This is a genomic window from Methylophaga sp. UBA2496 (genome assembly GCF_002341635.1).
Taxonomy (GTDB): domain Bacteria; phylum Pseudomonadota; class Gammaproteobacteria; order Nitrosococcales; family Methylophagaceae; genus Methylophaga.
Genome location: NZ_DDOK01000005.1, coordinates 346,029 through 461,371 on the forward strand (window position 1 = coordinate 346,029; position 115,343 = coordinate 461,371).

Sequence of the window (115,343 nt, forward strand, 5' to 3'; positions counted from 1 at the left end):
TCGAGTATATGTGGTGACATTGGAACCCGAGCCCGAGGATGCACAAATACATAGTCGTTGGCCACGAGTCATTCAATCAGGCGAAAGAGGATATAGGACTTACTGACTACCAAGCTATAAGTAATAACGTCGAAAAAGTGTAATATATACTTAATAAGTTACCTTATAAATATATCCTAACTAAATGTTAATATTGATTATATGTAAAAAATAATTTCTTGTGATACAAAACAAAAGCTATTAATCTTGCCCTCAGGTTTATTGGAGGAGGGCCAGAAGTTGGCTGCTAAAGTTAGAGAAGAAAGTGAAGAAAGGCTGCTCGTCTTTTGGGATGTCGTCGAACTCGGGATGGATAAACATATCATTGGTTTTGACATCGGGCGAAAACAGGCAAGATTCAGCACGCCCATCATTAAATTGGATTTACATTCCAATACGGCGATAACTAGATCTGGCACACGCTATAGATTTTTGAGCGCGCCTGGTCGACTTCATCCCTATGCTAAACGGCTATTAAAAAAGCTCTTTAATAATAGTCCGCTTCGCTACACGTTGAAGTATTCCCATCCTGAAGATAAAAGAAATTCGCTGGATAACATTGAGGAATGGGTCAAGCATTCGCGGGTCACAAAGCCCCGTAAAGACCCATATGATCGCTATAAAGGCAAACTGATCGCTTGTTTAAAATCAGAGTTTGAAGATATAGCAGAGTTTTATCATCACTTGGCGTGGATCGATGAGAGAAGTATTTATATCGGCAATACCAATGATGAATTCACCTTGTGGAATGAGTTTGCTTTGCGTCATGGAAAAAGCGAGGACATTCAAAAGATTTTCTTGGAGCAAACATCTACATGCCATTTGGCCACGCAAAAAGCCAGCGCTCTGCTCGAACGTGGCGCGCTGTCTCAAGTTGTTATTGATCCGAAGATACCCATTATTTTTTCCAGAGATCTGTGGGATAAAGCTTCCTGCTTATTTTCTGACATGGTGTCCAAGCTCGCAGAGCTTAATCCAAACGCCGACGTTACGTCACTGCGATTAGTCCCGCCGTCTGAAGAGGGCATGATTGAGTGGGCTGTGAAGTCAGTTCCTCGTGCCCGGAATATACAAGCCACTACCAAACCCCCGAAGAGTTTTGATACCCAGCACTACCTCTATGAAATTTTGGATGGCCACTCTCGGGCTATTCAAGATTTTAGACGCTCACATGAGATCCTCAGTCATGACTAAGTTAACGCAATTCATCAAATTATTTGATCCAGTCGCCCTGTCGGACCGCCGGGAGACGCTGTCAAAAGATGTTCTCAATCAAAGTGCAAACCTCTTTAAAAAGCTACCTGATGTCAGGATCCGAGTCAAATTGACCCGTGAACGTTTAGCTGAAATTGAGGCACATTTACGCCAAAAATTTCCGAGCTTTAACGAGGCAACAGATGCCATATTTAATGAGTTGATGATTTCCTTGCACAGTTCTTCAAAGGGTGTTTATTTCTGGCCTATCTTACTACTGGGACCGCCAGGCACAGGAAAAACACACTATGCCAGGGAGCTTTCTGAATTGCTTGGTCTGGGCTTTGAAAAAGTCGATCTTGCCGCCACGACGGCGGGAATGGTCTTGGTGGGTACGAGTTCACAGTGGGGTAATTCCAAACCTGGCCTCGTAGCATCACATCTTTTGCAGAACCGTATTGCTAACTTTGTGTTGTTTCTGGATGAAATCGATAAAGCTGACAATAAATTCATCAATGGTGGAAACGTCAATAATTCTTTACTGACGTTGCTTGAACCTGAGACCGCCAAAGAGTTTCAGGATGAGTTTGTTCAGGTTCCCATGGATGCTTCGAATATCTGCATTATTCTCACCGCGAACGAAGAAAAAAATATAGATGAGCCCATTTTAAGTCGGCTGAAGAAAGTAAGGGTAAGTGAGCCAACCCTTGAGCAGTTACGACAGATTGCGCCGTTCGCCCTTGAGAACATTATCAAGCACCTTGAAGTGGATAACCTGATGATCTCGACATTGGATAGTGAAGCACTCGACGCGCTACAAATGAATAAAGTCAATGTACGTCAGTTAAACGAAGTCCTGAGAGAGGCTATAGGCCTGTGCCTGAAGGAGAAGTCGACGCAGCTCTCCGCTTCCCATATCAGAATTTCCATTGAACGTACGCTGGGCATCACAGTACCCCCTGAGGCTAAGCCCAAATCAACTAAGAAACTTCACTAACGCACCTTATAACGCAAAGGAGAACGATATGGATATTTATGTGCCCCCCGGTGAAATCATCATGAAGGACTGGAATATTCTGATGATTGAGTATGAGCATGTTATGACGGAGAAGTTTCTGGGATACAGCATGAACGAGCAACACTATCGATTAAGCTCTGTCATTCGAGAATACGACCGAGAAACCAATACAGGGATAACCGAATCGGGTTCACGCTATACGTTTCTGACACCACCTGGAAAGCTCCATCCGCGTGCTCAGACAATGTATGAGAATTTCTGCAAAGTAAAAGAAGTCTCCATCAAATTGAAATACGAGTTTTAGTCATGCGTGAGACGTTAACGAAGGCACTGTATTCAAGCTGTCCTATCATCTACCGCAATCGAGATGCAGCAGACGCAGAAAACCGAACACAGATGGTCTGGGGCTTCCAATGCGGCTCAGGCTGGTTCGAGTTACTGCTCAATCTATCACAAGCGATTGAGGCGATAGCAGAAGATAGAAAACGTCAGGGTATTTCGGAGCATGAACTGCCGCTGGTCAATCAAGTGAAAGAAAAATTTGGTGAACTGCGTGTTTATATGGAAATTAGCGGTCCAGGCATAACTGAACTGATTAATGAAGCTCAATTAGATTCAACCGAAATATGTGACTGCTGTGGGAAGCCCGGGGAGCCGGTAAGCGTATATGGCTATGTGTTGACCCGTTGCCAACAGCATATTGATGAGCCGGTCACTTAATATTAACTTCAAAAGGTTTTTATGAAATTCCAACTTTTCTCTGACTTGCATCTTGAAATGGGAGACTACTTCATCCCGCCTGAATCAGATGCAGATCTTATTATTCTGGCAGGAGACATTAACACCGGACTGAAAGGGCTTCAGTTTGCCGTAAAGCTCATTAAACGTTTTGATAAAGATGTCATTTATGTTCCGGGTAATCATGAGTTTTACCGACATGACATCAGATTACTAAGAGAAGAAATGCGGTTATTCGCAAAACCCTATCCAAGGCTGCACCTGTTGGATAATGACGAGATTACACTGAATGGTGCTCGGTTTATCGGTTCTACGTTATGGACGGACTATGCACTTGATGGGCGTTTCGATAAACAGAAAACGATGGACTTTATTTCGTTTTATTTAAACGACCATAGATTTATCAAATACGGTGATAACCGTTTTACTGCACAAGATGCGTTGTTACTTCATCAGAAAGCCAAGTTATACCTGCATGAAAAGCTCAAAGAACCATTTGAGGGTAAGACGGTTGTTGTGACGCATCATGCGCCGAGCTTGATCTGCCACCATCCTGACTTTGAGATGGACCAGATGGCTGCGGCGTTTATTTCAGATTGTGATGATTTACTTCAATATGCCGATGTATGGTGTTTTGGCCATACGCATGCAAATGTTGATATGCATATTAATGGATGTAGAGTGATGAGCAATCAAAAAGGGTACTCTTGTGAGAGGATGCCACATTCTTTCAATCCAAGGTTAGTGATTAAAATATAGAACATTCTTAATCCTATTTTAAATATAGACTACTAATAACTTACTAATTGAGACAAATGCCAAGCCGGAGAAATAAGTTTTTGAATGTCCTAAGTAACACTAATAATTAAAAGAATGCCTGGATAATATATTAAAGCTACATAAGCAAAACTTTTCATTTACACATACTATAAATTTGGCAAATTTTTCGTTCAATATGCCTGAAATTACTAAAAATGGTATTGTCATCGAATAGTAGTGGACTACTCAGTTATCGAAAGCTTTTAAAATTCAAATGCTCTCTTGTGAGATACTTGTTGTGAGTAAATAAATGTTTGATTTGAGGGTATATCTCGCACAAGCAATTATTAAATATAATTCGTATCATGCTGAACTATTAAAGAGTTATATAAAGCTTTATGAGAGCTGGTTATCCATATAGACGAAAAGGAATAGGAATAAGTTATGGCTTTTGATTTCGGAAAAATAAAGGCTAAGAAAACTGATGCTGGACCTTTAGACCCAATTGAACTTTTCCAAAAAAATAAATCCAAAATAACTGATGTTGGAATTAATGACCTCTGGCTTGGCCAAGGTGATGCTCTTCGGGATTGGCATGAACATCGTGATAAAAATGATGTTGCTATTGTATTAAACACTGGTGCTGGAAAGACGCTTATAGGCTTACTTGTTGCTCAATCATTAGTTAATGAAACTAAAGGAAGGGTAGTTTACGCTTGTGCATCCATACAGCTAATTGAACAAACTAAAGAAAAAGCTGAGAGCTATGGTTTAAAAGTTTCAACTTATTACAAAGGTCAATATAGCAATGATCTGTACCATAGAGGAGAGGCTCCGTGTCTTACTACCTACCAAGCACTTTTCAATGGCAAATCTAAATTCAAACGTGAAGATATTTCTGCAATTATTTTTGATGATGCCCATGCTGCGGAGGGAATGATTAAAGATAACTTTTCGATCAATATCAAACAAAATGAAAATATTAACCTTTTTCATTCTTTAATTGAGCTATTCCGGCCCTATTATCATGCTGTTGGTCGAATCGGAAGTTTTGATGAAATAATTTCCGGGGAATTTAACAAAGTAGAGCTTCTTCCACCTTTTGAGGTAATTAAGAATCAAGCTGAGATTCATCGGCTACTATTTAATAGTGATGTCCCAGCTAATTCGAACACTACATTCGCATGGGAACATCTTAAAGATCATTTGAATTTATGTGCGTATTTAGTATCTAGTAGAAGCATACAAATCATTCCACCCATTATCCCTATTTCTAATCTAACTTATTTTCAAGAGAGTATTCGGAGGGTATATCTAAGTGCCACCATGCTTACATCGGATTCATTCATTAGAACATTTGGTCAAGAGCTGGATTATGTAGTTGAACCAGCTACATCTGCAGGTCAATGTGAAAGATTGATCCTCTTCCCTGAACAAGTTTACGGTGTTGATGATGATAGATACACCACCAAAGAATTTATTTCAGATCGCAAAACACTAATTCTAGTTCCTAGTTATCATTTGGCTGAGAGTTGGAATGATGTAGGTCACGTATCCAATAACACTTCGATGATAGAAGATTTGGTTTCCTTTAAAGGATCAACTGCACCCAATACTTTAGTGTTGACAGCCAGGTACGACGGAATTGATTTACCTGGAGACACTTGCCGACATCTAGTTATGGATGGTCTACCAACCGGAACAGGTTTATTAGACAGGTATATGTGGGAATCGTTAAGGTTATCAAATATTCTACGCTCAACTATAGCTTGCAGAATTATTCAAAGCCTTGGGAGAATTTCAAGAGGAATGAGCGATCATGGGGTAGTTATAGTTATAGGCAGAGAATATGTGAAATGGTTATTAACGCCTAGAAACCAAGCTTATTTACCCCCTTTTGTTCAGAAGCAAATTAAACTTGGTTTGGAAGTATCAGAGAATTGTAATTCAGCGGATGATATTTCTCCAGCAGCTAATGCTTGCCTCAATCGAGACATTAACTGGATAAATGCTTATGAACAATTTATGGATGATTGTGATACTGAAGCCATTATTGAAACAGATGAAATACTAAAGAAATTAGCGTTAGCTGAAACGAGTTTTATAAAAAAATATTGGGACAGAGACTATTCCGGGGCTATTAAGATATTAGATAAAATATTAGTAGAGGCATTTTCATATAGCTCTGGAATAGGTTCATGGTATGCATTGTGGATAGGAAGTTGTTTTGATTTACTTGGTGATCGTGATAGGGCTAATCACTATTACAAAAGGGCACATGGAGTAACAAAAGAACTTCCCAGGGTTATTGGTGAGGGACCCGCCTTAACTTCGGCTCAAGTTTCAAAACAAGTTGAAAATATTGTTAATGAATTCTCCATTACTAAAAGTGCATCAGTCTCAGTACCAAAATATTTATATTCAAATCTAGAAAAATTGGACAATACAGGAACTGTAAATCAAACCGAAGAGGCTATTAGATGGCTTGGTCAATATTTAGGTTTGAATTCAACTCGACCAGATAATGAGCATGGTACAGGTCCTGACAATCTTTGGATAAATGATGGTATTGCTCTAGTTATTGAAGCCAAAACCAATAAAGTGGGGCAGTACACCAAAGATGATATTGGCCAATTAACCGATCATTTACAGTGGGTAGAAAATAATTACCCAGGTAATAAAAAATTACCTTTCTTCGTTGGACCATTGATCTGCTCTACAAAAGATGCCAATCCATCATCTGATTTTTCTGTCTCCGAATTGACAGAATTTAAAGCTCTTGCTGATAAGTTGATAGCTGCTTATGAGGACATAGCACGAAGGTCTATGCCGATCGCATTAAATCAAGAAGTCGCTGCAATCTTAAATGAGCGTGGCCTTGTTTGGCCCAAATTATTAGATGATTTAAGCAAGTATCAGTTAACTGAATTGGGACATTGAGTTTCACATCAAAATTCTGAAGTTGATTAGATTTAATTAATTTTTCATGGTGATAAGAGCGTGGTAAATGAAGCCTATTAGAGTCTTAGATTTAGATTTGATAAATTCAGTAACAAGAATAGCTCCAGAAAAAATTTATGAACTAGAAACACTTATTTTTAATTATGACCCTAGCATCATATTCACCAACGATAAAGAGTTCAGTTTTAGGGTAGATACTGAGAAGAAAGAAGTTAAGTTACCAACTGTGGCATTAGAATACCTGTGGTGTGCATGTTATGCGTTTTATGTGTTTTATCAAGAATACTTTGCATTAAACCAAGAAGATAGAAATCCCTTAGATATATATTCTAGTGACAGGTCACAAAAAGCTATATCTTTATATAACTGGGGAATAGGGCAATTAAGTCAAAATCCCAGTATTGAGTGGCCATCTGATTTACCTATGCCCACAAAATATTTAACCCACACGGACGAAGATGTTCAAGTTGCGAATGAACTATATTTGTGTTCAGTATCATGGATTATTCATCATGAACTAGCACATATTTATTGCGGGCATAAGAATATGCCTGTTAATGATGAAGAGTCACGTGCTGAAGAAAGTGAGGCAGATTTTTTCGCCACAAATTTGATTCTTGAAGGGGTGGCTGATGAAAGTATTTTATTAAAACGGGGGCTTGGAGTTGTAATTGCAGCCCTCGTTATAACAACTCAAGATATATTAGCAGGAGAATTTAAGGAAACCACACATCCCAAGTCCTTTAAAAGGCTTTATAAAGTTCTCGATAGTCATTTTCAAGATCCCGACCATCTCGTTTATGCGTTTAGTGTCGTGATTTGCCACTTAAACATGGCAGCAGGAGGCATGTATATTAAGGGGAATGGTAGCGAAACTTGGAAAGAAAATCTTGAAACATGTTTGGTGCAATTCAGTCGCCTAACTAAATTATAAAATCAAATGCATTAATTGATTTGATCTTCTTAAACACATCAGTGTTTAAAGTGACCTTAAAAGAATTTACACAAAACCATCAATTGTATGAAGGGCGTTTAGCTTTGAGAATGATATTTTCTCAGTGAACATACATTGAGTAAGCTCACCATGAGATAATGCCGTGATTTGACAAAATTTAAGAATGAATCAAGGCAGGTAGATGTTAAAGAATAAGCAGCTCACATACATATCACTATTTAGCTCGGCGGGAGTTGGTTGTTACGGATTCAAAATGGAAAATTTTCAATGTGTTGCGACTAATGAACTTCTTCCCAGAAGAATGAGTATACAAAAAGTGAATAACATTTGTGAGTTCGATTCTGGATATATAGTTGGTGATATAGCTGATAAAGAGGTTAAAGAACGCATCTACTCTGAAATCAAAAAATGGAGCCACAAAAGAATGAATTTCCTAAATTGGTTGATTTCTATGAAAATCTTATTGCTTTGACCAGTGGACAACACCTCCAAGCGGCTCATCCCAACGGTAATACATCACTTATAGATAAACAATATCAATATACATGTTTGATAGCAAAAACGGCCAGTATTAGCCAAAATTTGCTTGAAAATAACGGTGAACCGACTTTGTACAATTTTCAAGATTTTATGCAAGTTCTAGATATTGGACTAAGTACGGATTATTTTGGTTATCTTGACGAAAATGACTTCAGTAATGTTATAAGTGGAATTGAATTTAATTTTGAACGAGAACGCGAATAAAGATTAGTAGCTTGGTATGTATATCTACTTGATTCGAAATCATGTTTACAACATCATACAAATAAAAAGCCCTCTGATTCGAGGGCTTTTTAACATTTGAAGAGATGGTTTCTCAGAACCCTTTTTGAATATCCATATTCGTAAAATAACTCAAAAATGGCGATTTAAATTCGTATTTTTAATGTTATTTTGCCTCATGATTAATGTTAATAACTCAAACTTAATGTTAAGGACAGTTTAAATCAATCAATCCCATTTCAAACCGCCACCGGTTTGATATTCGGTGACCTTGGTTTCGAAGAAGTTTTTCTCCTTCCTCATATTGGCTTGTTCATCAAGCCAGGGCAGGGTGGCTTCGGCACCTGGGAAGGGTTCTTCAAAGCCTAATTGTTTAGCACGGCGGTTGGCGGTGTAGCGGAATTGGCCGTGGTGGGCTTCTTTTGAATAACCCAAGATTGGATCACGCAGGATATAACCACCATAGGTTGCTTCAGCTGCATCGGCTTCTTCGAACATTTCCTGGATTTTCTTGGGATCCAGTTTGACGTTTTCTTCTTTGATGATCTGTTTGCAAACACGAATACCGAACGAGGCGTGCATGACTTCATCACGCATGATGTATTGCAGCTGTTCGCCTGTGCCTTTCATCAAGCCGCGACGTTGCAAAGCAAAGATTGGTGAGAAGCCGTTGTAGAACCAGCTGCCTTCGAAGATGCCAGCGAAAAACGCATAGGACATAACGAAGTTTTCCAGTTCGTCTTTATCACGCAGGTCGATATCGCTACGCATAACGGTATCAAGACGCTTATTGGCGAGTTGGATCTTTTGGTAAATCTCCGGTACTACGCGGTAGCGGTTGTAAATTTCACTTTGATCCAGACCAATGGTTTCGATGCAGTGCTGGTAGGTCCAGGTATGCAATGCTTCTTCATAAACCTGACGAGCTTGATAAATCTGCAGTTCCGGTGCGGTCATTTTTTCCATAACCGCCAGACCGATATTACGCATAGCAAGAATATCGGAGGTGGTCAGGTATGACAGCACGTTTTCATAGACATGACGTTCTTCCAACGTCAGTTTATGACGATAGTCATGAACGTCCTGTGCCATGTTGATATCGAGTGGCGTCCAGTGGTTTTTGTTGGCGTTTAAAAAGTAGTTCCACGCCCACGGATATTTGAATGGCGCAAGCTGATTGATATCAGCTTGTCCATTGACCACACGTTTGTCATCAGCATTAACGGCTTTCGCATTGGACGGCGGCAATTCACTGACACTGGCCGTGGTTGGCTCAGGTGTGTCGAGTTCATTGGCCGCTTGTTGCATAGGCGGAAGCAGTTCATTGTCGACTTTGTCAGTTGCCGGTTTTTCGGCAAGTGGATCATCCCAGTTAAACATTATTGGCAAGCCTCGCAGTCTGGTTCCAAGATTGAACAGGCTTTCGGTGCGTCGATACCTTCGCCTGAAATAAAGTCATCTTCTTGTTTGGCAACCGGCTTTAACACGGGTGGTGCAGACGGTTTTGCAGTTGTTGCTGTGGTGGGCGCGGTGCTGGTTTTCTCGGCACCGGTTGCGCCCATTGAACGCAGGTAATAAGTGGTTTTGAGGCCACGTACCCACGCCAGTTTGTAGAGATTGTCCATTTTCTTACCGGATGGTTCTGCCATGTACAGGTTCAGACTTTGTGCCTGATCCAGCCATTTCTGACGGCGTGATGCCGCTTCAATCAACCAGCGTGCATCCATTTCAAAGGCGGTGGTGTACAGCGCTTTCAGTTCAGCCGGTACACGGTCAATCGCCAGCAGGCTGCCATCGTAGTATTTGAGGTCATTGATCATGACATCATCCCACAGGCCACGTGCTTTCAAATCTTCAACCATGTACGGGTTGATGACTGTGAACTCGCCGGACAGGTTCGATTTCACGAACAGGTTCTGGTAGGTCGGTTCAATCGACTGGCTGACACCGCAGATGTTTGAAATCGTTGCTGTCGGCGCAATCGCCATGGTGTTGGAGTTACGCATACCCTGGCGCTTGACTTTGTCACGCAGTGCATCCCAGTCCATGGTTTTGCTTTCATCCTGTTGCAGATACTCGCCACGGGCTTCTTTAAGGATCTTGATGGAATCAATCGGCAGAATGCCTTTGCTCCACAAGCTGCCTTCATAAGATTTGTATTTGCCACGTTCTGCCGCCAAATCAGAAGACGCATCAATCGCGTAGTAGCTGACGGCTTCCATTGATTCATCCGCGAATTTCACCGCTTCTTCGGTGCTGTAAGGAATACGCAGTTTATACAATGCATCCTGGAAGCCCATGATGCCCAGACCAACAGGGCGGTGCAGCAGGTTGGAATGACGCGCTTGCGGCACACTGTAATAGTTGTACTCAATAACGTTATCCAGCATACGCATGGCGGTTTTCACGGTGCGGTTGAGTTTTTCTTTATCCAGTTTGCCGTTTTCGTCGATGTGCTGAACCATGTTGATCGAACCGAGGTTACAAACCGCGATTTCCTGATCAGAGGTGTTCAGGGTAATTTCAGTACACAGGTTTGAGCTGTGAACCACACCAACATGTTGTTGCGGGCTGCGCAGGTTACAAGGATCTTTGAACGTAATCCAGGGATGGCCGGTTTCAAACAGCATGCCGAGCATTTTGCGCCACAGGTCAGTAGCCGGCATTTGTTTGAAATTACGGATTTCACCGCGTGCCGCTTTCTCTTCGTATTCGTTGTAGGCTTTTTCAAACGCCAGACCGGTCAGATCATGCAGATCCGGCACTTCTTCTGGTGAGAACAACGTCCATTGACCTTCTTCGGCCACACGTTTCATGAACAGGTCGGGGATCCAGTTGGCGGTGTTCATATCGTGGGTACGACGACGATCATCACCGGTGTTTTTACGCATATCGAGGAATTCTTCCACATCGATATGCCATGTTTCCAGATACGCACAGACCGCGCCTTTACGTTTACCACCCTGATTGACCGCAACAGCCGTGTCGTTAGCGACTTTCAGGAACGGCACAACACCTTGTGATTTACCGTTGGTGCCTTTGATATGTGCACCCAGACCACGAACACGGGTCCAGTCATTACCCAGACCGCCAGCATATTTGGACAGCAGGGCGTTATCACGCATGGCGTTATAAATGCCGCTCAGGTCATCCGGTACGGTGGTCAGATAGCAAGACGATAATTGTGGACGCAATGTGCCTGAGTTAAACAGGGTCGGCGTTGAGCTCATAAAGTCGAAAGAAGACAGCAGGTTATAGAACTCAATGGCGCGGGCTTCACGATCGATTTCATTAATCGCCAGACCCATTGCCACACGCATATAAAAGGCTTGTGGTAATTCAAAACGGGTGCCATCGCAGTGAATGAAATAACGGTCATACAGGGTTTGCAGACCAAGGTAAGTGAAGCTGAAATCATTTTCCGGTTTGAGTGCTGCGCCCATACGCTCCAGATCATATAAGCCGAGTTCTGAGTCAATCAGTTCGTTTTCAATCGCCGTGTGGACGTAGGTTTTGAAGTAGTCTTTATATTGTTCGGCCATTTCGCTTTGCGATGCCTGACGAGGGGCTTTGTAGACAAAACTCAATGCTTCACGGCGGATACTGTCCATCAGCAGGCGAGCAGCCAGGGTGCTGTAGGCAGGATCTTTTTCGATAAAGGTACGGGCTGACATGACCAGTGCTTTTTCGACGTCTTTTTCAGACACACCATCAAAAATATTGCGTTGGGTATCACGCAGAATGGCGGCATTATCAACCTGAGCAAGACCCGTACAGGCTTCATCAATCAGGTTACGCAGGCGGTCGATATCTAACGGCTGGCGAGTGCCGTCATTCAACGTGACGTGCAATGTGCTTTCATTGGCAGGTTGCGGGTGTTTGCGTTCTTCTTCCGCACGCTTTTGCGATTGCTGTTCACGGTAAACCACATACGAGCGGGCAACTTTGTATTCACCGGCACGCATCAGAGCGAGTTCAACCTGATCCTGAATATCCTCGATATGTACGGTGCCACCTTCATCCAGACGACGCAGCAGATTATCGCTGACTTGTCGGGTGAGTTCGGCAACCGTTTCGTGAATACGTCGGCTGTCTTTTGCGGCTTCGCCTTCAACGGCCAGGAAAGCTTTGGTCAAAGCAACGGCAATTTTGCTGCTGTTGAACTCAGTAACCTTGCCGTTACGACGGATAACCTTGTAACCGGATTCGGAGGAGGGTTGGATGTAGTTTTCTGCTTCGCTCGCCATAGTGATTTTCCCTGCTTTGTGTGGTAAGACTTTAAAAACGGCAAACCACAACAAATTGTGGTCGCAACATGATTGAACCACAAGATAATGTGTTTTTGAAGTCTTAGCAAGGGGATAAGTTGCACATAAATTGTGCATTAGATGTGGATAACTTCAGAGCGATCAGGCGGTAACTGAGCCGCCATGCGCGATCACCGAATTTGCCCCAATATGGTGAAGAAAAAAATATTTTTTTGTTTGAATGGGTGCCGGTGAATATCTTGTGGTCATTCTTCCCAACGAGCCGGAAAAGATCGACTCGCCGGGATATCAAATCGTCAAAATGCTCAGAATGTTTCACTCATTGAAATAGCCGAATCTTCAAGCAGTTTTTTGATTAGATCAATTTCATCATGCTCATCGGTTTGTACAACCACCGTCCAGTTTTGTTCATGACTGGCTTCAACGGTTTTGGTGATTAAGGGATCGTGATCAGGACGAATTGAAATCGCGCCCGCCAACATCATGCCAAAAACCAACCCGAAAAAGATAAACACAAGATACGTGAACATGGGGCTGGACTGAGTCATTTCAGGACCGCTGGACACTAAAAATGTTGCGATGACAATACCGACAATCATACCTATCAATCCAAGCCAGCCATGGGATTTAACGATGGTTTTGGCTATGCCATGGCTTTCAGGTTCGATTTTTCGGCTAATGGCGCTGTCATCCGGTTTAACAATACTGATTACGGCGGGTGAAAGGCCATTATTAATGAGTTTTTGCCTGGCGGCATTGGCGGAAACTTCATCACCATAGATAGCTGCAACACGACCAGTGTGTTTTTCATCTTGAATTTCTACTTCCATATTCGTTCCTCCTGATACACATAAAAACGTTTATTCATTCGGTGAATTAAATTCAGGTTAACGCTGTTATCTGAATTAATAAAGTTTCACAATGGGGATAACGACAGATGCTGTTCATAACGACATCTTATATAAACATGACAGCTTATAGCTTAAACAATTCATCAGCGATGGGGTTTAACCTATGTTGAATTGCAGTGAATTTGTAAAACTGAAAAAAAATTGATCCCTATCATTTTTACTAAGCACTTCTTGTGCTATTTATAGTCTGAAAGCTGGGCAATTAATGTATGTTAACCCCCCAGTGATGTTGGGCCTGTAAATAGTACTGACCAAATTGGAGTCACCATGGAACTCGATCCGCTTTTACTGTCACGAATTCAGTTTGCGTTCGTGGTATGTTTTCACGCCATTTTCCCGGTCTTTACGATTGGTCTGGCAAGTTTTATCGCCGTATTGGAAGCCCTGTCATTAAAAACCGGCAACCCGCTCTGGCAGCGACTTTCGAAGTTCTGGATTCAGGTATTTGCTGTGGTGTTCGGCATGGGGGTGGTGTCGGGGATTGTCATGTCATTTCAGTTCGGCACCAACTGGAGTAATTTTTCTTACGCGACGGCCAACTTTCTGGGGCCGGTACTCAGTTATGAAGTGATCACCGCCTTCTTTTTAGAAGCGGCTTTTCTTGGTGTGCTGCTATTTGGCCGCGATAAAGTCCCGCAAGGTGTGCATTTATTTGCTGCAATCATGGTGGCGTTAGGCACGTTTATTTCCTCTTTCTGGATATTGGCCGCCAACTCGTTAATGCATACACCAGATGGATTGGTATTGCGCGATGGACTGTATTACGTCGTTTCCTGGCGGGATGCGATTTTCAATCCGTCATTTGGTTATCGCTTCCTGCACATGGCACTGGCATCCTTTTTGACAGCCTCATTCGTGGTCGCGGGGGTGACGGCCTGGTTTATCATGCAAAAACGGGAAATGGAGGCCAATAAAAAGGCACTTTCCATTTCATTGTGGTTGATTCTGATTCTGGCACCTGCACAAGTGTTGGTTGGCGATTTTCATGGCCTGAATACCCTTAAACATCAACCAATGAAAGTGGCGGCGATGGAAGGTAACTGGGAGACAGGAACCGGTGTGCCATTATTACTGTTTGCCTTGCCGGATCAGGAAAACCAGCAGAATCATTTTGAAATCAAAATTCCTAAACTGGCGAGTTTTATCCTGACACATGAATGGGATGGTGAAGTGCCGGGATTAAATGAAGTGGCACCTGAAGAGCAGCCGCCGGTATTTATTGTGTTCTGGGCCTTCCGGGTGATGGTGGCAATGGGCATGCTGATGGTGCTGTTTGGGCTGGCAGGACTCTGGCTACGCAAACGTGATCGCTATCTTGAGAGTAAACCTTTCCTGAACGGGTTAAGAGTGATGAGTCTGTCACCGTTTATCGCGGTGTTAGCAGGATGGATTGTCACCGAAACCGGTAGGGCACCTTGGTTAATATATGAACAGATGACGCATGCGCAGGGGTTAACACCTTCGTTAACAGGCGGTATGGCGTTATTTACCTTGATTGGTTATGTCGCTGTGTATGCCATGGTATTCAGTGCCGGAGTGTTTTATCTGATGAGTGTCTTCCGGGGTGGCCTGGAAACTGCCAATGCCGATCAGCTGGATGACGATAAGGAAAAAGCCCAACGGCCAATATCAGCCGCCAATGCCAGTTTAGACGGAGGTCTGTAATGGAACAGCCATTTGATTTAGTGATTATCTGGGCCGGTATTATTGGCTTTTCGGTGATGATGTATGTGTTGATGGATGGTTTTGATCTGGGGCAGGGCATTTTGTATCCCTTTGCGCCGGATGATCATTCAAGAGACATTATGATGAACTCGGTTGCACCGGTCTGGGATGGTAATGAAACCTGGCTGGTGATGGGCGGTGCAGGGTTGTTAGGAGCTTTCCCGTTGGTGTATTCGGTCTTTCTGCCTGCTTTATATATAGGTGTGTTTCTGATGCTGGCCGGTTTGATTTTTCGCGGCGTGGCATTTGAATTTCGCTTTAAGGCAAATACCACCCGATACATCTGGGACTGGGCGTTTGCCGGAGGCTCTTTTGTCGCCGCGTTTGCTCAGGGCGCTGTTGTGGGTGCGTATGTTCAGGGCTTTGAAACCAGTAACTTTGTCTATGTCGGTGGCGCATTCGATTGGTTGACACCTTTCACCATTATTACCGGTCTGGGACTGGTAGCTGGCTATGCCTTGTTGGGTAGTACCTGGTTAATCATGAAAACCGAAGGCGAACTGCAGCAGTGGGCCTATCGTGTGACACTTCGCCTGCTGGTGTTGGTGTTGTTAGTGTTTGCCATTGTCAGCATCTATACGCCATTTGTTGATGCGGGTGTGATGGAGCGCTGGTTCCATGGTTTCTCTCTCATTTGGTTCTTACCGCTTTTGGCCCTTTACAGTGCGTATCTCATTTATAGCTCAGTGAAAAAACAGCAGGAAGGCTTGCCGTTTGTGGCCACCATGGGATTGTTTCTGTTCACCTATCTGGGATTACTGGCCAGTAAATGGCCCTATCTGGTACCACCGGATTACACATTATGGGATGCTGCTTCGGCCTATGAATCGCAACTGTTCCTGTTGCTGGGCTTCCTGTTTGTCATTCCGTTTGTCCTGGGCTATATCGCCTGGTCTTATTGGATCTTCCGCGGCAAAGTGAAAGGTGGTTATCACTAGCTAATGCCTGATGACTCGATAAGCAAAGAGATAGCCCAAACTGGTCGTTTACTGTTAAAAGACCTCTCACAGAAACAGCGAAGCCGATTACTTTTAGCTGTTTTTGTGGGGGTGTTGGCAACGATCGCGATGATTGTTCAGTGGTTTGCTCTGGCAAAACTGACTTATGCATTAATCATTGAGCAGCAACCACTTACAGAACAGTTCATGCTGATTGCTTTGATGCTGCTGAGTCTGCTTTTACGCGCATTTTTTGTCAGAGTGCAGGAGCATTACAGTCAATGGGCCAGTATGACTGCGCGGGAGGATTTGCGAGAGCAGATTCTTTACGCCTGGCGGCAAACCAGTGCATTGCAGCATAGTCAACATTCTCCCGGCGCGGCTGCCAGCCAATTGATTGAAGATGTCGAAGCGATGGATGGTTATTTCGCCCGATTCTGGCCACAGCAATTATTGGCAGTACTCACACCACTATTAATCGTATTGATTGTGTTTTATTACAACTGGCTGGCCGCCTTATTTTTATTGTTGGCAGCGCCGTTGATTCCCTTGTTTATGGTATTAGTCGGGATGGGAGCTGAAAGCATCAATCAGCGTTTTTTCAACCAACGCCAGCGCCTGGCTGGTCATTTTCTGGATCGGGTTAAACATCTCACCACGCTAAAACTGTTTGCTGCCGAATCTGCCGCATTACATGAAGTGAATTTGCGCAGTGAGGATTATCGGCAAGTGGTGATGAAAACACTGAAGCTGGCGTTTTTATCGTCAGCCGTATTGGAGTTTTTTACCAGTGTGGCCATTGCCACTATCGCTATATATATTGGTTTTGCGTTGTTTGGCGCGATTAGTTGGGGGCCGGCGGCTGATATCACGTTATTCAGTGGTTTATTTATTTTGCTGCTGGCACCGGAGTTTTTTCAGCCACTACGAAATCTTTCCCAGTTCTATCATGATCGGGCTGCTGCTTTGGGTGCTGCTACGCAAATTGCTACCTATCTGGATCCGTCAGATACAACTAAAAACCTTTCTGCAGTTGTCATATCAGAACAACAATCTAATTCGGCGTTATCAAAGTTGGTCACAACTGATCTTTCAATTGGTTATAACGCCAGTGAAAAATTACAGGGACCTTTAAATATTAAGTTAACAACGGGGCAATGTCTGGTGATTAGTGGCCCTTCTGGCAGTGGCAAAACCACCTTGTTACATACCTTGGCTGGTTATCTGCCACCAGTGTCCGGTGAGCTGCTTTTGAATAACCAGCCAATCACTAAAACAGCGATTCGTTATCTGCCACAAAAACCCTGGATCATTAACGGCAGCTGGGCCGATAACCTATCTGTGCTAGCCCCACAAGCCACTAAACAATCAATGCAAAAGGCATTGATTGAGTTAGGCTTGGAAATGTTAATTTCAAATAGAGACAATGGTTTAGACAGTCAACTTAATGAACATGGTGAAGGGCTTTCCGGTGGACAATTACAGCGACTGGCGTTGGCGAGAGTAATACTTTCGCCAGCCCCATTAGTGTTGCTGGATGAACCGACGGCCAGTCTTGATGCCGAGAGTCGGCAGTATGTTTTGGCGGCACTGGCGGAGTTAAAACCTCAGTGTATTTTAGTGATATCAAGCCATGATCCTGAGGTATTAGCGCTTGCCGATCAGCAGCTCCATTTTAAGTTTAAAGGGGATGACTGATCATGTTGAATCCTCGACCAAATACAATTTCACCGATTAGATTCTGGCTTGGAAAAGTATTGGAACATCAGAAAAAACGCTTAATAGTTGGTTTACTGCTGGCGTTATTAACGGTTGTTTCAGCAATGGGATTGTTAGCTTTGTCCGGCTGGTTGATAACCGCTACGGCGATAACGGGTCTGGCAATTACGGCGGGCAGTGCGGTGATGCTGGATATTTATCGGCCGGGTGGCGGGATCCGGTTTTTTGCCTTAAGCCGCACGGTAGGACGCTATTTTGAGCGGCTGCATAACCACGATATGGTGCTGCGGGTCATTGCCGGTTTCAGAAGCACGCTATTTTCCGGATTACTGGATTTACCAGTTCAAGAACTGCGAAACACACAAGATAGCGAATGGTTAAGCCGTTTAACCGCCGATCTGGATAATCTTGATAGTCTTGTGCTACGACTGTTATTACCTCCAATGACAGCAATAGGCAGTGTGTTATTGCTGGCCTTATTTATGAGTTTTTTCTCACTCACACTCGGAATGATATTCGGTTTTATCACACTGATGTCCGGCATTTTCTATTTCAGCCTGTTAACCCATAAAACAACCCAAATCAGTCGCTTGTATGCAGAGCTAATTAACGAGGCGCGATTGCTGACGATTGAACATTTACAAGGCCAGCTGGAGCTACAGGCCGCGCGTTTAAATGAAGCACATCAAACGCGACTGGTGCAGTCGCTTGCTGAGATTGGCAGGGCACAATTAAAACTGAATCAACAGATTGCCAATGCACAGTTAATGGTCAGTATCTGCCATGGGTTGTTGGTGATAGGTGTGGCGCTGGCAGCAATGTGGGCATACCAGAATGCTATTTTCAGTGGACCGGTTGCGGTTATGTTAGTTTTGGCAGTATTTGGTTTGGGCGAGTTATTGCAAAACCTGCCGGGACAGGTAGGGCAGTGGGGCAGAACCCACTATGCAGCAGAACGTCTGCAACCATTAGCCGAACATAAGGCCTCAGAAAAAATGGCGATAGAAGAGCTTGAACGTCTGTCGATGATGCTGGCTGATCATCCCAAAGTTATCAGCACTATCGATACGGCTATGGCATTTGAATTAACGCCCGGACAATGTTTGCTGGTGACTGGTCGATCCGGAACTGGAAAATCCACAGTCGCCAACATCCTGGCGGGACTGGAAATACCGGATTCATTTATAACGCCTTATCAGTTGTTGATAAATGGCATTCCACTGCGTACAGATCAAACACAAGCCTGGCATAAGCAGATTGGCTATCTGACGCAGCAAAACAGCATCATCGCCGCGACGTTATATAGCAATTTGACCTTAGGGCTTTATGAAGTCGATGAGCAACAGCTTTGGCAGGCACTGACTTTAGTTGAGCTGGATGAGTGGGCCAAACAGCTACCAGCCGGGTTACACAGCTGGCTGGGCGATACCGGCAGCCAATTATCCGGTGGTCAGGCCAGAAGGGTCTGTCTGGCAAGACTGTTATTAAAAGAATCAAAACTGATCTTGCTGGATGAGCCTTTCAACGGCATTGATACAGAAATGGCACAACGCATCTGGCAGCGTTTGTATCCGCAGTGGCAGGATAAAATGCTTATCATGCTGATGCATGAACGGCCAGACTTTTACCCCAATGTAGATAATCAGCAGATTTTTGAAATCAAACTAGATCAAAACTAATGGTTAAAAAGTCTGAAATTTATTTGAAGTAGCGCACATTTTTCCCATACGGTTCGGCATGAGCGTTGCCTGTATCTTTATTCTTGAATTACTATTTTTCGTAATTGAAAGGAATTCAAGAAGAAAAAAATGGATAATCGTCACGGAAGACGAGCGCCCTATCTTCTGGTATGGGTGTTTGTTATATGGAATTTATTTTCTGTAGCAGCATATGCTGGTGCTGCAGTTATTGATCGCGCTGCACAAGAGCTGCTTCTGCAGCAGGAGCGCGAGCGTCAGCTTCGCGAGCAACAGGAAATCTCTCCTGATGTACGAATACCAAATCCAACTTCTCCGCCAGAAATCCTCGTTTATCCAGACAGTGAATCTCCCTGTTTCACTATCTCCAGCGTTTCACTGATTGGCGAAAGCGCTGCAGAATTTAAGTTTGCTTTATCCGCCGTAACGGATGGCAATGATTCCGCCATAGGACGTTGTCTTGGGGCACAAGGCATTAATGTCGCAATGAGTCGTATTCAAAATGCCATTATTGCCCGGGGCTTTGTAACTACCCGGGTGCTAGCAGCTCCACAGGATCTTAATTCCGGTTTATTACAACTTACGGTGATACCAGGCAGAGTCAGAAAGGTTCAGTTTGCTGAAGGCGTATCTGCAAGAGCGACCAAATGGAATGCGATCCCTGTGCATCGGGGTGACATTCTGAATCTGCGCGATATTGAGCAAGGTCTGGAGAATTTTAAACGAGTACCCACTACAGAAGTCGATATCCAGATAGAGCCGGCAGAAGGGCCAGATGCCCTGCCTGGTGAAAGCGATGTGATCATTCATTACCAACAGCGTTTCCCGTTTCGACTGACTATCAGCGCCGATGATGCCGGGTTCGATTCCACCGGTAAATATCAGGCTGGCATTACCTTATCCGGCGACAATCTGCTGATGCTCAATGACTTGTTCTACGTTAATTACAACCATGATCTGGGTGGAGGCGAATCAGGGAAGCGCGGATCTGATGGTCAGACGGTCCATTATTCGTTTCCCGTTGGTTACTGGTTATTTGGGTTTACCACTTCCAACTATGACTACCACCAAATGGTTTCAGGTCTTAATCAATCCTATACCTACAGTGGTCGCAGCCAAAACTCAGATATCAAGGCCAGCCGACTCGTTTATCGTAATGCCATCAATAAAACCTATCTTTCATTTCGAGGTTTTTTCAGAAAATCCTCTAGCTATATAAACGACACAGAGATTGAAGTGCAAAGACGGCGTACCGCGGGTTGGGAGTTCGGTTTCAGCCAAACCTGGTATTTAGGACAGACACTGCTGGATTACACCATCGCATATAAACGGGGGACAGGGGCATGGAATGCTCTCAAAGCGCCTGAAGAGGCCTTTGATGAAGGAACATCACGTATGGAAATAGTCACGGCTGATCTTGGTTTCAACCTGCCATTTTCCGTTAAAGCCCCATGGGGTGAGCAGGCTCTGCGTTACTCAACCCAACTTCGTGGGCAATACAATTTCACACCATTAACACCACAGGATCGCCTGTCTATTGGTAATCGTTACACCGTTCGCGGCTTTGACGGGCAATGGTCTTTAAGTGCGGATAACGGCTGGTTCTTACGTAATGAAATGAGTGCATTACTCGCAAACACGGGGCAGGCCGTTTATTGGGGGCTAGATTATGGCGAAGTCGGCGGTCAATCCAGTGATCTTTTATTAGGCAGGCAGCTGGCAGGAATTGTAATGGGGTTAAGAGGGGGCTTTGGCGGATTTAGTTATGACGTGTTTATGGGAAAAGCACTTAAAAAGCCCAGAGGGTTTGAAACAGCCAGTACGGCAACAGGGTTTAATTTGAACCTGACCTTTTGATTTATGTTTCGTTGAATCATCTGAGATAAGGGATTAAAAAGATGAACAAAAATAAATTCAAGGTGGTGTTTAACAGAGCACGCGGTTTGATGATGGTGGTTGCAGAAAACGTCGGATGTCACTCTTCGGGAAGTAACTCAATCGTAACAACAAAACCTTGCCCTATGGTCCTCGCGACTCTGCGTCCGTTGATTTTCTCAATGCTTGTCATGAGTAGTCTGGTAATAATGACCAGCCCAACCTATGCAGACATCATTGCCGATCCTAATGCTCCAGCCACTCAGCAACCGATTATTAATGAAACAGCAAATGGTTTGCCATTGGTCAATATTCAGTCCCCCAGCGCTGAGGGTGTCTCACGTAACTCCTATCGCCAGTTCGATGTAAAGTCGAAAGGCGCTATCCTCAATAACAGCAATAAAAATACCCAAACCCAACTTGGCGGCTGGGTTCAAGGCAATCCCTACCTTGCCGGGGGCACAGCTAAAGTAATATTGAATGAGGTTAACAGTCAAAATCCGAGTTTGCTGAACGGCTATATTGAAGTGGCCGGTAGTCGCGCTCAGGTTGTTATTGCCAATCCGGCAGGTATCAGCTGCAGTGGTTGTGGCTTTATCAATGCGAATCGCGCCACGCTGACGACGGGGAAACCCATCCTGAATAATGGCAACCTGCTAGGTTATCGCGTCGGGGGCGGGAAGATTAACTTTTTAGGGAATGGACTCGATACTTCACAAACTAACTTCACCGATGTGATTGCACGCGCAGTCAATGTAAACGCTGGTATTTGGGCGAATACGCTTAATATTACCACCGGTACCAACCAGATCAGTATCGATAAAAAAGGTAATCAGACCAACGTAAGACCTATTGCCCCTGATGCAGGAGCTGCTACCCCAGCCTTTGCCATTGACGTTGCTGCACTAGGAGGCATGTACGCGGGCAAAATTCACATGGTTGGAACAGAATTTGGTTTGGGTGTAAGGAATGCTGGTGATATCGGAGCAAGCGTTGGCAGTGTCAGTATTACTGCCGATGGGGTGCTGCAAAATATCGGCGTTATCAGTGCTAAATGCAATATCCAGTTGGATGTTGCAGGTCTGGAAAGTGATGGCAGTGTTAGAGCAGATGGTGACATTAGCATCAAGCTGGCTTCTGATTATATTCACACCAGTAAGCTGCAAGCAGGCGCTAATCTTAACTTACATACCAGTGGTGACATTACTAATCAATCGACCATACTTGCAAGTCAATCGCTACACCTTAGCGCCAACAACATTGACAATATGTTGAATGGGGAAATAGTCGGCCTTGATACTCATATTACCGCCGTGGACAAGATTGCAAACCAGGGCCTGATTGATGGCGTAAATACGCTCATCAACGCAGATAATCTGCTCAATAGTGAAGCCGGCAGTATCTTTGCTGATCAAGTCGCTATTCAGGTTGCTAACCTTGGCAATGATGCAGGTGCTGTAATCGCTGCTCGTAACCGGCTTGATATGGGCGCAACGACTATTGAAAATAGTGATGATAGCTTGATATTCAGCGCAGGCGATTTGGCGATAGCCGGCAGTCTCGATGGTGCTAATCAATCCATTGGAACTGCAGATTCACTTATTAATGATGGCGCGACTATTGAGGCATTGGGTGAGGCAACTTTTACTATCACCGATTTACAAAACTTAAATTCCAATCTGGTCACACAACTGGTGCAGACTGGTTCCGGCAGCTTTGATCGATTTAATCCTGCAGGGACTGGCGCTATACTTGAAAGCTCTGATTATCCGGGTGCCCATATCGGTAACGTTAATGTGGAATGGCGTTCAGCAGGGCCATACACATTCCGCGAATACACACGCTTTTTAGGAACCAGACGGTTCTACGAAACACAAATCGTCTCATCTGATCCCGGTCAGATTCTCTCGGGTGGCGATATGTCTTTCCGCGGTTCTGTTATCAATAGCGACAGTCAGATCATCGCCGGAGGCAACCTTGATGTTACTGGCGCCTCCGTACAAAACCTGAATTCAGAGGGGCGAATTGTTACAAGCTATAGTGGTACCGCCTACTATTATGATTGGGATGGCCACGACAATGATTACGATATTGATGTTATCGGTCCCTATAAACCCGCCAATCATGTCGTTACGTATAACCTCTCTACTACACAGCTGGATGGTAATACGACTCCAGCGGGCAGCGAAACCAGTGTTAACTCAGCAACTGTTCCTGTTGTTGCAAGCAGCCTGTTTCAACCCAATCCTGATGTCGCAGCAGATTATCTGATTGAAACCAATCCACGCTTTGCCAATTATCGCTCTTGGTTAAGTTCTGATTACATGCTGCAGCAACTGGCATTTGATCCCGCGACTACGCAAAAGCGTTTGGGGGATGGCTTCTATGAGCAACGGTTGGTGCGTGAACAAGTTGCCCAATTAACCGGACGTCGTTTCCTTGATGGACACGCTAATGATGAAGCGCAATATCAGGCTTTGATGACGTCGGCCCTTACACAAGTCAGTGGCTTACAGCTCATCCCGGGGGTAGCACTTTCAGCCGAGCAGATGGCACAACTCACCAGCGATATTGTCTGGCTGGTTGAACAAACGGTTACGCTGCCTGATGGCTCAGTCACCCAGGCATTGGTTCCTAAAGTTTATATCAGACCTCAGACAGAGGATATGCAGCCGACCACCGGTTTGATGGCAGGCAACACGGTCACCATGAACCTCACTGCGGATGTGACCAATGAGGGGACGATTGCCGGTCGCGAGATCGTGGAATTGAATGCTGACAATATCAATAATCTGGGCGGTCAGATTGTGGCTGATTCGACGTTATTAAAAGCCAAAGATGATATCAACAACATTGGCGGTAAAGTCAGAGCAGGAGATGCCATGCTGTTGGAGGCCGATAATGACATTAACCTTCGAAGTACAACACAAAGCAGCAAACAAAGAGAAGGCGCCAACAGTTTTAGTCGGACGAATATAGATCGTGTTGCCGGACTGTATCTCAGCAACCCCGATGCGATTCTCATTGCCTCAGCAGGTAATGACGTTAACTTTATGGCTGCCAGTATCGTCAATCGTGGTGAAGGTGGCATCACGCAAATCACTGCTGAAAAAAATATCAACCTTGGCACAGTGCAGATTGCCGAACAGAACAGCAGCATTCGTAACGCTAAAAACTATGTCAAACATGGTGGCACACAAGAGATTGGCAGCATCATCGAAACAACTGGCGATATTGCATTAAATGCAGGCAACGACTTTAATGCAACAGCCGCTAGCATCACCAGTGAAGCTGGCGCAATCAATGTCACCGCTACGCAAGATATCAACATCATTGAAGGCCGTGAAACTAGCAACTTCGATACGGCACGTAAGGTAAAACGAAGCAGCACCTTCAGCAGTAAAACCAAAACCCGCCGCGATGTTTTCAAATCGGATAACAGCATCAGTAGTAACTTCAGTGGTGAAGCCGTTATGTTAGATGCCGGTAACGAACTGAACATTCGTGGCAGCAATGTTATCAGTGATAACGGCACCACATTAAGCGCAGTAGATAATGTGAATATCACTGCTGCCAACAACACAGCTTACGAATTTCATGAGCGAAAAACCAAAAAGAGTGGCCTTAGCGCCAGCGGTGGAAGTCTTACTCTGGGCAGCAGCCAACTCAACACCAAGCAAACGACAAACAGTACTAATCAAACCGGCAGCACCGTGGGTAGTTTAGAAGGCGATGTGATCATAAACAGTGGTAAAACCTATACCCAAAAAGCCAGTGATGTGCTGGCCCCGCAAGGCAATATTGATATCAGTGCTCAACAGGTCAGTATCGTTGCTGGGAAAAACACCCGTGATAACACTCAAGAGACTAAATTTAAACAAAGTGGCTTAACGCTTGCGGTTCAAAGTAGTGCACTTAACCTTGCACAAAATGTTGTAGATACCACACAGTCCACTTTACAAAGCGAAGGCAGTCGAAACAAAGCGTTGAACGCACTACAAACTTATGCCAATAGCGCAACACTTATGGAACAAGGAGGTGCAGCCATTGATGCCATTAATGCGGGCGAGATTCAGTATGCAGCTTCTTCGGCAGGCATCAAATTAAGTATTAGCGTTGGTAGCAGCAACAGTGAAAGTTTCAGCAGCTCAAGCCTAACTAATCACCAAGGCAGTCTAGTGAAGGCCGGTCGTGATGTCAGTATCACAGCAACTGAGGATGACTTGACTGTAGTGGGGAGTCATATTGCAGCAGATAAAAACGTCACTCTCGATGCTTCACGAAACATCAACTTGATCGCCAGTGCCGATAAAGAAACCAATCAAAGTAAAAACAAATCCAGTAGTGCCAGTATCGGAATTTCTATTGGGGTCGGGGGTGAGGGAACAGGTTTAAGCCTCGATCTGGCAGCCAGCCGAGGTAAAGGAAAAGCCAATAGTGACAGTCTGACTTACAACAATACACAGGTTTCTGCTGGAGAAACACTTGCTCTGAATTCTGGCAACGACACAAATTTAATAGGTGCCAATGCCCGCGGGAAACAAGTGATTGCCGACGTCGCGGGAGATCTTAACATTGAAAGTGTGCAGGATACCGCGACAAGCAAGGCTAAACAAAGCAACACTGGTATCAGCATCAGCATACCCATCGGCGCTGGTATTGCTGGCGGCAGCATTAGCAATAGCAAACAAAAAAGTAACAGCAATTACGCCAGTGTTTATGAGCAAAGCGGTATCAAAGCAGGAGAAGATGGGTTTGATATCACCATAGCAGGTAACACGGATCTTAAGGGCGCAGTGATAGATAGCATTGCCACTGCCGACAAAAACCAACTCACTACCAGTACTTTGACTGTAAATGATATCCAGAACCATATGGATGCAGATGCCAGCTCACAAGGCATAACTCTCAGCAAGGACATGCTCAGTAGTAAATACGTTGCCGCTAAGGGCCTTGCAAGCAATTTACAGAATCATGGTGCCGCAGATATTAAGGATAGCAGCACAACACTGAGCGCTATCAGCCCTGCAAGCATAACGATCACGGATGAAACTGCTCAAATCGCATTAACGGATAAAAATGCCGAAGAAACCATCGGTTCATTGAATCGAGATACATCTGATACAAATCGTGTTCTGGAAAGACCCGATATGGAGGCTTTACAAGAAAAAGCACAGCAGGAACAAGCGGATAAACTGCTACTTTCTGCAACGATTTCAACATTTACTGATGAAGCATTTAAAAAAATGTTTTTGGCCAAAGCCAAAGTATTTGAAGTTGAAAGGGATGATGAAGGAAATGTTGTTAGAGACAGTGAAGGCAAACCCATAATGCACGAAATAGATGAGCCTGAAAAATTCAGATTAAAAGTAAATGGAGAAAACAAAAAGCTTAATGTATTCACTAATGGTCTTTTCAATGATGAATCGGCAGCTGGGGCTTATTCCGTTCAAATGGCTGAGGCACCAATTGGTGAGAAGGTTTATGTGGTCCATTTTCCAGACGCAAATAATTTTCTTTCAGAACTACTTGTAGCGGGGTATCAGAAAGGTTTAGAGAGTGCTGCATTGGGGAACACTAATGCTACACAAGAAATTATAAATCTGTCCCAAATATATGGACAGGACGGACTTAATTTGATTGGTCATAGTCGTGGATCGATGACGATTGGTAATGCTATGGAAACACTTCAAACCATGGGCTTAGTTGAGCCCCTTAGTAATACAAACATAAAGTTTGTGGGACCAGCATATTCTGCTCAAGAGGCAGCTAACTCCTTAGATACTTTAAGCGGAGGCAACCAGACATCAGTTGAGTTACAAAATCATATGGCGGATTTTGTAGGAAGATTGATTGGCGGTAACCCAGCCACTTATGGTGAAGTAGCAGAAGGAAGTGGCTTAATAAAAGAATGGATTAAACTATTTGGTGCTGCTCCTAATGTTCATGGCTGTTATGGAACAGGAGCCGCAAGTACTGATTGTTACCCCAGATATGGAGTACCAATCACTCATGATATTAATTCTGCACACTAAATTAAGGATTGTTATGAAAATCTTCCTAACAATGACCCTCTCAGTACTTATGTTTGGTTGTTCGACCTATATGCAGGATGTAGTTTACAAGCCAAGTCCAGCCACTTACCAAGAATGGTCAAAGACTGGAGCATCTAATCTTGAAATTAAAAAATCTTTATTAGAGTGCGGTAAGCCAGCTCCAGACACAAACTTCGATGTATACGAAAAAGCTTTCAAAATCAGTCGTTATGATGAAGATGCATATATAAATAAATTAGTGTTAGAGGGAAAGTGTATGGAACAAGCAGGATATTCATATAACGGATTTTATAATACTAAAAAGATATGTTCTTTAGAAAAATACAAACAATTACCCGCCTGTCAAGCAAATACAGTGATACCTGCTCACAGTCTTGAAAACCGTTTAAACGGATGGTATTGCAAAGTAAAAAGTGATTATAACTACTGTCTAACACATGCACTTGCTCCTCAGCTTTGTAGTCGTGAGAAAACAAATAATCCTCCACCTGAATGTTTACAAGACTGACATCTTAATCTAGATATATAAGAGGAGCTCCCCCTAAGAAAGTAACTAACAAACTTATTAACTTATTTTGATTTAAGGATAAATCATGAAAAAAACCATTCTAAGACTGACTTTTTCCACCCTGCTTTTTAGCCTTGTTACTGGCTGTTACACATCTACTAAATCATCTGCCCAAAAACGTCCAACCCCTTATGCAGATCAGATGATATCAATCATGGAAATTACTGATTCAACCGATCTGTATTTTCTTGAAGTACCCAGCCCAAGCAACTTGATTTCAGAAAAACTCATGCTGGCAACGTTCGAAATGGGCCAGTCAACGGTGGCGATAGACCAGCTTGTTCAATTACTTTCCTCAGGTACAGAGCTTTCAGTGGGTATTTTAGGTAAAAGTCAGGCACTCAATGTTGCAACAGTAAAAAGTGCGTTGATAAAAACCAAAGACAAGCCAGTTGCTGCAATTACTATCGTTTTGGTGGCTAATAAAAAACAGCAGGAAATATTAGGCAATGTGAATCCCCATCAAGACATTAATTTGGTCTACGTCGATAAGGAATTGCTGCCAGAAGTATCTTCTTCATGGCGCTCAAAAGACCACACCGAAGAATATCCCGATAGGGCAACCCAACTGCAACGGGATATGCAAAATCAGAGTAACCACGAGATGAGTGCTCTGTTGCGAAACACCTCTTCAAAAACTAGATGAGAACTATTAATAAATTCTCAATTGAGCATCTATTTGCAATAAATTTAAGGATAAAAAATGCATTTACTAAAAATATATCTAGTTTTGTTATTAATTCTCTCAAGCATGAGCTGTGCGACTGTTTCCCCTCAACAACAGCTAAATTATGAGGGTAATAAAGCATACCTTTCCGGACGTTATCAGGAAGCACTTCGAGGTTATGAAAAAACGCTGGAGGTGGCAAATAAAAATAAAGACCAGCAATATATTGCTATTGCAATGTATGGTCTGGGAAGAACAAATATTAAGCTTTGTAGATTGGATGAAGCTGAAAAATGGTTGAAACAATCCATTATTGTTCGTGAAAAGGTGGCTGATAATGATGAAGCAAAGATTACACAAAATATATCAGAACTTGCCAGATTATATAAAGCTCAACAGCGTTACTTAGAAGCCAATGTTCTTTTTGAAAGGTCTTTACCGTTACTTTATCAAATGAAGGCTGATCACTCAGATCCGATTGAACTTGCAAATCATCTTGATGAATATGAAAAGTCCCTTCATCAAACAGGACGGCTGTCAGAAGCAGATGTTATTGCCATAAAAAGCAGTGAATTAAGGCAAAACAATCCTGGAAAGATTGCACTTTATAGCCCTGATCCAATACCACAAAGCTGTTTTATATCAAGTGGCCAATGAAATAAGGAAAGGCATCGTGAGGCAGAACGAATGGGAGGACTCACTAAAGAATGGGCGAATGTATGCGAGATAACGGTACGTTTATTTAGAGTAGTGCAATGAGCGATGTCAATACCCGTAAAAATTAAATCATAACTCCCTTTAAAACCAGAACATTATGGCTGAATTATTGGTTTTAGATTCCATTAATTCTGGGTGGAGATTGATTCAAATAATAATGTAAAAATCGCGCAGCCAGGCGAGTAAAAGTACACCCTGTATGGGCTGGGGTAAGAGTAAGAATGAAATGGATGATCAGCTTTGCCCAGACAAAAATATTTCAATCAAAAAGAAAAGGAAATCACTTATGAAAAAGCAGTCATTACTAATTTCAATGTTACTCAGTCTTAGCGTGTTACTAGCCCAAGGATGCTCAAACTCCAACTTCAATAGCAAGATTGATCATGATTGCCCGTACCCACCAAAAGAAAACTTAATAAATGGTCATTTAAAACCCGAGAACGGCGTAACACTTAAATGCCAAGTGAAAAACTTCACCAATAGAATGTCTTGCATTGAAATCATAGATGAAGAAGACGAAGGGTTATTTTGTAGCAATGGATCAAAGAAAGCTTTATTTGTTTTTGATAAGAACGACATTCTCAAAAATTATAAATTCTATTAATCCTTTGAGTTATTAACTTATATCAATGGAGAATAACTAAATTGATTTTACGTCTTAAGTATAAACTCAGTGTTTATTTACAATGCTGAAGAGAAAATGAATGATTCATAATGGAAAAAAGATATCAAAAATATTTATTAGATTTTCTTGCTTTACTCTAATCATTTTTTTTGTTTTCCTCCTGCACTACATTCGGTTCTAACGCAATTAAAGCCGCGCAACGACCTGAAGAAACAGAGCGGCAGACGGAGATGCGTCTAAATCAAGAATGGCATGCTTGTATGACGGAAAAGGGTTACCGGGATACGCGTGCTGTGCCGCAGTAGAATTAAAAGCAAATACTGCATTTATGTACGACAATATAAACTGAAATAATTTCTAAATACAGAACAGCTAAAATCCCAATTACAAAACCCCAGATACAAAAAAAACGGACCGAAGTCCGTTAGTTTGTTTGGCGGAGGGACAGGGATTCGAACCCTGGGTAGGCTATAAACCCACGCCGGTTTTCAAGACCGGTGCATTCAACCGCTCTGCCATCCCTCCAAGACGCGGCATATTACTAGGAATGACCTGATCTGACAACAGTGAATGCAAAATTTATATAGCTATTGCCATTTAGAACTTATCCGGTAGGATGATGTCCATTGGATGAACCACCAATCATCAATACTTTACTGAGTAATGGAGAAATAAACTGATGAACTACGATACACAATCAACAGTTGTACGCTCGCGCGAGTCTGCGCTGCAAACCAACAAGTTATTGCGTAACACCTATGTACTACTGGCAATGACGCTCGGCTTTAGTGCCGTTACAGCTGGTGTTTCAATGGTTTTAAACCTGCCGCATCCCGGCATTATCATCACTTTGATCGGATACTTCGGTCTGTTGTTCCTGACAGCTAAATTGCGCAACAGTGTCTGGGGTATCGCTTCTGTATTCGCGTTAACAGGGTTTATGGGCCTGACACTGGGACCAATTGTTAATGCTTATTTAGGATTACCGAATGGCCCGCAAATCGTTATGCAAGCTCTGGGTGCGACCGGCATTGTGTTTTTAGGATTGTCTGCTTATGCGATTAAATCTGAGAAAGATTTCAGCTTTATGGGCGGCTTCCTGTTTGTTGGTATTCTGGTTGCTTTCCTGGCGGGGCTGGCGGCAATCTTCTTCAGCATGCCTGGCTTGTCATTAGCAGTTTCTGCCATGTTTGTACTGTTGATGTCTGGTCTGATTCTGTATGAAACCAGCAACATCATTCACGGCGGTGAAACGAACTACATCATGGCAACCATTACCCTGTATGTCAGTATCTACAACTTGTTCACCAGCCTGTTACATCTGATTGGCGCTTTCTCAAGCAGTGATTAATTAGCCAGTCAATTGCGTTATTCTTTCAAGCCCCTGCAAAGGGGCTTGTTTGTATCTGGAGCAATGTAATGAAAAAGAATCTTGGCAAAACAGACAGAACGTTACGCATCATAATCGGTCTGTTTATAATAGCGATTGCATTGTATTACCAAAGTTGGTGGGCCTTGCTCGGATTGGGGCTGCTGATTAATGGTTTAAGTGGTCGCTGCGGTGGGTATGCTTTGTTTGGCTTTTCTACCGCAAAGGCCTGCGATATTTCTGATAAAGAGCGTAACTAGCGCATAATAAACATCATGACGGATAAAAAAACACAATTAATCGATAATTTCGGACGGCGTGTGTCGTATGTACGCATTTCGATCACCGATCGTTGTGATTTTCGTTGTGTGTATTGCATGGATGAAGAAATGACCTTCATGCCGCGTGAACGGCTACTGACGTTGGAAGAGATCGCTTTTCTGGTAAAAGCGTTTTGTGAGTTAGGCGTTGAAAAAGTGCGTATTACTGGTGGCGAACCATTAGTGCGTCGCAACGTAGATTGGTTAATCGAACAGATTGGCGCGCTGAAACACACCACATCGCTTAAAGAGCTGAACTTAACCACCAACGGCTCCCAGTTACCGAAGTACGCTGAAAAGCTGGCTGCAGCCGGTATGGATCGTATTAATATCAGTCTGGACTCGTTAAATGCCGAGCGCTTTCGTGAACTCACCCGTACTGGGGAATTAACTCAGGTATTGGATGGGATTGAAGCGGCTAAACAAGCCGGCTTTAAACGCATCAAACTGAACGCGGTCATTATGAAAGGTCGTAACGAGGATGAAATTATCGATCTGGCACAGTTTGCTATCGATAATGATCTCGATATTTCCTATATCGAAGAGATGCCGTTAGGCCAGGTAACGCATAGTCGTAATGAAAGCTACTGCAGTAGTGATGAAGTGCTTGCCACATTACAAAAGCATTTTGATTTGCAAAGCAGTATCGCCAATACCGGTGGCCCATCGCGTTATTACAAGGTTGCTGGTACCAATAGCAAAATCGGTTTTATTTCCCCGCATAGCCATAATTTCTGTGAAAGCTGTAATCGGGTCAGAGTGACGACAGAGGGCCGTCTGCTGTTATGTCTGGGGCAGGAGCACTCGATGGATTTGCGCGATATTATCCGACGTCATCCGGGCGATATCGAACAACTCAAACAGGCCATTATCAAGTCAATGGATATCAAACCGAAAGGCCATGACTTTAACATCAAAGAACAACCGATTATCTTTCGCCATATGAGTGTCACCGGTGGCTAGTTATCAGCCGGAAATGACCAATCAGGGCATTAATCGCCTGCATACCACCACTGTTTTAGATGAGTCAGGCGCATCCCGCGAAGTCTCATTAACTGGTGAAAGACCACTGACCATTTATCTGGATAATCGTGAGATTGTTACGTTGATGACGCTGGGTGGACAGCCGGAGTTATTGACGCTGGGTTATCTGCGTAATCAGGGACTTGTCGACGAAATAACGCATATTAAATCCATCCAGGTGGATTGGGATGTCGATGCCGTCGCTGTGACCACCTTTCAGCAGAAAAACAATCTTGATTCGCTGATGTCCAGACGAATTGCCACCAGTGGCTGTGGGCAGGGCACCATGTTTGGGCATGTGATGGATTCGCTTTCAGAACTGAAACTGCAATGTCCGGAATTCAGTGCTCAGTCTATCTATGACGTGTTGCATGCGTTAAACGAATACAACGAAATGTATAAACAGGCAGGGGCCGTACATGGCTGTGCGCTGTGCCAGCAAAATGAAGTGTTATTTTTTGTGGAAGATGTCGGACGACATAATGCCGTTGATGCGATTTCCGGCTGGATGTGGCTGAACAATATCCATGGCGACGGAAAAGTGTTTTATACCACGGGTCGGCTGACTTCCGAGATGGTGATAAAAGTGGCGCAGATGCAGGTGCCCTTATTGTTGTCGCGCAGTGGCGTGACCGAAATGGGGCTTAGTATCGCTTTGGATATTGGGATTGGAATGGTTGCCCGAGCGAAAGGGAAACACTTTCTGGTGTATACCGGCAAGGAGCAGTTCCAAACCGAAAATTTATTAACTCCCGCAGGGTAAAGCATGAAAATTCAGACAGCTGTTAGCACGGATGTACCGCAGTTGTGTTTGTTACTCGATAGCTTGTTCAGTCAGGAAGCCGAATTTAAACCGGATCACGAATTACAGGCTCTGGGTCTGGGGGCGATTATTGATGGCGATGGTATCGGCGATATTCTGGTCGCAAAAGCAGAGGGCCAGATTATCGGTATGGTGAATTTGCTCTATACCGTTTCAACTGCTTTGGGCAGTCGCGTAGCGATTCTGGAGGATATGGTTATCGCACCACAAAACCGCGGACAGGGAGTCGGGTCGGCATTATTGAAACATGCGATTGAATTTGCCAGAGAAAAGGGCTGTAAACGTATCACCTTGCTCACGGATCATGACAATGATCCCGCGCATCGGTTTTATGAACAGCATGGTTTCACCGAATCATCTATGTTGACATATAGGTTATTTTTAGATGTTTAAAAACATATAATTACCTACATAACCTAATTCTTTTTCTCGATAGATTTCGCTTCATCCCACAATGCATCCAGCTCATCTAATGAGGCGGTTTTTAATGTTTTCTGCTGTTTGAAAATCTGCGTTTCAATGTATCGAAAGCGGCGGAGGAATTTCTGATTACATTGCTGGATGGCTTGTTGCGGATCGATATTCAGGTGTCTGGCGAGATTGGTAATAGCAAATAACAAATCGCCAATTTCTTCCTGTAATTTAGTCTGATCTCTGTCATCCAGTTCGGCTGCTACTTCATCGAGTTCTTCATGAATTTTGGCAATCACGCCATCAATATGTGGCCAGTCAAAACCAATCTGCGCAGCGGTTTTTTGCAGTTCAACAGCATACTGCAGTGCCGGCAGTTCTTTATCTGCACTGGCGAGCAGGGAAGATTTGTCTATGCTCATCAGTCGCCTCGGGTAAATTTAATGATATGCCGGCGATCACGTTTGCTGGGCCGGCCTTTTTGGTCACGAAAACCTAAAGGTTCATTTTTAATCTGCTCACGCAACAATTCGCGTTTTTCACGACTCTCTGCGGTTTCCTGATAGAGCAACTGGGCTTCGCTGGCCGGTCGACGTTGTTTTTGTAGGCCTAAAACATCAATGACATATTCATAAGGCGGTTGTGAAATGGTTAATTGATCACCAGGATGGATTGTTCTGCTGGGTTTGGCACGCTGACCGTTTGCATGAACTTTACCACCATTAATGGCTTCAACGGCCAGGCTGCGGGTTTTGTAAAACCGCGCAGCCCAGAGCCACTTATCCAATCGTTGATTTTTCTGACTTTCGGGTTCGGCTTTCGCCATTAAGCCTTACCTTGCAGTTGCAATAAAATGCCTTCGTTTTCCAGGGTGGAGGTGTCTTGCGTGATCTCCTCACCTTTGGCAATGGTGCGCAGCAAACGACGCATGATTTTGCCGCTGCGGGTTTTAGGCAGATTATCGGAATAACGGATTTCATCGGGTTTGGCGATAGGTCCGATTTGCTCTGCTACCCAGGCGCGTAATTCATTGGTCATATCTTCATCAACGCCGCCCGCCGGACGCTCACCTTTTAATACAACATAGGCAAACACTGATTCGCCTTTCACATCATGGGGTTTACCTACCACAGCTGCTTCAGCAACCGCTTCATGGGCGACTAATGCCGATTCAATTTCCATGGTGCCCAAGCGATGACCGGAGACGTTGAGCACATCGTCAATACGGCCCATGATCCAGAAGTAACCTTCCTCGTCCTGACGCGCACTGTCTCCGGCCAGATAATATTTGCCATCGAAATAAGGCCAATAGGTGTCTTTATAACGTTGATCATCACCCCAGATAGTCTGGATCATCGATGGCCATGGTTTACGAATCACCAGAAAACCGCCTTGATTGGCGCCAAGTGCTTCACCTTGCTCATTGACTACGGCAGCATCTATACCGGGAAGGGCACGGGTGCAGGAACCGGGTTTAGTCACCGTTACAGCAGGAACCGGTGCAATCATGTGAGCCCCAGTTTCAGTTTGCCACCAGGTATCGACTATAGGACAGCGCTCTTGCCCAATCACCCGGTGATACCACATCCAGGCTTCCGGATTAATCGGTTCACCTACCGTGCCAAGCAAGCGTAAGTGAGACAGATCATAGCGTTGAGGAATATCATCACCGGCTTTCATTAATGCCCGAATGGCTGTCGGTGCGGTATAGAAAACAGTGACATGATGGCGGGCACAGACATCCCAGAAACGTCCGGCATCCGGAACAGTAGGAACACCTTCATAAATAATCATGGTGGCGCCGACGGCCAGCGGGCCGTAGGCAACATAGGTATGGCCGGTAATCCAGCCAACATCTGCAGTACACCAGAAGACATCTTTAGCCTGAATATCAAACACCCAGCGCATGGTGGTAATGGCATTCAGCAGGTAACCCGCTGAAGAGTGTTGAATACCTTTCGGTTTGCCGGTCGAACCTGATGTGTAAAGTAAAAAAAGCGGGTCGCAGGCATTCATCGGTTCAGGGTGGCATTCTGCTGACTGATCCTGTTCCGCATCATGCCACCAGATATCCCGACCATTCTGCAGCGTGATGTCGTTGCCACAGCGTTTGAAGACAATGACTGTTTCAACACTTTCGCAGCCTTTAGCTAATGCCTGATCAGCGGTGTTTTTCAGCGGGATGATCTTGCCACCACGATGACCACCATCCGCGGTAATCACCAGTTTGGCTTGGGTGTCTTCAATACGATCTTTCAGGGCTTCAGCCGAGAAGCCTCCAAATACGACGGAATGAATGGCGCCGATTCGGGCACAGGCCTGCATAGCTACTACGGCTTCAGTAATCATCGGCATGTAGATAATGACCCGATCGCCTTTTTGGATGCCCTGATTTTTTAACGCATTGGCAAACACACATACTTTTTCGTGCAAAACACGATACGTAATATGTTGGACGTCACCCGGTTCGCCTTCAAAAATAATGGCCGTTTTTTCCGCATTGTTTGTTAATTGCCTGTCGAGGCAGTTATAGGAAACATTCAACTGACCGTCAGCAAACCATTTATAAAACGGTGCATTACTGTCATCCAGCGTTTGGGTAAAGGGTTTTATCCAATCGAGTTCCTGTCTGGCTAAATCGCCCCAGAAAGCTAGATGGTCCTCGTCCGCTTTGGTGTACAGCGCATCAAGTTTTTTTGGGGTTAGCGCAGATGTTTTATAAAAACTCTCGCAAGGCGGAAAGTGCCGATTCTCGTGAAGGGTTGATTCAATATTATTCTGAGCCATAAATACCTTACCTTATTATTCTCTCTTTCTGAGTATAGTCCGCTACCAGCGTTAAATGTAGTCAACAGCCAATAAAAAACTCTCCCGAAAGGCATGCTTAGGGGAGAGTCTGATTTAATGGCAGTACGTTTTAGAAGAAGCCGAGCGGGCTTGTGCTGTAGCTGACCAACAGGTTTTTAGTTTGCTGGTAATGTTCCAGAGCAATCTTGTGTGTTTCACGACCGACACCGGATTTTTTGTAACCGCCAAAGGCAGCATGCGCTGGATAATGATGGTAGCAGTTGGTCCATACACGGCCTGCCTGAATAGCACGTCCCATACGATAGGCCAGGTTCATATCGCGCGTCCATAAACCGGCACCCAGACCAAATTCGGTGTCATTGGCAATTTCCAGTGCTTCAGCTTCATCTTTGAAGGTGGTTACCGAAACCACAGGTCCAAAAATTTCTTCCTGGAAGATACGCATTTTGTTATTGCCTTTCATCAAGGTGGGTTCGATGTAGAAACCGTTATTGAATTCAGGTCCTAATTGCTCGATACCACCGCCCATCAGTAATTGAGCACCTTCTTGTTTACCAATCTCAACATAGCTGAGGATTTTGTCGAACTGCTCCTGTGAAGCCTGGGCACCGACTTGTGTCTCAGTGTCCAGCGGGTTACCGCGTTTAATCATTTTGGCGCGTTCCATCACCACAGCGATGAACTCGTCGTAGATGCTTTCCTGAATCACGGCACGGGAAGGGCAGGTACAAACTTCACCTTGGTTAAAGAACGCCAAGACCATGCCTTCGGCACATTTATTAATGTAATCCTGTTCCTGTTGCATGATGTCTTCGAAGAAGATGTTTGGCGATTTACCGCCTAACTCTACGGTTGAAGGAATAATGTTTTCAGCCGCGTATTTCATAATTAATGAGCCGACTGGTGTTGAACCGGTAAACGCGATTTTGGCGATGCGTTTGCTTGTGCCTAATGCCTGGCCAGCTTCGCGACCAAAACCGTTAACAATGTTTAATGTGCCAGCAGGCAGTAAATCAGCAATTAATTCGGCCAGAATCAGGATAGATACTGGTGTTTGTTCAGCCGGTTTCATAACAACACAGTTACCAGCAGCCAATGCCGGAGCAAGTTTCCATGCCGCCATTAATAACGGGAAGTTCCAGGGAATAATCTGACCGACAACCCCGAGTGGCTCATGGAAGTGATAAGCGACAGTATTTTCGTCAATTTCACCCATCGTGCCTTCCTGAGCACGCAGGCAACCGGCAAAATAGCGGAAATGATCCGCGGCCAGAGGAATATCGGCATTCAGTGTTTCGCGAACCGCTTTACCGTTATCCCAGGTTTCTGCAACAGCCAGTTTTTCCAGATTGGCTTCGATACGATCAGCAATTTTCAGCAGGATATTACTGCGTTCCTGAACGGAGGTTTTACCCCAGGCTTCACGGGCTTTATGAGCTGCATCCAGCGCTAATTCAATATCAGCTTCCCCTGAACGCGGAATTTCACAAATGACTTCGCCGGTCACTGGAGTAATGTTGTTAAAGTATTCGCCTTTAACAGGGGCGACCCACTCGCCACCAATAAAGTTTTCATAACGTGATTTGAATGAGATCACCGACTCGGGTGTACCTGGTTTTGCGTAAATCATAAATCTCTCTCTTATATATTGTTATGGTTAAAGACCAAGCATAAATCCTAAAGCAGAAATCTTACTTGACTGATAATCCCAATTATTTGACTGATAGTCCAGAAGTGACAAAAAAGTTAACACATGGTTCGACAAGATTGCTATTTTGAAAAAATGAAAAATTCATATCAAATGCGCGGATACTCTCACTTAAGTAATATTTTCTATTGACTTGACTTCGCATAGAGTTGAGACACAAAATCAATCATCACTTATTAAGGTCTGCATTATGAACCTGAATACATTGCCTACGAGCGGTCGGCGAGAAAATCGCCAGTTGCTGATTGAAAACAAAGTGACCTTTAATGGTCCGGAAACAGAGTTGAGTATTTACGATACCTACCGCAGCTCAACGGGTGTAGCACTTAATGCAGACCACTTGTTATATTGCGGAATGGTCAGCGGTCGCAAGGTAATGCATGACCATTACAACGCGTCGGGCGAATTGTTTGTGCCGCACGAATCCTACGTTATGCCACCCGGTGAACATGTTGAAATAGATTTTCCGGATGCAAATGAGCAGCAGCCAACAACTTGTCTGACCATAGAGATTTCCAGAGAGCGTATTCAGGCCATCTCTAATCGTATGCAGGACTTGGTAAAAATTGATGCGCCGGAGCATACTTGGGAATATCAGCCTCGTATCATTCACAAGCATCACACTCGCGATACCCAGCAGTTACTGGAAAAAATGGTTTCATTTTATATTCGCAATGATCCCGATAAAGAGCTGATGGTCGATTTAGGTGTATCGGAGCTGGTGATAAGGTTGCTTCGTGAACAGGGGCGAGAAGTTTTGTTGAGTTATTGCCAGCGGGCGCCAGACGCCAGCAGTATGACGGCCGTCATCCATACACTGGAACAAAACCTTAGTGAACCATTGGATATAGAACAGTTGTGCCGGCAAGCCTGTATGAGCCGCAGTCGTTTATATGTTGAATTCAAAAAACAACTGGGTTGTACACCGGGAGAATTTCATCAACAACTCAGACTGAAATCAGCTGCCGATGCTATCCGTCGTGGTCAGAGTATTACTGAAGCCTGTTATGGTTATGGTTTCAACGACTTAAGTCATTTCAGTCGTCGTTTCAGTCATTTTTTTGGCTGTTCGCCAAGCGCTTTTCGTAAAGAAAACCTCCCGGATCAAACTAATTAATTAGCTTAAGTTAAGAACGCTGAAGGCCTGAAGCTGTCATAATCTAAGTTCGTTGGTACTGATTTCAGTTCTAACGAATCTCACTTTTTAGTAATGACAAAACTTGTATGCCGTTATGCCAACACTCTCTATACAACAGGGTCATCCTGATATTTACTCTGTGTCTATTGGCTGCCAATATGGTTTGGGCCGACGCGGAAAAAAATATCAATATCGAGATAAAGGGCGTAGATAAAAATTTGGTCGAAACCCTGTTGAATGGTTTGAGCATCAATCGGCAGAAGCAAAGTCCACGTCTGGATTCTCGAAGTGTAAACCGGTTACACAATCAAGCCATCGATGAATTGAAGCATATGCTCACGGTGTATGGTTATTATTCTCCCGAAATTACTGCCGAGTTAACAGAAACGGATGAAAATAACTGGCAAGCTCAATATCAAATTGAGTTAGGTCAACCGGTCATCATTCGTAAAATCAATCTGGCGGTAGAGGGTGATGCTAAAACTGATCCGGTATTTACTAAGCTGCTCAGCAGTTTACCGCTGAACGTAGGTGACCAGTTTGATCATGAACGTTATGAAAACGCAAAAAAGTCATTGCTCCGAGTTGCTGCTGAGCGTGGTTATTTTGATGGCGCATTCAGTTGTAGCAGAGTCAGTGTTGATGTCGAAGCAAGTGCTGCAGACATCTGTCTGGTCTATGATGCCGGGCAGCGTTATCGATTTGGTGAGATCACCTTCCCTGATACGGTTGTGAATGACAGATTACTTGATGCAATGTCACCCATCAAAGCGGGTGAACCGTTTGATTCAGGTAAATTGCTCACCCTGAGAAATAATCTGCAAAATAGTGGCTATTTTGCCTCTGTATCCACTCAGGCAATGACTTCTGCACGAGCAAATAATGAGGTTCCGGTTGATGTTTCATTAAATGAAAATCTGAAACATCGCTACAGCGCCGGTGTGGGCTATGGTACGGATACCGGGGCCAGGATGAGTCTGGGTTGGCAAAATCGCTATGTAAATGATCGGGGACACAGACTGTCTGTTGAAAGCCGTTTATCACAAATTGCCAATCGAATCGGTGCCGATTACCAGATGCCGTTCTGGAGTGAAAATATTAATACGGTTGGTTTTAATTCAGAATATAAACAGGAAGATACAGATACCAGTGAAAGTCGTTCGGTAGCGGTAGGCAGCTATTACAACCGTATGCGCTGGGGCTGGGAAGAAACCGGTAGCATCAAGTTTCTCAATGAAAGCTTTGATGTTTCAGATGACTCCGCGTCAACAACCTTATTGATTCCCGGAATTGCTTATGCCCGTACCTGGGCAGATGACACTATCTATACCCGGCAGGGAGGTCGTTTAAGTATGGAGCTGAGCGGAGCGGCAGAAGGTATTCTTTCCGATATCAGCTTTAGTCAGCTAGTCCTGCGTGGAAAATACATTCAGGGGATTGGTGACTCCAGCCGGATTATTACCAGAGCGACTGTGGGGGCCACAGAAGTCAGTGACTTTTCAAAATTACCCAGCTCATTGCGTTTCTTTGCCGGTGGGGACAATAGTATCCGTGGTTTTGACTATCAATCACTGGGACCAGAAAATGATTTGGATGAAGTCATCGGTGGCCGGTATCTGGCTGTTGGAAGCGTTGAATATGAACATATGTTTGTCAAAAACTGGGGCGCTGCGATATTTACCGATTTTGGTAACGCCTTCAATAGTTGGTCAGATCCAATAGAGTATAGTGTAGGGGTGGGTATTCGCTGGCGATCTCCTGTTGGCCTGATTCGTATTGATGTGGCCAGTGGTATTTCAGATGAAGACAAACCCTTTGGTTTGCATATCATGATAGGGCCTGATTTGTGATGAAACGCGCATTATGGATAATCGCAATTGTATTGCTGCTGATCATTCCGGCCGGCTTATATTGGTTACTAATGACCAAGTCAGGTTTTAACACAGCATTGAGTTTCACTCAGAAAACACTTCCCGAACTCACTATAAACGAAGCTAGCGGCAGACTTTACGACGGCGTTTATCTGAAGGGCATTACCTATGAACCTGAAGATGGCGATGCGATACACATAAATACCATTGATGCGCGCTGGCAGCTATGGTCGTTGCTTTCAAGCCGATTTATTATCAATCAGATTCATATTGACAGGCTGGCAATCAAACACGCTGAAACGATTACTCAGCCTGAAGAAGATGAATTGTTCACTATTCCTCAGTTCAGTTTTCCGCTGGCAGTTCACCTCAGATCGCTGCGTGTTACAAATGCAGAAGTTATTGATAATCAGGGTATTGTGACGCCTTTGTTTGATCGTTTCGATACCTCGATAAGATTGAATTACGACCGGTTAATTATTTCCTCATTAAGATTAAATCGTAATGTGCTGGCCTTTACCTTGATCGGGAACGTTCATCTTAACGAACCCTTTGCTACTAACCTGAATTACGGGTTGAGGCTGAATGATTCCGAATGGGGATTGATTTCAGCTACCGGCACGATTACCGGGGATATCAAACAAATGACGTTACGACAGCAGCTGGGTGAACCGTTTGCCTCAGAACAAACCCTGATGGTGCGTAATATTCTTGATGACCTGGATTGGCGCCTTGGCCTGGAAAGTGAATCCCTGTCATTAACCCGAATTCTTAATACTGAAATGGGTGATGTGACGGCTATTAATCTGGAAGCTAAAGGCACTCGGGAAACTGCCCGAATGGAACTGGACTTTCAGTTACAGGAATTTGAAGAAGTACATCCACCAGTTTCTGCCAGTTTGAGTCTGAACTCTACTGACTTAAAAAACTGGCGTGTTGATTTGATGACGGCGATCAGTCAAAACGGTTTTGCCGAGATCCATGGCAATATTCAGGTTGCGGAAGATCCCATGGCGAGTGGGTTTTCAATTGATGCAAGCTGGTCACAACTTCAATGGCCATGGCAACAGGATGCAGAGCTTTTAGTTGCTGAAACTTCAGGTGAACTTTCGCTAAACGGAAATCTGCAGGATTATCGTTTGATTCTCAGTAGCTCTATTGCGGCACTGGAGCAGAACTGGGCGATTAACTCTTATGTGCGTGGAGATCTGCAACAGGCGAGTATCAACTCCCTCGAAATCAAGTCTGCGTTAGCCGAACTCGACGTTAGTGGTGATGTAAGCTGGGATCCTCAATTAAATTACCAATTAAGTGGTGAATGGCAAAACCTGCAGCTTCTCGCCAGTTTAACTGGCGTGTCAGTAGAAAGTTATACGGGATTATTCAATCTGAAAGGTGAGAAACATCTGTTTGAAATCACACTTGATTCGGATTTTATTATTGATGAAATTCCACTCATTCTGAAACTCCAGGCAACCAGTCCCGAAGCCGGCATAACGGATATTCGTGCAGATACCAGAATTGCAGATGGTGGTGCCGGCTTTAGTGGTCGTATCAATTGGAAAGAGAATCTGATGGTTGATGGCAAACTGACACTCAGACAAGTTGATCCGGCCGTATTTGCAAATGAATGGCCCGGCCGAATAAGTGGTCAGGCGCAACTGAGTTTTCAGGATAAGGGGCAGGGCGATTTCGAAGCAAGTCTGCAGAATTTACATTTAAATGGAGTTTTACGGGAACGTAACTTTTCCCTGAACAGTCACCTGAAAACCGTCAACACTGATATTGCTATTGAAAATCTACAGCTGAATTTAGGTGACTCGCAATTATCTTTAAATGGCAAAGTTGAGAAACAACTGGATTTAACCTGGAAACTCAACTCGTCGAATTTGCAGGATTTTCACCCTGATTTATCTGGCAGCTTAAATGGGCAGGGGCGATTATTTGGTGAGTTGGCTAAATTAAAATTAAATGCCGATCTCGATGGTTCTTCAATTAGTTGGGCTGACGAAATGCGTATCGGCACCATTAACGCTGATGCCCAAATAGACCTTACAGATAATCAGCAAAGTAAACTCAACGTACAGTCAACCGGCATTAAAGTGGCAGAGCAGACTGTTGATTCAGTTGATCTGAGTCTGACGGGTAAACGTGATCAACATCAGCTGGGTCTGGAGATCCAGTCTGCAATAATTTCGTTATCAGGTTTGTTACAAGGCAGCCTGAATAAAGACAATCAATGGGCTGGCCGGTTACAGTCAATGACAATTGATAATGACATGGCTGGCAACTGGCAATTAGGTGAGGCCGGTGATATTCAATTGTCGGCTGATAAACAGATTATGTCGAAGCATTGCTGGCTATCGGCTGAACAGGCACAAATTTGTATTCAAGGTGAAAATGCCTTGCCCGGCGCGCAAGCACTCGTGGAAATCAATCAACTCTCCATGGAAATCCTGAAACCCTGGATTGAGGAATATGCCAAATTATCCGGTTTTATTTCCGGCCGATTGCAACTGGCAATGGAAAATGAGGGAGAGATTACCGGTACAGGAAATCTATCGCTGAACGAGGCTATTTTAAAACTTGAGTCTGAAACGATCAGTCAACAGGAACCTATCGAATTTGATACGATTGATTTACGTTATCAGCTTACCGCCGAAGAGAGCATGGTGGCCATTACTATTGCACCGGATATTGCCGGTGTAGAACCGATAGAGGCAAGATTACAAACAGCAGCTGTCAAAAAAGTGATAGCTGCACCTATGGATACGCCGCTTAACTTGCAATTGCAGACAGCCGTTGAAGATCTCGCATCATTAAATCTGGAAACCCTGGCTTTTGATGAACTGGCAGGAAAACTGGAGCTGCATGTCGATATGCAGGGTACGGCCAATAAACCGCAACTAACCTCAGCAATCAGTTTGCGTGATGGGCAAATATTTTTGGTAGATATGGGTATTACCTTGTCGGCTATCAACGCAGATATTAATGGCGATCCCTTATCAGGACTGAAAATGCTGTTACAGGCCGATTCCGCAGAAGGTCAGCTGGAAGTGGCGGGTGATTTCACCATGACGGATGCAGACTGGCTGTTCAATGCCACCATAAAAGGTGAGCAGCTTGAAGTAATGAATCTGCCTGAAGCCTATGTCATTGCCTCACCAGACCTGAAGCTAATGGTTTCTCCACAAACGGCGAAATTGAGTGGTGCGGTTAAAATTCCCAATGCAGAACTGGCCCCCATGGATTTTAATACCACCGTGTCACCCAGTCAGGATGTGGTGATAATCGGTCAAGAGGCTGATGAGGAAAAAATGCGATTGGCAACGGACCTGGATATCACTGTTCAGCTTGGCGATAAAGTCATGATTAAGGCATTAGGCTTTAGTGGACGCCTGGGAGGAGATTTACGCATATACGGTGATGCTGGTCAGCTATTGCTGGGTAATGGTGAAATAACGGTTAATGAAGGCAGTTACGCCGCCTATGGGCGGGAACTGACTGTTGATAATGGTAAGGTTCGCTTTTCCGGAGCGGCCATAGACAATCCGGATTTGGATATCAAGGCTATCCGTAAAGGCACTAACTATCAGGCGGGTATTCATATTACCGGTCCTGCAAATAATCCTCAGGCAAACCTGTTTTCCGTGCCGTCGATGAGCCAGGAAGACATCCTGTCTTATATTGTGCTTGGTCGTCCATTGGGGCAAGCCAGTGCTGCCGACGCAGCATTGCTGGCATCGGCAGCGACTAATCTGGGGATATCCAACGGCAATGCTATCAGCGATCAGATTGCCAGTACCTTTGGTCTGGATTCGGTCGAATTTACCGGAGAAAGTCCGGAGAGCGCCGCCGTGCAAATTGGCAAATATTTGTCTCCGAAACTTTATTTGGGATATGGTATCGGGATTTTTGAACCGGTGAGTACGGTTCAGTTGCGTTATACATTAAGCAAGATTTGGACTCTGCAGGCTGAATCCGGCACGCAAAGCGGGGTGGATTTGTTGTATATCTACGAAAGATAAAAAAAGCCCTGTGTTGTCACAGGGCTTTCAGGACCTACCTTTTTCAAGTATGAGGTGAGTCTTCAGATAAAATCAGGCACGATTTTTTTCGCGAATTTCATCCAGTGTTTTGCAATCTATACACAGTGTGGCAGTGGGACGTGCTTCCAAACGGCGGATACCGATATCAACACCGCATGATTCACAGTAACCGTAATCACCTTTATCCAAATCAATCAGTGACTCTTCAATTTTCTTGATCAGTTTACGTTCACGATCACGCGTGCGTAGCTCCAGAGTAAACTCTTCTTCCTGAGTTGCACGGTCATTTGGGTCTGGGAAGTTTGCTGCTTCGTCCTGCATATGATGCACAGTACGGTCAACTTCTTCCATGAGTTGTGAGCGCCATTTTTCGAGAATGCCCCGAAAATGCTTTACCATATCTTTGCTCATGTATTCTTCATCACTACCCGGTTGGTACGGGGTGAAACTCACATCATCTTGGTTCGGGTCCATGTTGGCAAACCTCATACTTTCTAAAAACAAGGGCGCATCTATACCAGAAGCTTCTGGCATGTGCAAAATAATCGAGTTATTTTAACGCATTTTTTACATTAAGAGACAGATGAAACATTTAAAAGCCGTTATATTTGACGTGGATGGGACCTTGGCCGAAACCGAGCGTCATGGGCACCGAATTGCCTTCAATCGCGCATTTGCCGATGCGGGTCTGGACTGGCATTGGGATGAGCATTTGTATGGTCAATTACTGGCCGTTACCGGAGGCAAAGAGCGTATTCAATATTACCTGGAAAATTTCCATTTGCAGTGCGGATATGCTGGTGAACACAGTGAAATGATTGCCAAATTGCATACAGAGAAAACCCGACACTATGTGCAATTATTGGAGAGTCAGTCGATTCAGTTACGGCCGGGTGTTAAAAGATTGCTGGAAGAATTAAGAATGGCAGATATCAGACTGGCCATTGCAACAACGACAACTCCTGAGAATGTGACAGCATTGATTTCAGCGACATTGGGGGAAGATGCCTTGAATTGGTTTGACTGTATCGCGGCGGGAGATATTGTGCCAGCCAAAAAGCCTGCTCCTGATATTTATCATTATTGTATGCAACAGTTGCAGCTTATGGCTGATCAATGCCTGGCGATTGAAGATTCGGCAAACGGTTTGTTATCAGCCCGGTCTGCCGGTTTAACCACACTGGTTACCATGAACGCCTATACTGCCAATGAAGATTTCAGCGATGCTGTTTGCGTCGTTGATCAACTCGGCGAACCCAACGCTCCCTGTTCAGTTTTAGCGGGGTTACCTATCGATAATGATTACATAAGCGCCCAGTCAATTCAGGAATTACATGCCCAAGCCAATTAACATCACACAACGTGCACAGGATATTAAACCGTTTCAGGTAATGGATATTCTGTCGCAGGGGAAAGTTCTGCAGGCGCAGGGCAGGGATATTATTCACCTGGAAATTGGTGAGCCGGACTTTCTGACGCCTCAGCCAATTATTGATGCAGCGATGGCTTCCTTAAAAAAAGGCGACACGTTCTACACGCCGTCGCTTGGGTTGATGGCGTTACGGGAAAAAATTGCAAACTGGTATCAACAACAATACGGGCTCACCATTTCACCCCGCCGCATTGTTATTACTCCTGGAGCATCCGGTGCATTACTGTTGGTGATGGGCGCTTTGTTAGAAACCGGTAAACATTTACTGATGACCGATCCGGGATATCCCTGTAATCGCCATTTTGCCCGGTTCGTCGAAGCCTCAGCCGTTTCGGTTCCAGTCGGTGCAGATACCGCTTATCAATTGTCCTCAGAGCATATTGAAAAATACTGGAATCAGGACACGCAAATGGCCCTGGTTGCTACACCATCTAACCCAACCGGCACCATTATTGATAAAGACAGCTTAAAAGCCCTTGCAAAAGCTGTAAAAGCCAAACGGGGAGTATTAGTCGTCGATGAGATTTACCATGGATTAAATTACGATAACGTGCATTTACCCTCCATTTTGGAAGTAGATGACGAAGCGATCGTGATCAACAGTTTTTCCAAATTCTTTGGTATGACCGGTTGGCGATTAGGCTGGTTAGTGGTGCCGGAAAGTCTCGAGCCGGTTATGGATCGTCTGGCTCAGAATCTGTTTCTGGCTGCACCGACTACGGCACAATATGCTGCGCTGGCCGCATTTGACCGAGAAACTCAGGATATCCTGGAACAACGTCGTCAGGCATTTGAAAAACGTCGGGATGTATTGCTGCCAGCTCTGCAAACATTAGGTTTTTCGATACCGGTCAAACCCCAGGGTGCGTTTTATTTATATGCGGATTGTCGTAAATTTTTAAACGACACCATCCCTGATGGTATGGCATTGTCTAACTATCTGCTGAGCGAAGCAGGAGTAGCCATTACGCCGGGTAATGATTTTGGGAGCCATCTCGCTGATCAGCATGTGCGATTTGCCTACACAACAGATGAGTCACGGTTAATACAGGCTGTTGAGCGGATTTATACCGCTTTACGTAAGTTTTAGAGCATTACTCCAACGATGAAACCAACACAAGTTGCCGATAGTTATAATCAAATTGCTGACGTTTGGAACAGTGACAACTTCAACCGTGACAATGGCATCAACCAACATGAACGGGCAATTGCATTTGTAAAACACAGATCAAATGCTTTGGATATTGGCTGTGGAGCCAGTGGACGAATTATCGATTTGTTAATTCGTCATGGGTTTGCAGTTGAAGGGTTGGATATCTCAGAAAAAATGCTTGGATTTGCTCGTCAGAGACACCCAAAGCACACCTTTTACCATGCCGATATCAGCAAATGGAAAATTCCCAGACAATACAGTTTTATATCAGCCTGGGACAGCATCTGGCATTTGCCATTAAATCAGCAGCAACCTGTTATGACCAGGTTAATCGATGCCCTGACACCTGGTGGTGTATTGATTTTTACCACTGGTGCTATGGATAAGGCATCTGAAAAAACCGATTCGGCCATGGGGCCGCCAATGTATTACAGTGTTTTGGGAATTCCTGAGACTCTCAGGGTCATTGATGAAGCGGGTGCGGTCTGTCGGCATCTGGAATATGATCAATATCCGGAGTTACACCTTTATCTGATTGTACAAAAACCAGAAGAAGCACTGGACTGATTATCCATGGTTCGACTCAAAGCCTGTTTATACTCTGAGTCGAACCAAAAGGCTGATGTTTATCTTTTCCGTAAAAATTAATGGTAATGTCGGGCAGCGTTAATCACTTTTTTTGCCATGGCTTCATCTTTGCAACGATCAGCAATGTCACCTAACGTTACAATGCCCACCAGTTCTTCGTTTTTAGCATTATTTAAAACTAAAAAACGTTGAACCTGTTGATCAGCCATATTCTGAACGACTTCCTCAATCGGTTTATCTTCATAGGTATACAAAACCCGTTCAGTAGCAATGTTTCGGGCTTTCTGATGAGGATCTTTCGCCTCAGCAACTACTCTGAGCGCGATGTCACGATCGGTTATTACGCCAATGATTCGGTTCTCTTTACTCAATGGCACAAAACCCAAATTTTTATCGCGCATAATTTGAGAAACTTCCTGAATGCTGACGTCGGCATCAAGATAAAAAGGTTGTTTCGTCATCACATCTTTCACTCGCAACATAGAATTTCTCCTTAGATTGTCTCATTTGAGATGAGGGTCAGCCCAAAACACAGGCTCACATAAAATACATGGAGCAGCAGAGAGGAAATTCAACCCAATTGAGAAGTTGATTCAGCCAGCAGTATTTTGCTGTTTGAGTACTTAATTAAAACTAAATCACCTTCTTTGTTAAGTTGCTTTCCAGACTTTTGAGTTGCTGTAAACAATCACGTTGACTCAAAAAGGCCAGTTCCTCTTGATTCTCAAGCCAGGACTCAAGCTGCTGCATAGTTTCAGCATGACGTACTTTCCACTCTGCCAATATCCGAGGTGCATGGAACACTGGAGGTTGCCCAGCATTTTCCGGTAGTTGGGCAATATGCCACTTACACAACTGTGGATCATTGATCAGTCTGATGAATGCATGTTGTTTGGGTTGTTCGGGGAGCGCTGACAATTGTTGATCCAAAGCCACCAGAATGGGGGATGGTCTTTTTTCTTCCGGGCAACGAAGCAGACCAGACCATTTAATCAGTTTACTGCGTCTTGAACCACCACTTATCCAGGATAAGGGAATAGACAACATCAATCCACCGGTAATCGGCAGTAACCAGTAAAACAGTTCAATGCTCAACAACAAAGCAATAACGGCGAGAATGATGCCGAACAATGTATGTCCCGCATGAGCTCTGGCCACAGATGACCAACTCAACGCGCCATCATTTCGTGACTGTGGCATCCAGCCACTGTCCTTACCGCGAAAAATTCCAACAACCACACCAAACTGATGCACCATTAATATTGGCGCATACAAAGCGGACATGAGTATTTCCAGAATAACGCTAAACGTCAGCAGAATCGGGCCGCCAAACTTCATGCAACGTGGAATATTTATCAGCGCTGCAAACCAGCCGAATACTTTTGGTGCAATAACGATAGCCATTGAGACGATAAACAGCGTTAGCGCGCGTTCAGAATCGAATACGGGCCAGGTGGGAAAGAGTGAAGGATTAGCAAAATATTCCGGACGGACGTATCTGGCCTGAACAGCAATGGCTAGGCCGACAACGATGAGAGACAGCCAGAAAACCGCACTTAAATATGACATCAGTCCGGAAAATATATGTAAACGGGTGGGTAATACAAACCCCTGAGCAAACATAAATGGCGTGTGTTGCAGATTGCCCTGACACCACCGGCGATCCCGAATCATGATATCAATCAGTGAAGGGGGAGACTCTTCATAAGTAGACTGGATATCCGTATCAAATCGAACTCCCCAGCCAGCACGTCGTAATAATGCGGCTTCAATAAAATCATGACTCAATACATGACCACCAAAAGGTGGTTTACCCGGCAAGAGAGGTAAATGTGATGACTCGGCAAATGCACGAGTACGGATAATGGCATTATGGCCCCAAAAATTAGACGAAAGGCCATGCCAGGCGGATAAGCCTTCGGCATAAATTGGGCCAAAACAATGATTGGCAAACTGCTGTAGTCGGCCATAGAGCGTATTGGCACGCACAATGGTCGGTAAGGTTTGTATTAATCCCACACTGGGTGATGCCGCCAACCGCCTGGATAGCGTCAGCATACTTTCTGCATTCATCACGCTGTCCGCATCCAGCACGATCATAGCGTCATAGGCACCGCCCCAGCGTTGTACCCAATCTCCGATATTGCCTGCTTTACGCTCGGTATTCTGCTGACGTCGGCGGTAATAAACCGGACAGCCTGATTCATCCTTGTTTATGAGATCAAAAAATGCCTGCTCTTCAGCAATCCAGGCATCTGCCTTGTTGGTATCACTGAGCAGAAAAAATGCATATTTTCCCGGTGCCTTTTCCAGTAAGTCATCACGCATCACCTTGAGTGCTGCCTTGATACGAATAGGATCTTCATTATAGATGGGCAGCAATATGGCGGTAGTAAAGTCGGGTTCCCGTTCGGGTTGTTTAATCAGTCTTGGCTTGAGATGTAATAAGAAGCCGAGCAATGCCTGGGCGAAAGCAAACGAGACCCAAAGGAAGTTGATGCTGAACAGGATTAAAAACAGCCACTGCAGATTAGTGACGACATTGGTTGTGCTTAACACACCATAGATTTCAGAAACACCATAATATGACAAACCCAACATCACCCCAAGCACAAATAACCGGGAAATGAGTGTGCGCAAGATGTAGAAAAATGTCCGCTGGCCAGGGCGCATTGGGAGTCCCTGTTCGTAGACACCATGGCGCGGCATTGCCAATGGCGATTCGGGGGGCAGAGCAGGTTCGTAATGAATGCGCTTTTCTGTATTGTTAATCCGTAAATCCAGGGTCATAGAGAATTGTTCCAGTCCCTGCTAATCCATCTGTAAAGCCATGTGGGAGCAGCATTTACATCATGCTTGTTTAACTGAACCCGTAACTCCGCCACATCAGCATCTTCAGCATCAAACGTGATAAATACCCTTGCACCATTGATATGCGGATTTGCCTCAATACGACTTTCCATAATCTTGCCCTGGCTGATGCTGGCGATAACCTCAATTTGATCCAGATCTTCGCTGCTGATATTACTGTAATCGATCAATACTTCCTTATTACCATCAAACAGTTTCAGGCCACTGGCACTGCCGACGATGCGAGTTTCATTCATATCAGCCGGCACATCATCGGGCGATATTAACGTGTAGGAAAATTTAAAAGGTTCACCTTTTTTAAGACCATCCGCGGGTTTCCAATAAGCAACAATATTGTCATTTTCTTCAGAAGCCGATGGGATCTCAACCAGTTCTACCTGACCTTTACCCCAGTCACCTGCCGGTTTAACCCAGGCGGAGGGACGCTGATGATATTTAGCTTCCAAATCCTGATAATAATTGAAGTCGCGGTGTCGTTGGATTAAACCGAAACCTTTCGGGTTTTCATCGATAAAAGCACTGACTTGCAAAGTTTGTGGATTAATCAGGGGGCGCCAAAGCCGCTCACCCTGACCATTTAGCATTTGCAGTCCTTCGGAATCGTGTACTGCAGGACGATAATCAAGCTGATCGGGGCGATCCATACCACCATGCATAAACATGGAAGTTAACGGTGCAAGTCCGGCATGTTTGATATCTGCTCGCGGAAATAATATAGCGTCGACATCAACCCTGCTGGGGGCACCTGGATGAATGCCAAAACGATAGGCTCCTGTGATGCTTTTACTGTCAAGTAAGGCATGTACCACAATGGCATTCTGTTTTGATGAAGGTCGTTCAATCCAGAACTTTTTAAATAGTGGAAACTCTTCACCTGTGGGTTGTGCTACATCAATGGCAAGTCCGCGAGCTGAAATACCATACAGCTGTCCTTGCGATACGATTCTGAAATAACTTGCCCCTTGGAAAACGATAAATTCATCGTGATGATCCTCGCTGTTCAGGGGATAGTGCAAACGCAGGCCAGCATACTTACCGACTTCAGCTATTTTTTTGCCAATATCGTCATTCGGCACGCTGAAAGAGTTTTCAGAAAGTTCAACTGGAAAAGACTCGCCATTTTCTACCACATCAATATCAATCAAATCCTGATAGAGAAATCCCGGTGCAAATAACTGCACTGAAAACCTGGTGGGGGTGCCGCCCCAAATGGCCGCATTTTGCTGAAAATTTATTTGCCGATAGGTAGAGTAGTCAAGATTTTTCAATTCTTCAGGGGCTGATACTGGTTTTTTAAACGGCTGTTCAGCAAGTTGACGAGCATTTTCAATCACTGTATCCCGCGAAAAAGGTTTGCTTTCGAGTTCATTTTCGACAGCCGTTTCAGCATGGCTTGTTTGGAAAAACAACAGTATAAAAATGGCAATGAATAACCCGTAAAAGATCTTTATAGTGAATGAATAGTCGATTTTTGGATGAAGAGATAGATTACTCAACATGCGGCTAAATCCTTATTGCGGAATGATATGGGGATAAAAATAGGGAAGACTCTGTCGAACCAAACTGGATTCAACGATAGTTACTATTTCAGATTCGATACGGTGTAACAATAACTTGAGTTAATATTAACTCATGTATGAATATGCATGATTAAATCTGAAATTTTTTGCATTAAAATTTATTGCCAGGCAAGTTTGATGAAAAACGACAATGATATTCACCAGAATCTTGACGAAGTAATTTGCGATTGCAGTGGAACGACCCGTGGCAAGATTATCAGCCTGGTAGAGCAGGGAATTGTGGATAGCGATACCATTTCACGTAAAACCGGCGCAATTTCTGGCTGTGGTTCCTGTGATTATGATATTGAGAATCTGCTTGATGAAATTGTGTTTAAACAATAAAAACAGTTCAACCAGAAGTTGAGGTGCGGCCGAGTTGCCGCACCTCAATATGCTTCAGATTAGAAGCTGTAATCAAAACCAACTTCGAAAGAACGCTCTGGACCAACATAGATACCTTGGCGAAGACCGGTAATATAAAGTTTGTCCGACAGGTTTTTAACCGCACCGCGCAAACGGAGCTGTTCACTAACCTGATACTGTGCAAAGAGATCGTACACAGTGTAGGACGACATCTTGCCACCCCATATACCACCCGCCGCATCGTTTGGAATATCTTCAAGATTTGTCGGATCACCATATTGTTCACCACGGTGATGCGCAGTTAATGATGTCGAGAATTTACCCTGTGTATAATTCAACGCTACGTTAGCCAGGAGTTTTGGTGCGTAGGGTAGACGGTTACCGCTATTCTCGCCGGTCTCAAATCTTGAGTAGGGAACCCAGGTCAAATTTCCGTCGACACTGAAGCCTCCACCAAGTTCATAACCCAGTGCGGCCTCCAAACCATAATGTTTGGTTTCACCAGCATTGGATTGAGAAAGGTTGGGATCGGAGTTACCAGTGACTACCTGATTGTCGAAATCCATATAAAAACCGGTGAGTTCATAGGTTAAACGATCGACTTCTCCACGCACCCCTAATTCGTAGTTTATTGAGCGTTCGCCATCCAGATTCTGATCGACCAGGCCATCCAGAGCCACGCCATTTGAAGCAGGAGAGAATGCACGGTAAACACCACCATATAGCTGTGCTTCAGGAATCAATTGATAGGTGGCGCCGATACCTGGCAGAACTTCGGTATTGGATGTGCTTTCAGATTCATTGTTTTGAGTCAATATCTTCTGTTTTTGCCTGTAAGATTCAACTCGAATACCCGGTGTAACGGAGAAGCGTTCTGTAATATCAAAACGGTTCATGACAAAAGCCGCAAGGCTATCTGCACTGTCTTCTCTGTGGCGGTCGTTTACACCGGTTCTATCCTGTTCGCGCGTAGCACGAATTCGCTTATCATCAGATTCTTCTGTCATCCAACGCAAGCCGAACTCAGCTTTGTTTGTTATACCAAATAAGCCGTGATCCAGAGTGAGTCGAGTTTCCGCTCCGTAGCGCTCGAAGCTACGGTTATTACCTGTCAGTGTGTCAGTGTAAACCCAACGACCAGCAACATTCGAGGCTGCTGTATCAACATCATAACGCCAGTAATCACGAGTAACTTCGCTCCAATACAGGAGTGTATTCAGAGTGGCATTTTCGTTTATGCGTAATTCATGGTTAACGTCAAAAGCTTTACGATCTGTCAAAAAGTAATCATCTGGCGCGGGGTTATATGTTCTGCCCGACTTGTAATCATCCAACAGTAATCCACGGTAGGAAATGTTGGCTTTATTTTCATAAAATGAGTATTTTACGCCGAGGCTTTGATTGCCAGCCAGTTCAGCACCGGCTTTAACCATTATGTCGGTCATTTGATAGTCTTTGTCCATAAAGCCATCACTTAAAGCGCGGGTAGCTACTACACCGGCAAAAGCATCACCTGACTCTGTGCGACCACCGGCTTCTAATGTTGCTTCACGGGTATTAAATGAGCCAATCCGGGTAGAAACATGAACACCGTCATCGGGAGTTTTAGTCTGATAGTTGATAACACCGCCAATTGTGGAAGGGCCATAACGCAGAGATGAAGAGCCTTTCAGTATTTCAATGCCTTCCATACGCTGAATGCGAGGATTGAAATAACGTTCATTACCGATAAATAAACCAGGTGCAACAGGTACACCATCTTCCAGAATCAACGATTTCGATTCACTGGCTGAAAGGCCGCGAATACCCACATTGCTGACTACAGCTGACTCTTCTTCAGTCTTGACGTTAATACCCGGTACACGACGTAAAACGTCTTCTGTAGACGTTGGCTGAATACGTTCAATTTCTTCACGATCAATGATGATTACTGCACCGGTCTGACGTGAAATACTATCCTCGTCTGAACCGACAACTTGCATTGCAGGCATTTTAAATTGTGTGCTGGTTTGTGTTTCGGCACTTGCTGAAATTGGAATACTGGCGATTGCCAATACCTGCATAACATACAGTGGTTTTAATCTCATGTTCCTTCCTTAATGGTTTAAATATTGAAACGTGACGATCAGCATAAGAATTGCGTTGTAACGTCTCTGAAAAACTTCGTGTTCATTCGTGTTTGTTTCTTACACAAAATATGAATGTCGCTAATGTCTGTTCGATGGTGGAGTTCAGTACGCATTCGATTTTTTAGTTAAAACGTCGAATTCATGATTATGTAAATAAATGTAAAGGCGAATAATAATAGTTCTTATTATCCTGTCAAGAAGTTTTCATTTAAATGTGGGATTTTTCATTCACCGTTAGGGGGAGTTCAGTGATTAGCTAAAGCAGGCTTTTGCAGATTTACATCGAACAATTGAAAATAATGGCTGGATGCGAATATTCAGCGAAGAAGGTATCTAATGCAGGAGTTGAAAATCAAACGTTGATCAAATACCGAAGTGGCAACGATCCACTCGTTATCAGGTTGGTATTAACACAAACTTTTGCGCATGTGGGCTGACGGTTAATTACTGTTGATGTATTTTTGTAAGGCTTTTTAAACGCCCGACATAAAGTGCTGTTGCACCAGCAACAGCCACCGGGATAATCAGAAAGTTCACTACCGGAATCATGGTTGCTCCCAGCGTTGTCATGCCGAACCCTAAAGCTAATGAACGTTTGGTTCTGAGCAGTTCACGCTGTTGTTTAAACCCCATCAGATGATTTCCTAACGGGTAGTCATGGTAATCAAGCGCCAGTGTCCAGCTGGAAAAAAACAGCCATAACAAGGGCGCAATCAGATTAATGCCTGGTATCCATGAAAGGATGAATAATGGAATCATCCACTTCAGCAAATAAACCAGTTTACGTAATTCATTGAAAATCATTCGCGGCGTATCGGCGATTAATTGCAAGAGCGTTTGTTCTGGCGGTGGTTGATTGGAAAGTCGTTTTTCAACCGCTTCAGCTAACAATCCATTAAACGGTGCGGCAACAATATTGGCGAGAATGGAAAAAGTGAAAAACACCATTAACACAATCAAGATCGCAAACAATGGCCAGAGAATCCACATCAATGCATTGGATAACCATTCCGGTAACCAGGTCGGTGTCAATTGGGTCATCCAGTCTTCAAACTGAGTGATACCAAACCAGATTGCACCGGCAAACAGTAGCGTATTAATGAATATAGGGATATAGGCAAAACGGCGTACACCGGGTTGATTTATGAGTTTGAATCCACTTAATAAATAACGCGAGCCTTGAATGAAATCACCCATTTATCAATACCTTATTCAAATAACCTGAGGCCGTCTCTAGCGAGTAATGCACTGCCATAAGCTGCATCGGTTTGGTGGGTTTGTTTAAATGACACCCGTAATAAAGATTGACGTAATCGGGTCCATACAGAATTATCTGAACCACCACCAACACTGCGAATGGATATTAATTTTGACTCACTGAGCTGTTGCAAACAATCGTATCCAGCTTTTTCTATACTGGCGATACCAGCCAGCAACCCATATAAAAACACATGATCTTCCGCTGGGCGTGGCTGCATTCTTGGCGGGTAGTCTGCATCCGCTATTGGAAAGCGTTCTCCGGACTTAAGCAGCGGATAATAATCGGGTGGTGACTGTTGTAAATCAATTTTCTGACTTAACGTTCTCAGTTGCTCATTATTAAAAAAATGTCTTAATACTGCACCGCCAGAATTGGATGCGCCACCACAAAGCCAGAATTTGCCCAGTTTATGGCTGTAAATTCCTCGCTTTGCATCAAATACCGGTTTCTGGCAGATAAGTTTCAATACCAGCGTGGAACCCAGAGAGGTAACAGCTTCGCCAATCGCATTTGCACCTGTTGCGATAAATGCGGCAAGACTATCCGTTGTACCGGCTTTAAGAATCGGTGAAAAAGACTGTTTCAGCCCAATTTTTTGCATCGATGATTCCGACAGTTTGCCAATCACCGTGCCAGGTGTAACGACATTGGGTAAAACGTCAGTTGAAGTAAGCGATTCTATCCAGCTCGGCCATTGATTGTTTACGATATCAAACCCTGACTTTAATGCATTGTTATAATCGGTGGTGCCCGGTTTGGCTCCTAATTGAATTGCCAGCCAGTCCGCCTGGTGTGCTAAATAGTATTTTTCCGGTAAGGCCAAGGTTCTCTGGAGGTACAGTAATTTTGCCAGTCCGCTGCCGGGACCGTGCGCTGCTGAGTCAGCTGGTGCCGTTTTGTCAATTTGCTGACTTGCATTTATGGCGCGTTGATCGTTATACATCAACATCTCACTAAGTGGACGTCCCTGTAGATCGCACAACATGACTGAACCTGATGTAGCATCAATAACAATGGACTCAACTTCAACATCGGGAATCTGACATAACAGGTTTTTTAAAGTGGCAAAAACAAAGTGAGATTGTTGTTTTGCGGAAGGATAGGGCTGCGGAGATGCGGGGAGTGTCAGTTCGGTTTGGGCGAGAATAGCCCCCGATTTATCAATGGCGCAAACCCGGCACCCGGAGGTGCCGAAATCAATGCCAATCCATGCGCTGTTGCGCATCTTTATGGAAGCTGAACAGGTGTTGGTGCAACCCAACCTTCTTTACGATATTCAGCAACCACATTGGTGTAGACACCGCCACGTACATTGAAAATACCGGTTACCCGCATAAACCGGGGATCAGTTGCCGCGACCAGATCGGTGAGAATTTGGTTGGTCAGTTTTTCATGAAAACCGCCTTCTTCACGATACGACCAGAAATACAGTTTCAGGGATTTCAGCTCGACGCATTTCAGATCCGGTACATAATCGATCTTAATCGTGGCAAAATCCGGTTGACCGGTTTTCGGACACAGACAAGTAAATTCAGGTGTTTCGATGTGGATGGTATAATCCCGCTCCGGTACGGCGTTATCGAAGGTTTCCAGTTGTTTGCTTGGTAGCGTAGACATAGGTAATCTCTGAGAGGTTTATAAAACCGTTATTATCCCTGAGTTGGCAGATTTAATTAAGTGTTTGAAATCATTCTCCTGTCTGTAGTTGTTTTAGTGGCGCTGGTTATCGGCGGCTGGTATACCCATTCGCGGCAACAGCAGCGTGCCCAGGAATTTGAGCGCGAACTGGATCGCTTCGATGAAGCTGATAATAGTGATTTTCACGCGCGATTTGATTCGGTATTTGCGCAAGATACCGTGGATTTATCCGACGGACCCAAAGTGCGGTTGGATTCGGATCAAGCCGAAGATCCTAATGTAGCCGTTGAGTCGGATGAAGACGAGTTCGATGATGAAGAGGCTGACGAAGCACCAGATTGGGAAATGGTGGTTGCGCTGACCATAATGGCTCCGGAATCACAGATGTTTACCGGTCGCGCAATCAAATCTGCGCTGGATCAGCAGGAAATGCATTTTGGTGATATGCAGATTTATCATCGTTATACCGTGAATAATCGACGCCAAACACTTTTCAGCGTCGCCAATATTCTCGATCCCGGCACTTTATTGCCGGATCAGCTGATTTCGATGAAAACACCCGGTTTATTAGTGTTTGCAAGACTTCCCGGTCCGGTAAATGGTTTGACCGTATTTGATTCCATGCTTGATGCCGCTCAGCAATTAACCGCCTATCTGGGGGGGATTCTTTGTGATGAAAAGCGTGAACCGATAACTGACAAGCATTTGGAAGCCATTCGCAACCGGATTTTTGAGTTAAATTTATCTTTGCAGGCAGGCAATAAATCTGATGACGATTTCACCTGAAATCAGTGAACGGGCACAACAACTTCGAGATTTAATCAACCGTTATAATTTCCTGTATTACAGCGCTGATGATCCGGAAGTAACTGACGCTGAATATGACCGCTTATTTGCCGAATTAAAACAGCTGGAAACCAAGTATCCCGTATTAGTCACGCCTGATTCGCCCACACAGCGTGTCGGTTCAGCACCGTTAAATAAATTCACACAAGTTACCCATGCGATGCCGATGTTATCGCTGGATAATGTATTTGACGAAGCGGAATTAACAGCTTTTAACCAGCGGGTGCGTGATCGTTTGAATACCGATGCGGTGATTACCTATGCTGCCGAACCAAAACTCGATGGTCTTGCCATCAGCATTCGTTATGAAAATGGTTTACTGGTACAGGCAGCCACCCGTGGGGATGGTGCGGTAGGGGAGGATGTTACCGAAAATGTTCGCACTATCCGGAATATACCTTTAAAACTTCATGGTAACAATGTTCCGCAAGTGGTTGAAATACGTGGTGAAATCTATATGCCAAAAGCAGGTTTCGAAAAGCTGAATCAACAGCGTTTGGCAAACAATGAAAAATTGTTTGTGAATCCACGCAATGCTGCTGCAGGTTCATTAAGACAACTTGATTCATCTGTAACAGCCAGCCGTCCTTTGGCGTTGTTCTGTTATGGACTTGGCGAAATCGAGGGCATGGAACGCCCGGCCAGTCATACCGAAGCCATGCAGATTATTAAAAAATGGGGTGGGGCAGTGTGCCCTGATACCAAACAGCTGCAGGGTGTGGATGAATGTCTGGAATATCTGCATCAAATTGGCGAACGGCGTGCCAGCCTGTCTTACGATATTGATGGTGTGGTATTCAAGGTTGATGACAGTCGGTTGCAGGACCGTCTGGGTTTTGTTTCACGCGCACCGCGCTGGGCCATTGCCTATAAATTTCCGGCGCAGGAAGAAAGCACTCAGGTTCTGGATATTGAAGTACAGGTGGGTCGTACCGGTGCGTTAACGCCGGTTGCTCGATTACAGCCAGTTTTTGTCGGAGGCGTTACAGTGAGTAATGCTACCCTGCATAATGAAGATGAAGTTCGCCGTAAGGATGTTCGCATCGGCGATACAGTCATTATTCGACGGGCAGGGGATGTTATTCCAGAAGTGGTTCAGGTAGTCAAAGACAAACGTCCTGACAATGCTGTCGAATTTGTGATGCCCAGCCAGTGTCCGGTTTGCGGTGCCGAAGTTGAACGGGTTGAAGGCGAGGCAGTAGCCCGTTGCAGTGGTGGATTATTCTGTGGCGCACAACGCAAGGAAGCTATTAAACATTTTGCTTCACGTAAAGCGCTGGATATTGATGGCCTGGGCGATAAGATTGTTGAACAACTGGTCGATGCAGAATTAATCAAAGATCCAGCCGATTTGTTTTATCTGACCAAAGCACAGTTTTCAGCATTGGATCGTATGGGCGACAAATCAGCCGAAAACCTGGTGAATGCATTAAACCATGCAAAAAATACCCGTTTTGCACGTTTTTTATATGCATTAGGTATTCGGGAAGTGGGGGAAGCCACTGCGCGATCATTGGCATTACACTTTGTCAAATTAGACAAATTAACCACAGCCAAAGAAGACGAATTAATTGAAATTGAAGATGTGGGGCCGGTCGTTGCTCACCATATTTATACCTTTTTCCGTCAGGAACATAATCTTGATGTGATCCAGCGGCTGTTGGATGCTGGAGTGAGCTGGCCAGAAGAAAAACCGGTTTACGCTGATTCGGAATTAACTGGTAAAACCGTTGTATTGACAGGCACGCTGGAAAACCTGTCACGCAGTGAAGCCAAAGAGAAATTATTAGCATTAGGTGCCAAAGTGGCTGGCAGCGTGTCTGCCAAAACCGATTATGTGGTTGCCGGAAGAGATGCCGGTTCAAAATTGAATAAAGCCCAATCCCTCGGGATTGAAGTGGTCGATGAAGCGACCTTAATACAGTGGATTAATTAAATGAGTGCAGTTGCCGATGCCATCAAAAAAGTCGCTACCGGCCCCCATCTGAGTAAAGATCTCAGTCTGGAGGAGAGTCGCGAGGCGATGCTGGAGATTCTGTCCGGAAAGGTTGATCCGGTGCGAATGGCAGTGATGTTGATTGCATTGCGCATGAAACGTGAGACCGATGAGGAAAATCTGGGCTTATTACTGGCCATGCAGGAAGTCACCGGTCAGCAGCCATTAGATGTTGAAAATGTCATGCTGCTTTCCGATCCGTTTAATGGTTTCAGCCGACATTGTCCGATTGCGGCATTTTTACCTTCGGTAATGGCCGCGTGTGGATTACCGGCCTTATCACAAGGTGTCTATGAAATGGCACCGAAATTCGGTGTCACCCATGCACAGGTTCTCGAAGCCGCTGGGGTCAATATCCGACTCAGTGTCGCTGAAGCAGTCAAGCAATTAAATGATGCTGATATAGGTTGGGCCTATCTGGATCAGGCAATTACTACGCCCAGCTTGTTTGCTTTACAGGATTTACGTCGATTAATGATTAAACGCCCCAGTCTGGCTACGCTGGAAAAACTGGTGATGCCGGTTAAGGCTAAAAAAACGCATTTGCAAATTGGCTTTGTGCATAAAGCCTATCCTCCGGTTCTGGCGTATCTGGCAAAGCAGAGTGGTTTTGACAGTGCATTGATTGTACGTGGCCTGGAAGGTGGCATTGTGCCGACGCTACGTGAATCATCTGATAATTTTTTACTGATAGATGGCGCATTAAAACCCTGCGCATTAGATCCACAGGCTTTTGGTGTAGATCAACAAACCCGTGGGGTGATGCCTGAACTGGAAAAACTGACGGCCGCCGAATCTGCCCAACGTGGTCTGGCAGCATTACAGGGTGAAAAAGGTGTGGCTTACGATCTGCTGGTTTACGGGGCAGCGATGGCTATCTGGCATTGTGGACTCGTCAGTGGTCAGTCTAAAGCCGGCGATTTAGTCAGAAACGTTCTGGACTCGGGTAAAGCCTTTGCTACATTTCAAAAAGGGCAAACAAAATGATTCTGCAACAGCAATTACAATTTGAAATGAATGGTCGCAGCACGCTGAATATCAGCGATGATGTGACCAAAATTGTGTCAGCATCGGGTATTACAACCGGCACATGCCATGTGTTTGTTCAACATACCAGTGCATCGTTGATGATTTGTGAAAATGCCGATCCGGATGTCAGACGTGATCTGGAAACCTATATGCAGCATATCGTTCCGGATGGTGACCCCATGTTTTTACATCAGGATGAAGGTCCGGATGATATGAGCGCGCATATCCGAACGGTACTGACCAATCCGGATCTGGTGGTACCGGTCAGCAATGGCAAATGTGCCCTGGGAATATGGCAGGGAATCTATTTATGGGAACACCGCACGCATCGCCAGCAGCGTCGGGTGATCGTGACAGTACAGGGTGAATAATAATGAATGAAGAATTTGAACAGGATCACCTTGATGAGGAATTTGACTGGTCGTCAATTCCCAAAAGTAAATCGCGTATCAAACGTGAACTGGATGCACTGAAAAAATTAGGCCAGGACCTGATAGACTTGCCCAAAAAAGATTTGTTAAAACTGGAACTGGACGAAGATTTAACCGAGGCAGTACTTAAAGCCCAATCAATGAGCAAGGGTGCATTAAAACGACAGACCGGTTATATCGGCGGCATTATTGCCCGTCTTGATCATGACGAAATACAACAGAAGCTGGATAACCTGAAACAACCGCAACAGGCACAAACAGAGCAATTTCATCAACTGGAAAACTGGCGGGATCGATTATTAGCTGAAGACGATACGGTGATGGCGGAGCTGCGCGAACAGTTTGAAGATTTTGATAATCAGCATGTCAGGCAGTTGGTGCGAAATGCGAAACAGGAAGTAGCTAAACAGCAGCCACCAAAATCGGCTCGATTGATCTTTAAGTATCTGCAGCAGCTGCAGCAGAATCAGTGATCAATCAGTTCAATCAGAAAACAGGCCCCCCCCAGATAGCTTTGCTGAACACTGATTTTCCCCTGATAAGCCTCGACGATATCGCTGGCAATTGCCAGCCCTAAGCCCTGGCCTTCAATCTGTGTATCCATACGTTTACCACGCTTGATAATATCTTCGCTGGCATTTGCTGGTACACCGGGGCCATCATCTTCGATACGCACAATAATCCGCCGATTTTGCTGGCGTAATACAATATTGACCTGTTGGTTACAGTATTTAAATGCATTTTCCAGCAGATTGCCGAGGAGCTCATACATATCACCCTCATCGGCATGCAACATGGCATCCCGTTCAATTTCACACTGGGTATGAATGTTTTTGCTCTGGTAGACTTTTTTTAGTGAATTCATCAGTTTATTGATGATTTCCCCAATAGAAACTGGTGCCAGTAAATTACTTTTGCCCTCTGTGGCTGCCCGCTGTAGTTGATAATCAACGAGGGCATTAATGCGGTCTAACTGTTCTTCACCTGTCAGTTTGCAGGCCGTAACATCATCACAGCTTTCCAGCTCGGAACGTAATAATGCCAGTGGCGTTTTCAGACTATGTGCCAGATCAGCAAGCGAGTTTTTATAGCGTAGGCGGCGTGATTGTTCATGATCCAGAAGATTATTGATATTACGGGTAAGTTGTTGCAGTTCACTGGGATAGTCATCCCCTAAACGTTGCTGTTTACCGGCTTCAATCGCATGCAAATCAGCAGCGGCTTTATGCAATGGTTGTAAACTCCAACGGAAAATCAGCCATTGTGCAATCAGCAGCATCAAACCGGTTCCGCCAAGCCAATACCAGAGATTTAACTGAAATTCATCTACTTGTGCTTCCAGCATATGCTGGTCCTCAGATACATTGATGGTGTAATCAAAATGTTCGCCATCATCATTTTCCCAGACAATACCAAAGGCGAGGTTCTGCAGCTTCATGCCGTTATCAAGGTTGATCTGACTGTATAACTGTTCTGATGGACCCGGATGGTAGGGAAGTGCCAGAAACAAACCGATAACAGATGGTGATTGCCAGACAATCGTATTGCCACTGGTAATTTGAGCGTATAAACCGGAATTGGGAATAGAAAATTTTGGCTCGGCAAGTTTATCCTGCATGATTAATTTGCCATCGTGACTGATCTCAGCGGCTGTCAGTAACGTGTAGACATAGTTTAATAAACGTTGTTTTTGAGCCGTTTCAGCGCTACCTGAAAACGCATTAAATAAACTGAAGGCGGAGATCCCCAGAAAAGCAGTTAATACCAGGGTGACGGCAATTAACTGTCGATTGGTCAGTGATAAATTAAGTCTATTCACGTGGTAAAGTCAGTCGATAACCGCGGCCACGCAACGTTTCAATCGGATTCAGCACTTTTTCAGGATCCAGTTTATTACGCAGTCTTTTGACAAACACTTCAATGACATTGCTATCCCGATCCTGATCCTGTTCATAAATATGGTCAGTCAATTCAGTTTTAGAAATAACTTCCCCGGCATGCAGCATAAGATAATGCAATAATCGATATTCGAAGGCAGTCAATTCAATCGGGAAGTTTTTTACTGTAACCTGCTGTGAAGCCGGATTCAGTTCAACCTGGCCACAACGCATAGTGGAATTTGACCAGCCGGCAGCGCGGCGTGCCAGTGCGTTCAGGCGCGCTACTAACTCTTCAAAATGAAAGGGTTTGACCAGATAATCATCCGCACCGGCTTCAAGACCTTCTACTTTATCTTGCCAGCGACCGCGTGCAGTTAATATCAAAATAGGAAAAGTAATGTTTTGTTGACGTAATTGTTTAATGACCTCAATACCCGAAAGTTTTGGCAGTCCCAGATCAATAACAGCGACATCGTAGGGATATTCTGTTCCCAGGAACAGACCATCCTCACCATCACTGCTCATATCTACAGTAAGTTGATGCTGACGCAGGTGCTGGCCAATTTGTTCACGCAGGTGAGGTTCATCTTCAATTAATAAAACACGCATAAGTTATTGCATTTGATATCCGGTATCCCGATCCAGTCGGTAAGTCTTTACTTTACCATCCTGATGTAAGACTTTGACGCGAAAAATCGTATGATTTTGATACTGTTCCTGGTCTACCGATAAAACCCTGCCACCCGTTTCAACCTGAGCTAATTCTGCGGCGGTTTTTTTTGTCAGGGGTAAAGCAATGTCGTTAATGCTTGTTCCTGCTTCCGCTTCTGGCGGCAAATGATCAGTATATCCAGATAATGGTAGCGTGAGCACCACAATTAGTAGATACCAGGAAAATTTCATGTAAAAACCTTATAATTAGTATGTTTGTTATGGAGGGATAATAACAAACGGTCAGCAGTCGGTGAAAGCATCACTTGGGTCCCTGTTCTGGCATGACCGGACCGATGGCATTATCAGCTCTGGCGCGCAAATAGTTATAGAGTTGTTCACGTCCATTGATAACCTGTGGATTATCCTGAAAAGCTGGCATAACACCTGCTCGACCTTTTTTACCCTTTATCAGCACCTGCATAAATTCTTCTTTGGAGGCCTGATTCAGGCTTTTAGCTAAATTGGGGCCTGCTAACCCCTGAGCGAAGGTGCCATGACAGCGTGCACACCAGTTTCGATAAAGTACATAGCCTCGATAGGTTTCCGGATCCAGCTTGTTTCCCTCAGTCACTTTATAACCAGCCTGAGCTTGTACCGGCCCAAACCACAGGCCGGTAAAGCATAAAACCAATAATGTCGTCAGGCGTAATGACATGTCTACGGTTAACCTAATTTAATAATAACGACGTGGTGATGAGCTTACCACGACATCGACCGGAACATATTCACCGGGGTGATAATTCATAAAAGTCGAATATTCTCTGCCTTTATAACGATAACTGACATCGTAACCTTCAATATGCCTTTCAGTATGATAGCGATCATGCACCTGACATTGTTGCTGATAGCGGTAATCATCATTTTGATATCGGTTGCCCAGATCCCGACCAACAGAACCGCCGAGTAATGTACCGGCAACCGTCATGGCTGTTCTGCCATTTCCCCCACCAAATTGATTACCAACCACGCCGCCGATAATGCCACCGGCAATGGTGCTGGTATAGGATTGCTGTTGTGGATGTCGCACCGCTTCATCCCAGCATTCCCGGCTGGGTGAGTTGACACGTACTTCACGATAAACGGGCTGCACAAAGGTGACTTTAGCCATTTCACCACCACGATACTGTTTATGGTGTTTTCCGCCAGCCATCACCATTGGTGCAGAAAGTACTAACGTTGTGACCAGGCTTAAGCTTGTTATTGTTTTTTTCATGAGCTACTCCACTCGTTGAAGTTGAGCTCAGAGTAGCAACGGTTAACTGAACTGTGCCTGAATGGCTGAGTAATGTTTTGTTAATTTTTTGACGCCTGAGCCATGAGTTTCAACAGGCCCTAACATTCAGCCCATTGTTTATCTAACCGTTTAGCGGAGACAGGGTAGGCGGTGCCAATTTCCTGAGCAAAAATCGAGATGCGGAATTCTTCAATCATCCAGCGGTACTGTTGCATCGCTTCAGTATCAGCACGCTTGATATTTTGCAGATAACGTTGCCAGTATGGGTGGACTTCCTGTTGACGCTGACGATCCTTAGTCGGATCAGTTTTTAACTTATCCAGCCTGGCGCCAATAGCCCGGAAGTATGCCGGTAAACGCTGTAATGCATCATCCGGTGTGTAATGAACAAACCCTTGATAGAGGAGATGAGCTAATTGCTCGCGGATATCTTTAACGGCATGTATTGCTGCCAACGGAATATTTCCGGACAGCCGTTTGGCAATTGCATGATATTCACTTAACGGTTCAGCAATCAATCTGGCCAATTGGTTGGCAATGTTGATCAGCTCACTACTTTGTTGTTGCAGACGTTGTTCAAACTGCTGTTTATCATGAGGCCATTCCTGATCCTTAAGAAAGCAACGGTCGAACGCTACCGCAATCAAGTCCTGTTTGAGCTGTTCGCAAGGGGTGATTTGCCGAGTGTTTTTTTCATCAAACGGTGCAGCCGGTACATTGGCGTAATGCAGGCACATCTTCTGAATATCCGGCAGATTTTTCTGCAGATATTTGACTTTATCTTTCTCGGCCAGCATAAAAAGCCTTCTCAGTCCCAGGGCTGAAAAGGTTTTTGCCTGCTGCAAGGTATCCATCAAGGTTAGATCAACATGATCAATACGATCCACCAGAGCAGGATAAGCGGTCATTTCCAAACCGTTTTGTTGCATGACAATCTGTTCAGGAAACGCGTCAAAAGCCCAATCAGTCATGCCGGTTTTTTCATAATCTGAATCCGGTAACTGGCGGAAGCTGGCAGCCGCTTCTTTCGACCAATCCTGCTTTAACTGATTCAAATCACGGCTTTCGGCCAACAATTCACCCTGTTCATTCACAAGCTTGAAATTCATTTTCAGATAGAGAGGTAAATCTTCTGGTCGCCAATCATCAGGCTTGATTTCCACACCGGTCATTTTACGTAGTTGTTCACTTAAAGCCGGCAATAAAGCGCCTTCATATTCTGTCAGGGTTTTCAGGCAACGATCGGCATAATCCGGCACAGGAATAAAATGTCGACGCAAGGATTTTGGCAGACTTTTCAGCAGAAAAATCACCTTGTCACGTAGCAATCCCGGTACCAACCACTCATAGCGCTCCGGATCACTTTGATTGAGTAGTGAAAGTGGAATGGTCTGGGTAATACCATCATGTTGCTTGCCAGGTTCAAAATGATATTCCAGAGGCAATGGAACACGGTTGACCAATAGTTGATCTGGATAACTCTCCACTGTCACCTGATCAGCATTGTGCTGCATCAGAATTTCACGACTCATAAACAGGCATTGAGGATCTTTTTTCTCAGCCTGTTTGCGCCACTTTTCAAATCCCTGGCCATTAATAATATCGTCAGGAATACGTTGCTGATAAAAAGCAAACAGGGTGTCCTCATCTACCAGGACGTCCCGGCGTCGTGATTTTTGCTCCAGCAGTTCTATCTCATCAACCAGTTGGCGATTGTGTCTGAAAAATTTCGCCTGACAGTTAAAGTCACCATTTACCAGCGCTTCACGAATAAATATTTCGTTAGAAATCACGCGGTCTAACGGTCCGTAATGAATCTTGCGGCGGTTAACAACGGGTAGCCCATACAGATTGACGCTTTCAAATGCGACCACCTGTGCCGGTTTTTTCTCCCAGTGGGGATCACTGTATTGGCGTTTAACCAAATCTCCGGCAATCGGCTCGATCCACTCGGGTTCTATTTTGGCGACAATCCGGGCATAAAGCTGGCCAGTTTCGACCAATTCGGCCGCCATGATCCATTTGGGACCTTTTTTATGTAATGCCGAGCCCGGGAAAATTTTCAGTTTAAGATTTCGGGTGCCGGCGTAGCTGTGCTGATCAGCTTTCACGGCGACATTGCTTAACAAACCACTGAGCAAAGCCTGGTGAATGGATTGGTAATCAGCTGCTTGCTGATTCGGCTTAAAGCCCATCTGGGTGGTTTGAACATGCAGCTGCTGATAAATATCATGCCATTCGCGTAATCGCAGGTATGACAGAAAGTTTTCTTTACAGTATTTACGAAATTTATTCTGGCTGAGGTGTTTCTGTCTATCGTGGTACAGATCCCATAATTTGAGAAAAGCCAGGAAATCGGAACGCTCATCTTTATATTTGCTGTGGGCTTCATCGGCAGCCTGTTGTTTATCCATCGGCCGTTCACGTGGATCCTGAATACTCAGAGCACTGGCGATCACTAATACTTCGTTCAGGCTGTTTTGATCATTTGCTGCCAGAATCATCCGGGCGATACGCGGATCAATAGGCAGTTTTGCCAGTTGGCGGCCGATTTCGGTGATTTGGCGTTTATCATTAACGGCATTAAGTTCTTCCAGCAACCGGTAACCATCATTGATCATCTTCGGAGGCGGGGGGTTAATAAACGGAAACTTTGCCGGATCGCCCAGTTTTAATGCTGTCATTTGCAGAATGACTGAAGCCAGATTAGTACGCAGTATTTCCGGATCGGTGAAGGCGGGTCTGGCAGTGAAGTCCTCTTCATCATAAAGACGTATGCACACACCAGCCGCTACACGTCCACACCGTCCGGAACGCTGATTGGCACTTGACTGTGAAATTTTTTCTATCGGTAATCGCTGAACTTTATTCCGCACACTGTAGCGACTGATTCGTGCCAGACCGGGATCGACAACATAACGAATACCGGGCACAGTCAGAGAGGTTTCAGCGACATTGGTTGCCAGGATAATGCGCCGCGGACCACCGGTTTTAAATACCCGGTTCTGTTCACTGGCTGACTGGCGGGCAAATAATGGCAGGATTTCCGTATTGGGTGGATGATGTTTACGCAGTGCTTCAGACACATCACGGATATCACGTTCACCGGAAAGAAAGATGAGTACATCACCCGGTCCGACACGGCACAATTCATCTACGGCCTGAACAATGCCATCCACGAAATCCAGATCTTCACTATCATCATCGCGACTCAATAGAGGACGATAACGAATTTCGACAGGGTAGGTTCGGCCACTGACCTCAATCACCGGCGCATTGTTAAAATGCTCTGAAAACCTTTTGGTATCAATGGTGGCTGAAGTGATGATCAGTTTCAGATCTGGACGCTTGGGAAGCAGTTGTTTGAGGTAGCCCAGCAGAAAATCAATATTCAGACTGCGTTCATGAGCTTCATCAATAATCAGTGTGTCATATTGATTTAAAAAAGGATCATTCTGCGTTTCAGCCAGCAAAATACCATCTGTCATCAGTTTGATATAACTTTTGTCGGCTTTTACCTGATCATGAAAACGTACTTTATATCCGACTACTTCGCCGATTTCAGATTTAAGCTCTTCGGCAATCCTGGTTGCAACCGTCCTTGCCGCAATTCGTCGTGGTTGAGTATGACCGATCAGACCGCCGACACCCCGGCCTAGATCCAGACAGATTTGAGGTAGCTGAGTGGTTTTACCTGATCCGGTTTCACCACAAAGAATGATGACCTGATTTTGCTGAATAGCGTTAGCGATGTCTTCCCGTCGTTCTATAACAGGAAGATCTGCATTCAATGATGGCTTCGGAATATTATTAAGACGTTGCTGATAGCGCTGGTTTGAACGTTCAATTTGCTGCTGCAGATTCAGCCATTCAGTTTCATTGGCGGATTTTTTCTGCAATTGTAATAACCGCCGACGCAGCTTGTGCTGGTCGGCGATCATTGTTTGTTTTATCTGAGACTTTAATTGTTGCTGTAGGTTGTTCACTGATCTTCAATTTATCCGTACGCATTAATAGTCCCAGCGGCAAATATCATACAGAGCCGGCGCTACTATGTCTGGTTAGGTGCTTTTACAGACTCCAGGAAAGTGACAAAGTATATTTGAAATCGTTTTTACTGATGTCATCTTCCGTTTCAGAATCGTATTCATTGGACATACCGACTTTTAATGCCACGCCAGCTCGTTCGTCCAGATCCAGGATCCAGTCAAAAGTGGTCACATTACGATATGCATCAAAAGAGTCAAAGCTTGGGTAAAAAGTATTGGCTAGTGCCAAGCGTTGCGCTGCATTAATGCGCCAGCGTGATTCAAGACCCAACAACCCCTCAGGAGTAAATTCCTGACGCTCTCCACCAAATGTTTTATTAAACCCCACACCTGAACGACCAACGAATAAAAAGTCTTCGGAGTTGGCAAATTCATAACCAAAACCACTATTGGCATTAACACGATAATCGTAATCTTTGAATCGATCGATATCAAAACGTCCACCGGCAAAGGTAAACCAGGGTGTGGTTGGTTTTAACCAGTCACGGTTAATTGAACTAAAAAAGCTATTGTCAGAAGTTTCCTCTTCTGACTTGGCATAGAAATAAGCCGTGCGACTGTTAATACGGGTTTTTTCAGTTGCAAGATCAGCATTGAATGCCACGTTTACCTTACTGTTATCTGATTTTCCGCGACTTCCTGCCAAGCCTAAATCGAAACGTCTTTCCCAATCAGATAGCCAGCCGGTGCCAAATAAACCGTTATCTTCAGGTTCTGCCTGAGCGATTTCAGCTGGTTCGATAGTGGGGGCGGCAGACGTTTGCTCGGATGGCGTTTGTTGAGCCAGAGCTTCATAGTTGGTTTTTATATCAGCAACGGTATTAGTATTGATGACCATTTCCCCGAGAAGCTGATGTTTGATAGTAAGAGATTCCTGATTACGCTCTAATAAGTCACCTTGAAGTCGGTCACCATTGGTTAAAATCAATGTGACAGGTGCTGCGTGGGATATAACAGGAGCCAGTAAACAAATAAAAACGATTTTTTTCAGAAACAAAATGATTTCCTATGGCAGATTTTGACTGCCATATACTAGCGATAACCAGGTCGAATGTCAGTTGATATTTAAGGGAAATTTTTCCCTAAATGTTAACACCCGTCATTGTTTACAGTGCCATCGGGCATCGTGGTATTGCAGAATTTGATCCCTCTGTCATGTACACCAATCATTGATGCACCAGTTAAGTCTGCACCAGACATGTCGGAAAAGATTAAATGCGCTCCGTCCAGGGTAGCATTTTTCAGATTGGCATCAATTAACTGGGTGTAATCCATTAATGAATTACTGAGATTGGCACCTTCCAGCTGAGCACCGTGCATACGGGAGTGAGTAAACCAGGCGCCTTTAACATTCGCATTGGTGAGGATGATGCCTTTGAGGTTTGCTTCGCTCATATCCGCACCTTGCAAATCATGATTTTCCAAGGGGGCTTCGCTTAAATCACAGTGATGGCACTGGTTTTGTTCGAGTAGCCTTTTAAGATAGATTTTATCGTAGGCGAAGGCGGCTGTACTGCATAAACTCAGGGCTGTGATAATCACCATTGATTTCATTATGTTTCCCTCAACTTCATTGATTTAGCGTTAGTCTGTCCAGCGGTTCTCAAAAAAATGTTTGCTTAAAGGACGTCGTTCTCTTGCCTTTAGTTCCCGTTCCAATGCTTCAGTGCTCAAGCTATCAAGTGGAGCAGGGTAACCAATCGCTATCACCGACCACAGATTTATTTCTGATGGGATTGATAAGGCTTCACGCAGTTTGTCGACATCAAAGCCACCCATTTGGTGAGACATCAATCCAGCTGCTGTCGCCTGCAGGCACATATTCAGACTTGCAGCACCAGTATCATAGCCATTCCATCTGTTCGCATTTTCGTTTTGGGAAAACTGGGGGCGTGAAGCGGTGACAATTAATAACGGTGCATTAACCGCCCAGGTTTGATTGCCTGGTGAGAGACTGTCCAGTGTCTTATGCCAGCTTATTTCATCTTTGAATCTGTTGCAGATAATGTAGCGCCATGGCGCTTCGCCATAACAAGAGGGCGCCCACAATGCAGCTTCACAAAGGGCTGTAATAGTATCGTCACTTACAGCTTGTGTTGGATCGAATGCCTTGCCACTCCATCGCTCAGCGATAATGCTGGCGAGTTTCTGTTCAGTTTCAGCGGGTTTTTGAATCAAAATGATATCCCGTATAGCTTAGTGACTAAGATTAACGCGGTAATTGAATGACTGGTTTTTCTGCCGGGCGATAAAAACCACCAATGTGACCAATCATCATGACTAAATCTGCGCCGGTTTTTTCCGCAATTTCATCGAGCATTTGCTTGCGCTCTGTTTTTTCCTGTCCGCTGACGCGTACTTTAATCAGCTCATGATAAGCCAGTGCATTTTCAATTTCGGCCAGAACGGCTTCAGAAAGACCGGCGTTACCGACCATTACAACGGGTTTTAGCGGATGGGCCAATCCTTTCAGATATCGGCGTTGTTTATCATTGACTGCCATGAGTAGGGCTACCTGTATTAAAATGCCGTGATTATATCAGGATAGTTTCATGACTAAACATAAGTTCACCGTTACTGCAGCTCGTGGCATGTTGCCTCTGCTCGAAGAAGAACTCAAACAAATCGGCATTAAACAATACAAAACAGAAGCAGGTAGTATTCGTTTTACCGGTAGTCTCAAAGAAGCCTATCAGGTCTGTTTGTGGTCGCATGTTGCGGTCCGGGTTTTGATGCCAATTGCCCACTTTTCGGCCGAAACGACCGAGCAACTTTACAACGGAATTAAAGAACTGGCCTGGGAACAGCATATTGATGCTGAAGACACCACTTTAGCCGTCGATTTTAATAGCTTTCGTTCAAAAATCCACCACACACAATTTGGTGCACAGAAAGTTAAAGACGCCATCGTGGATAGATTACGTGATCTGTTCGGCACAAGGCCTTCAGTGGATTTGCATCAACCGGATCTGCGGGTCAATGTTTACCTTAAACATAATCAGGCGATTGTAAGCCTTGATTTGTCAGGTGAAAGTCTGCATAAACGTGGTTATCGCGTCAGCCCAACTAATGCGCCGATTAAAGAACATCTGGCTGCTGCGATTTTGCTTTCAGCCGAATGGCCGAAGCTGGCTCGGGAAGGTTGGGCATTGCTGGACCCTATGTGTGGCAGCGGTACTTTTTTAATTGAAGCGGCCCTGATGGCTGCCGATATCGCACCCGGGTTGCAACGTGATTATTTTGGTTTTCTTTATTGGAAACAACACGATAAAACTGCCTGGCAGCAATTAAAAGCTGATGCCGAAAGACGGCGCTTAAGTGGTCTGGCACGTTTGCCGATGATCATGGGCGGAGATCAGGATAAAACTGCTGTCACAGCGGCGCAGGCGAATATTGAAGCAGCAGGACTCAGTGATCGCATTCAGGTCATTCATCGGGATCTGCAAAATTGGGCTACGGTGGCGCAAACATTGCCGGAAGTGGGCTTGGTCGTGTCGAATCCGCCTTATGGCCAACGTATTGGTGACACCGATGCATTACATGAGTTGTATGAAGCGTTAGGTGATTTAGTCAATCAGCATTTACCGGCATGGCGCACGACTATTATTACCGACAATGCCCAACTGGGTAAATTGACCGGTCTGACCCTATTTGACAGCAAACCATTTGATAACGGGCCGATTGCCTGTGAAGTGTTGTCATACCGTGCCCCTAAACCATTACGCCGTGATGCCAAACCCGTGCAGCAGGAAATGACTGCTTCTCCTTCACCCTGGGATAAAACATCAAAGACCAAACCAAAGCCTGTTGTTAAATCATCTGTGGTTGAAAAGATTTCCCCGCAAGCAGAAATGTTTGCCAATCGATTGAAAAAGAATGTTCGCCATCTGGCGAAATGGGCACGTAAAAATCATCTGGATTGCTATCGTGTCTACGATGCTGATTTGCCGGATTATGCCGTGGCCATTGATATCTATGGTGACTATGTCCATGTGCAGGAATATGCTCCGCCAGCCGATATTGATCCGCTCAAAGCCAGTGAACGTCTGGATGAAGTGATGCAGATTATTCCGGTCGTTTTGGGGGTGAGCAATGATAAGGTCGCATTGAAGCTACGTCAGAAACAGCGTGGCTCAAACCAATATGAATCACAGGCGGCATTACGCCAGCGTTTTGAAGTACGGGAAAATGATCTGCGATTCTGGATTAATCTGACCGATTATCTGGATACCGGCTTGTTCCTGGATCACCGTATTACCCGGCAGATGCTGGCTGAAACAAGCAGAGGCAAGGCTTTTTTAAATCTGTTTGCATATACCGGTAGCGCGACGGTTTATGCTGCTGCAGGCGGGGCAAAATCCACCACCACGGTTGATATGTCCAATACCTATCTGGGTTGGGCCAAAGATAATATGCAGTTGAATAACCTTGTTGGTGAACAACATCAGTTTATCCGTGCTGATGTACTGGCCTGGTTAAACGAGCCTGCAACACAGGATTTACGCTTCGATTTAATTTTTGTTGATCCGCCTACCTTTTCCAACTCCAACAAAATGGAAGGGGTCTTTGATATTCAGCGTGACTATATCGATATGCTGCATAAAATCGCCGGGATGTTGAATCCAGGTGGGGAGATTTTCTTTTCTACCAATCGCCGTGACTTCAAACTGGATGCCGAAGCATTAAAAGGTCTGGATATAAAGGACATTAGCAAGGCCACATTACCAATTGATTTTGAACGTAATTCAAAAATTCATTATTGCTGGCGAATACAGAAATCAGCTTGAACTGTCGAGTGTGAGTTTAATTTCCTGCCACAACGCCTGGTAGGCTTTGTTGACGGCTGAGTTTGCCGCAAATGTGGCTAATGGTGCTCTCATATCACCCATTTTTTCTACCACGGCGGCGTAGGGGATGGCTGTTTGCAAGCCATGCTTTAACATCTTTGGTGGATGAGCCAGCATCACGCGATGCAGACTGCGGCGACGATCTGCCATGGTAAAAAAGGCGTGTAATCGTTTGGGTCTGAGATTGTTATCTTTAAAAAAATCTCGGGTTTGTTCAAATGTACGCATTGATAAATGGCTGGGGATAATCGGCACATAAATCGCTTCAGCTGCCGCAAACATTTGCTCAGTCAGTTCCGAAAAGCTGGGTGGACAATCCAGCACGATTAACGAATAGCTTTCACCAAATGGTGCTAACAGTTTGGCCAGTTGATTTTTATTATCCCCGGTTTTTGCCAAATCCAAATCCATTTGCCGAAATGAAAAGTCGGCGGGAATGATATCCAGTGATGGATAATCGGTATTTTTAACTAACTCACCAATGGCAGTTTTACCCGACAGCAGTTTTTTGGGTTCTGCTTTAGACTTGCTTTTACGTTGCAGTAACCAGCTGGCAGCTCCCTGCGGGTCAAGATCCCAGAGTAAGGTAGGGATTCCCTCATTTGCAGCCTGCCAGGCAATATTAACCGCTGAGGTCGTTTTACCCACGCCACCTTTCAAATTAAAAAATGCGATGATTTGCATGATTAAATGGTTTTTGCCAACTCTTCGAGCAGCGCTGTCTGGGCACTGATCATTTCATCGCCTTCTTTGCGTGCAGCACGCTGATAGCGACCATCGGCAGATAAGATCCACGCCTGTGTATTGTCAGCGAGATACAAATTCAGATCAGCAATAATACGTTTTTGCAGTCGTTTGGATTCAATGGGGAAACAGGTTTCCACACGACGTAACAAATTACGTTTCATCAGATCGGCACTGCCAGCCCAGACTTCAATGTCTCCGGCATTCTCGAAATAAAACACCCGCGTATGTTCCAGAAACCGACCAATGATGCCGCGTACCTGAATATTGTCTGATATACCTTCAACACCGGGTTTCAGGGTACAGATGCCGCGGACAATCAAATCAACCTTAACACCGGCAATAGAAGCGCGATACAACGCCTGAATCATTTCCGGTTCAACCACGGCATTGACCTTGATAATGATATGGGCTGCTTTACCAGCTTCAGCGTGCGCTATTTCCCGATCAATTTTGTCCAGTAACCCCTGATGCAGATTGAAAGGAGCATGCATCAATTTATGCATTTTGGGGATTTTGCCAAGGCTGGTCAGTTGAATAAACAGGTTATTGACGTCTTCACCGATCTGCTTGTCTGAGGTCAACAAACCATAGTCGGTGTAAATTCTTGAAGTATTACGGTGATAGTTACCGGTTCCCAAATGCACATAACGACGTAATTTATTGTTTTCACGACGTAAAATCAGCAGCATCTTGGCATGTGTTTTATAGCCTACAATGCCATACACAACATGGGCTCCCGCCTGCTGAAGTTTGGACGCCAATGCAACGTTCGCTGCTTCATCGAAACGGGCTCGTAATTCAATAACTACGGTAACTTCCTTACCAGCGTGAGCCGCTGCAACCAGGGCATCCACAATCGGCGAAATGGCCCCGGTCCGGTATAAGGTTTGTTTTATTGCCAGCACACTGGAGTCTGCTGCAGCTTGTTTAATGAGATCAATAACCGGTGTGAATGACTGATAGGGATGATGTAGTAATACATCTTTCTGTTTTAATAAATCAAAAATATCCGCATCCGAAGTCAGTCCAGTCGGACGTCCCTGAGTAAATGGTTTGAATTTGAGATCAGACCGTTCCACCATTGAATGCAAGGTTTGCAAACGGCTTAAATTCACCGGGCCATTCACCAGATAAACGTTTTCCTGTTGCATTGCACATTGGTCACGTAAAAAGTTAACCATTTCTTCAGGGCAATTATGCGCAATTTCCAGACGTACTTCGTCACCATAATTTCGATGGGTCAACTCATCAGCAATAGTCGCCAGCAAATCGCTGGTTTCTTCAGTGTCAATGGCCAGGTCACTGTTCCGTGTTACCCGAAATTGATAGCAGCCTTTAATTTTCATGCCGAAAAACAAATCATCGGCAAATGCATGAATGATTGATGATAAAAACACAAAGTGATATTGGCCCGGTTCACATAACTCATCAGGCAACTGAATCACACGAGGTAAAGCCCGTGGTGCCTGTAAAATGGCATAGCCAATACTGCGCCCAAAGGCATCTTTTCCATCCATGGATACAATAAAGTTCAAACTCTTATTGAGTAATCTCGGGAAGGGGTGAGATGAGTCCAGCCCGATTGGACTGAGAATCGGCTGGATTTCATCGCGAAAATACTGTTCCAGCCAGGCACTGTGTTCGGCTGTCCACATCGGTCTTGGCAGTACTTTAATGCCTTCCTGTTCCAATAAAGGCAACAACTCATTATTGAGTACCGAGTATTGTTCATCTACCAACTCATGGGCACGTAAACTGATTAATCTCAATGCTTCCTGAGCACTGATTTGATCGGCTTCAAGGTAAGGATCACCAATTTCAATCTGTTGAATTAAGCCAGCTACGCGGACTTCAAAAAATTCATCCAGATTCGTACTGGAAATACACAAATAATTCAGCCTTTCCAGTAATGGCACACTGGGATCCAGTGCCTGCTGCAAGACACGCCAGTTGAACTCCAGCAAACTCAGCTCACGATTCAGGTAAAGCTCGGAGCTGTTCAGATCAATTTGTGTTTCCATGTTTTCCATTTTGATGGCTTAAATTTAAGAGGTTAATGAACGTTAGACTTATTGTATATTTTAGTGCGGTTTTCAAATGAAGTTTGGATGACAAAAACAAACCTTACAGCACGTTAGAACGGTTTGATGACAATCTGATGACAGCTTACCACCGATATTTGTCATAGTTTTCCGGATTGGCCCAGAAGCGACTGTTGAGCCAGTCACGCTTGGGCTGATAATTTTCGATGGCATAACTGAATACCTGTAATCCATCGTTAGTACCAGCGATATGATGCAACCCCATGGCCAGATAATCACGGAACTGCCAGCCCTGTTGTTGTGCTTGCGCAGGATCGGCAATCAAAATGATATGCGGCGCATGTAAATTGCGTAAATATCCCAGCCATTGTTGCCCTGCCTGCAATGGTAAGGTTTCAGTCAGATCACTGATAACGGCCAGATCCACACTATGAATTTGCTGTAATTGCGATTGTTCAAATGGTGTTGTCAGAGCCTGTGATCTGGTATCTTGGCAATCGTTCAGGCATAGCCTGGCAACATCTCCCGCAACCAATATTGATTGCGGTTCAAATTGCTGTATCAGCGTGCTGAGCAGCGAAGACAATAAGACTGATTGATTCATGACTAACCAGCATAAAACATCTACCGAGTTCTGGAAACACAAACGACTGGGTCAGATGACACATACCGAGTGGGAAAGCTTGTGTGATGGCTGCGGACGTTGCTGTCTGCATAAACTGGAAGATGATTCTGATGGACGCATGTATTACACACGGGTAGCCTGTGAACTGCTGGATGTTTCAACTTGCCGCTGTAAGGATTATGCTAATCGCCAGAAGACGGTGCCAGACTGTATTCAGCTCAGCGTCGAGCAGGCACATTTCTTTGACTGGTTACCCGATACCTGTGCCTATCGTTTACTTGCAGAAGGCGAGCCCCTGCCGGAATGGCACCCTTTGATTACCGGTGATCCTCAGAGTGTGATTGATGCAGGTGTCTCCGTAAGACATATTGCCATCAGTGAATCCGATGATATTGATTTAACCGAAGAGGTCATTGCGCTGCAGCCCCCCGTTTATCCACATGACACCTGAGCAAAGTCGCGAATTTACCGCCCGCCTTGAACAAGCTGCATTGACGCTGCTTGAAATGGAAATTTACCGAAAACCAGATGATTTGGCCCGACGTTTCGGATTGCCATTACCGGTAGTCCGTTACTGGTGGCGTCAAACCGATGAAAAAACGCGTCCAGTCGATCAAAACAGCCTGTCACCACGCGAAGTCAAAGTGATTCGTAAAGCGACGCAAACGCTGGAAGGATGGGAAAAGATTAAACGTTATCGTCCGCCATGTGGCGCACGTCTGCCGGGTGGCAAAAAGTGCAAACGTTCAGTGGCGATACGCCAACCGGAAGCCTGGTCATTAGGTGCTTTGGCCGATCGTTGTCGCCTGCATGGCGGAAATGCCCGGCGCGTTATTCGTTCTAAAACTGAGGACGATACAGAATGAGGGACTTATGCTTGAGACAACGGAAATTCTGAACCGATTGCTGACGCTGTGTAACGAGCAAAAAAGCGGCACCTTATTTTTAACCACTGCAGACAACAAAGCCTGTCATATTATTTTTGAAAACGGTCGTATTGAAGCCATGGCGTTTGGTTCAGTCAAAGGCTTAGCCGTCGCTAATTTGTTGCCAAGGTTATTGATAGAACGAACCAGTTTTAACAGTACCCTCAGAATGCCATTGAGTGAACGGGCCAATATCGAAGATCAGGCTGATATTTTTGCCGCACTGGGATTGCGCCGTCAGGCGCCCACTGAAACGAAACTTTCACAAACAGTTGCGAAACCGACGCGAATGTATCGCGGGCATTTGATTGTTGAACAGGAACCAAAGGATCTATCGCCGAAACCAGCTAAATCAGTTGTCGAACCCAGTCAAAAAATACCGTCGAAAAAAAGCAAAAAAAAAACGTATCTATCGTGGTCAAGTGATTGAAGATTGAAACTACTCAGATAATTTGTCACATTGATTGCGCCAAAATCGTTAACATATCGCCACGTTGCAGACTCCGGAATTCATCATGAGTAACATTTCTCCCCAAGATCTCAATCGAGGTTTACTCGATTTTATTGATGCGTCACCCACACCGTTTCACGCAGTGGAAAATATGCAGTCGGCTTTAAAATCAGCTGGTTACAAGTTGCTTGATGAAAAGGACAGCTGGGGGAAATTACCCGCCGGTCGTTATTTCGTCACCCGTAACGATTCTTCATTGATTGCCTTTAACCTGCCTGCACAGGCTATTGCCGAAGCAGGTTTTCAAATGGTGGGAGCGCATACCGATAGTCCGTGTTTAAAAGTTAAACCGCAACCGGGAACAGTACGTCATTCATTCTGGCAACTTGGAGTGGAAGTTTATGGTGGTGCACTGTTAAACCCCTGGTTTGATCGTGACCTATCCATGGCCGGCCGGGTCAGTTATGTCGATGCCGAAAATCAATTACGCCATAGTTTGATCAATTTCAAAAAACCGGTGGCGGTTATTCCAAGTCTGGCGATTCATCTGGATCGGGAAGTGAACCAGAATCGCAGTATTAATCCACAGCTGCATCTGCCACCGATATTGCTGCAGAGTGAAGAGGGTGATAAACCTGATTTTCGTGCTTTAATGGAGCAGCAACTTCGATCCGAACATGGTGATATGGCTATTGGCAAAGTTCTGGATTATGAGATCTGCTTTTATGACACTCAACCAGCTGCATTGGTGGGGCTCAATGAAGATTTTATCAGTGCGGCACGGCTGGATAATTTACTCAGTTGTTATATTGGCTTGCAGGCTTTACTGACCGGTACTGCCGATAAAGCTACTCTGTTGGTGTGCACCGATCATGAAGAAGTTGGCAGTGTTTCAACCAGTGGCGCCCAGGGCACATTTCTCCCTGCAGTTCTGCAACGTTTAGCTCTGGATAATGAAAGCTTCCAACGTATGCTTCAACAGTCTTTATTGATTTCTGCTGATAATGCACATGGAATACATCCCAACTATGCTGACCGGCATGACGCGCAACATGGGCCAATTTTGAATAAAGGCCCGGTTATTAAAACCAATGCCAATCAGCGTTATGCCACCAACAGTGAAACCAGTGCACGGTTCAGACAGATTTGTGAACTGGCAGATGTGCCGGTGCAGGATTTTGTGGTGCGTACGGATATGGCCTGTGGCAGTACGATTGGGCCTATAACGGCCAGTAACCTAGGGGTGAAGACCCTGGATATTGGTGTACCCACATTTGCCATGCATTCAATTCGTGAACTCGCTGGCAGCCTGGATACCTGGCATTTATATAACGCACTAAAACAATTTTTCAATTAATAATCAAAGGAATACATACACTATGTCAGAAACAGTTGATGAATTAACGGTGACCTATCAGGAAGGCGATGTCACTACGGTAAAAGAGCTGGATAAAGTCGTTCTTACCAAAGGTGCCTGGGCGACAGTAATGTTTCGCTATCAGGATCTGGATCGTAAAACAGGTGAATTTGGTCCGGATAAATACACCATCCGCCGTTATCAAAAACGCAATGGCGAATACGGTCAACGTTCAAAATTTAATATTTCTAGTCGTGACCAGGCGCAGCAAATTATTGAGGCGTTAACACGCTGGACCAAAGATTAAATAGCTGCCTATGAATAAGAGTTTATTGACTAATCTCTGCGCTGCTGCATTGGTTAGCGTCGGGTTATTGCTTGATACGCCCTGGCGTGATCCAGTGTTGGCCACAGGTATGTTTGCCCTGGCCGGTGGTATAACCAACTGGCTGGCCATTCATATGTTGTTTGAAAAAGTGCCTGGGCTATATGGTTCGGGTGTTATTGCGGCACGCTTTAATGAATTTCGTGTTGCCATCGAAAAACTGGTCATGGAACAGTTCTTCAATCAGCAAAGCCTGGATCGCTTTGTCAGCCAAATGCTTGATGATAAACGCGAAAATAAACTGGATTTTTCAGAAATCATTGATCAAACCGATCTGGATCCCGTGTTTGACAATCTGGTGGCCACCATTATGGAATCCTCGTTTGGCAGCATGTTGTCGATGGTGGGTGGCGCCAAAGCCCTTAAACCATTGAAAGAACCTTTTGTTCGTAAAATGCAGCAGTCGCTCAACGATATTGCGCACAGCGAACATTTTCAGCAGCATCTGCGAGAAAAACTGAGCAGTGGGCCGGTCAGTGATGATTTATACCGTCAGATATACACTATCGTTCATAGTCGACTGGATGAACTGACACCGCAGATGGTCAAACAGATGGTTCAGGATTTAATCCGTCAGCATCTGGGCTGGCTGGTCGTATGGGGGGGCGTATTTGGTGGCTTAATAGGATTGATGACCAGCTTTTTACCGTTGTGAACTCCTGGATCGAGAATAATTGCCGCTTATGTGCCGCGCCAGTGTCGTTTTATCACCATTGGCGCGGATATGATTACTGGCAATGCAGTGAATGTCATGCAGTACAGATGGACAATCAGCATCTGCCGGATCGCGAAAGCGAAAAAGCACTGTATCTGACCCATGAAAATGATGTGAACGATCCGCGTTATCAGCAGTTTGTTTCCCCAATCACTGAGGCCATCCTAAGCCAAATACTACCGGACAAAATTGGTTTGGATTTTGGTGCAGGTCCTGGGCCCGTCATCAGCAAAATCATCACCGAAAAAGGCTATCAAACAAAGCTTTATGACCCGGTTTTCCATCCGAATATCAGCGTGTTATCCGAACAATATGATTTTATTATCTGCTGCGAAGTTATTGAGCATTTCCATCAACCGGCGGTGGAATTTGCCCGGCTTAAATCGTTGTTAAATCCTGGTGGAAAATTGTTTTGCATGACTCAACTGTTAGATAACAGCATTGATTTTGCCAGGTGGCATTACAAAAACGATATCACTCATGTTTTTTTCTATCATCGCGACAGTTTGAATTTCATTCAAAAACAATTTGCCTTCAGTGCAGTTGAAATAAATCAGCGATTAATAAGCTTTACTAACTGAATTGTTCGCGAATAGCGGCCAGATGTTCTGCTGGTAATTCGATTACGACACTGACCGTATCGGTAAATTGTTGGTCGAGGATGCGACCATGGATCTGTTTCAGTTGATATTCCAGCATTTGCAGCTGACTGTAATCTATCTGCAGACTTAACCCCGCCATTTCAACCCAAGGTAATTTTCCGGCCGCATCAATGGCTTGTTTGGCGGCATTGCCATAGGCACGGGTTAAACCGCCTGTGCCTAATTTAACGCCGCCAAAATAACGAATCACCGCTACCACGGTATTAATTAAGTCTTCACCTTGTAACGGTGCCAGAATTGGCCTTCCTGCGGTGCCGGAGGGTTCACCCGCATCAAAAAATCGTTCAGTGATAAATCCTTCGGGCGCTCTTATTCGCCAGGCAAAGGCCAAATGATTTGCCGAAGGGTGTTGCGCGGCTAACTGCCTGAGTTGCTTTAAGGCAGATTGCTCATTGTCACAGGACATGGCGACACCAATAAAACGTGATTTTTTTATTTCAGATTCGACACTGGCCGGCGTACGAACAACAAAAAACTGGTTGGACATCTTATTTACTATAGGAAAATACAGCCTGACAATTTACCATATTGCCATCTTTTGCTCGCAGGCCAGGCGGGGCAATGTCCAAATTCATCTTAATAAATCGGGTAATACAGTTTGTCAGAATTAAGTTTTGCAGTAGGTCAACGTTGGGTCAGCAACAGCGAGGCCGAATTAGGTCTGGGTATCATTACCGAAGTCAGCGGCAGACGAATTGAAATCGCCTTTCCGGCTGCCGATGAACAACGAAGTTATGCGGCGAATAATGCACCGTTAAGCCGGGTCGACTACCCAGTGGGCGAACAGATTAAAACCCGTCAGGGACAGCAATTTACTATCAGCGAAAAACATCCGTTAAATGGTTGTGTGATTTATCAGGGCGAAACCGCTGAGGGAGAAGCGATCAGTATCCATGAAATGGATCTGGACAGCTTTGTACAATTCAGCCAGGCAACCGATCGTCTGTTTGCCGGGCAGATAGACAAAAATCGCAAATTTCAGCTAAGACTCCGAACCCATCAATATTTTCATCGGTTACATCAATCACCCGTATTTGGTCTGTTGGGGGGCCGTGTGCAATGTCTGCCCCATCAGTTTTATATTGCTTCACAGATGACACACCGTATTTCAACCCGGGTATTACTGGCCGATGAAGTCGGTCTGGGTAAAACCATCGAAGCAGGCATGATTATGCACCAGCAAATCATGCAGGGACGGGCCAGCCGGGTATTGGTTATTGTTCCTTCTGCTTTGGTGCATCAATGGCTGGTGGAAATGCTGCGGCGTTTTAATCTGGCCTTTACGGTGATTGATGCCGAGCGCTATGAGGCCCTGGTTGAGTTGGATGAAGGTAATGCCTTTGATAGCGCGCAGCTGGTGTTAACTGATTTACAGACGCTGGAAACCCATCCCGAAATGCAACAGGATGTATTGCATGTGAGCTGGGATATGTTGGTAGTGGATGAAGCCCATCATTTGCAGTGGCATGCAGATCACAGTAGTGAGGGGTATCAGCTGGTTGAAAAACTGGCCGCGCAGATTGCCTCAGTTTTGTTATTAACAGCTACCCCTGAGCAACTGGGCATGGACAGTCATTTTGCCCGTCTGCGCTTGCTGGATCCGGATCGTTATTATGATTTGACACAGTTTCGTGAAGAACAGCAGAAATATCAGCAGATCAGTCAGTTGCTGGATCAACTGATGGCGATTGAATCAGCCGCTGAATTTGCCGCTAAAAACAACCTGAAAACAGAATTAAAAAATTATCTGGATGATACGCTGCTGGACGGACTGGCTGACGCAGAGCAGTTTGAATCTGCACGCGAACAGGCAAAACAGCAATTTGTTGATCAATTCGGTACCGGGAGGATTTTATTCCGTAATACCCGCGAGACAGTTAAAGGTTTCCCTGAGCGCCAATTAACTGCACATGCCCTAGTGCCTACCAAGCATTATTTATTTCAAACAGGCAACAATCTAACCGAATTGTTGCAACCCGAAATTCTATTAGGTGAAAACTGGCTGACGTTAGACCCAAGAGTCGACTGGCTGGTGAACTGGCTTAAAGAACACCGAGGTGAAAAAACCTTATTAATTACTGCCAATGCTGAAACCGCTCAGCAGCTGGAATTGCATTTGCGGTTACAACATGGAATACGCAGCAGCGTGTTCCATGAACACATGACCCTGATCAATCGTGATCGGGCTGCTGCATTCTTTGCGGATGACGAAGAAGGCGCACAGATCCTTATTTGCTCTGAAATCGGCAGCGAAGGACGGAATTTCCAATTCTGTTCCTACCTGGTGTTATTTGATCTGCCACTGAATCCGGATTTGCTGGAACAGCGTATTGGTCGTTTGGATCGTATTGGTCAACGCAATACGGTAAATATCGTGGTGCCTTATTATCAGGATACCGCTCAGCAACTGCTGCTCGAATGGTATCACCAAGGCTTGAATGCCTTTGAATCGGTCTGTAAAACGGGTTCAGCATTACGTGAACAATTTGCTGAACAGTTGGAAAAGTGTTTGCGTGACCCTGCAGATAAAAAAGCCTTTGCCAGATTGCTTGATGATACCCGGCAAGCAGAGCAGCAATTGCGGGAAAATCTCAGCCAGGGCCGGGATCGTTTACTGACGCTGAACTCCTTTGATGAATCCGCTGCAAAAGAGATTCTGATGCAGGTTGAAGAAGCCAGCAGTCCATTGGAACTGGCGGCTTTTATGGATGATTTCTTTGATGCCTATGGTATTGAACAGCAGGCGCATAGTGCTGACAGCATTATTCTGCAACGCGGTGATGAGCTGCGCAGTGATGAAATTGATTTGCCTGAAGATGGGTTAACGGCAACCTATCAGCGTGCCAGAGCGTTATCACGTGAAGATATGGCTTTTTTAACCTGGGAACACCCATTAGTGCTATCGGCAATGGATGCAGTCATCAGCTCTGATTTGGGCAATACCGCTTTCTGTCAGTTGAAAAGTAATCTGGTGGTTGCTGGCAGTTTATTGCTGGAAGTGGCATTTGTGATGCATTGCCCGGCACCCAAACACTATAATATCACTCGATACATACCTGAATCGTACCTGCGGATCGTCATAGATGAGAAAGGGCGACGACTGGATGAACATTTGACCGAGCAGGAAATGAATCAACAGGCTGGTCGTATTCCCAAACATACTGCCCAGCAGATGGTGCAGGTGGCCCGCGAACGTATTGATGGATTAATTGATTCCAGTAAAAAAATGGCTGCCACATATCAAAAGCAGCTTATCGATGAAGCCATCAGTAAAATGACACAGCTGACGGATAATGAAATACAGCGCCTGCAGCATCTTGCTGAAAAAAATACGCATATTAAATCTTCAGAAATTGAAACCATGCAATCACAGCAGCAACAACTGCAACAGTATCTGCAACATGCAGAATTGAAATTGGATGCATTACGCTTAATCATCGTGACAGAAGCGGAGTGATCTGCCAAAGTCACGGATCAAAAACATAACGGAGTAGGGTTTTGATTAAACGTTGGTTACCACCTTTACTGGTCGTGGCATTGGCCATAGTGATATTCAGTACGTTGATCAGTACTCGCCCACAGGCTCCGGTTCAGGATCGCCCGGCTCAGGGTGTGTTGGTCGATACTCAGCAAATTGATTTTGCGTCGTTGTCACCGACACTTACTTTATACGGTCGTCTCGAAGCACCACAAATGGCCAACCTGCGTGCTGCAATCAATGCTGATGTAGCAAAAGTTTATGTATTTGATGGCGACATGGTTGAACAGGGCCAAATACTGGTCGAACTGGATCAGCAGGAAGCTCAACTGGCGGTTGATCAGGCTGCCGGCGAACTGGCATTGATAGATGCCCAGATTGCTGCTGAACAGTCGCAACTTAAACGCAATGAAGCACTGTTTGCCACTCAACAACAATTGGTAGATTTGGCAAAAGCGGCAGTCGGCCGTGCTGAAAAACTGCAACAAAGCCAGTTATCATCGCAAGCGTTATTAGATGAATCCATCTCGCTACAGGCACAGCAAAGTCTCAATCTGAAACAGTTGCAGTTTGATATCCAGGATCATCCGATCCGTATGGCACAACTGCAGGCAAATCGTAAACAAGCTCAGGCCAGACTGGATAATGCGCAGCTGGATCTCAGCCGCACCATTATCAAAGCCCCTTTTTCCGGTCGTATCAGTAGTCGGCAAATCGCCATCGGTGACCGGGTCCAAACCGGTGATGCATTAGTGACACTTTATGATATGCGGCGACTGGAATTACGTGCGTCGATTCCTGAGCGTTATCTGGCCGATATTTATCCAGTGTTTGAAAAACAGCGGTTGACTGCCATTGCACAGCTTGCCGGTCAGCCGTATGAATTTGAATTGCGCCGTCTCAGTGGCGAAGTAAATGTGAATGTCGCAGGACGTGACGGCCTGTTTCGCCTGAAAGGTGAGCCGGGACCACTGGCATTAGGGCAGTTTGTCAGTGCTCAGCTGACGTTGCCGGTTCGCGAAAAAACGGTCGCCATTCCTTACAGCGCCCTGTATGGTCTGGATAGGGTGTATCGGGTTCGAAACAATCTTCTTGAAGCCGTAAGCGTAACCAAAATCGGTGATTATGCAGATCAGGATGGCAAAAGCCGTTTGCTGATCCAAAGCGATGCCCTGCAACAGGGTGATCTGATTATTACGACTCAATTACCTAATGCTATCAATGGTTTATCGGTGAGTGTTAAGGATGAGTGAACCGGTGAAACGCGACTTTATCGGCATCTTTGCCCAACATCGCGTGGCGGCCAATCTGTTAATGCTGGTGATGATTCTCGCCGGAATTTTGTCTTTAAACCGTATCAATACCCAGTTTTTTCCCACATTTGCGTTGGATATTATCACCGTCAGTATTGAATGGCGTGGCGCCAGTGCTGAGGATGTTGCCGAATCAATTACCCGGCAGGTAGAACAGGAATTACGCAGTGTTGATTATGTGAAAAAGATGACTTCCACTTCGTCATACGGAATGTCATTGGTCACCATTGAGTTTATCGAAAAAAGTGATATGGGGCAGGCACTGGATCAGGTCAAGGATCGCATTGCGCAGATCCGTAATCTGCCTACTGACAGTGAAGAACCTGAAGTTTCATTGGTGACAAATTACGAAAGCGTGGCGCGAATTCTGATCACCAGTGAAACCGGCGACCTGGCATCGCTGCGTTACCTTGCCCATGATATTGAACATGATCTTCTTGATCGGGGCATTTCACGGATTAATATCAGCGGACTGCCGCTGGAAGAAATTGCCATACAACTGGATAAAGCCAAGCTGGAGGCATTGGGGCTGGAGCTGGATCAGGTTGCGGATCGTATTGCCCGGTTAAGTCAGGATTTACCGGCTGGTGAAATCGGTAATGAGGAGAGCACACGACAAATCCGCAGTCTGGATCAAGGGCGTAATGTACAGGCTTTTGCCGAATTTGCTTTGCAATCAGACTTTGCCAACGGCTTGGTCAAACTGGAAGATGTCGCGACCATAGAACGCCGTCCTTTGCGTAAACAAATGAATCTGTTCTATCAGGGTCAGCCAGCCATTGAGCTGGAACTGCAACGTACTGAAAATGCGGATTCGCTAAAAAGTGCACGTATTCTTGAAAAATGGCTGGACGATAACGCTGGCAGTCTGCCAGAAGGTGTTCAGTTGAAAGTCTATGATGCCAGTTGGCAGTTGATCAAAGAGCGTATCAATCTGCTGTTAAAAAATGGTCTGGGTGGCTTACTGCTGGTACTGGGCATTCTGTTTCTGTTTCTGCATGGACGGGTAGCTTTTTGGGTGGCGGTTGGTATTCCGGTATCCTTTATGGCGGCATTGGCCGTGTTATATGCACTCGGCGGCAGCATTAACATGATCAGCCTGTTTGGGCTGATTATGTCGCTGGGGATTATTGTTGATGATGCGATTGTAGTAGGGGAAGATGCTTTCGCCCACTACCAGAGCGGTGAACCTTCGTTAACTGCATCGGAAGGTGGCGCCAGACGAATGCTGGCACCGATTCTATCGTCGTCACTCACCACTATTTCTTCCTTTATTCCACTGATGTTAATCAGTGGCGTAATTGGCAATATTCTGTTTGATATTCCATTCGTAGTGATCTGCGTGATCATCGCCTCGTTGATTGAGTGTTTTTTGATCCTGCCGGGGCATTTACGGCATAGTTTTCACAATATTCATCACGCCAAGCCTTCAGCTATCAGAGCGCAACTGGATAGGGCCTTTAATTATCTGCGGGATGATCTTTTCCGGCCACTGGTCACCCATGCCGTTAAAAATCGTGGCTTAACGGTCAGTGCTGCGCTGGCGTTATTGATTATCAGTTTTGGCTTGCTGGCAGGCGGTCGTATCAGCTTTAATTTTTTCCCGTCGCCTGAAGGTACCACCGTGTTAGCCAATGCCCGATTTGTGGCAGGCACGCCACGCAGTGAGGTTGATAAATTTCTGCAACATATTTCAGCCACGCTGGAACAGACCGATCAGCAATGGGAGCAACCCCTGGTTGATGTGGCGACCAGCAAACTGGGGGCTGCCGGTACCGCTGGGGGGATGTCCGAATCACAAATTGATGATCGTTTTGCTTCCATGCAGGTCGAACTGACGTCACCGGATCAGCGTGATGTGCGTAATCAAACCTTTATTAATGCCTGGCGCGAAAAGATTATTTTGCCCGCCGGAATAGAGACTTTCACCATTTCCGAACGTCGTGGCGGACCTCCGGGCAGTGATATTGATATCCGTCTTACCGGAGGCAATACCGATATTCTTAAAGCTGCTTCCAAAGAAGTCATCGAAGCATTGCAACGTTATCCCGGTGTCAGTGCCATTGAAGATGACTTGCCTTATGGCCAGTCGCAATTGATTTATCGACTCAAAGAGCAAGGCAAGGTACTGGGGCTGACAGTTGATGATGTCGGCAGGCAGTTACGTGCAGCCTATGATGGACGTCTGGTACAGATTTTTCAGGATGGTGATGACGAAGTCGAAGTGCGGGTGATGTTTCCGGATAGTCAACGTAATACCCAGGCTTCACTGGATGACTTTATGATTCGACTTCCCAATGGGGGCAGTGTGCCGCTGGATTCGGTAGTACATTTTGATTCACGACGTGGCTTTGATGTGCTGCGTCATACGGATACCCGATTGGCTGTGCATGTAACGGCTACGGTAGACAGTCAGGTAACCAATAACAACACCATTCTGGCTGATTTACAGCGTGATTTTCTACCGGATCTGACGTCACGCTATGGCATTCAGGTAGTATTTGAGGGCAGGGCGGAAGAGCAGGCTGATACGATTGGGGACATGAAACAGGGCGTGTTGCTGGCATTTGCTTTGATCTACATTATTCTTGCCTGGGTATTTGCCTCTTATGGCTGGCCACTGGTGGTGATGACGGCTATTCCTTTTGGCTTGATTGGTGCACTGGTCGGACATTGGTTATTGGGTATCGATCTGACTATTCTGTCTTTATTCGGTATCTTTGGTCTGTCAGGCATTGTGGTGAATAATGCGATCATTCTGGTCACTTTTTTCAAGAATTTACGGGAAAAAGGGCTGGAGACTCAACATGCCATCATTGAAGCATCCGTTTTGCGCCTGAGAGCAGTCTTATTGACCTCCCTGACCACTATCGGTGGTCTGACTCCTTTGTTATTTGAGACATCACCCCAGGCACAGTTTTTGATTCCAATGGCGGTATCGATTTCGTTCGGTCTGATGTTTGCTACGGTATTGGTGTTACTGGTGATTCCGGCATTATTGTCATTTCATGAGAGCATTGCCGAGTCTATGACTGGCTTTCGATCAAGCAAGACACAAACTGAATAAGAGGGTAAACATGAAACTACGGCTTATTGGTTTATTGTTGGGACTTGGCAGTAGTGTATTAGGCAATTCGGTATTTGCTGAGGAAGCCCCGGTCACCTTACAGACCCTCACTGACCATGTGTTTATCAATCATCCTGCACGTCAGGCAGAGGCCAGTATGGATGCATTGGCAGAAAGCCGATCCACACTGGCCGGGCAGCTGTTTGCCGAGCCATTAAGTTTATCGGTTAATCATTTTAATGATGTCATTGGCAGCAGTGATGGACTGCAGGAATGGGAAACCTCCGTTGAAATGCCTATCTGGCTGCCGGGCGAAAAGCGTCAGCAACAGAATCTGTCACGTCATCTGGCAGCAGAAGTACCGTATTATCAACAAAGGATCCGTCTGGATGCATCAGCACAAGTACGTGAACATGTATGGCAGGTAATGCTGTCAGCTGCCAAGGTCAGACATGCTGAAACCTTGCAGGAAAATGCCGGGAATTTATTGAAAAATGTTCAAAGCCGGGTCGAAGGCGGGGATTTGTCACGTTCGGAGGCTTTACTGGCACAAAGTCATCATCTGGAAATGCAGTCCCAGCTGGCTTCAGCCAAAATGGATTTGCAGCAAAGCTTGAATCAGTATCAATTTCTGACAGGCCAGCAGGTGTTACCTGATGTGATCGAAGAAACACTGCCCATGGTGCTGGAAATTGACAAAGATCACCCCTTGTTAGCGGAACTTGAACAGCAGATTGCCCGGCAACGCAGTGAAATGGCCAATGCGCGTTATGACAATGCCCGCCATCCCAGCGTATCGCTGGGCGTCAAACGTGAACGTGATGCTCATGCCGATCCATACAATAACAGTATTGGTGTGGGTGTGAGTTTTGCGCTGAATGACAGCCGATACCAACAGCCGGCAATTGCTCAGGCAAGTCGTCTGTTAGCTGATTTGCAAATAGCGCAACAGCAACAGAAACGACAGCTTGAAGCGGCGCTGCTTGCCGCGAAAGATAAATATAAAACCCTGCAACAACGCCAAATCCTGCTTAAAGAGCAGTATGAGGTCAGTCAACAATATGTTTCGATGCAACAACGCAGTTTTGATATGGGCGGTATTGATTTAACGACTTTTTTACGTAGTCAGGAAGTCGCGGATAAACATCGTCATCAGTTGTTGCAGCTGGAAATTGAGATTCAGCAACAAATTTCGATGATAAACCAGATAGCGGGACGGAATTTATAATGGTTTGCCGGATTATCTGGAAATAGCACTTTCAGCACGCATTCTGGCAGCTAAATCTTCCCATAAAGACAAGCGTGAGGCATCGCCGACACGTTGTCCCTCACCGCGTGACTTGGCCAGCCACAGACCCGTCCCATTAAAACTGTAAACCGGTATCAGATCCTGACGACGGTTTGCCGATTTTATTTCATTGATTAGATTATCCAGAACCAATGGAATAGCACGACGATTTTCAAAATAGGTCAGGACCATGTGAGCCTGGTTCAGGTTGGTGGCCTTAACGTATGTGATGCGTAGTTTATCTTCATCTACTCCCAGCTGTTTCAGCGTGAAGTACTTGGCAATCGAATAATCCTCACAATCACCGGCGCCAATCGACAGCATTTCTATCGGTGTGGCCCAATAGTCTTCCTGATTCCACAGCAAAATATCATCGACAAACAGGACATTACTGTTGAAAAAATCATTCACCACAGTGAGTTTTTCGTGATCTGTCAGATCCTTGCCTTCCAGCATCAATGCCTGCCATGCTTCTACCCGTTGTCTGGCATCACTGTCATATTCATTTTCAATCTTTTGCAACAACGCTTCCGAAATCAGTAATTCCGCTAACAGCGGTACCGAAAATGGCAGCAGCCATGCGAGGATGGCTGCTAAAACAATTGGCTTTAGCCTTTGTAACATTGATTAACGACTGATCCCGAATAAACCAGCCTGTTGCAGCCACAGGAAGTCTTCTTCATCTTGCACGCTTTCCGCTAATACTCGCACTTCAATTAAACGGGCAATTTCCTGAATAATATCCAGCAAATCGGGCTTACTGGTATTGCTACGGATCTCAGTGGTCAAATCACGCGCCAGTCGGATGTAATCAATATGCAGATCTTTAAGCAGATTCACTGGAATGACATCACTGCTATAACGTTTGAGCAAACTATGTGCACCCAATTGTCTGACAAAAATGCTGAAATTCGTAAACGTATCCAGATCCTTGGCCGCAGCATAAGCCGTTACGCTAAAGGCAAGCAGAGCCGGGGAAATGCCGGACTGAATAACCTCTTTGCCAAGCCATTGTTTGAAGTCAGCGGAAGCAATAGAAGCCAGGGATAAGTTGATGGTAACAGGGGCGGGTTCAGCTTCCTGCTGCATCAGTTTCAGCACTTTCTGCACAATATGTTTATCCAGTGTTTCCACCAGATCAAAGGCTTCAGCCATTGAGAATAACGTGCCGATTGGCAGCAGATCTCCATTTCCATCCCGCACTTCAGTAAAGGCTTCGCGCATCACCAGATGGGGTTTGGCGGTATCACTGTAGTTATAAGCCTGGTTGGTAAAAGTGATAACGGCTGAATCGGTTTTAATGACCTGTTCGATAGTCGCTTTCCAGCTCATCTCCGTCATCGAACTCAGAATGTTTTCCTTGATATAAAATGCATTGGCTTCGATCAAACGTGCCTGTTCATAGGCTTCCACCAAAGCAGGCATCAATCGTTCGAACTCACTGCTTCGTTCAAACGACACAATCCCCATATGCAGCAAATCACTCTGATCGTATTGCTGACCTAATTCGCTGGCAATCGATTGAATCTGCTCAGCAATCAGGGTGATATCATCGATATTGCTGTCAGTTGTTAACACAGCAAATTCGGAACCATACCAACGGTAACTGCGTGTATTCGTGAAAGGTAGCTGCCGTAACTGGCTGGCAAAAGCTTGCAGTAATTCATCTACGGCCTGTTTACCATGATTTTTCACCACCGCACTTAAATCATCAAATTTGATATAGATGACATGACCAAATTCACCAATTGATAATGACTGTTTGATATCTACATTAAAGGTTTGCTGATTTAACAGATTGGTCAGCGGATCACGGTTCAGGTTGTCATTGAGTTTATCCAGACGGGCATTCAAATGATGAATGGTCTTGCCGATTTTAGTCGACATGCTGTTCATGGATTTGGCCACAGAACGCACTTCTTTGGTCCAGGGCAAATCATCGATAACGGTAAATTTTCCGGCAGAGATGTCATCGGCTTGTTTGGTAATGTCTTTTAATGGGCGCAATGTCATTCTTAATACGATCAACAGCAATAAAATAGCGCCAAGCAGGATTAACAGGGAAAATTTAAGGGTAGATTTAAATTGCTCATACAGCTTGAGGTAGCCATAACCAGGATTACTGGTGACATGCAGGGTGCCGGCGATATTCCAGCCAGTACTGATTTCACTGACGGCCGTGACGGTTTCGATTGGCAGGAAGCGGATAAGCCAGTCAGGAACTCCCCGAACTTCATCCGGATTGGTCAGCCGAACCAGCTCATTATCATCGACATCCAATAAACGCATTTCCTTGTAATAGCCGGTATCAAAAATAGCGTTCATCATGGTTCGCAGAATCGGATCTGTCTCATCGGCCATATGCGGGCTGAGGGATAATCCCAAAGAGGTTGCTGTGTCCTGTACATGCACTTCCGATTCACCTTGCAGATAACTACGGATATTGTCCATGCTCATGACAAAATTTACTGAGAACACAATCAGAAAAATCAGTGTTAACAGAATAAGTAACTGTTTTGATAAAGACATAAGATACAACCTCAATTTGAAAGGTATCATCAGGCTGGAGTCAGCATGAGACAAGCGTTTTGCTGCTTCATCCAGTAATCGGGCTAACATTACCTGTGCATCAACGCTCAAGCAAGCTAAATACTGAGTTATTGGTCAAAATCGGGAAGGATTATGCTTTTGTTTTCAGCTTTGCATTGATACGATCCGTCAATACTCCTTGAAGGTTGTCTTCCCATGTTTCTTGTTTTGGCGCAAATGGCTGTTTTAATTGCCTGTGGCGCGCTTTGGCAGGCTCTGGCGCCCAAACATATCCCTGCGCTGGCGCATCGGCGTGCACTGACGGATCTGGTGTTTTATATCCTGTTACCGGCAATGGTGATTGATGTGATCTGGCAAGCGCCTTTAGATATCAATTCCATGAAAATTTCGCTGCTGGCCATGAGTGGTCTGCTGACAGCCGCTTTTTTTATCTGGCTGGTATTGAAATATACATCGGTAACCAATACGCAAAAGGGCGCATTAATACTGGCGGCTACATTTCCGAATGTCACTTACCTGGGGTTGCCGGTATTGGATCAGGTACTCGGCAGCTGGTCGAATGCCATTATTCTGCAATACGATTTATTTGCCTGTACACCGGTTCTGATGACGGTTGGAATGTTAATGGCGGGTTATTACGGCAGTCATGACCAGTCAACGCATCCATTAAAAAGTCTGATTAAAATCCCGCCTTTATGGGCAGTAACTATCGCTGTATTATTGAATTTACTGAATATTAACCGACCCGAATTTATTCATGCGGCATTGCAAACACTTTCTGGTGGTGTCGTTCCTTTAATGCTGATTGCATTAGGTATGAGCATTCGCTGGCAAAGTTTTCGGTTCAGTTTATTACCCTTGTTGTTACCCGTGGCCATTATTACCTTATTTATTGCGCCATCTGGTGTCTGGTTGCTCACGCAAATAGTCAATTTACCAGCCGACATTATGACCACGGTGATTTTATCCGCTGCGATGCCGACAATGGTGTTTGGCATAGTGATCTGTGAACGCTACGGTTTGGATACATCACTTTATGCGGCAGCCGTGACATTAACGACCGTGTTATGCATGGTGAGTTTACCGCTGTGGTTTTATTGGATTAACTGATCAGACCAGACAAAACCGGCCTGATCAATCGCCTGCTTGATTAGTTGCATGGCTTGTTCAACCTGATCGAGTTCGCCCCGCAGACTGAATTCAATATGTGGGGGATCACCCAGATGAGGCAGGCTTGAAAGCTTCAATTGCGGATAGTCATGTACGATTTGATTCATTACCGGTAATAAATCGGACTCGCGGCCGCGCTGCACAAAAATAGTCTGTTCAGCTGCGGGCCGCTGATTTTTTAAATGTGCATATCGGTTATCCAAAACCCATTCCACCATTGGCCAGGCCATTTCAGGAAAGCCAGGTGTAAAGTGATGGTTTGCATAAGAAAATCCCGGTATCTGATTAATTGTATTAGGAATTATCCGAGCCCCTTCTGGCAGATACCCCATCAAAATCCGATTGGGATAAGCGGATTCGCCAAAACGGGCTTCAATTTCTGCAATGGCATCTGGATGTGGAATTAAGGGTACATCAGCAATTTTGGCAACAGTCTGCCGGGTTCGATCATCCGGAGTAGCACCGATTCCACCAAAGCTGAACACCAGATCTTCGCTGCTCATGCTATAGCGTAATGCTCGCTCAAGCTGCTGTGGATCATCACCTACAATTAACGTCCAGCTGAGTTCCAGACCGCGCTTGGCGAGCATAATTTGTAGTTGATTAAAATGCTTGTCCTGACGTTTACCACTGAGGATTTCATCACCAATAATGACCGCACCAATATGCATGTTTACTCCGATTCCTGTCGATTACGCATAAAATCTGCGGTCTGGGCAAATGAACTCATCAATTGTTCAGCAAATAATGGATCGAGATCCATGGTTTTAAGCGCCTGCGCCATACAATACAACCACTGATCCCGCTCTTCGATACCAATCGAAAAAGGCAGATGCCTGGCTCTCAATCGGGGATGTCCATACTTTTCTATATATAAGGAAGGCCCACCCAGCCAACCGCTTAAAAACATAAAGAGTTTATCTTCACTGATTTGAATGTTTTGTGGATGTAAGCCACGGATTACCTCAGTTTGCGGCGTCTCGCACATGATTTTATAAAAAGTATGACAGAGTTTTCTGACGGCAGGTTCGCCGCCAATGCGATCATAAGGTGTTGCGATTTCGGCCATGCTGAATCCAAGCTCAAAACGTCACAGTTTACTCTGCATCAATGTACTCATAAAGGGTTATAAGGTTGCGGCATCAGGTTCAGACCGGGATAATGAGTCGTTTTCTTAGCACTAAATAAAGGAGCGATAGCTTATGAGTGAAAGAATTGTAATGCGAACAGGTGAAGCACTGATCGCGGATGGTCCGCCATTAACTGCCGCAGAACCGGAAGTTGTTATCGGTGAACTGGATGGACCAGTAGGAACCGCATTTGCCAACTTAATGGGTGATCAGGTCAAAGGTCATTCGCGCGTACTGGCGCTGATGAATACCGATGTTCAGGTTCGTCCTGCGACGATCATGGTCAGTAAAGTGACTGTTAAAAACACCGCCTATACCAATATCCTGATGGGTACAGTACAAGGCGCGATTGCTAATGGCGTTCTGGATGCCGTACGTAACGGTACAATTCCTAAAGAAAAAGCCAATGATTTAGGCATCATCGTTTCTGTCTGGTTAAACCCTGGTATCACCACGGTTGAAAACCTGGATCATGAAGCATTATTTGATGTACATCGTCGTGCGACTACTCGTGCTATCGAGAAAGCGATGAATCATGAACCAAGCATTGATTATCTGCTGGAAAACCAGGACAAACTGGTTCACAAGTACTATCAAAAAGAACTGGATGCGAAAAAATCATAAATGAATTTTTTTGCAAAAATTGTAGTCGTAGCTATGTAGGTTATTCACAGCCTCGACAAAATTTACGGTTTGTCTGCGAAAGCAGGCAGACCGTTTTTTTTTGCCATGTATAATGCTTCAATGTGAATAAATGCGGTCAGAGAGACAAATGGATTTATATTCCATCGATACATTAATGCATGAAACGCGACAACTGGCCGCACGCTATCGTCAGGCGACTGGCAGCACCTTGCCGGTTACTGGTGAAATAGCGCGTTTTGATGCCGCAAAATCTCTGGATCTGCAGCTGCTGGATAATTTGAATTCCAGTTATGACGCCGTTGGTAAAAGTGGCGCATTAACCGATCAAAAATTGGTGATTAAAGGTCGCGCCATTTTTGATACCAGTAAATCCACCCCACGAATCGGTCAATTAAACCCGGCTCAGGAATGGGATGGGGTGTTACTGGTATTGTTTGATGATGAATATCAGCCAATAGAAATATTTTATGCTTCCAAGCAGGTTATCCAGGAAGCACTGAATGATCGTGAGAGTAATCGTAAAAAACGCGGTGCCATGTCGATTGCTCAGTTCAAAATTATCGGTGAACGCGTCTGGACGGCTGAAAACGGTGCAGAACCTGAAATATGGGATAACCAAGCCAGGTGATGATATTTTTCGGCACGTTAACGGAGTTTTTCGGAAGTAGTTATGCAGGATGATTTACAACAGATTTTTGCTGAAGGCGGTATTCTTGCCAGGCAAATCAAAGGATATCATCCACGTCAGGCGCAACAGGAAATGGCGCAACGAATTGTTGATACCCTGGCATCCGCTACGGTATTAGTCGCCGAAGCCGGTACAGGCACCGGTAAAACCTTTGCCTATTTAGCACCGGCAATTTTATCCGGCCAAAAAGTGTTTATTTCCACCGGCACTAAAAATCTGCAAGATCAATTATTCAGACGCGACTTGCCCACTTTGCGTAAAGCCTTGGCTGTGCCATTTCAGGCCGCTATATTAAAAGGACGAGGCAACTATCTCTGCCATCATCGATTGACCTTAGCCGAACAAGATCCCTTATTACTGTCACAAAGTGACACGTTACGATCACTGCGTGAATGGTCAGAAAGTTCGAAAAATGGTGATTTAAGTGAGTCCGATTTACTGGAAACACAATCCAATCTATGGCCCAGAGTCACTTCCACAGTCGATAACTGTCTCGGGCAACAATGCCCTGAATATCAACAATGTTTTATTGTGGAAGCGCGTCGCCGGGCGCAGGAAGCTGACATTGTGGTAATTAATCATCACTTGTTAATGTCTGATTTTGCGTTGAAAAGTGCGGGGCAAGGCGAAGTATTACCCACCGCCGATGCATTTATTATTGATGAAGCACATCAATTACCCGCTATCGCCGGTCAGTTTCTCGGCAACCGTATAAGTAGTCATCAAATTGTTGAATTATGTCGTGATAGTGTGCAGGAAATGCAGGATCATGCTGCCGACAGTCAAACACTTGCTTTGCATGCCGAGAAACTGCAAGCCAAACTGCAAACATTACGGTTACATATTGGCAATATCGAACAACGTACACCCTGGTTAACGCAATTATTTAATGATGAAATTAAAAACAATTTCAATGAGTTAGTAGATTATCTTGAAGTATTTGAATCAGAGCTTGAACCCTTAGCTGTGCGCAGCCCCGGCCTGTCTCAATGCCATGTAAGAGCCACTGAATTATTGAATCTCATTCAGTTATTTGCCGAACAAAATGACGATAATCTGGTGTTATGGCTGGATAATCGGCCAACAGGATTTGTATTGCACGCCACACCATTTGAAATCAGCCAGCATTTTCAACAATGGCTGGAAGAAAAACCCGCGGCGTGGATATTCACCTCAGCGACTTTGACCGTTGCGGGTAAATTTAATCATTTCTGCCAGCACTTGGGTATTGAAAATGCAGAATATGCCAGCTGGGAAAGTCCTTTTGATTATGCCAGGCAAAGTCTTTTGTATTTGCCCAACATTCCGGTTGAACCTGCAGATCGTCGTTATAACCAATATGTAGCTGATATTGCCAAAGAAGTTATCTTGCACAGTCAGGGCCGTATATTTCTGTTATTCACCAGCTACCGGGCAATGCATGAAGTGGCTGAATTACTGTCCGATCTGGACTATCCATTAATGGTGCAGGGGAGTGGGGCAAAGGCCACCCTACTGGAAGAGTTCCGTCAGCATGGCAATGCGGTATTATTGGGCACCAATAGTTTCTGGGAAGGTGTTGATGTCAGAGGAGAAGCCTTATCCTGCGTATTAATTGATAAGATTCCGTTTGCTTCACCGGGCGATCCGGTGCTGGAAGCACGAATTAACAATCTAAAAGAGCGGGGCGGCAATCCATTTCGCAGTATCCAGATCCCCTCGGCTGTGATTCAGTTAAAGCAGGGAATAGGTCGTTTAATTCGTGATGAGCAAGATCATGGTGTGTTAATCCTGTGTGATCCGCGGTTGCTGAATAAACCTTATGGAAAAGTGTTTATGCGCAGTCTGCCCGCCATGCCAATCACACAGGACATTACACAAGTTGAAGATTTCTTTAGCAATCGACAACTTAAAAGTGTTAGCCAAATCAATAGCTAACAGACGAAACATCACATTAAATCTAAGGAATATTTCTTTAATAATGCCAATGGAATTATTTCTGTTGCACGTTGATGAGTACTGGCTAAAATCACTTTAGGTGCCATTTCATGCTGCTCAGCCTCAAGCCATCGCTGAGCACATAAACACCACCGATCACCCGGTTTTAATCCTGGAAAATCAAATTCCGGAACAGGGGTGCTTAAATCATTTCCCCTGAAACGGGAGAACTCAAGAAACGCCCGGGTCAGTTCAACACAAACTGTGTGCGAGCCAAAATCCTGATCGCTGGTATTACAGCATCCATCACGGAAAAAGCCCGTAACAGGATCGTGGTTACAGCTTTGTAATGGTTCACCCAGTACATTTAAAGAAGGGCTGATATCCAATTCCATGACTAATCGTATTTAATGTATTTGAAACGGGCATCATCAGGTGTGCCGACAAGTGCACCGCCTTCAATGAGTCCCGGTTGCCACATAATGACTTCTTCAATCTTGCTGGCCAATTCAAAATCCTTATCTGAAATGCCTTTGGCTGCATGATTGGTGAGTTTAACGATAACAAACGCATAGGAAACCGTGAGGTCAGGGTGGTGAAAAGCGGCTTCTGCCAAATGCCCCACGGTATTAACTACCATCAGCGTGGATTTCCAACCACTGGTTTTATATTTCCGACGAATCCAGCCATTCTCCAGATACCAATTAGGTAATTCGGCCTTGAGGCGAGCCTCAACTTCCTCATCAGTGTATGTTTTCTCGTTTTCAGTTTCTCTCCAGCTCATGATAATGACCTCGATTAATTATTAATAGTTAATGAACTGTCAGTGTAAACCAATATTAAGTTTCGCACTTGTTACAGAATTGTTTAGCGATGTGCAGAGCCTCATTAAAATCGAAGTGAGCATCTTTGGATTTCAGCTCTTCAAGATGAGTTTTAATTTCATCATCGCTAATGTGATCATAGTTAGAGACCTGTTCATAGGCATAGTGGGCGGCCAGTTTTTCACCGCTATCTAATTTGTATTCACCAAAGTATTTTATTTCCGGTGATTCTTCAGCAGTATTAATACCATCGACAATCTGCTCAATAGAATTCGCATCTTTTATAAAATCAACGGCCATGATTATTCTCCGGGTTAATAAATAGAGTTTTCATCGTAACGCTTTAAAAGCAAACGCTGCTTTTACATAGGTTAGGACGAACTCAAAAACTTCAAGTTCACGGCTGTATTTAGACAGTAGGGATGCTGCTGCAAATTCTAGTTACTAAGTGCTCACATTCATTATAGCCACTATTAATCGATACATAATTTAACATAATATACATTATACGAACTTATAGATCGCCAAGAAATTGACCAGAACTCACCCGAAAATCAGTTTGGACATGTATTCCTATAATGTGGTGTTATGACAAAAATGGAGGTTTTTCTAAGATGGTCCAGAATTTAAAATCTGAGGATTTTTACCATACAATCCCCACAAGATTTTAAATTCTGAATAATCAATAAATTCGTTAATCAATATACACAGCTTTTCTTACTTGTTTATTTTGGAATGTTTCGAAGAATGATTTTTTGAAGTTTAGTACTAAGACTGTCGTTTAGAAGTATCTAACCAACATCCGCCAATGCATTGCCATTTACATGTTCAATCAAACTAATCACTTTGGTTGCTGCGGCATCGTCAAACACACCCAATAAGCCTTGATCATGAATATGGGTAAATGGCGGTTCAAACAACATGGTTTTATCAATCACACCATTTTTAGTCAGGTAACTGATGATGTTGTTAATAAAGGTCATTTGGTCGGCTTTCAGATTACCGGCCTGAATAAACTCGGCAAAATGCGCCTGTGCAGCAGCGACATCCAGACCGACAATATTTCGAATAAACACGCCTAACGGTTTATCACCATAGTTATCAATATAATCCTGTTTGGTACCAACGGTTTTGCCATCAAACAGGATGCTTTCCAGTAGGTTGATTTCGGTTTCGGTAATAGCTTTATTGCTTTTCAGCTTTTGAATCACCAGATGATCACTGTGACTTCGTACATAGGACTCTACTCTGTCTTTATAGCTTTGCAGCGTGATATAAGTGCCGATTGGCTCATGGATGCTGACACCATCATGATCCAACGTATCTTCAAAAGAGGTTTCTACTACAGGTTGCTGATCTTTATCGAGATATTTCATCAAATCCCGTAAGGCAATACGCACATCCTCCAGACGATTCACATTGATGGATTGCCAGAACGGTTCGGTTTGTAATTCATTTAACAGTGTTTTTTGCAGGGCCACCGCGGGAATATTTTGCTTTTTTAACAAGGCATTAGCGGTACTGCTCAGTTTGTTAATAAACTGGCTTAAGCTATGCGAGCCGGTTAATAAAGCAATCTGAAAGTTCAGCACCAGGATATCGAAACGTCTGGCAAACTCATCATCATTTTTATCAGCCAGTACCAGATTGGCCAGTTCGGTGTTGATATCAAGCAAATCGCTTTTGGATAGATTCTGCCAGCGCTGCTGATCACTAAACTCAACCACATATCTGAGCTTGGCTTTGACCACAAAACGGTTTCTATCCAGCCCGGAAATCGCCTGATACAGTTCATTGATATAACTTTCGGCTAATGCCCCCTGCTCTTCAGTTCGCTCAGTGTTATCACGAATCAGCATGGCGACTTCCAGCTTTGCTTCAAACACTTGCTGAATCAGGCTTTTAACCAGTCTTCCCTGCACGCCATCCGGGTTGGCATCAAAAAACTCAAAGTTCTGACAATAATCAAAAATCACAAAATGCGTTTTATCCTGGCCCGGTCCAAACAAATCAGCACATAAACGGGTACCACGACCAATCATCTGCCAGAATTTAGTCGGTGATTTCACCGGTTTGAAAAACACCAGATTCACCACACGCGGCGCATCAACACCGGTATCCATCATATCGACGGACACGGCGATTTGTGGATCGTGTTCTTCATAAGGATCGACAAACGTTTCCAGCAGATCCTGGGCTTTCGATTCGTAGTTATCGATCACCCGTAAAAACTTGCCAGCGTACTCGGGATAATTTTTATTAAAGCGTTCTTCTATAAACAACGCATGGGCATGGCTTTTGGCAAAAATAATGGTTTTACCGAGTTTGTCACCGCCCTGCACTTTAATGCCGTAAGTCATTAAATAATCAAGCACTTTATCTACGGTGTCGGTATTGAATAACCATTTATTCAGCGCCGCACTTTCAATCTCATCCGGTGCTTCACCCTGGGTGGGATCACCAAACTTTTCCTCATACTGGGCTTTTTCATGCTCAGATAATTGATTGTAATGCACCCCTTCACGCATAAATTTCAGCGGTACCGATATCGCTTTGGGTGGCACCAAAAAGCCTTGTTCGACGGCTTTATCCAGTTCATAGGCAAAGGTCGGGTTGTTATCTTCAATGCCGAATAAACCATAGGTGTTGTGATCCACTTCGGCTTTGGGTGTGGCGGTCAGCCCAATCAGCAATGCATCAAAATAATCAAAAATGGCTTTATATTTTTGATACACCGAACGATGCGCTTCATCAATGATAATCAGATCAAAATGCCCAATACCGTAAAAACGGGTATCGGTGTTTCGCATGCCATCAATGCGGTTCATGATGGTCGGGTACGTTGAAAACACTAAACGGGTGCCGTTATCTTCTTTTTCTTTGGTTAAATCAATTGCCGATAAATGTGGCAGCAGCTCACTAAAGTTGTTTTTTGCCTGAGATACCAAGGCATTTCTATCGGCGAGAAACAACACACGCTTGGCCCAGTTACATTTGGTAAGCATATCGACAATCGCAGCGGCCGTGCGGGTTTTACCACTGCCCGTTGCCATCACTAATAAACTTTGCCGTGCCCTGCCCCGTAATTCGCCCTGACTGTTTTGGGTAACGGTATTTTCAGCCACCCGGGCCACGGCTTCTAATTGGTAGGCTCGTCCGGCAATGGCTTCGTTCACTTTAAAATCACGACAATCGGTTCGGGTGCTGCGTCGCTCTATTAATAACTGCAATTCATCTTTGCTGTAAAAGCCCTGAACGTCACGTTCCGGATAAAACTGATCATCCCAAATATAGGTTTCAAAGCCGCTACTGTAGAAAATAATCGGTCGCTGGCCTTTTAACTGCTGCAGGCAATCGGCATAAAGCTCCGCCTGATGTTTGCCTTTACGTGAATCGACCATGGTTTTTTTGGCTTCAATCACCGCCAGTGGCAAACCATCATCTCCCCACAGCACATAATCGATATAGCCCTTGCCAGAAGGATTAGTGCTTTTTGGCATACCGGTCACGGGATATTCAAGGTGATATCCCTCCTGCAGATCATCCCATCCGGCTTCTTTGAGGGATAAATCAATATAACGACGGCGGGTTTCGGCTTCAGAAACCAGCAAAGGCACAGCGGTTTCAATATTTATCGACTGTTCACGCGCCTGTTTGCGTTCGGCCAATACGCTTTTTTGGTGTTCGAGTTGCTGTTTTAATTGGGTGTTTTGTTCAGCCAGTTCACGTTGCAGGGTTTCAGCTTCGCGCTCAATGGCATTTTTGGCGGCCACATCGGCCACGGTATCAGCTAGTTGTTGTGCATTGGGCTGGGTGGCTGGGCCATGCGGGATTAAGGCTTCATCAAATACCTGCAATTCAGGTGTTTGTTTACCGTAATAAATCGCCAGATGACGCATAAAGCGATACAGGTATTTCAGTGACGCTAAAGCATCGTGCTGGCTGACTGATTTACCATGGGCAGCAATATTACCGGTTTTGCGAATCAGATTAAGTTCGTTAAATAAGGTGTTGTTAAATAACGATTTAAAGCTGTGTTCATGCAGCAAAGTACTCAAATCCGCACGCCATGGACGGCTTAAAGATCGATCGTGGTCATACAACCAGTTCACGGCATTTTCAAGGCTGGAACGGCAGAAAATCGCCGAGGCTTTAGGGGAGAGAAACGTCAGTTGTTCTGCTTCAACGGCATCGGCATAAAGTGCCGGAAAATCGTTTTGCAGAAACTGAAAATTACTCATCAATGCTTCCCTGCTATTGGACCATGACGCTATGCTGCCTTATCTGCCGTTAATTCGCCAGTAAAAGCGCGTTGTAACAGGCTGTTAAATAAAGCTTCGGACTTTTCTAGATTGGCTTGGGCTTGTTGTTTTTGTTGTTCGATTAAATTTATAGACACTTCAAATTGGTTCTGTAATTCGATTGGGGGTAATCCGATCTCAATATTTAAAATAATTTTTTTATTCAAATTCATCATCGTTACGCCTTGAGCATTACGCTCTAGATAACTTTTGCCACTATCGCTTGTTATCACGTGTAAAAGATAAGTAGAGTTCACGTTATTGTTTGGTCTGAGGTATAAACTTCCAGTACCACAGAAGAAACCCTCTTCTTTTCTAGTTATTAAAGCGCATCGTCCCATTTCACCTCTTCTCGCCATGATCAAATCACCTTTTTTTAGGTGGTAATTTGGCAAGCTGTCATATTTTTCCTTCAATATCGAAAATGAATTACTTGGTAAAACTTTAGATTCAACGATATGTACAGGATTTATTAATGGAACACCATTTTCAACATAGTCATGTTTATGCAACTGAGAACCAAAAGGTCCAATTTGCACTTTGTCTAATAACTGTCTGAAAGTTGCTTTGGGATAATGTTTGATATTTAAAAACACATCACCAAACATCTCCAAAAACAGGGATTGGCTCAAAGCGGTGTAATGCTCGACCAGTTGCTGGTCTTTTTGTCTGAGGCTATCTGCTGCATCCAAAATCGCGGCAATCTGCTTTTGCTCTGTCATTTGGGGAAGTGGGATTTCAACTTTGCTGAGTGTGGATTTGGAAATCTCTTTGAATGTTGCACCATTCCCCATATCTTTGAGCTGAGGAATGATATTTTTTATTGCATAAAATAAATATTCAACATACAGGTTTTTATTTGGTACTAAAGATTTAAAGCCTTGGTTAGTACAAGCTTCAATTGTTGTAATAGCAATGTGACCAATTGGTGCTCTTGAACTCAATAGTAATGTATTTTTAGGTAGCAGCGTTGTTGAACAGCTTTTTAGACCTAAAGCCGTTATTTTTTCAGGCGCTTCTGAAATGTATTTTGATTTAATTCGGCTTAAATCCTTCGGCGTAAACCAATCTATTTCACCATCCCAGAACTCGGCTTTATTTCTTGATGGCGTAGATCCACTAATAATTTCACAACAATCGCCAAGAGCAACTTTATTAAATTGGTTTGTCAGCACCGCTTTCACCCCAACAACTCCTTAAGCATAAGCAAAGCTTGGCTACGCTCTTTATCCAGTTGCTCTATCTCTGCAATGATTTTAGCCGGTGAGTCATATTCCATCTGTTCATATACCACTTCTTTATAGCGGTTAATGCTTAAATCCCAGTCGTTTTGTTTGATTTCATCGAAGGGCACCATAAAGCTTTGTTCGGTGCGTTTTCGGTCTGCTTCTTTATCACGGTTTTTGAAACGATTGATGATGTCGTCAATATCATTGTTTTTAATCGGGCTGCGTTTATCGTCGAGCGAATAACCATCGGCCTGCATATCGTAAAACCAGACATTGTCGGTGCCGCCGTTATTGGTTTTGGTAAAAATCACTACTGCTGTACTGACACCGGCATAAGGTTTAAAAACACCGCTGGGCATGGAAATAATAGCTTCAAGGCGTTGTTTTTCCACCAGGGTTTGTCGCAGTTGTTTATGGGCATTGGATGAACCAAATAACACACCATCAGGAATAATTACTGCACTGCGACCACCAACATTGAGCATGCGTAAAATCAGCGCGATAAACAGCAATTCGGTCTTTTTCGTTTTGACGGTTTTCAGCAAAGAGCTTTCGACACCGTCGTAATCCAAAGAACCTTTAAACGGTGGGTTAGCCAGAATCAGGCTGAATTGTTCACGACTACTGGCATTGCTTTCACCTAAGGCATCCAGACCAATCAGATTGGGTTTCTCAACGGCATGCAGTTGCAGGTTCATCGCTGCAATGCGCAGCATGGTGCTATCAAACTCAATACCAGTAAACATGTCGCTGTTAAAGTGTTCACGAAAGGAGTGATCATGCAGCCAATCAGGATGGTTTTCGTAAATATAATTGCCCGCAGCCACCAGAAATCCCGCCGTGCCACAAGCTGGATCGCAAATGGTGTCTTCGCGATTGGGCTGCATCATTTCTACCATCATTTTGATGATATGACGTGGGGTGCGGAATTGACCGTTGGTGCCGGCAGAAGCGATTTTGGAAAGCAGATATTCGTATAAATCGCCTTTGGTGTCGCGATCATCCATCTGGATTTTGTCGATCATCTGCACCACCTGATCCAGCAACTTCGGCGTCGGGATCATAAAGGTCGCGCCTTTCATATACCGCGCGAATACTCCGGCTTGGTTACCCACCTGTTTCATATGCTCGAAAACAGTCAGGTTGTCTGCATCTTCCTGAGGGTGAGTGAAGAGTTCAAACATCGCTTGTGGGTCGCCAAGTTCACGAAACTTGCTCCAACGAAATTTTTGGTGGTGCGGCTTATAGAATAGCTCGTTCACCTGCCCGCCTATAAAATTGGCTTTTCTGTTTTCCGATTGTTGAGTTTCATCCAACCGGCGTAAAAACAACAGATAGGTGAATTGTTCGATAACGGTCAGCGGATTACTGACGCCCCCTGTCCAGAATGTTTCCCATATTTTATCGACTTGGCTTTTCAGTTCACCGGTGACCATTTTATGACTTTTTATAATTGTAAAATTCAGGGGCCTGATTCTCCCCGATTGAACCCCGGCTGACAAGCTTGAGAACTTTCTTCATGCCAACCGGTTTTGGCTGAGCGTCAATGCTTGTCTGAGCTTGCGAATGTTAAATAAATATCAACAGGTCGACTCAGATTCTGATCTATTGATTCCGGATAATGATGAATGCTTTATGCAAAGCAACTGTGATCGATTCAAAGCTGTTTCAGAATTTAGCAATCTAAGCGTTTACGATTGTAATACCTCGACAACATTTTCAATTTGAATAGAAGATACTTTTGTTTTATTCAGGATAACCCCGCCCGGAAGATAAGTAATAGGGCAACTGGCTCAGGCTATTTGGCGTAAGCAACTTGTCAGGACGAACAGCTGTAATAGGATAAGCCACCGACCTCAAAGTATTCTGTTGGCTTCAGCCGGTAGTATTTCGCTTCTGCCTCTTTGGATTGTTCGTCGTATGGGTTGGTCATGATTTCTTGCAGCTCCCGAAGTAGAGCATAGTCCCCCGCCATCGCTTGCTGATAAGCGGGTACAACGAACCACTCTCGCCAACTGTATTTTGGGTTGACCCGTTTCATTTGGCTTGAAAGCTCCTCACTTGAAGTCGTGTGGTCCTTAAAGATAAGTGCTTTCCATTTATCGAGCCACTCTGACCAGCGATTATTCATCTCTTTGGGGGCTTTGTTATACGTCGGGTTCTGGTAAAAGCTTTTTTTGAGTGGACCAATATCGTCAGGCACTGTTGAGAGTTCTCGAAAGAAAATGGTGTAATCCACAGATGTATGCATCATCAGCGATGCAAGCTCGCCAAACAACTCTGCGTTAAAGCTATCGAGTCCAAGCTTCGCTGCCCACATTGTTTCCATTTCCATCTGCATTTTCGATGCAAAGCTGCTTTGAATCTCATCCAGTTCTCGCAGAGTGTCCGGATGCGATGTCAGCAACGGCTTTAATGCCTTACAAAACATGGCAAAGTTGCGTTCCGCAGCAACGGGTTGATTTAAAAATGCGAAGTGTTGCCCTCCCCCCGTCCATGACTGGTAGAGCGGATCAAACAGTTCGCAGAATCCAAATGGGCCGTAATCAAGTGTGAATCCGCCTGCCGCACAATTGTCGCTATTGAAATTACCCTGACAGTAGCCAACCCGGATCCAATTCGCAATGAGTGACGTCAGCCGGTTTCGGAACTCTTGTGCGAGCAACAATATTTTTTCGGGAGTGCTCAGGCTTTGGTCAATAACATCTGCATACTCACGATCGATCAGATGTAAAACTAACTTTTCCAGCTCTTCCATCGCTTGTGGGTATGCGTTTTTACGGGCACGACGACCGAAGAGCTCAATTTGGCCTACCCGAATAAACGACGGTGCAACCCGTGTTGAGATGGCAACCGGTTCCAATATAACAGTATCAGGGTCCATCGAACGTGAGCCTTGCGAGTACCATGGACGTCTTACTTTTTCGGTTTTCGACACATAAAGACTCAGAGACCGTGACGTTGGAACTCCGAGTGCATGCATATGCTCCTGTGCCAGAAACTCTCGAACACTCGACCTTAATACAGCGCGTCCATCCGCGCCGCGGCAGTAAGGCGTCCGGCCTCCTCCTTTGAGTTGCATTTCCCAGCGTTGACCATTGATAACAGCTTCCAGCACTGAAATAGCTCGACCATCACCATATCCGTTGCCGGTATTAAACGGACATTGCTGAGTGTATTCAGTGCCGTAAATAGAAAGTGCATAACCACACGCCCATCCCACCTTACGCATCGATTCCGGAACGCTTGTAAGGTTTCCAGAGAAAACACGCATAAAGTCGGTCGAATGAGCCATGCTGTCGGCGATGCCCAGTTCATGAAATAGCGTTTTACTGTGTGCAACGTACTCAGGGTTTTCGAGTGGTGTGGGACTGACAGGGACATAATGGCCTGAGAAGACTTGTCGCGGATAGTGATCGCTTCCGTTTGATGTCGCATCAGGATCAGCATTCAGCGTATCCATAAACGAGTAGCTGACCAACGTTGCAAAATCGTCAAGGGATGTGGTTTGCTGGGGCAATCGATTTATCATTTTGGCTCCTGATGTCCAGGTAGAAAAGCGGCTTCACCACTATTATTCGGTCGCATCCGTGACTTCCACGATTAGGAACAACTCTTAATAAATGAGCCACTATTGCTTGAGTGTATGCATTAATCCGAAGCCTAAATTAAAAGCAAGTTCCGGATGATTGGTTACCTAGGGTCTGTTGATCTTTCAGAGCCACCACTGCTGGAGGCTATTTTTTCGTCCAACAAGGCGGAAATGACGCGGTGTAGTTGTTCTACATAAGTCATTTCCAACGCCGTAGGGCGGAAAAATAGTCCCAGCCCTTCGGGTTGTGGCTGAAAATCCACCACTCTGCGTTACTCGTCATTTATTTAGAACGACTAAACTACATTTCTCGCGCCTTGATTGGTGCATTTTCAGTCACAACAGAGGCGGCTATGAAAGATCAACAGACCCTAGGGTGAAACATTAAATTTAAATACAGAATATGTTCGAACTTATAGGTTAAAACATTTTACGCACATATTTTTTGCAGTGTATGGTCGTAGTTTTTTTGTAAGGCAATGCTATTTGTTTTATTTTGTACAGACAATCTAAGTAGAAATTTTATACTCAAAGATTATTTTTTATTTTATTGCAGATAGTTATCAGCTGCTTGACTTCAGTTTCACTCAAACCAGTAGCGCATAAGGCCAGCCTGGCAATGTTCTCTCCTTCAGTTGCAAGCTCTCGACCTTTTTTGGTTAATGACATTGATTTCGCCTTGTCATTACCCGGAACCGGCTCTCTTTTAAGATATCCGTGTGACTCAAGCTTTTTTAAAACAGGTGACAATGTCGCTTTACTCAAACCAACAGCTTTGGCGAGATTGGTAGGTGAAGCGCCATCGTCCTGCCACAAAGCCATCATCACTACGAATTGTGGATACGTTAGCTGATGCGGCTTTAAGAGCTCTGCATAGGCTTTGGTAACCTCTCCGCTTGTTGAATAGAGCGCATAACAAACCTGATCTTTTAGCAATGGTCCCATTGGTATCCTGTATTTTAAACAGGTACTTGACATACCTGTTTTGCGAGAATATTGTTAGTGTACGAACATTTCGTAATCAAACATTAGGATACCGCACATGAAAGCTTATTATTCAATATTTTTAATGACACTGCCTTTGTTAATGCCAATCCAACTATCAGCGAATGAGATGGCAGCTGACGACAATTATGTACCAAGTTTAATGACAGATACCCCCTATGAAGGCCGTCAGCTGGCCATTAAATTGGTGCGAAAAACTATTGGTACTATTCAAACGGATGCTGGTGCGAAACATCGTGTAAGAGCAAAATACGCAGAAGATCCTGCACTTTTAATGGATGCCGCCGAGCTTGTTGCAATTGAATTTAAAACCATAGCCATTGCTAACGACTACTGGCGTAAATAATCAAGTAGCTTGGCTTGGATTATGTCAGAGGTTAGGCTGAAGACGGCCTAACCTGGTTTCCCGTCAGGTCTGGGCGTCTTAATAAATAATGACATACAGAGTGTAAGCCGTAACCCAAGCAATAACGCTGAGACATAACCAAAAAGAAACTTGCGTTGGTAACAACCAAATTAAAATTGTTCGGGTTAAACCGACAGCAATAATTAAGACAAATGCTAAGGAAATTAATCGTTTTGGTTATAAAGCTCTGCCGCTATGGTCCAGTGATACTCTGGAGATCCCGCTCAGGATCATTGTTGCCATAGCGCCTGCTGTGATAGACAAGGTTCTGCCATGCGGTGCCCGCTGTCCTGTGCAGCTCTGAACCGCGCGCGGTTAATAAAAAATCGATAATGATGGCTGCGACGAATCCAAACAGCATTTCATGGCGATGCCAAAACAAGGAGTTGCCATAGAAATCATGTTCAATATACCGTTTAAGACCAATCCCCAGAGCAATATTGCAAGCACACTGAAGCTGGCGCCAAATAAAAATAACGTTCTGAATGCCTGACGAAATAAGGGCAGGATGGCTTGTTCACTCGCTGATAATTCATTTGGCTGCGTCGTGGTTCATCCGGCAATAAGCTTGGGTTAAAAAATCACAAAGTGCTTTCAATTTCCTCAAAAATACTGGGATCTTTATCCCCTATCACTTCAATCACACCCCATGCACCCTTATCAGTTCGCATCAAAGCATGATCAACTAAGACATAATGTCCTGGATAATCCACTTTAAACTCAACAATTGTGGCGCCACCTGCCGGAATATTGGTGGTTTGAACATTTTTAAACTGTGCCCCGTTCATTGAGGCTTCCGGGTACACCGTGTCAAAAATCTCACCCACCAGATGAAAAGATGAATTCATCGCAACGCCACCATTGCCAATATAGAGCCTGACGGTCTCTCCTGCCTTAACCTGCATATTGTCTATTAACGCACCGGTACGACCGTTGAACACCACATATTCTGGTTGTGAATCGAGCATTTTCCGGGCATCAAACACCTGTAAGCCTTTTCGCCCTATAGCACCCGTTGTGTATATTTCACCTTGCATCAGATAAAACTCTTTATCGACCGGCGGTAACCCGTCTTTGGGTTCTACCAGAATCAAACCATACATACCGTGAGCCATATGGACAGCCATATTAGGCACCGCGCAGTGATACACAAATAGTCCCGGATTAAGCGTTTTGAACCGGATGGTTTTACTCTCCCCCGGCTCAACAATGGTAGCTTCGCCACCACCACCCGGACCTGTTACGGCATGGAGGTCGATATTATGCTGATGCAAACTGCTTATATGGTTATGTAAGGTAAGTTCAACGGTATCACCCTCTTTAACCCGAATCATCGGCCCTGGCACAGTTCCATTGAATGTCCAGTAATTAAAGGTTATTCCCGGTGCTAATTCAGCCAGAACTTCTTTGGTTTCCAGGGTGACTTTCGTTACATTACCTTGACCGTTTGCCTCAGAAGCAATTGGCTCAGGCACATTATTGGGATCATGGGCAATGTCCTCAATCCATTCAAACTGACCGATATGCCGAAAAAATGTCAGCACGTTATTTAATGGCAGGCCCGGACCTTTCCCCGGACCATAGGATTCAACATACATCGGGTACTGAAACATATACATTCTGCCAATCGAAACAGACAGAAACAGGGCTATACCAACAATAAATATCACCATGGAAATAACAAAAGCACGGGAATGCATCTGATGAATCAGTCGCATAAAGAAAAACAGCGACGCTGTAGCGGCGATCACAAAACCGTACATCTGTATCAAAGTGGTCTTGAGATAGGTCAGTAAGGAAAAACCACCGAGCGCTAATATCACTATCAGGCTGAGTACTAATGCCGTGATCACGGTGATAACCAAAATATTGGAGAGTCGGTGTAAATTCATTATGGATCCTATTTTTTTCAAATAGGCTTGTATTAATTAAAGCCAGAGATTACTGAACAGGAATATAACAAAAAATAATAAAATAAGCCCTAAAATACGCATTTATAGAAATATGGAAAAGTATGTTTTGGAATCGTTTTCATTGCTCGTTTCATCCTCTAATAAATCCTCTAAAGGAATATTTGCATAGGACTCATATACCTTTTTGTTATCTGGATGAAATACCCATAAACCAATGAGCAGCATGCAACAAACACCAATAAGTGTCGTCACAATAACGAGCCAGTTAGATGTTAAAAAAACCAGCATGAATTTTAGAAACAGCAGCAAAATTTCCATAGCATTTAACCAGTTTGCAATGTTATTTTTGTTTCTGACGCTTTTTTATTAGCAATATAAATCGTTGCCAGCACGTTAATTAACATCACCACCGCACCAGTAAAGAAAATAAATCCGCCCATTGCTCGCATAATGTAATAAGGATGCATCTGTGCCACGGATTCAACAAAGGTATAAGACAAGTTGCCATAGTCATCATAGGCTCGCCACATCAACCCCTGCATAATTCCGGCAACCCACATGGACGTAATATAGATAGCGGTTCCGATGGTTGCTAACCAGAAATGCACATTCACTAATTGCACAGAGAACATACTGGTATTCCACATACGTTCGACCATATGATAAAGCGCACCGATAGAAACCATCGCCACCCAACCAAGAGCACCTGAGTGCACATGCCCAATTGTCCAGTCTGTGTAATGCGATAACGCATTGACCGTTTTGGAAGCCATCACCGGCCCTTCGAAAGTGGACATGGCGTAGAAGGCGAGCGATACAATTAAAAAACGCAGAATATAGTCTGTCCGAAGTTTGTCCCACGCCCCACTGAGTGTAAACATCCCATTTAACGCCCCGCCCCAGGACGGAATGATCATCGCCAATGAAATGGCCGCACCCAGAGAGCCCGTCCAATCAGGTAAAGCGGTGTATTGAAGATGGTGAGCACCGAGCCAGACATAGCCAAAAATCAATGCCCAAAAGTGGATGACAGATAAACGATAAGAATAGATTGGTCGCTCAGCTTGTTTAGGAACAAAGTAATACATGATCCCTAAAAAGCCAGCGGTCAGATAAAAGCCAATAGCATTATGTCCCCACCACCATTGAACCATCGCATCCTGGACCCCGGCAAAAATGGAA

General features: G+C 44.7%; 98 protein-coding genes and 1 tRNA gene (2 of these 99 cut by a window edge). 53 read left to right on the forward strand and 46 right to left on the reverse strand.

Features of this window, described 5'->3' with window-relative positions:
- The 9 genes from B2W60_RS08805 to B2W60_RS08845 all read left to right on the forward strand — a co-directional run.
- Nucleotides 1–106 carry the 3' end of a hypothetical protein gene (locus B2W60_RS08805; protein WP_292359638.1) on the forward strand. It extends 332 nt beyond the left edge of the window, so only the last 106 of its 438 coding nucleotides appear in the window; its start codon lies beyond the left edge, outside the window; its stop codon occupies nt 104–106.
- 173 nt (nt 107–279) lie between these two features.
- Nucleotides 280–1,233, forward strand: coding sequence for a hypothetical protein (locus tag B2W60_RS08810; protein WP_292359637.1), 954 nt, complete (start codon nt 280–282; stop codon nt 1,231–1,233).
- Nucleotides 1,226–2,230 (forward strand): AAA family ATPase, encoded by a 1,005-nt coding sequence (locus tag B2W60_RS08815; RefSeq protein ID WP_292359635.1) that lies wholly within the window; start codon nt 1,226–1,228, stop codon nt 2,228–2,230. The genes B2W60_RS08810 and B2W60_RS08815 overlap by 8 nt, the downstream gene beginning before the upstream one ends.
- Before the next feature lie 28 nt (nt 2,231–2,258).
- Entirely contained in the window at nt 2,259–2,555 is a 297-nt protein-coding gene (locus tag B2W60_RS08820; RefSeq protein ID WP_168800228.1) for a hypothetical protein, read from the forward strand.
- Nucleotides 2,556–2,557: 2 nt separating this feature from the next.
- Nucleotides 2,558–2,971, forward strand: coding sequence for a hypothetical protein (locus tag B2W60_RS08825; RefSeq protein ID WP_292359633.1), 414 nt, complete (start codon nt 2,558–2,560; stop codon nt 2,969–2,971).
- 21 nt (nt 2,972–2,992) lie between these two features.
- Nucleotides 2,993–3,748 carry a metallophosphoesterase gene (locus tag B2W60_RS08830; protein ID WP_247870143.1) on the forward strand — a complete coding sequence of 252 codons (756 nt, stop codon included), beginning with the start codon at nt 2,993–2,995 and terminating at the stop codon, nt 3,746–3,748.
- Nucleotides 3,749–4,192: 444 nt separating this feature from the next.
- Nucleotides 4,193–6,688, forward strand: a complete 2,496-nt coding sequence (locus B2W60_RS08835; RefSeq protein WP_136555687.1) for a DEAD/DEAH box helicase family protein — start codon at nt 4,193–4,195, stop codon at nt 6,686–6,688.
- Nucleotides 6,689–6,755: 67 nt separating this feature from the next.
- Nucleotides 6,756–7,643, forward strand: a complete 888-nt coding sequence (locus tag B2W60_RS08840; RefSeq protein WP_136555685.1) for a phage exclusion protein Lit family protein — start codon at nt 6,756–6,758, stop codon at nt 7,641–7,643.
- Between the two features lie 429 nt (nt 7,644–8,072).
- Nucleotides 8,073–8,408, forward strand: coding sequence for a hypothetical protein (locus B2W60_RS08845; protein ID WP_136555192.1), 336 nt, complete (start codon nt 8,073–8,075; stop codon nt 8,406–8,408).
- A gap of 246 nt (nt 8,409–8,654) precedes the next feature.
- On the opposite strand, the gene B2W60_RS08850 is transcribed toward B2W60_RS08845, so the two are convergent.
- From B2W60_RS08850 to B2W60_RS08860, 3 genes are all read right to left on the reverse strand, one after another.
- Nucleotides 8,655–9,806: a ribonucleotide-diphosphate reductase subunit beta gene (locus tag B2W60_RS08850; RefSeq protein WP_292359627.1), complete on the reverse strand. Its 1,152-nt coding sequence runs from the start codon at nt 9,804–9,806 to the stop codon at nt 8,655–8,657.
- Complete coding sequence (locus B2W60_RS08855) at nt 9,806–12,673, reverse strand: ribonucleoside-diphosphate reductase subunit alpha (protein WP_292359625.1); 2,868 nt, start codon at nt 12,671–12,673, stop codon at nt 9,806–9,808. The genes B2W60_RS08850 and B2W60_RS08855 overlap by 1 nt, the downstream gene beginning before the upstream one ends.
- Before the next feature lie 326 nt (nt 12,674–12,999).
- Entirely contained in the window at nt 13,000–13,524 is a 525-nt protein-coding gene (locus B2W60_RS08860) for a hypothetical protein (protein ID WP_292359624.1), read from the reverse strand.
- A 348-nt stretch (nt 13,525–13,872) separates the two neighbouring features.
- Between B2W60_RS08860 and B2W60_RS08865 the strand changes: the two genes are divergently transcribed.
- The 10 genes from B2W60_RS08865 (at nt 13,873) to B2W60_RS08910 (ending at nt 30,171) form a co-directional block, all read left to right on the forward strand.
- Nucleotides 13,873–15,270, forward strand: coding sequence for a cytochrome ubiquinol oxidase subunit I (locus tag B2W60_RS08865; RefSeq protein ID WP_292359622.1), 1,398 nt, complete (start codon nt 13,873–13,875; stop codon nt 15,268–15,270).
- Nucleotides 15,270–16,268 carry a cytochrome d ubiquinol oxidase subunit II gene (gene cydB, locus B2W60_RS08870; protein WP_292359620.1) on the forward strand — a complete coding sequence of 333 codons (999 nt, stop codon included), beginning with the start codon at nt 15,270–15,272 and terminating at the stop codon, nt 16,266–16,268. Before B2W60_RS08865 ends, cydB begins: the two co-directional genes overlap by 1 nt.
- 3 nt (nt 16,269–16,271) lie before the next feature.
- A complete protein-coding gene (cydD, locus tag B2W60_RS08875; protein ID WP_292359618.1) occupies nt 16,272–17,966 on the forward strand; it encodes a thiol reductant ABC exporter subunit CydD in 1,695 nt (564 codons plus the stop codon).
- 2 nt (nt 17,967–17,968) lie between these two features.
- Nucleotides 17,969–19,666, forward strand: coding sequence for an amino acid ABC transporter ATP-binding/permease protein (locus B2W60_RS08880; protein WP_292359617.1), 1,698 nt, complete (start codon nt 17,969–17,971; stop codon nt 19,664–19,666).
- Nucleotides 19,667–19,795: 129 nt separating this feature from the next.
- Nucleotides 19,796–21,541 carry a ShlB/FhaC/HecB family hemolysin secretion/activation protein gene (locus B2W60_RS08885; RefSeq protein WP_292359615.1) on the forward strand — a complete coding sequence of 582 codons (1,746 nt, stop codon included), beginning with the start codon at nt 19,796–19,798 and terminating at the stop codon, nt 21,539–21,541.
- A 41-nt stretch (nt 21,542–21,582) separates the two neighbouring features.
- The gene (locus tag B2W60_RS08890; protein ID WP_292359613.1) at nt 21,583–27,594 is read left to right on the forward strand and encodes a hemagglutinin repeat-containing protein; all 6,012 of its coding nucleotides are present in this window, start codon (nt 21,583–21,585) and stop codon (nt 27,592–27,594) included.
- Nucleotides 27,595–27,607: 13 nt separating this feature from the next.
- Nucleotides 27,608–28,123 carry a hypothetical protein gene (locus tag B2W60_RS08895; RefSeq protein ID WP_292359611.1) on the forward strand — a complete coding sequence of 172 codons (516 nt, stop codon included), beginning with the start codon at nt 27,608–27,610 and terminating at the stop codon, nt 28,121–28,123.
- Nucleotides 28,124–28,208: 85 nt separating this feature from the next.
- Nucleotides 28,209–28,829: a hypothetical protein gene (locus tag B2W60_RS08900; protein ID WP_292359609.1), complete on the forward strand. Its 621-nt coding sequence runs from the start codon at nt 28,209–28,211 to the stop codon at nt 28,827–28,829.
- Between the two features lie 57 nt (nt 28,830–28,886).
- On the forward strand, nt 28,887–29,507 hold the full coding sequence (locus B2W60_RS08905; protein ID WP_292359607.1) for a tetratricopeptide repeat protein: 621 nt from the start codon (nt 28,887–28,889) through the stop codon (nt 29,505–29,507).
- Nucleotides 29,508–29,793: 286 nt separating this feature from the next.
- A complete protein-coding gene (locus B2W60_RS08910) occupies nt 29,794–30,171 on the forward strand; it encodes a hypothetical protein (protein ID WP_292359606.1) in 378 nt (125 codons plus the stop codon).
- A 455-nt stretch (nt 30,172–30,626) separates the two neighbouring features.
- Here the strand turns inward: B2W60_RS08910 and B2W60_RS08915 are convergent.
- Nucleotides 30,627–30,717: transfer RNA gene (locus tag B2W60_RS08915), tRNA-Ser, on the reverse strand.
- 154 nt (nt 30,718–30,871) lie between these two features.
- On the opposite strand from B2W60_RS08915, the gene B2W60_RS08920 reads away from it, so the two are divergent.
- From B2W60_RS08920 to B2W60_RS08940, 5 genes are all read left to right on the forward strand, one after another.
- The gene (locus tag B2W60_RS08920; protein ID WP_292359604.1) at nt 30,872–31,543 is read left to right on the forward strand and encodes a Bax inhibitor-1/YccA family protein; all 672 of its coding nucleotides are present in this window, start codon (nt 30,872–30,874) and stop codon (nt 31,541–31,543) included.
- 68 nt (nt 31,544–31,611) lie between these two features.
- Complete coding sequence (locus B2W60_RS08925) at nt 31,612–31,821, forward strand: YgaP-like transmembrane domain (protein ID WP_292359602.1); 210 nt, start codon at nt 31,612–31,614, stop codon at nt 31,819–31,821.
- Between the two features lie 15 nt (nt 31,822–31,836).
- Nucleotides 31,837–32,844 carry a GTP 3',8-cyclase MoaA gene (moaA, locus tag B2W60_RS08930; protein ID WP_292359600.1) on the forward strand — a complete coding sequence of 336 codons (1,008 nt, stop codon included), beginning with the start codon at nt 31,837–31,839 and terminating at the stop codon, nt 32,842–32,844.
- Nucleotides 32,837–33,667: a formate dehydrogenase accessory sulfurtransferase FdhD gene (locus tag B2W60_RS08935; protein ID WP_292359598.1), complete on the forward strand. Its 831-nt coding sequence runs from the start codon at nt 32,837–32,839 to the stop codon at nt 33,665–33,667. The genes moaA and B2W60_RS08935 overlap by 8 nt, the downstream gene beginning before the upstream one ends.
- A 3-nt stretch (nt 33,668–33,670) precedes the next feature.
- Nucleotides 33,671–34,120, forward strand: coding sequence for a GNAT family N-acetyltransferase (locus tag B2W60_RS08940; RefSeq protein ID WP_292359596.1), 450 nt, complete (start codon nt 33,671–33,673; stop codon nt 34,118–34,120).
- A 23-nt stretch (nt 34,121–34,143) separates the two neighbouring features.
- Here the strand turns inward: B2W60_RS08940 and B2W60_RS08945 are convergent, their stop codons facing one another.
- From B2W60_RS08945 to B2W60_RS08960, 4 genes are all read right to left on the reverse strand, one after another.
- Nucleotides 34,144–34,560, reverse strand: a complete 417-nt coding sequence (locus B2W60_RS08945; protein ID WP_292359595.1) for a MazG nucleotide pyrophosphohydrolase domain-containing protein — start codon at nt 34,558–34,560, stop codon at nt 34,144–34,146.
- Entirely contained in the window at nt 34,560–34,964 is a 405-nt protein-coding gene (locus B2W60_RS08950; protein WP_292359593.1) for an RNA-binding S4 domain-containing protein, read from the reverse strand. The genes B2W60_RS08945 and B2W60_RS08950 overlap by 1 nt, the downstream gene beginning before the upstream one ends.
- Nucleotides 34,964–36,925 (reverse strand): acetate--CoA ligase, encoded by a 1,962-nt coding sequence (gene acs / locus B2W60_RS08955; RefSeq protein WP_292359591.1) that lies wholly within the window; start codon nt 36,923–36,925, stop codon nt 34,964–34,966. Before acs ends, B2W60_RS08950 begins: the two co-directional genes overlap by 1 nt.
- 130 nt (nt 36,926–37,055) lie before the next feature.
- Entirely contained in the window at nt 37,056–38,576 is a 1,521-nt protein-coding gene (locus tag B2W60_RS08960) for an aldehyde dehydrogenase family protein (protein ID WP_292359589.1), read from the reverse strand.
- Between the two features lie 268 nt (nt 38,577–38,844).
- On the opposite strand from B2W60_RS08960, the gene B2W60_RS08965 reads away from it, so the two are divergent.
- From B2W60_RS08965 to B2W60_RS08975, 3 genes are all read left to right on the forward strand, one after another.
- On the forward strand, nt 38,845–39,771 hold the full coding sequence (locus B2W60_RS08965) for an AraC family transcriptional regulator (RefSeq protein WP_292359587.1): 927 nt from the start codon (nt 38,845–38,847) through the stop codon (nt 39,769–39,771).
- A gap of 179 nt (nt 39,772–39,950) precedes the next feature.
- Complete coding sequence (locus B2W60_RS08970) at nt 39,951–41,642, forward strand: autotransporter assembly complex protein TamA (RefSeq protein WP_292359585.1); 1,692 nt, start codon at nt 39,951–39,953, stop codon at nt 41,640–41,642.
- The gene (locus B2W60_RS08975; RefSeq protein ID WP_292359583.1) at nt 41,642–45,691 is read left to right on the forward strand and encodes a translocation/assembly module TamB domain-containing protein; all 4,050 of its coding nucleotides are present in this window, start codon (nt 41,642–41,644) and stop codon (nt 45,689–45,691) included. The genes B2W60_RS08970 and B2W60_RS08975 overlap by 1 nt, the downstream gene beginning before the upstream one ends.
- 72 nt (nt 45,692–45,763) lie before the next feature.
- Here the strand turns inward: B2W60_RS08975 and dksA are convergent, their stop codons facing one another.
- A complete protein-coding gene (gene dksA, locus B2W60_RS08980) occupies nt 45,764–46,186 on the reverse strand; it encodes an RNA polymerase-binding protein DksA (protein ID WP_292359582.1) in 423 nt (140 codons plus the stop codon).
- A gap of 109 nt (nt 46,187–46,295) precedes the next feature.
- Here dksA and B2W60_RS08985 point away from each other — a divergent pair, with 109 nt between their 5' ends.
- From B2W60_RS08985 to B2W60_RS08995, 3 genes are read left to right on the forward strand one after another with little or no spacing between them, the layout of a single operon-like run.
- Entirely contained in the window at nt 46,296–47,063 is a 768-nt protein-coding gene (locus B2W60_RS08985; protein ID WP_292359580.1) for an HAD family hydrolase, read from the forward strand.
- Nucleotides 47,047–48,234, forward strand: a complete 1,188-nt coding sequence (locus B2W60_RS08990) for a pyridoxal phosphate-dependent aminotransferase (protein ID WP_292359578.1) — start codon at nt 47,047–47,049, stop codon at nt 48,232–48,234. Before B2W60_RS08985 ends, B2W60_RS08990 begins: the two co-directional genes overlap by 17 nt.
- Nucleotides 48,235–48,249: 15 nt before the next feature.
- Nucleotides 48,250–48,864 (forward strand): class I SAM-dependent methyltransferase, encoded by a 615-nt coding sequence (locus B2W60_RS08995; protein WP_292359576.1) that lies wholly within the window; start codon nt 48,250–48,252, stop codon nt 48,862–48,864.
- A 77-nt stretch (nt 48,865–48,941) separates the two neighbouring features.
- Here the strand turns inward: B2W60_RS08995 and B2W60_RS09000 are convergent, their stop codons facing one another.
- The 3 genes from B2W60_RS09000 to B2W60_RS09010 form a co-directional block, all read right to left on the reverse strand.
- Nucleotides 48,942–49,367: a CBS domain-containing protein gene (locus B2W60_RS09000; RefSeq protein WP_292359575.1), complete on the reverse strand. Its 426-nt coding sequence runs from the start codon at nt 49,365–49,367 to the stop codon at nt 48,942–48,944.
- A gap of 151 nt (nt 49,368–49,518) precedes the next feature.
- Nucleotides 49,519–51,675, reverse strand: coding sequence for a glucans biosynthesis glucosyltransferase MdoH (gene mdoH, locus B2W60_RS09005; protein ID WP_292359573.1), 2,157 nt, complete (start codon nt 51,673–51,675; stop codon nt 49,519–49,521).
- The gene (locus tag B2W60_RS09010; RefSeq protein WP_292359571.1) at nt 51,672–53,255 is read right to left on the reverse strand and encodes a glucan biosynthesis protein G; all 1,584 of its coding nucleotides are present in this window, start codon (nt 53,253–53,255) and stop codon (nt 51,672–51,674) included. Before B2W60_RS09010 ends, mdoH begins: the two co-directional genes overlap by 4 nt.
- A 198-nt stretch (nt 53,256–53,453) precedes the next feature.
- Between B2W60_RS09010 and B2W60_RS09015 the strand changes: the two genes are divergently transcribed.
- The gene (locus B2W60_RS09015; RefSeq protein ID WP_292359569.1) at nt 53,454–53,660 is read left to right on the forward strand and encodes a (2Fe-2S)-binding protein; all 207 of its coding nucleotides are present in this window, start codon (nt 53,454–53,456) and stop codon (nt 53,658–53,660) included.
- 59 nt (nt 53,661–53,719) lie between these two features.
- On the opposite strand, the gene B2W60_RS09020 is transcribed toward B2W60_RS09015, so the two are convergent.
- The 4 genes from B2W60_RS09020 to queF all read right to left on the reverse strand — a co-directional run bounded on the left by B2W60_RS09020 (nt 53,720) and on the right by queF (nt 58,688).
- Nucleotides 53,720–55,768 carry a TonB-dependent receptor family protein gene (locus B2W60_RS09020; RefSeq protein WP_292359567.1) on the reverse strand — a complete coding sequence of 683 codons (2,049 nt, stop codon included), beginning with the start codon at nt 55,766–55,768 and terminating at the stop codon, nt 53,720–53,722.
- Nucleotides 55,769–56,254: 486 nt separating this feature from the next.
- A complete protein-coding gene (gene cysZ / locus B2W60_RS09025) occupies nt 56,255–57,007 on the reverse strand; it encodes a sulfate transporter CysZ (protein WP_292359565.1) in 753 nt (250 codons plus the stop codon).
- An 11-nt stretch (nt 57,008–57,018) separates the two neighbouring features.
- Complete coding sequence (locus B2W60_RS09030; RefSeq protein WP_292359563.1) at nt 57,019–58,296, reverse strand: FGGY-family carbohydrate kinase; 1,278 nt, start codon at nt 58,294–58,296, stop codon at nt 57,019–57,021.
- A gap of 2 nt (nt 58,297–58,298) precedes the next feature.
- On the reverse strand, nt 58,299–58,688 hold the full coding sequence (queF, locus tag B2W60_RS09035) for a preQ(1) synthase (protein WP_292359561.1): 390 nt from the start codon (nt 58,686–58,688) through the stop codon (nt 58,299–58,301).
- Between the two features lie 60 nt (nt 58,689–58,748).
- On the opposite strand from queF, the gene B2W60_RS09040 reads away from it, so the two are divergent.
- From B2W60_RS09040 to yjgA, 5 genes are read left to right on the forward strand one after another with little or no spacing between them, the layout of a single operon-like run.
- A complete protein-coding gene (locus tag B2W60_RS09040; protein ID WP_292359560.1) occupies nt 58,749–59,495 on the forward strand; it encodes a cell division protein ZipA C-terminal FtsZ-binding domain-containing protein in 747 nt (248 codons plus the stop codon).
- A complete protein-coding gene (ligA, locus tag B2W60_RS09045) occupies nt 59,479–61,491 on the forward strand; it encodes an NAD-dependent DNA ligase LigA (protein WP_292359558.1) in 2,013 nt (670 codons plus the stop codon). Before B2W60_RS09040 ends, ligA begins: the two co-directional genes overlap by 17 nt.
- Complete coding sequence (locus B2W60_RS09050) at nt 61,492–62,538, forward strand: anthranilate phosphoribosyltransferase (RefSeq protein ID WP_292359556.1); 1,047 nt, start codon at nt 61,492–61,494, stop codon at nt 62,536–62,538. It begins immediately after the preceding gene.
- Nucleotides 62,535–62,951 (forward strand): secondary thiamine-phosphate synthase enzyme YjbQ, encoded by a 417-nt coding sequence (locus B2W60_RS09055; RefSeq protein ID WP_292359554.1) that lies wholly within the window; start codon nt 62,535–62,537, stop codon nt 62,949–62,951. Before B2W60_RS09050 ends, B2W60_RS09055 begins: the two co-directional genes overlap by 4 nt.
- Nucleotides 62,952–62,953: 2 nt before the next feature.
- The gene (yjgA, locus tag B2W60_RS09060; protein ID WP_292359552.1) at nt 62,954–63,484 is read left to right on the forward strand and encodes a ribosome biogenesis factor YjgA; all 531 of its coding nucleotides are present in this window, start codon (nt 62,954–62,956) and stop codon (nt 63,482–63,484) included.
- Here the strand turns inward: yjgA and B2W60_RS09065 are convergent.
- From B2W60_RS09065 to yhbY, 10 genes are all read right to left on the reverse strand, one after another.
- Entirely contained in the window at nt 63,478–64,830 is a 1,353-nt protein-coding gene (locus tag B2W60_RS09065; RefSeq protein WP_292359550.1) for an ATP-binding protein, read from the reverse strand. The two genes, yjgA and B2W60_RS09065, sit on opposite strands and share 7 nt — an antisense overlap.
- Nucleotides 64,823–65,500 carry a response regulator transcription factor gene (locus B2W60_RS09070; RefSeq protein ID WP_292359548.1) on the reverse strand — a complete coding sequence of 226 codons (678 nt, stop codon included), beginning with the start codon at nt 65,498–65,500 and terminating at the stop codon, nt 64,823–64,825. The genes B2W60_RS09065 and B2W60_RS09070 overlap by 8 nt, the downstream gene beginning before the upstream one ends.
- Before the next feature lie 3 nt (nt 65,501–65,503).
- Nucleotides 65,504–65,794, reverse strand: coding sequence for a PepSY domain-containing protein (locus B2W60_RS09075; protein ID WP_292359546.1), 291 nt, complete (start codon nt 65,792–65,794; stop codon nt 65,504–65,506).
- A gap of 70 nt (nt 65,795–65,864) precedes the next feature.
- Nucleotides 65,865–66,260, reverse strand: a complete 396-nt coding sequence (locus B2W60_RS09080) for a c-type cytochrome (RefSeq protein WP_292359544.1) — start codon at nt 66,258–66,260, stop codon at nt 65,865–65,867.
- Nucleotides 66,261–66,278: 18 nt separating this feature from the next.
- Nucleotides 66,279–66,818 carry a glycine zipper 2TM domain-containing protein gene (locus B2W60_RS09085; protein ID WP_292359542.1) on the reverse strand — a complete coding sequence of 180 codons (540 nt, stop codon included), beginning with the start codon at nt 66,816–66,818 and terminating at the stop codon, nt 66,279–66,281.
- Nucleotides 66,819–66,937: 119 nt separating this feature from the next.
- Nucleotides 66,938–70,825 carry an ATP-dependent RNA helicase HrpA gene (hrpA, locus tag B2W60_RS09090; protein ID WP_292359540.1) on the reverse strand — a complete coding sequence of 1,296 codons (3,888 nt, stop codon included), beginning with the start codon at nt 70,823–70,825 and terminating at the stop codon, nt 66,938–66,940.
- Between the two features lie 85 nt (nt 70,826–70,910).
- A complete protein-coding gene (locus B2W60_RS09095; RefSeq protein WP_292359538.1) occupies nt 70,911–71,885 on the reverse strand; it encodes a DUF481 domain-containing protein in 975 nt (324 codons plus the stop codon).
- A gap of 92 nt (nt 71,886–71,977) precedes the next feature.
- Complete coding sequence (locus B2W60_RS09100; protein ID WP_292359536.1) at nt 71,978–72,442, reverse strand: pentapeptide repeat-containing protein; 465 nt, start codon at nt 72,440–72,442, stop codon at nt 71,978–71,980.
- A 30-nt stretch (nt 72,443–72,472) separates the two neighbouring features.
- On the reverse strand, nt 72,473–73,066 hold the full coding sequence (locus tag B2W60_RS09105; RefSeq protein ID WP_292359535.1) for a nitroreductase family protein: 594 nt from the start codon (nt 73,064–73,066) through the stop codon (nt 72,473–72,475).
- Nucleotides 73,067–73,097: 31 nt separating this feature from the next.
- On the reverse strand, nt 73,098–73,391 hold the full coding sequence (gene yhbY, locus B2W60_RS09110) for a ribosome assembly RNA-binding protein YhbY (protein WP_292359533.1): 294 nt from the start codon (nt 73,389–73,391) through the stop codon (nt 73,098–73,100).
- Between the two features lie 49 nt (nt 73,392–73,440).
- Here yhbY and rlmKL point away from each other — a divergent pair, with 49 nt between their 5' ends.
- Nucleotides 73,441–75,675, forward strand: coding sequence for a bifunctional 23S rRNA (guanine(2069)-N(7))-methyltransferase RlmK/23S rRNA (guanine(2445)-N(2))-methyltransferase RlmL (gene rlmKL / locus B2W60_RS09115; protein WP_292359531.1), 2,235 nt, complete (start codon nt 73,441–73,443; stop codon nt 75,673–75,675).
- Here the strand turns inward: rlmKL and B2W60_RS09120 are convergent.
- From B2W60_RS09120 to B2W60_RS09130, 3 genes are all read right to left on the reverse strand, one after another.
- Nucleotides 75,667–76,419 carry a ParA family protein gene (locus B2W60_RS09120; protein ID WP_292359529.1) on the reverse strand — a complete coding sequence of 251 codons (753 nt, stop codon included), beginning with the start codon at nt 76,417–76,419 and terminating at the stop codon, nt 75,667–75,669. The genes rlmKL and B2W60_RS09120 overlap by 9 nt on opposite strands.
- A 2-nt stretch (nt 76,420–76,421) precedes the next feature.
- The gene (ppk1, locus tag B2W60_RS09125) at nt 76,422–78,503 is read right to left on the reverse strand and encodes a polyphosphate kinase 1 (RefSeq protein WP_292359527.1); all 2,082 of its coding nucleotides are present in this window, start codon (nt 78,501–78,503) and stop codon (nt 76,422–76,424) included.
- 145 nt (nt 78,504–78,648) lie between these two features.
- Nucleotides 78,649–79,128: a DUF6231 family protein gene (locus tag B2W60_RS09130; RefSeq protein ID WP_292359525.1), complete on the reverse strand. Its 480-nt coding sequence runs from the start codon at nt 79,126–79,128 to the stop codon at nt 78,649–78,651.
- Between B2W60_RS09130 and B2W60_RS09135 the strand changes: the two genes are divergently transcribed.
- The 7 genes from B2W60_RS09135 to B2W60_RS09165 all read left to right on the forward strand — a co-directional run bounded on the left by B2W60_RS09135 (nt 79,127) and on the right by B2W60_RS09165 (nt 83,564).
- Nucleotides 79,127–79,600, forward strand: a complete 474-nt coding sequence (locus B2W60_RS09135; protein ID WP_292359523.1) for a YcgN family cysteine cluster protein — start codon at nt 79,127–79,129, stop codon at nt 79,598–79,600. The genes B2W60_RS09130 and B2W60_RS09135 overlap by 2 nt on opposite strands.
- Nucleotides 79,590–80,015, forward strand: a complete 426-nt coding sequence (locus tag B2W60_RS09140; protein ID WP_292359521.1) for a hypothetical protein — start codon at nt 79,590–79,592, stop codon at nt 80,013–80,015. The genes B2W60_RS09135 and B2W60_RS09140 overlap by 11 nt, the downstream gene beginning before the upstream one ends.
- A 7-nt stretch (nt 80,016–80,022) precedes the next feature.
- Nucleotides 80,023–80,505: a hypothetical protein gene (locus tag B2W60_RS09145; RefSeq protein ID WP_292359519.1), complete on the forward strand. Its 483-nt coding sequence runs from the start codon at nt 80,023–80,025 to the stop codon at nt 80,503–80,505.
- Nucleotides 80,506–80,590: 85 nt separating this feature from the next.
- On the forward strand, nt 80,591–81,883 hold the full coding sequence (locus B2W60_RS09150) for a M18 family aminopeptidase (protein WP_292359517.1): 1,293 nt from the start codon (nt 80,591–80,593) through the stop codon (nt 81,881–81,883).
- Nucleotides 81,884–81,905: 22 nt separating this feature from the next.
- Nucleotides 81,906–82,190 carry a hypothetical protein gene (locus tag B2W60_RS09155; RefSeq protein ID WP_014707111.1) on the forward strand — a complete coding sequence of 95 codons (285 nt, stop codon included), beginning with the start codon at nt 81,906–81,908 and terminating at the stop codon, nt 82,188–82,190.
- 25 nt (nt 82,191–82,215) lie between these two features.
- Complete coding sequence (locus B2W60_RS09160; protein WP_349676188.1) at nt 82,216–82,923, forward strand: DUF445 domain-containing protein; 708 nt, start codon at nt 82,216–82,218, stop codon at nt 82,921–82,923.
- Nucleotides 82,924–83,030: 107 nt separating this feature from the next.
- Nucleotides 83,031–83,564, forward strand: a complete 534-nt coding sequence (locus B2W60_RS09165; RefSeq protein WP_292359514.1) for a class I SAM-dependent methyltransferase — start codon at nt 83,031–83,033, stop codon at nt 83,562–83,564.
- Here B2W60_RS09165 and B2W60_RS09170 read toward each other — a convergent pair.
- Entirely contained in the window at nt 83,557–84,132 is a 576-nt protein-coding gene (locus B2W60_RS09170) for a YigZ family protein (protein ID WP_292359512.1), read from the reverse strand. The genes B2W60_RS09165 and B2W60_RS09170 overlap by 8 nt on opposite strands.
- A gap of 111 nt (nt 84,133–84,243) precedes the next feature.
- On the opposite strand from B2W60_RS09170, the gene rapA reads away from it, so the two are divergent.
- Genes rapA through B2W60_RS09190 form a run of 4 tightly spaced genes read left to right on the forward strand, consistent with a single transcriptional unit; the run spans nt 84,244 to nt 92,731 of the window.
- Nucleotides 84,244–87,102: an RNA polymerase-associated protein RapA gene (gene rapA / locus B2W60_RS09175; protein ID WP_292359510.1), complete on the forward strand. Its 2,859-nt coding sequence runs from the start codon at nt 84,244–84,246 to the stop codon at nt 87,100–87,102.
- Between the two features lie 41 nt (nt 87,103–87,143).
- Nucleotides 87,144–88,376 carry an efflux RND transporter periplasmic adaptor subunit gene (locus B2W60_RS09180; protein WP_292359508.1) on the forward strand — a complete coding sequence of 411 codons (1,233 nt, stop codon included), beginning with the start codon at nt 87,144–87,146 and terminating at the stop codon, nt 88,374–88,376.
- Nucleotides 88,369–91,503 carry an efflux RND transporter permease subunit gene (locus B2W60_RS09185; protein WP_292359506.1) on the forward strand — a complete coding sequence of 1,045 codons (3,135 nt, stop codon included), beginning with the start codon at nt 88,369–88,371 and terminating at the stop codon, nt 91,501–91,503. Before B2W60_RS09180 ends, B2W60_RS09185 begins: the two co-directional genes overlap by 8 nt.
- Before the next feature lie 10 nt (nt 91,504–91,513).
- Nucleotides 91,514–92,731: a TolC family protein gene (locus B2W60_RS09190; RefSeq protein ID WP_292359504.1), complete on the forward strand. Its 1,218-nt coding sequence runs from the start codon at nt 91,514–91,516 to the stop codon at nt 92,729–92,731.
- 12 nt (nt 92,732–92,743) lie between these two features.
- Here B2W60_RS09190 and B2W60_RS09195 read toward each other — a convergent pair whose 3' ends face one another.
- Nucleotides 92,744–93,415, reverse strand: coding sequence for a transglutaminase-like cysteine peptidase (locus B2W60_RS09195; RefSeq protein WP_292359502.1), 672 nt, complete (start codon nt 93,413–93,415; stop codon nt 92,744–92,746).
- A 3-nt stretch (nt 93,416–93,418) separates the two neighbouring features.
- Nucleotides 93,419–95,320 (reverse strand): bifunctional diguanylate cyclase/phosphodiesterase, encoded by a 1,902-nt coding sequence (locus B2W60_RS09200; RefSeq protein WP_292359500.1) that lies wholly within the window; start codon nt 95,318–95,320, stop codon nt 93,419–93,421.
- A 216-nt stretch (nt 95,321–95,536) separates the two neighbouring features.
- Between B2W60_RS09200 and B2W60_RS09205 the strand changes: the two genes are divergently transcribed.
- Entirely contained in the window at nt 95,537–96,451 is a 915-nt protein-coding gene (locus B2W60_RS09205) for an AEC family transporter (protein WP_292359498.1), read from the forward strand.
- Here B2W60_RS09205 and B2W60_RS09210 read toward each other — a convergent pair.
- Nucleotides 96,436–97,182, reverse strand: a complete 747-nt coding sequence (locus tag B2W60_RS09210) for a competence/damage-inducible protein A (RefSeq protein ID WP_292359497.1) — start codon at nt 97,180–97,182, stop codon at nt 96,436–96,438. The genes B2W60_RS09205 and B2W60_RS09210 overlap by 16 nt on opposite strands.
- Nucleotides 97,183–97,184: 2 nt before the next feature.
- Complete coding sequence (locus tag B2W60_RS09215) at nt 97,185–97,580, reverse strand: group II truncated hemoglobin (protein WP_292359495.1); 396 nt, start codon at nt 97,578–97,580, stop codon at nt 97,185–97,187.
- 133 nt (nt 97,581–97,713) lie between these two features.
- Here B2W60_RS09215 and fae point away from each other — a divergent pair, with 133 nt between their 5' ends.
- The 3 genes from fae to B2W60_RS09230 all read left to right on the forward strand — a co-directional run bounded on the left by fae (nt 97,714) and on the right by B2W60_RS09230 (nt 100,891).
- On the forward strand, nt 97,714–98,265 hold the full coding sequence (gene fae, locus B2W60_RS09220; RefSeq protein ID WP_226074375.1) for a formaldehyde-activating enzyme: 552 nt from the start codon (nt 97,714–97,716) through the stop codon (nt 98,263–98,265).
- Nucleotides 98,266–98,413: 148 nt separating this feature from the next.
- The gene (locus B2W60_RS09225) at nt 98,414–98,914 is read left to right on the forward strand and encodes a hypothetical protein (RefSeq protein ID WP_292359493.1); all 501 of its coding nucleotides are present in this window, start codon (nt 98,414–98,416) and stop codon (nt 98,912–98,914) included.
- Nucleotides 98,915–98,956: 42 nt separating this feature from the next.
- Complete coding sequence (locus tag B2W60_RS09230) at nt 98,957–100,891, forward strand: ATP-dependent DNA helicase (protein ID WP_292359491.1); 1,935 nt, start codon at nt 98,957–98,959, stop codon at nt 100,889–100,891.
- Nucleotides 100,892–100,902: 11 nt separating this feature from the next.
- Here B2W60_RS09230 and B2W60_RS09235 read toward each other — a convergent pair whose 3' ends face one another.
- From B2W60_RS09235 to B2W60_RS09270, 8 genes are all read right to left on the reverse strand, one after another.
- Nucleotides 100,903–101,274: a DUF2237 family protein gene (locus tag B2W60_RS09235; protein ID WP_292360224.1), complete on the reverse strand. Its 372-nt coding sequence runs from the start codon at nt 101,272–101,274 to the stop codon at nt 100,903–100,905.
- A 14-nt stretch (nt 101,275–101,288) separates the two neighbouring features.
- Nucleotides 101,289–101,675 carry a 4a-hydroxytetrahydrobiopterin dehydratase gene (locus B2W60_RS09240; RefSeq protein WP_292359490.1) on the reverse strand — a complete coding sequence of 129 codons (387 nt, stop codon included), beginning with the start codon at nt 101,673–101,675 and terminating at the stop codon, nt 101,289–101,291.
- Nucleotides 101,676–101,730: 55 nt separating this feature from the next.
- Nucleotides 101,731–102,015, reverse strand: coding sequence for a hypothetical protein (locus B2W60_RS09245; protein ID WP_292359488.1), 285 nt, complete (start codon nt 102,013–102,015; stop codon nt 101,731–101,733).
- A gap of 491 nt (nt 102,016–102,506) precedes the next feature.
- On the reverse strand, nt 102,507–105,956 hold the full coding sequence (locus B2W60_RS09250) for a DEAD/DEAH box helicase family protein (protein ID WP_292359486.1): 3,450 nt from the start codon (nt 105,954–105,956) through the stop codon (nt 102,507–102,509).
- Nucleotides 105,957–105,985: 29 nt separating this feature from the next.
- A complete protein-coding gene (locus tag B2W60_RS09255) occupies nt 105,986–107,200 on the reverse strand; it encodes a restriction endonuclease subunit S (RefSeq protein ID WP_292359484.1) in 1,215 nt (404 codons plus the stop codon).
- Nucleotides 107,197–108,681, reverse strand: coding sequence for a type I restriction-modification system subunit M (locus B2W60_RS09260; RefSeq protein WP_292359482.1), 1,485 nt, complete (start codon nt 108,679–108,681; stop codon nt 107,197–107,199). The genes B2W60_RS09255 and B2W60_RS09260 overlap by 4 nt, the downstream gene beginning before the upstream one ends.
- Before the next feature lie 383 nt (nt 108,682–109,064).
- Nucleotides 109,065–110,777 carry a protein adenylyltransferase SelO gene (locus tag B2W60_RS09265; RefSeq protein WP_292359480.1) on the reverse strand — a complete coding sequence of 571 codons (1,713 nt, stop codon included), beginning with the start codon at nt 110,775–110,777 and terminating at the stop codon, nt 109,065–109,067.
- 588 nt (nt 110,778–111,365) lie between these two features.
- The gene (locus tag B2W60_RS09270; RefSeq protein WP_292359478.1) at nt 111,366–111,782 is read right to left on the reverse strand and encodes a MarR family winged helix-turn-helix transcriptional regulator; all 417 of its coding nucleotides are present in this window, start codon (nt 111,780–111,782) and stop codon (nt 111,366–111,368) included.
- Nucleotides 111,783–111,879: 97 nt separating this feature from the next.
- On the opposite strand from B2W60_RS09270, the gene B2W60_RS09275 reads away from it, so the two are divergent.
- Entirely contained in the window at nt 111,880–112,188 is a 309-nt protein-coding gene (locus B2W60_RS09275; protein ID WP_292359476.1) for a hexameric tyrosine-coordinated heme protein, read from the forward strand.
- Between the two features lie 253 nt (nt 112,189–112,441).
- Here B2W60_RS09275 and B2W60_RS09280 read toward each other — a convergent pair whose 3' ends face one another.
- The 4 genes from B2W60_RS09280 to ccoN form a co-directional block, all read right to left on the reverse strand.
- Nucleotides 112,442–112,630, reverse strand: a complete 189-nt coding sequence (locus tag B2W60_RS09280) for an NnrS family protein (RefSeq protein WP_292359475.1) — start codon at nt 112,628–112,630, stop codon at nt 112,442–112,444.
- A 199-nt stretch (nt 112,631–112,829) separates the two neighbouring features.
- Nucleotides 112,830–114,140, reverse strand: a complete 1,311-nt coding sequence (gene nirK, locus B2W60_RS09285) for a copper-containing nitrite reductase (protein WP_292359473.1) — start codon at nt 114,138–114,140, stop codon at nt 112,830–112,832.
- 102 nt (nt 114,141–114,242) lie between these two features.
- The gene (locus B2W60_RS14350) at nt 114,243–114,479 is read right to left on the reverse strand and encodes a cbb3-type cytochrome oxidase subunit 3 (protein WP_414673283.1); all 237 of its coding nucleotides are present in this window, start codon (nt 114,477–114,479) and stop codon (nt 114,243–114,245) included.
- A 5-nt stretch (nt 114,480–114,484) separates the two neighbouring features.
- Nucleotides 114,485–115,343, reverse strand: the 3' portion of a protein-coding gene (ccoN, locus tag B2W60_RS09290; protein ID WP_292359470.1) for a cytochrome-c oxidase, cbb3-type subunit I. Its footprint extends 569 nt past the window's final position; only the last 859 of its 1,428 coding nucleotides appear in the window; its start codon lies beyond the right edge, outside the window; its stop codon occupies nt 114,485–114,487.

Excerpts from the sequence above, each read along its gene's own strand:
- B2W60_RS08815 (WP_292359635.1), top strand. The coding sequence starts at position 1,226 with ATGACTAAGTTAACGCAATTCATCAAATTATTTGATCCAGTCGCCCTG.
- B2W60_RS08820 (WP_168800228.1), top strand. The coding sequence starts at position 2,259 with ATGGATATTTATGTGCCCCCCGGTGAAATCATCATGAAGGACTGGAAT.
- B2W60_RS08825 (WP_292359633.1), top strand. The coding sequence starts at position 2,558 with ATGCGTGAGACGTTAACGAAGGCACTGTATTCAAGCTGTCCTATCATC.
- B2W60_RS08830 (WP_247870143.1), top strand. The coding sequence starts at position 2,993 with ATGAAATTCCAACTTTTCTCTGACTTGCATCTTGAAATGGGAGACTAC.
- B2W60_RS08835 (WP_136555687.1), top strand. The coding sequence starts at position 4,193 with ATGGCTTTTGATTTCGGAAAAATAAAGGCTAAGAAAACTGATGCTGGA.
- B2W60_RS08840 (WP_136555685.1), top strand. The coding sequence starts at position 6,756 with ATGAAGCCTATTAGAGTCTTAGATTTAGATTTGATAAATTCAGTAACA.
- B2W60_RS08845 (WP_136555192.1), top strand. The coding sequence starts at position 8,073 with ATGGAGCCACAAAAGAATGAATTTCCTAAATTGGTTGATTTCTATGAA.
- B2W60_RS08850 (WP_292359627.1), bottom strand. The coding sequence starts at position 9,806 with ATGTTTAACTGGGATGATCCACTTGCCGAAAAACCGGCAACTGACAAA.
- B2W60_RS08855 (WP_292359625.1), bottom strand. The coding sequence starts at position 12,673 with ATGGCGAGCGAAGCAGAAAACTACATCCAACCCTCCTCCGAATCCGGT.
- B2W60_RS08860 (WP_292359624.1), bottom strand. The coding sequence starts at position 13,524 with ATGGAAGTAGAAATTCAAGATGAAAAACACACTGGTCGTGTTGCAGCT.
- B2W60_RS08865 (WP_292359622.1), top strand. The coding sequence starts at position 13,873 with ATGGAACTCGATCCGCTTTTACTGTCACGAATTCAGTTTGCGTTCGTG.
- cydB (WP_292359620.1), top strand. The coding sequence starts at position 15,270 with ATGGAACAGCCATTTGATTTAGTGATTATCTGGGCCGGTATTATTGGC.
- cydD (WP_292359618.1), top strand. The coding sequence starts at position 16,272 with ATGCCTGATGACTCGATAAGCAAAGAGATAGCCCAAACTGGTCGTTTA.
- B2W60_RS08880 (WP_292359617.1), top strand. The coding sequence starts at position 17,969 with ATGTTGAATCCTCGACCAAATACAATTTCACCGATTAGATTCTGGCTT.
- B2W60_RS08885 (WP_292359615.1), top strand. The coding sequence starts at position 19,796 with ATGGATAATCGTCACGGAAGACGAGCGCCCTATCTTCTGGTATGGGTG.
- B2W60_RS08890 (WP_292359613.1), top strand. The coding sequence starts at position 21,583 with ATGAACAAAAATAAATTCAAGGTGGTGTTTAACAGAGCACGCGGTTTG.
- B2W60_RS08895 (WP_292359611.1), top strand. The coding sequence starts at position 27,608 with ATGAAAATCTTCCTAACAATGACCCTCTCAGTACTTATGTTTGGTTGT.
- B2W60_RS08900 (WP_292359609.1), top strand. The coding sequence starts at position 28,209 with ATGAAAAAAACCATTCTAAGACTGACTTTTTCCACCCTGCTTTTTAGC.
- B2W60_RS08905 (WP_292359607.1), top strand. The coding sequence starts at position 28,887 with ATGCATTTACTAAAAATATATCTAGTTTTGTTATTAATTCTCTCAAGC.
- B2W60_RS08910 (WP_292359606.1), top strand. The coding sequence starts at position 29,794 with ATGGATGATCAGCTTTGCCCAGACAAAAATATTTCAATCAAAAAGAAA.
- B2W60_RS08920 (WP_292359604.1), top strand. The coding sequence starts at position 30,872 with ATGAACTACGATACACAATCAACAGTTGTACGCTCGCGCGAGTCTGCG.
- B2W60_RS08925 (WP_292359602.1), top strand. The coding sequence starts at position 31,612 with ATGAAAAAGAATCTTGGCAAAACAGACAGAACGTTACGCATCATAATC.
- moaA (WP_292359600.1), top strand. The coding sequence starts at position 31,837 with ATGACGGATAAAAAAACACAATTAATCGATAATTTCGGACGGCGTGTG.
- B2W60_RS08940 (WP_292359596.1), top strand. The coding sequence starts at position 33,671 with ATGAAAATTCAGACAGCTGTTAGCACGGATGTACCGCAGTTGTGTTTG.
- B2W60_RS08945 (WP_292359595.1), bottom strand. The coding sequence starts at position 34,560 with ATGAGCATAGACAAATCTTCCCTGCTCGCCAGTGCAGATAAAGAACTG.
- B2W60_RS08950 (WP_292359593.1), bottom strand. The coding sequence starts at position 34,964 with ATGGCGAAAGCCGAACCCGAAAGTCAGAAAAATCAACGATTGGATAAG.
- acs (WP_292359591.1), bottom strand. The coding sequence starts at position 36,925 with ATGGCTCAGAATAATATTGAATCAACCCTTCACGAGAATCGGCACTTT.
- B2W60_RS08960 (WP_292359589.1), bottom strand. The coding sequence starts at position 38,576 with ATGATTTACGCAAAACCAGGTACACCCGAGTCGGTGATCTCATTCAAA.
- B2W60_RS08965 (WP_292359587.1), top strand. The coding sequence starts at position 38,845 with ATGAACCTGAATACATTGCCTACGAGCGGTCGGCGAGAAAATCGCCAG.
- B2W60_RS08970 (WP_292359585.1), top strand. The coding sequence starts at position 39,951 with ATGGTTTGGGCCGACGCGGAAAAAAATATCAATATCGAGATAAAGGGC.
- B2W60_RS08975 (WP_292359583.1), top strand. The coding sequence starts at position 41,642 with ATGAAACGCGCATTATGGATAATCGCAATTGTATTGCTGCTGATCATT.
- dksA (WP_292359582.1), bottom strand. The coding sequence starts at position 46,186 with ATGGACCCGAACCAAGATGATGTGAGTTTCACCCCGTACCAACCGGGT.
- B2W60_RS08985 (WP_292359580.1), top strand. The coding sequence starts at position 46,296 with ATGAAACATTTAAAAGCCGTTATATTTGACGTGGATGGGACCTTGGCC.
- B2W60_RS08990 (WP_292359578.1), top strand. The coding sequence starts at position 47,047 with ATGCCCAAGCCAATTAACATCACACAACGTGCACAGGATATTAAACCG.
- B2W60_RS08995 (WP_292359576.1), top strand. The coding sequence starts at position 48,250 with ATGAAACCAACACAAGTTGCCGATAGTTATAATCAAATTGCTGACGTT.
- B2W60_RS09000 (WP_292359575.1), bottom strand. The coding sequence starts at position 49,367 with ATGTTGCGAGTGAAAGATGTGATGACGAAACAACCTTTTTATCTTGAT.
- mdoH (WP_292359573.1), bottom strand. The coding sequence starts at position 51,675 with ATGACCCTGGATTTACGGATTAACAATACAGAAAAGCGCATTCATTAC.
- B2W60_RS09010 (WP_292359571.1), bottom strand. The coding sequence starts at position 53,255 with ATGTTGAGTAATCTATCTCTTCATCCAAAAATCGACTATTCATTCACT.
- B2W60_RS09015 (WP_292359569.1), top strand. The coding sequence starts at position 53,454 with ATGAAAAACGACAATGATATTCACCAGAATCTTGACGAAGTAATTTGC.
- B2W60_RS09020 (WP_292359567.1), bottom strand. The coding sequence starts at position 55,768 with ATGAGATTAAAACCACTGTATGTTATGCAGGTATTGGCAATCGCCAGT.
- cysZ (WP_292359565.1), bottom strand. The coding sequence starts at position 57,007 with ATGGGTGATTTCATTCAAGGCTCGCGTTATTTATTAAGTGGATTCAAA.
- B2W60_RS09030 (WP_292359563.1), bottom strand. The coding sequence starts at position 58,296 with ATGCGCAACAGCGCATGGATTGGCATTGATTTCGGCACCTCCGGGTGC.
- queF (WP_292359561.1), bottom strand. The coding sequence starts at position 58,688 with ATGTCTACGCTACCAAGCAAACAACTGGAAACCTTCGATAACGCCGTA.
- ligA (WP_292359558.1), top strand. The coding sequence starts at position 59,479 with ATGACGATTTCACCTGAAATCAGTGAACGGGCACAACAACTTCGAGAT.
- B2W60_RS09050 (WP_292359556.1), top strand. The coding sequence starts at position 61,492 with ATGAGTGCAGTTGCCGATGCCATCAAAAAAGTCGCTACCGGCCCCCAT.
- B2W60_RS09055 (WP_292359554.1), top strand. The coding sequence starts at position 62,535 with ATGATTCTGCAACAGCAATTACAATTTGAAATGAATGGTCGCAGCACG.
- yjgA (WP_292359552.1), top strand. The coding sequence starts at position 62,954 with ATGAATGAAGAATTTGAACAGGATCACCTTGATGAGGAATTTGACTGG.
- B2W60_RS09070 (WP_292359548.1), bottom strand. The coding sequence starts at position 65,500 with ATGCGTGTTTTATTAATTGAAGATGAACCTCACCTGCGTGAACAAATT.
- B2W60_RS09075 (WP_292359546.1), bottom strand. The coding sequence starts at position 65,794 with ATGAAATTTTCCTGGTATCTACTAATTGTGGTGCTCACGCTACCATTA.
- B2W60_RS09080 (WP_292359544.1), bottom strand. The coding sequence starts at position 66,260 with ATGTCATTACGCCTGACGACATTATTGGTTTTATGCTTTACCGGCCTG.
- B2W60_RS09085 (WP_292359542.1), bottom strand. The coding sequence starts at position 66,818 with ATGAAAAAAACAATAACAAGCTTAAGCCTGGTCACAACGTTAGTACTT.
- B2W60_RS09100 (WP_292359536.1), bottom strand. The coding sequence starts at position 72,442 with ATGAAATCAATGGTGATTATCACAGCCCTGAGTTTATGCAGTACAGCC.
- yhbY (WP_292359533.1), bottom strand. The coding sequence starts at position 73,391 with ATGGCAGTCAATGATAAACAACGCCGATATCTGAAAGGATTGGCCCAT.
- rlmKL (WP_292359531.1), top strand. The coding sequence starts at position 73,441 with ATGACTAAACATAAGTTCACCGTTACTGCAGCTCGTGGCATGTTGCCT.
- B2W60_RS09120 (WP_292359529.1), bottom strand. The coding sequence starts at position 76,419 with ATGCAAATCATCGCATTTTTTAATTTGAAAGGTGGCGTGGGTAAAACG.
- ppk1 (WP_292359527.1), bottom strand. The coding sequence starts at position 78,503 with ATGGAAACACAAATTGATCTGAACAGCTCCGAGCTTTACCTGAATCGT.
- B2W60_RS09135 (WP_292359523.1), top strand. The coding sequence starts at position 79,127 with ATGACTAACCAGCATAAAACATCTACCGAGTTCTGGAAACACAAACGA.
- B2W60_RS09130 (WP_292359525.1), bottom strand. The coding sequence starts at position 79,128 with ATGAATCAATCAGTCTTATTGTCTTCGCTGCTCAGCACGCTGATACAG.
- B2W60_RS09140 (WP_292359521.1), top strand. The coding sequence starts at position 79,590 with ATGACACCTGAGCAAAGTCGCGAATTTACCGCCCGCCTTGAACAAGCT.
- B2W60_RS09145 (WP_292359519.1), top strand. The coding sequence starts at position 80,023 with ATGCTTGAGACAACGGAAATTCTGAACCGATTGCTGACGCTGTGTAAC.
- B2W60_RS09150 (WP_292359517.1), top strand. The coding sequence starts at position 80,591 with ATGAGTAACATTTCTCCCCAAGATCTCAATCGAGGTTTACTCGATTTT.
- B2W60_RS09155 (WP_014707111.1), top strand. The coding sequence starts at position 81,906 with ATGTCAGAAACAGTTGATGAATTAACGGTGACCTATCAGGAAGGCGAT.
- B2W60_RS09165 (WP_292359514.1), top strand. The coding sequence starts at position 83,031 with ATGGACAATCAGCATCTGCCGGATCGCGAAAGCGAAAAAGCACTGTAT.
- B2W60_RS09170 (WP_292359512.1), bottom strand. The coding sequence starts at position 84,132 with ATGTCCAACCAGTTTTTTGTTGTTCGTACGCCGGCCAGTGTCGAATCT.
- B2W60_RS09185 (WP_292359506.1), top strand. The coding sequence starts at position 88,369 with ATGAGTGAACCGGTGAAACGCGACTTTATCGGCATCTTTGCCCAACAT.
- B2W60_RS09190 (WP_292359504.1), top strand. The coding sequence starts at position 91,514 with ATGAAACTACGGCTTATTGGTTTATTGTTGGGACTTGGCAGTAGTGTA.
- B2W60_RS09195 (WP_292359502.1), bottom strand. The coding sequence starts at position 93,415 with ATGTTACAAAGGCTAAAGCCAATTGTTTTAGCAGCCATCCTCGCATGG.
- B2W60_RS09200 (WP_292359500.1), bottom strand. The coding sequence starts at position 95,320 with ATGTCTTTATCAAAACAGTTACTTATTCTGTTAACACTGATTTTTCTG.
- B2W60_RS09205 (WP_292359498.1), top strand. The coding sequence starts at position 95,537 with ATGTTTCTTGTTTTGGCGCAAATGGCTGTTTTAATTGCCTGTGGCGCG.
- B2W60_RS09210 (WP_292359497.1), bottom strand. The coding sequence starts at position 97,182 with ATGCATATTGGTGCGGTCATTATTGGTGATGAAATCCTCAGTGGTAAA.
- B2W60_RS09215 (WP_292359495.1), bottom strand. The coding sequence starts at position 97,580 with ATGGCCGAAATCGCAACACCTTATGATCGCATTGGCGGCGAACCTGCC.
- fae (WP_226074375.1), top strand. The coding sequence starts at position 97,714 with ATGAGTGAAAGAATTGTAATGCGAACAGGTGAAGCACTGATCGCGGAT.
- B2W60_RS09225 (WP_292359493.1), top strand. The coding sequence starts at position 98,414 with ATGGATTTATATTCCATCGATACATTAATGCATGAAACGCGACAACTG.
- B2W60_RS09230 (WP_292359491.1), top strand. The coding sequence starts at position 98,957 with ATGCAGGATGATTTACAACAGATTTTTGCTGAAGGCGGTATTCTTGCC.
- B2W60_RS09240 (WP_292359490.1), bottom strand. The coding sequence starts at position 101,675 with ATGAGCTGGAGAGAAACTGAAAACGAGAAAACATACACTGATGAGGAA.
- B2W60_RS09245 (WP_292359488.1), bottom strand. The coding sequence starts at position 102,015 with ATGGCCGTTGATTTTATAAAAGATGCGAATTCTATTGAGCAGATTGTC.
- B2W60_RS09250 (WP_292359486.1), bottom strand. The coding sequence starts at position 105,956 with ATGAGTAATTTTCAGTTTCTGCAAAACGATTTTCCGGCACTTTATGCC.
- B2W60_RS09260 (WP_292359482.1), bottom strand. The coding sequence starts at position 108,681 with ATGGTCACCGGTGAACTGAAAAGCCAAGTCGATAAAATATGGGAAACA.
- B2W60_RS09265 (WP_292359480.1), bottom strand. The coding sequence starts at position 110,777 with ATGATAAATCGATTGCCCCAGCAAACCACATCCCTTGACGATTTTGCA.
- B2W60_RS09270 (WP_292359478.1), bottom strand. The coding sequence starts at position 111,782 with ATGGGACCATTGCTAAAAGATCAGGTTTGTTATGCGCTCTATTCAACA.
- B2W60_RS09275 (WP_292359476.1), top strand. The coding sequence starts at position 111,880 with ATGAAAGCTTATTATTCAATATTTTTAATGACACTGCCTTTGTTAATG.
- nirK (WP_292359473.1), bottom strand. The coding sequence starts at position 114,140 with ATGAATTTACACCGACTCTCCAATATTTTGGTTATCACCGTGATCACG.
- B2W60_RS14350 (WP_414673283.1), bottom strand. The coding sequence starts at position 114,479 with ATGGAAATTTTGCTGCTGTTTCTAAAATTCATGCTGGTTTTTTTAACA.